This window comes from Brucella cytisi (assembly GCF_038433355.1).
GTDB lineage: Bacteria > Pseudomonadota > Alphaproteobacteria > Rhizobiales > Rhizobiaceae > Brucella > Brucella cytisi.
The window spans coordinates 340,972-456,314 of the sequence record NZ_JBCAUP010000001.1 but is presented as its reverse complement, the minus strand read 5'-3'; the positions used below and the strand labels follow the sequence as shown (position 1 = coordinate 456,314).

Genomic DNA, 115,343 nt, shown 5'->3' with positions numbered 1-115,343 from the left:
GAACGCGCAGAAATCGAGCTGAACGAATGGCTTAGCCGACAGCTGCCTTCAAACGGCTCTGTGCGAGATTGAGGCCGAGTTCCGACGCACGGGCGATGATCGGCGCGAATCGACGCCGCTTCTTTTCGTCATGGTTGGAAGCAATGTCTGCGATGCGATGCTTGAGGAAGGGGTTGAGAAACCGCTCCCGCACCGAAGCCACGTAAGCTTCGGCCTGTTCGCCAAGGCCGTCTGCAGCAAATACCGGCAGGACTTCCTCGTGCCAGACCGCTTCCAGTTCATTCCGGATCGTTTCGTCCTGCATGGCTTCCAGTACGATCTCGTCTTTCGGACGGCTGCCCTTGAGCCATTGTTCCGCGATGAATGTGTGGCCAAGGTTGAGCAAGTAGAGTTTCAAATGCTCATAGCGTGCAAGATCGTCGGTGACGACGATATCTTCGTGTTCGCAGGGAAGCGTAAGGCCATCGGCCTTCTCGATTGCCCAGAGCGCATAGGGCTCGGCGATGGCGCCGATTGGCTCGATGGGTTCGGAAACGATGCGGTCGACAAGGCTGTTGGCAAAAATGCATCGGGTTTCGAGCCATTGCACGAAACCGTCCGGCAGTTTCCAGTTATGCGCAAGGTCGATGAGGATCGAGCGCAACCTGTCGCCATTGCGCGAGATCAGCTCACAGGGAAACAGCGACAATGGCGCATCGGGATTGTGCTGCCAGCGGTGATGTAGAAGCACCAGAAGTTTGGCTGGAAAACTCTTCGGCAAAGCATCCGGGTTCGCAAGAAGCGAGCTGTCATCGCTTCTGTCGAGTTCGTAGCCCTTGTCGCCGGTGTTGGAGAGGATCACATCGACGCTGGCACCGAGGTCGAGAATCGCCGCCCAGTCGTGATGTGCGGAATAGGCAGCGGTAACGCCCTTCGCCTGATGTTCTGTCTCGGATGGCTTGCCGTCGACAAGCCCACGGATCATCACAGGATAGCCGTTGCTTTCGTTCAAAGCCGCGATGCGCTGGCTGCTCTGGGGGTTTGAAGTCGTCTGCACGACGGCAATTGTCCCGATGGCTTTGCCCTTGGAAAGCGCCTCCGAAACAAAGAAATCGACATGAGCCAACAGAAAACGGCTGGTGCCGAACTGCAGGATCGCTTGCTTCTCGCGCATGATCTTCTCCCATAAATCAGTGGTTTTAACTAAGCGATGCAGGGTAAATTGGTCAAGCCAGTAGGATTCTTTATCGAACGATTGGTTCGGTCCCACATGTTGAAATGCGCGATTTGCCGCAATTAACCGGGTTTTTAAGCATATTGCGCTTCTGTCCGGTTGGAAATATGGTAAGGCCAATTCGAGGAGAGGCGGATTTGGGAGCGCTATGAGCGATTTTACGGCAACTGCGGAACCGCGCAGGCTTTATCAGCAGATCGCAGATCGGGTGAGAAGCCTTATCCAGGACGGCCAGTTTCCTGCTGGCAGCAGGCTACCGGCTGAACGCGAGCTGGCGCAGCAACTTGGCGTGTCGCGGCCTTCGCTGCGCGAGGCGCTTATTGCACTCGAAATCGCCGGTAATGTCGAAATCCGCATGGGGTCCGGCATCTATGTCACGGCAGAGTCGGAAAAGCGTTCGCTTTTACATGGCGCTTCCATCGGCGAGAGTCCGCTTGAAATCATGCAGGCGCGCGAAATGGTCGAAGGCAGCGTGGTCGTCACGGCTTGTGCGCGCATGACGCTTGAAAGGCTTGCCGAACTGCGCGCAACGATTGACGCAATGAAGGTGAATGTCGATGCGGGGCGCAAGGCGATTGAGCTCGACAGGCAGTTTCATCTGCTCATTGCCGAGCAATCGGGCAATTCCATGCTGGTGCGCATCGTGCGCGACCTTTTTGACGAGCGGCATAGTCCGCTGACGTCGCATATCAGGACGCGCTTCGAAGATAACGATACATGGGCTCTGGCTTTGGCCGAGCACGAAGCCATCTATGCGGCGCTGGAAGCGAGGGATCCGCTTCAGGCGCAGGCAGCCATGCGAACGCATCTGGACCGGTCCAAGCAGCGTTGGATGGATAATGAACCCAGCGAGTAATTAGCCGGGACGATTTGGGAGTGAGGTCAGACAAATGAATGAATCCGTTGATACAGCGGTTGCGCCGGTTATTCTGCTGCATCCGTCGGATGATGTTGCTGTTGCGCGCATTTCGGTTCGCGCCGGTGATCAGATCGGCCTTGACGGGATCAGGGCCAGCGAACTGATCGGTCGCGGGCATAAGGTTGCCATTCGCGATATTCCGGAAGGCAAGGAAGTCCTGAAATACGGTCAGGTGATCGGCGTTGCAACGAAGGATATCGCTCAGGGCGAGCATGTGCATTTGCAGAACCTCGCCATGCTGCCCTCCGAACACGAGCATCAGTTCTCCATCGATATTGAAGAACGCGGCATGCTGCCGGACGCAGAACGCCGCCATTTCATGGGCTATGACCGGGGCGCTGGCGGTGTCGGCACGCGCAATTTCATTGGGGTGATTTCGTCGGTCAATTGCTCGGCCACGGTGTCGCGTTACATCGCCGATTATTTCAACCGCATGGGCGGTCTCGATGGTTTCGACAATGTCGATGGCGTCGTGGCGCTGACACATGGCAGCGGCTGTGCGCTCAACACCAAGTCGGAAGGCTATCGGCTTTTGACACGCACTATTCAGGGCTATGCCAAGCACCCGAATTTTGGCGGCATCCTGCTGATCGGCCTTGGCTGCGAAACCAACCAGATCGCGCCGATCCTCGAACATTACCGCATGGAAGAAGGCTCGCGCCTTCGCACCATGACGATCCAGCAACATGGCGGTACGCGCAAGACCATCGATCATGCGATAGCAGAAATCAAGGAAATGCTGCCGCTGGTCAATTCGGCGGTGCGCACCAAGCAGCCGCTGTCGAAGTTGAAAGTGGCGCTGGAATGCGGCGGCTCGGATGGCTATTCCGGCATTTCGGCCAATCCGGCATTGGGCTATGCCTCGGACCTTATCGTGCGCAATGGCGGCACGACCGTTCTTTCGGAAACGCCGGAAATCTATGGTGCTGAACATCTTTTGACCCGTCGCGCGGTAACGCCTGCGGTCGCTGAAAAGCTGTTGCAGCGCATCGACTGGTGGCGTGATTATACGGCGCGCAATGGCGACGAACTCAACAACAACCCATCGCATGGCAACAAGCTCGGCGGGCTGACCACCATTCTGGAAAAGTCGCTCGGTGCAGTTGCCAAAGGGGGCTCCATGCCGCTCAAGGCCGTCTATGAGTTTGCCGAAACCGTCACGGAACAGGGTTTCACTTTCATGGATACGCCGGGTTACGATCCCGTCGCGGTGACTGGACAGGTGGCCGGTGGCTGCAACGTGATCTGCTTCACCACGGGCCGTGGTTCGGTTTCCGGTTTCAAACCTTCGCCTTGCATCAAGATCGCCACGAATTCCGAAATGTACGAGCACATGAAGGAAGACATGGACATCAATTGCGGCGGTATCGTCACCGGCGACGAGACCATCGAACAGTCCGGCATCCGCATCTTCGAACATATCATCGCGGTCGCATCCGGCGAGAAGACGTTGAGCGAAGTCTACGACTATGGCGACAACGAATTCGTGCCTTGGCAGGTCGGCGCCGTAACCTGATCCCTTTCTTTAATGACGACTGACAGGAATAATTCGATGGTCAAAGCTCTGCGTATCGAGAGCGAAAACGTCACACGTTTTGCAGAAATCGACGAAGCGCCGTTGCTGGCCGGTCAGATCCGTGTGCGGGTTCGGCACGTGGGTCTCTGCGGCAGCGATCTGAACACCTTCAAGGGACTTAATCCGCTGGTGCAGCTGCCGCGCATTCCTGGGCATGAAATCGGCGGCGAGATCATGGAAGCCGGAGAGGGTGTCAGCGCTGCCTATGTCAAAGGCAAGCGGGTCATCGTGCTACCCTATACGAATTGCGGTGAATGTTCGTCCTGTCGCAAAGGTCGGCTGAATGCGTGCCGTTATAACAAGACGCTCGGCGTGCAGCAAAATGGCGGACTGGCCGACCAGATCGTGCTGCCTGCGGAAAAATTGATCCTCAATGAGACGCTGGCGCCCCGCCATCTGGCGCTGGTCGAGCCGCTTTCGGTTGGCTTCCATGCCGTCGAGCGCGGACGTGTTCAGGCAGGTGATACGGTTGCTGTTCTCGGTTGCGGCATGATCGGTATGGGTGTTCTCATCGGCGCGCTGGCGCGCGGTGCCAAGGTCATCGCCATTGATCCAAGTGCCGAAAAGCGCGAACTCGCACTGCAATTCGGCGCAACGCACGCATTGCCGGGCGGTGAGGATGTCGTCGCTAAGGTTCAGGAACTGACCAACGACGACGGCGTGGATGTTGCTTTCGAAGCGGTCGGCCTGCCGATCACCTTCACGCAGGCTGTTGACCTGGCGGGCTTTGCGGGCCGGGTGGTTTATGTCGGCTATTCCAAGGCACCGGTCACCTATCAGACGCAGTTCTTCAACCTGAAGGAGCTCGACATCATGGGATCACGCAATGCCACGCTCACCGATTTCGAGGCCGTCATTGCGCATCTGGAAAAGCTTGGGGCGGATGCCGACAAGCTGATCTCGAAGGTATTTCCGTTTCATGAAGCTGAAGCGGCACTCCCTTACTGGGATGGCGACCGTAACGTTTTGAAGATCATCATCGAACGCGACTGAAATCGAAGCAAATGCTCCACGTCGGGAAGGAAGACGTGGGGCTGCCACGCATCGATGGAAAATCGCTGCGTAAACTGAAGAAATTAGAGCGTCCTTTATGCGTCCAAATTGGACGCATGGCGCTCTAACGGAGGAAACCGGCCCTAAGGCCAATTGTTTAATGACCCCATATGGGAGGACAAAGATGAAGAAACTCGTTACCGGCATGATCGCCGCCAGCATGCTGCTGGTAGGAAGCATGGCTGCATACGCTGCCAATGTGTCGATCAAGGTTGCCTATGAAAACAACCCCGGCGAGCCTTTCGATGAGGTTATGCATTACTGGAAAGATGATCTTGCCAAGCGCAGCAATGGCGAAATCACGCTCGAACTCTATCCAAGCTCGCAGCTGGGCTCCAAGAAGGACGTGACCGAGCAGGCCATGATGGGGCTCAATGTCGTGACCATTTCCGACGTTGGCTTTCTGGCCGAATATGACCCGGACCTCGGCGTACTCTACGGTCCGTTCCTGACCGATGATCCGGCACAGCTTTTCAAAGTTTATGATGGTCCCTGGTTCAAGGAAAAGAGCGAAGAGCTGAAGAAGAAGGGCATTCACATCGTAATGCCGAACTATCTCTACGGCATTCGTCAGATCATTTCCAAGAAGCCGATCCGTACGCCTGAAGATTTGAAGGGCATGAAGATTCGCGTGCCGAACAACGTCATGCAGATCAAGACTTTCGAAGCCATGGGCGCAACGCCAACCCCGATGCCGCTGGGCGAAACCTTCCCGGCGCTGGCGCAGGGCGTGATTGATGGCGTTGAGAACCCGATCTCGGTTCTTTACGGCCAGAAGTTCCAGGAAGAAGCCAAATATCTGAGCAAGGTCGGCTATCTGACCAACGTTGCTCTGATTGTCGGCGGCGAAGCCTTCTTCTCCACGCTGCCGGAAGATCAGCTCAAGATGATCCATGAGTCCGCTTACGATGCGGGTCTCTATAGCCAGAAGCTGACGATCGAAAAAGACAATGAAATGATCGAGAAGATGAAGGAAGCTGGTGTCGAGGTCATTGATGTCGACCGCGCTCCTTTCAAGGCACTTGCTGAAAAGGTCTACACCCAGTTCCCGGAATGGTCGCCGGGCCTTTACGACAAGATCAAAGCCGAACTGAACTGATCCATCCCTATTCGGATATCACCATGTCGCGGCGTTGCTGCGGCATGGTTCGCTCATGGAATTCAATCCGATGAAACTGTTTGAAAAACTGATCGAATGGCTGGCTGCCGTGCCGCTGTTCATCCTGCTTGCGATGTTCAACATCGCCGTCGTCATGCGCTATTGGATGCATCAGCCATTACAATGGACCGAGGAAATGGCCGGTCTGTTGATGATCTGGATCGTGATGCTTGGCAGTGTCGCCGCAGAACGCAGCAACCAGCATCTTGCCATTCCGATGCTCGTGGATCTGCTGTCGGAAAAGGTGCGCGATGTCGTCAACGCCATCGTCTCCATCCTGTCGGGACTGTTCCTGCTTTACGTGTCCTATGCCGGTTACAAGCTTTCGGTCACGGCTCAGTTCAAAGTGACTGACGTGCTGCGAGTCTCCTATTACTGGATCGATATCGCTGTGCCGGTCGGCTTCGTCATTATCGCTCTTTATATGTTTGCAGGCGCATTCAAATCCTTGCGCGCCGCTTTTGCGGGAGGCAAGGCATGAACCTGACAACCATCGTTCTTATCATGCTGGCGCTGATCGCGCTCAATATGCGCCTCTATGTGGCCATTTTGATTGCGGTCTTCACCTATTTCACCTTTTTCAACCAGATGCCGATAGCGATTGCCGTGCAGCGCTTCATCAGCCCGGCACAGAACACGTCGCTGCTTGCCATTCCGTTCTTCATCATGCTTGGTACGGTGATGTCGCATACCGGCATTGCAGAACGTCTGATCAAGGTCGCGGAAATTCTGGTCGGTCGTATGCGCGGCGGCATGGCACTCACCAACATCATGGTTTCCACCCTGATGGGTGGCGTCAGCGCTTCCAATCTGGCCGACAGCGCCATGCTCACCCGCATGATGGTGCCGGAAATGGTCAAGCGCGGCTATGACAAGGCGTTTTCCTGCGCGGTGACAGCTGCAGGCTCGCTGATTACGCCGATCATTCCTCCGGGTATCGCGCTCATCATCTATGGCCTGATTGCGGATGTTTCCATCGGCAAGATGTTCATGGCCGGTGTCATTCCGGGTATTCTCGGCGCCGTTATCCTGATGATTGCGGCCTATGTTACATCGGTGAAGCGCGGCTACAAGCCAAGCCGTGAAAAGCGGATGAGCGGAGCCGAAGTTGCCTCGACGCTTGCTTCGGCATGGCCTGCGGTGCTGCTGCTGTTCGCGATCATCGGCGGCATCCGCATGAACATCTTCACCCCGACGGAAGCCGGTGCAGTTGCTGTTACGCTGGTTCTGATTATCGGCTTCGTGATCTATCGCGAAATGCGCATCTCGCATGTGGTGGATTCGCTGATCGAAACAGCGAAATCGACCGCGTCCGTCATGCTGGTCATCATGGCATCATCAGCGCTCGCATGGGTGTTTTCGCTTGAACAGGCCGGCCAGTCGCTGATGCAGCTGATCTCGTCCTTCACCAGCAATCCTTATGCGTTCCTGCTGGCAGTCAACGTGATCCTGCTGATCCTCGGCGCGCTGATCGAGGGCACGGCCCTGATGATCGTTCTGGTGCCGCTTCTGATGCCGACGGTAAAGGCTCTGGGCATTGATCCTGTGCATTTCGGTATCATCGTGATTATCAACCTGTCGATTGGCACGCTGACACCGCCTGTCGGAACGGTCATGCTGATGGTCTGCAATATTGCGAAGGTGAGGGTGGGAGATTTCACCCGCCAGGCATTCAGCATGTATATGGCGCTGTTCATCCTGCTGGCGCTGGTAACTTACGTGCCGATTATCTCAACCTATCTGGCTCATTAGAGCATTTCCAGCAAAAGTGCGAAGCGGTTTTGCGTAGGATAATGCGTAAAAACAAAGAGATAAAGCATTTCCAATGTTTCAATTTAAACCGGAAATGCTCAAAAAAAGCGCGGGAATTTCCCGCGCTTTTTCATTTGTTCACCACGGATTTTCGACACGCGGCCAGATGGCACGGCTGAGCTTGCGGTAATTGGTCGTGCGCGGATTGCTCGGATAGGAGCTGGGCGCCGCGACATAGATAATCTCGGCAGCAATCGGCACGAAGCCTGCGTGGAAATGATTGGTGGATTTGACCACCAGTATATCCTTCTTCATCGGATCGATGCCGATATTGGAGAAGATATCCGGCTCGAATGTCTGCGTCCGGTTGGTGTTGAGAATGATATCGATCTCGGTGCCTTCAAGTCGCACAACCGCCGAGGCCCCCAGCGTCACGCGGCTTGGTCCAAAACTCTGCCAGCCTTCGGCAAGGGTTTTCATGACCGTCACGCGGGCATCGATGGGGTCACCGCCAAGCGGGCCGGACTTGCCGCCGAAACGCAGGTCGATCACCGCGCCTTCGCCTGCCGCATGGCAGAATGTCACTGCGATGGGGTCCCAGATCGTAGCAATGCCGATATTGTCGATACCGCGTTCGATCAGGCGGCGAAGGACATAGGTTCCGTCGCCTGCAACCCCGCCGCCGGGATTGTCCCATACATCTGCGATCACCGCAGGTTTGTCAGGATTGGCTGCATGGGCAGCCAGCGCCCGGTCGATGCCCTGATCGGTGTCGAACATGGTCATCAACGTCTGCTCGCGCATCGCAATCAGTTCACGCCCGAGTTTTTCGGCAAGTGCTTCACCCTTGGCCGGATCGTTGTCTGTGACGACGAGAATACGGGTTCCCATTTCCGGCACATCGGCAGCCATGAAGCCATGAATGACGGAGATCGACAGAATCCCGTCTTTGCCGTGCATCGCCTTGATGCGGTCGACGAAGGAGCGCATCGGCTCCTTGCTTGTGGGAAACACACTGATCAAATGGCAGTCGAAAGTGGATATGACCGGCTTGATGTGACCTTTCAAGGCGTCCAGCGCAAGATCGACCACATGCTCGCCGCGCTCATAAAAATCCGTGTGAGGAAATTCGAGGAACGACGCGAAAATATTGAGGTTTTCGACACGCTTCGGCGTCAGATGGCTATGCGGATCGAATTCGCTGGCAACCAGAATATCCGGCCCGACAATGGCGCGCACGCGTTCCAGAAGATCACCCTCGCAATCGTCGTAACCTTGAGCGATCATGGCGCCATGCAGGCCGAGAACGACCGCATCAACGGGCATTGCGGCTTTCAGCTGGTCAAGGATTTCATCGCGCAATTCCTCGAACGCCTGCCGCTGCAACAATCCGCCCGGTTCCGCCCAGGTGGCAGTGCCTTCGATGACGGTCAGCCCTTCCGCTGCCGCACGCTTGCGCAATGCGACAATGGGCGAAGAGCAAAGCGTCGGCGTTTCCGGATGCTTGCCCGGCGCGGCATAAAAAGCCATCTCGAACGAGGCCCTGTCGGTTGGAACCGGCGAGAACGTGTTGGTTTCTGTCGCAAGCGATGCGGTGAAAATGCGCATGGAAATACTCTGTGCGGGGAGGTGACGTGCTTATTTTTGTGGTGCGTAGGCGATGGCTTCGACTTCGATCTTGATGTCGATCATCAGGCGGGATTCAACCGTGGTGCGCGCGGGAGGCTCTTTTGGAAAATAGGTGCCGTAAACGGCATTCATCCGCCCGAAATCCCGAGCATCTTCCAGCCACATGGTGGTTTTGACCACGTCTTCCATTGTGGCGCCTGCAAGCGCAAGTGCGGCCTTGACGTTTTCGAGGACCTGTTTTGTCTGGGCTTCGATGCCGCCTTCAACAATCTGGCCGTTTGGTCCGACTGGCACCTGACCAGAAACATAGACTGTGTCGCCTGCGCGAACGGCGGGGGAAAGTGGCACTTGCGATGCGCCGAAGACCTGTTTTCTGGACATGATTTTCTCCGGTTATTTGACTGCTCCAAGGGCCAGTCCCTTGATGAGATAGCGCTGGAGCCAGATGAAAAGGATGGCGACCGGCAGTGTGGCAAGAAAGGTTGCCGCCATGACGTAATGCCATTCGACCGTGTAGCGCCCCGCGACGAGCGAGAAGACCTGAATGGGCAGGGTGTAGCTTTCCTGCCTGCGCAACATGGTCAATGCGACGACGAATTCGTTCCATGCATTGATGAAGGTGAAAATTGCCGTGACGGCAATGGCGGGCAGGCAGAGCGGCAGGAACACTTTTATCAGTGTCTTGCCGCGCCCGGCGCCTTCCATCCACGAGGCTTCTTCCAGATCGCGCGGTATGGTGTCGAAATAGCTTTGCAGCATCCACACGGTGAAGGCGATGTTGAAGGCCATGTAGACCGCGCCGACCGCGGAGACACTTTCAATCAATCCATAGGCGGCGAGCAGCCGGAAAAGCCCCAGCACCAGAACGATGGGCGAGATCATCTGCGAAATCAGCAGGAATTGCCGGAATGCACAGTGGCCTGCAAAGCGGAAGCGCGACATGGCATAGGCGGCAGGAATGGAAACAATGATGGCGCCGACGGAAGCAATAACCGAAACGTAAAGCGAGTTCAGCAGCGCTTGCCCGAATTTGGTCTGAACCCACATTTCCGAAAAATTCTGCCATCGGAAGCTGCTTGGCCACCATGTTGGAGACAGGACCTCCTGTGGAGGCTTGACGGCGGTGGAAAACATCACCGCGAAGGGAAACAGTGTCAGCACGATAAGCGGCGACAGAACGGCCCAGGCAATGATTGTGCGTTTCAGCTTCGAGCCGGTCATGCGCGTTCTCCCCGCATTGCGAGGCGGATATAGATCGCCGTGAAGACGAGGAGTATTGCCAGCATGATAAGCGATACGGCAGAGGCTTCTCCCAGCTTCCCGAGACGGAAAGCCAGCTTGTAGAGATGCGTTACCAGAATATCGGTGGAGTTTGCCGGTCCACCCTGCGTCATGACCCAGATGATCGGGAATGAATTGAAGACATAGATCGTATTGAGCACGATGGCGATGTTGACGAAGGGCTTAAGCAGCGGAAACGTGATTTCGCGAAACTGCTGCCACAGGCTGGCGCCTTCGAGAGACGACGCTTCATAAAGATCCTCCGGAATGGATGACAGTCCGCCGAGGAAGATCGTGGTCGTGAACGGCACGGTGACCAGAATGCCGACCAGTATCTGCATTGGAAAGGCGGTGGCCGCGCTCGCCAGCCATTGAATATTGCTGTCGATGATGCCGAGATTGCGCAGTGCCGAATTGAGCATTCCGCTTTCGCCATTGAGCGCCCAGCGCCAGACAATGGCTGTCATGGTGAGCGAAACTGCCCACGGCAGCATGACGATGACCCGCGCTACCGAACGGCCATAGAAATCCATGTTGAGGATGATGGCGACCGGAATGGAGACGATAAGTGCCCCGCCAACCACGGCGACGGTCCAGAGTGCGGTGCGCCAGAGTGCATTCAGAAAATCGGGCGTTGCGAAAAGTGCAGTGAAATTTGCGCCGTCGTTGAAATCGCGTAGCTGCCCGAAGCGGTTTACGTCATGGCTGGCAATTTCAACGAGATGCACCACGGGCCAGAAGATCACTACCGCAGCCAGAAGCAGGCTCGGCAGGATCAGGAGATAGGGCAGGGTGCGGCTTTGCATTGGCAATCAAAATCCCTGAAAAGAAAAAAGCCCGGCAGAGCGAGGGCACTGCCGGGCAGGCGGGGAGTGTTACTTCTTCAGGATTGCATCCGCCTTGGCGGCGGCGTCCTTCAGCACGGCATCAGGTTCGCCCTTGCCGAGATAGATGCTCTGCATGGCGTTGGACGTGATGTCGGCAATTTCTTCCCAGCCCGGAATGATCGGTGCAAAGCGGGCATCCGGCAGAAGCGCGGTGAAGGCGGCAAGATCGGCATTATTGACGTAATAATCCATCTTCGCTTCTTCCTTGTTGACCGGAAGGAAACCTTCGCCCTGCGTGAACTTGGCGCGCCATTCGGTCTGGAACAGGAAGTCGAGCACCTTCCAGGCTTCCTCCTTGTTCTTGGAATTTTGGAACATGATGACGGAATCGGTCACGCCATAGGTGCCACGCGCGCCTGTCGGTCCGGCTGGAATGGCTGCAACGCCATATTTGAGGTTTGGCGCTTCTTCCTTGATTTGGTTGGAAAGGAAAGGCGCGGTAATCATCATGCCGACCTTGCCCTGCTTGAAGAGGTTCTGAACGTCTTCACGGGCATAGGAGGTGACGCCGGGCTGGGTCAGGCCATCATCGATCAGCGACTTGTAAAGTTTCGCGGCTTCAAGCGCGCCGGGTGTGCTGAGGCCCGACGTACCGTCCTTGTTGAGAATTTCTGTCCCATAGGACCACATGCCGTAATAGTAATAAACGTCGGTCTCGATTTCCTTGCCCTGCAAGCCGAAACCGTGATTCTCTCCGCCGAGCGACTTGATCTTGGTGGCGGCGGCTTTCAATTCGTCCCAGGTTGCGGGCGGGTTTTCGACGCCTGCCTTGGCCAGCAGATCCTTGTTGTAATACATGGCGCGGGCTGAGGCTGCGATCGGCAGGCCGTAGGTCTTGCCTTCAAGAATGGATGGCGACAGGAAAGTTTCGATGAAACGGCCCTTGAACTCGTCGTTCATGTAACCGTCGAGCGGCTCGGCTATACCCTGTTGCACGAAATCGATCAACCAGCGTGTGCCGATGATCGAAAGGTCCGCATTGGTGCCTGCTGAAATGTCGGTGGTCAATTTCTGCAGAAGTACATCCCACGGAACGACTTCGAAATTGAGTGTAATACCGGGATTGGCGGCTTCAAATGCCTTTTTGACCTCTTCGAAATAAAGGCCGGTCTTGGAGCTGTACTCTGCCACGGTCATGCGCACTTCGCCAGCATTTGCGACCGACGACAGCGCCAGAATGCTCAATCCGGCCAGAAGGCCAGCCTTCCATTTATTGATAGACATCTTCCCGTTCCCTTGTTTTGCCCCGCATTGGTGCGATGACGATCTATTTTTGTTATTTTCTTACATTATCGGCTTAATATGCACTTTCAAGCAAAAAGTTTTGTTGCAAACTTACATTTTGACTTTTACGCTGGTGGGAATAAACAGGTGCAGAAAGCTGCCGCATAAAAGGGGAATAGCGTGGAGCAAGCAGGCGAATTTGCCGGAAAGTCGGTGCTGGTTACCGGAGCCGGTGGCGGTGTTGGAAGCGCGCTGGTCAAGCTGTTCTCTGAACGCGGTGCCCGCGTGATCGGTTGCGATACGACACTGGAGGCAATGACCGGCGATGATTTTCATGCGCGTCATGCCTTCGATCTGCTTGACCGCGACGGGCTGGAGCTGGCTGCAAAGCGGATAATAGCGGAATCGGGCTTGCCCGATATTGTCATCAACAATGCGGGCTGGACCCGTGCCGAGACTTTCGATGGGTTGGATCAGGGCAATATCGACGCTGAGATTGACCTCAACCTGACTGCGGTTGCCGGGTTTTCCAATGTCATGGCGCAGGCCATGGCAGCGCGCGGACACGGCGTTTTCGTCTTCATTTCCTCGGTCAACGGTCTCTTGCATTTCGGAAACCCGGCTTATGCAGCTGCCAAAGCCGGAATCAATGCCTTTGCGCGCGGTATTGCGGTTGAGTTCGGAAGGAAGGGCGTGCGTGCCAACGTCGTCTGTCCGGGGTCGATAAGAACACCCGCATGGGATCATCGTATCGCGCAGGATGCGAGCGTGTTGGACCGCTTGCAGCGCTTTTATCCGCTGGGGCGCATCGTTGATACCCGCGAGGTGGCAGAAACGGTGGCATTTCTGGCCTCTGACCGCGCATCGGGGATTACCGGCGCGGTCCTTCCGGTCGATGCCGGGCTGACTGCGGGCTGCCGCCCTTTCATCGAAGATATTCTCGGAGGGAACTGACCGATGAAAGAGGTTTCTCTGCGCGGCATCACCAAGACTTTCGGACAATTAACGGTCCTCGACCATGTCGACCTCGATATTCAAAGTGGAGAGTTTCTCGTACTGGTTGGCCCTTCCGGCTGCGGAAAATCCACGCTTTTACGAATGGTGGCCGGGCTTGAACCCATTTCCGGCGGGGACCTTCTGATTGGTGGGGAACGGGCTAACGAGTTGCCACCGCAAAAGCGCAATATTGCGATGGTGTTTCAATCCTATGCGCTGTTTCCGCATATGACGGCGCGTGAAAACATCGGATTTGGTCCGCGCATTCGCGGCGAGAAGGCACAAGAAACGGCCGCGAAGGTGGACAGGGCGGCGTCCATCCTCAATCTCCATTCCTATCTTGATCGCTACCCACGCCAGCTTTCAGGCGGGCAGCGCCAGCGCGTCGCCATGGGGCGCGCCATTGTTCGCGAACCGTCGGTATTTCTGTTTGATGAGCCGCTTTCCAATCTGGATGCGCAATTGCGCGTGCAGATGCGCACGGAAATCAAGGCGCTACATCAGCGGCTGAAGTCGACGGTGATCTATGTCACCCATGACCAGATTGAGGCCATGACCATGGCCGACCGGATCGTGGTTATGAATCAGGGCAGGATTCAACAGATCGGTGCGCCGCTGGATCTTTACGATCGTCCTGCCAACAAGTTTGTCGCGAGCTTTATCGGTTCGCCGTCGATGAGTTTCATTCCGGGAACCGTTTCAGGCGGAGTATTCCGTACCGGAGAGGGTGAGGAAATCGCTGTTGGCGGGGGATCATCCGAAGCCCGGCAGGTGGAGGCAGGCATCCGGCCAGAAAATTTCATGGTCGCGCCGGATGGCAAGGGGCTGAAACTCACCGTCGAGGTGATCGAGCCGACTGGTCCGGAAACGCATATTTATGGCCGGATCGCAGGACAGCCTATACGAGCTGTGTTTCGCGAGCGCATACATCTTGCGCCCGGCGAGCAAGTGCCTGTAACTGCGAAGAGCGAACACATACATCTTTTCGACAAGGATAGCGGTCTCCCGCTTTGAATTTCCGATGAGCAAGGTTGCCGACATCATCACACGGCTGCATGTCGTGGCGCAGGACGGATCGAAATCCGACCGGAGGCTGGCTGCGCTCGTGCTGGCCGATCCCGATTATGCTTCCAAGGCGGCAATCTCGGAAATTGCGGCCAGAGCAGGTGTCAGCGAACCCACGGTGACACGTTTTTGCCGAGCACTTGGCTGTGACGGGGTTCGCGACTTCAAGTTCTTTCTGGCGCAGGCCTTGGCCATCGGCGGGCAGTATCTGACGGCTGAAATCCCCGCGCGGGATGTGCGTGAAAGCCGCATAGCGACGGCTGTAACCGATGCGGCAGTTGCCGCCATCCAGCGCGCCAGCGACGGGCTCGACATGGGCGTGTTGATGAAAGTGGCCGAACGGCTTGCCGCTGGTGGCCCTGTGCTATGTCTTGGGTCTGGCGGCATCTCGTCCATGCTTGCAACAGAAATGCAGAACCGCTTGTTCCGACTGGGTATTCCTGTCAGTGCGCAAGTGGATGGACAATTGCAACGGATGTATGCCGCCGTCACCACGCATGAAACAACGGTAATCGCTTTCTCCGTCTCCGGCTTTGCGCGTTCGGTGGTGGAGGCCGTGCTGGTTGCGCGGCAATATGGAGCGCAGACGGTAGCGATCACGCCTGCCGGTTCCGATCTCGCCAAGGCGGGGGATGTGCTTATTCCGTATCAGGCCAATGAAGACGGCAATATCTACAAGCCGACATCGTCACGCTTCGCGCTGCTGGCCATTCTCGACATGATCGCCACGGCGACAGCAGAAGCGCGTGGCCCCAAGGTGCTGGAAAGCCTGCGCCGCATCAAGCATAGCCTCAATACGCTCACCATAGACGATCCGCGCTTGCCGCTGGGAGACTGATCCATGACCAGACCGAAAACCGTTCACGAGGTGGATACACCTGCGATCCTCATCGATATTGATCGCGTGAAGGCGAATATCGCCAAGGCGCAGGCCCATGCGGATGCGGTGGGGGTTAAACTACGCCCGCATATCAAGACGCATAAGCTGCCGCTCTTCGCCAAAATGCAGGTGGAAGCGGGCGCGACCGGGATCACCTGCCAGAAGCTAGGCGAGGCAGAAGTCATGGCCGATGCTGGGCTGACGAACATTTTCCTGCCCTACAATATTCTCGGACAGGAAAAGCTTGATCGCCTTCATACGCTGCATCAACGCATCACCCTGTCTGTAACGGTCGATAATCGAACCTCTCTTGCAGGGCTGGCGGCGCGTTTCACCGATGAAAAGCATCCGTTGAAAGTGCTTGTCGAATGCGACACGGGCATGGAGCGCTGTGGCGTGCAGACGCCAGCCGAAGCCCTGGAGCTGGCACGCATTATAGACCAGAGCGCAGGACTGCATTTTGGTGGTCTGATGACCTATCCCGCAGCGGGCAAGCCGGACGAGGCTGAACAATGGCTTTATTCGGCACGTGAGTTGCTGGAGGCGAATAGCCTTCCCTGCGAGACGATTTCAAGCGGCGGCACGCCCGATATGTGGCGCAAACCCAGCGACAGCGTCGTCACCGAATATCGCCCCGGCACCTATATCTATTTCGACCGTTATCAGGTCGAAAAGGGCGCGGCGACGGTGGATGACTGCGCCTTGACGGTGCTTTCAACGGTCGTCAGCCATCCAACATCAGAACGAGCGATCATTGATGCCGGGTCCAAGGCACTATCCAGCGATACGCTGGGACTGAGCGACTTTGGTGAAGTGATGGGCCGTCCCGATGCCCGTGTGATCGGCCTGAGTGAGGAGCACGGCAAGCTGGTTGGTGATGTCGCGGGCCTGAAGGTTGGTGAGCGGCTCCGGATTATTCCCGACCACGTCTGCGTCGTTTCCAATCTCTTTGATGAAGTTCATCTTGTTTCGGGCGAGGATGTCGTCGATATCCTGCCGGTCGCCGCACGTGGAAAATTAAGATAATCAGGAGGATAGCATGAAGGGTGCGGCCAATCCGTTCGCTGGCGACAAGGATCTCGAGCAGATTTGGGAGATGCTTGTACGGCGCGATATCGAGGCCTTCGTATCGCAGGACTGGTCATTGGTGGCCGATGATTTCGATGAGGTGCGCTTCCTTGGCATTCATGCGCACAATGATCGCGATCCTGACAATTGGGACGCAGGTTTTCCGACGCTCGCAAGTTATCGCGATGAATGGCTGCGACAGGCAGCGGAGAGTGCAGCGGTGGAATATGCCGAATCTCTGGCGGACGGTATCTTTCGTGCGACCAACCTGAGTGTGATCGATATTACCGGCGACGTCGCTCTCGCACGGAAAAAATTCGATGGAACAATCGCCAGAAAGGACGGAACAATCGATCGCCTCAACTGGCAGACGCTTTATTTTTGTCGTCGCGACGGGGAACGTTGGAAGATCACCGGCTTTGTCGGATATATGGCTTATCGCTGAAGAAACAGGCCTTTGAAACAGGATCTATTACGGCGCGGATTGCTCAATCCGCGCCGTCTTTATGTATAGACTAGATAATTCTCAGCGATAGTATAATCACACTATTTTTCTGTAATTATAGTCGTTTTTATCCCGAATTATACTAATTCGGACGATGTCGCAGCTGATAGCATATTTGTCGCACGGTGTTCCGGTAATTGACTGGATCGGGACTACTATTGTCTTCAGGCCGGTCGATTGCCTCCTGCTTTAGGCAGTGTCGAACAGCCCTCGAAATGCGTCGTGCAACCCTTCAAAAAAATCATTCAAGGGGACGGTTGCTGGACGGATCATTCAGATGAATTCACGGCTGTGGGTGGACATGTCGGGAAATGACCTATATAGAATCAAGCAATCTATCGATAATCATTCCATGCGGACCGTTTGCGGAACGCAGATCGCGTGTGGGCACTTTGCGCTGGAATGAAGTTCTATCAATGTTAAAAAGGAGATTAAGTCCGCCAGCACAGCGGGGTTAAACTTAATGCATGGTATTTTATACAAGGAAGAAAGTATGAAGTCGCCGGCTGAGACGAAAATAAGCTTGAAGAGCGTTTTTAAAGTCTTCGGCGATGACCCGGAGCGTGCAATGCAAGAATTGCGCGCAGGTAAATCAAAAACCCAGATTCACAGCGAACTTGGCGCAACAATCGGCGTCGATGATGCGACCTTCGACATCTATGAAGGCGAAGTATTCGTTATTATGGGCCTCTCCGGCTCGGGCAAATCCACGCTTCTGCGTCTGCTCAATCGCTTGATCGAACCGACTGCCGGTTCCATCGAAGTGGACGGCCGCGATATCGTCAAAATGACGAAGCGCGAGCTGATCGATCTTCGTCGTCGCGACATGAGCATGGTGTTCCAGTCTTTTGCGCTCCTGCCCAATCGTTCGGTTCTGAACAATGCGTCGTTCGGTCTCGAAGTGGCCGGAATGGGTGAGGCGGAACGTCACCAGAAGGCACTGAAAGCACTCGCTGCGGTTGGTCTTGAACCATATGCCCACAGTATGCCGGATCAGCTTTCCGGCGGTATGAAGCAGCGTGTCGGACTGGCGCGCGCGCTGGCAAGCGAGCCGACCATTCTTCTGATGGACGAGGCATTTTCTGCCCTTGATCCGCTGATCCGCACCGAAATGCAGGACGAACTCAAGCGGCTGCAGGCTGAACATAGCCGGACGATCATTTTCGTGAGCCATGATCTGGACGAAGCCATGCGTATTGGTGACCGTATCTGCATCATGCAGCACGGCAAGGTCGTCCAGGTGGGAACGCCGAACGAAATCGTGTCCGCACCGGCCAACGATTATGTTCGTTCCTTCTTCCGCAATGTCGATGTGTCCCGTGTATTCAAAGCTGCCGATGTGGCTCGCGACGACGAACTGATCGTGTTTGAACCCGAACAGCTGGCGACGGCGCTCGAGCGTTTCGACGCGAGCGGCAAGACATTCGGCGTGTTGATCGATGCCGACCGCACATATCGCGGCATGGTCAGTCGTGATGCGCTGGCAAAGGGTGCTGTCGCGCAGGATGGCGAGAGACTGGATAGCGTCTCTGCTATCGAAGCCGAAGCGCCGCTTGCCGGATTGCTGACACAGGTGGCGGAAAGCCCTTGGCCGGTCCCGGTCACTGACCGCCAGAACCGTTATGTCGGTGCTATCAGCAAATCGGCCTTGCTTGAAACGCTTGGTCGCGCGGGCTGAGACCTGCGCGCCAACGGCCTTTTGCCTGATGAAGGCAGAATTGGTCCAATCCAGAAGAAATACGGAAATGGACGGTAAAACATGGATTTGAATTTCAGTGTCGGCGGATGGGCGGATGTTGTGGTCAACTACATTCTCGACCACTTTACGCCTGCGCTCGATATGATCGCAGCCGCCATCGGTTTTGTGACTGACGGTATTCAAAACGCTCTTCTCGCAGTCCCGCCGATAGGTGGGGTTGCAATTCTTACACTGCTCGCGCTGTGGCGTGTGGGGTGGAAGTTCGCGATATTCACGGCTCTCGCATTGGGTCTTATCATCCACATGGAATTGTGGACGGGCACTATGGAAAGCCTCTCTCTGGTGCTGGCATCGACGGTTATTGCTGTCGTGATCGGCATCCCGCTTGGCATCGCCATGGCGCGCAGCGATACAGTCGCCTCGATTGTGCGCCCGGTGCTCGACCTCATGCAGACGATGCCCGCTTTCGTCTATCTCATTCCGGCAGCAATGTTTTTTGGCCTCGGTGCCGTGCCCGGAACAATTGCGACGGTGATTTTCGCCATGCCGCCGGTTGTGCGTCTGACCAATCTTGGTATCCGGCAGGTACATGCCGAATTCGTTGAAGCCGGGCTGGCCTTCGGCTGCACATCACGGCAGCTTCTGTTCAAGGTGCAGCTTCCAAATGCCATGCCCTCGATCATGGCCGGCATCAACCAGACGATCATGCTGTCGCTTTCAATGGTGGTCATCGCGTCGATGATCGGTGCGGGCGGCCTCGGCAATACAGTGTTGACCGGTATCCAGCGCCTCAATGTGGGCCTCGGCTTTGAAGGTGGCCTTGCAGTGGTCATTCTGGCGGTCATTCTCGACCGCATTACCCAGAGCTTCGGCAGGGGCGGAGCCGGATTTTTCAAAAGGCTCGCATCTTTAAGAAAGGCGGCGGACACTCAGTCCGCCTCGTCCTTTCGCAAGCAGGAAGCATGAAGAAAGCCAAAATAACCAAGAATAACCCAATAATAACAATGGGAACTGATACCAATCGAAAAGGAGAAGCTATGTTAGGCAAACTAACCAAATTCGGTCTGGCGGCAGTTGTGGCGGGAACGATGACCATGGGCGCAGCTTTTGCGCAGGACGGCAAGTCGGTGAAGATCGGCTGGGCACCTTGGTCGGATGCTGAGTTCGTCACCAAACTTGCCAAGAAACTGATCGAAGACAATCTCGGCCAGAAGGTTGAGCTGGTTCAGACGGACGTGGCCCCACTTTATCAGGGCGTGAGCCGTGGCGATATCGATGCCATGATGATGGCATGGCTGCCGGAAACGCACGCCGATTACTATGCACGCGTGAAGGACAAGGTCGAAGACCTAGGCCCGCTCTATGAAGGTGCAAAGCTCGGTTGGATTGTTCCGGCTTACATCCCGGAAAGTGAGATCAGCTCCATTGAAGACCTGAAGAAGCCGGAAGTTCGCGAGAAGCTGAAGGGCGAAATTCAGGGCATCGATCCGGGAGCAGGCCTCACTCGTCTATCGCAGGAAGCGATCAAGAAATACGGGCTGGACTACAAGCTCAATATTTCGAGTGAAGCAGCCATGCTGACGACAGTTGACCGCGCCACACGTTCCGACGGCTGGTTCGTGGCAACTTCATGGAGCCCGCACTGGATGTTCGGCAAGTACAAGCTGCGTTACATTGCCGATCCTGAAGGCGCACTGGGCGGTGCCGAACATATCGACGCCATTGCACGTAAGGGCTTCAAGGAAGACAATCCGAAAGTTGCTTCATTGCTGACCAAGATGAGCATTCCGATCAGCGAGCTCGAAGCTGCGATGTTCGATGCGCAGGAAACATCCTATGAGAAGGCCGTCGATAAATATATCGCGGACCATCCGGACCGTATCAAGGAATGGCTGGCTGAGTAATCAGCTCCGTAAGAAAGCCCCGGGAAACCGGGGCTTTTTCATATCTTATCCTCTTCGAGCGATCAAAATGCCCGATATCACGATGATGCCGCCGAGAGCCTGCAATATGCCAATGGGTTCTGACAGGATGGTCCAGGCAAGAAACGCTGCGACAACCGGTTGCAGAAGCAGGGTGAGTGACGAGAAAGATGCCGGAAGATAGGCGAGGGCATAAGCAATCATGCTCTGGCCTGCGGCATGAGTTACCCATGCGAGGCCTGCAAGAATAAGCCATCCATAGAGCGTGGCAGGCAGTATCTGACCCTCCATGAAATAGGAAACTGGCAGCGAAAAGACGGCTGCAATCGCGCTGCTCCACAGCATGATGCGCATGGTGGAAAAGCGGCTGCGCAAGCGGCCAACCGAAAGAATGTAACCGGCATAGAAAACTGCGGCGAGAAGCGCCATCGCATCGCCGGATGATTGGGACTGGAGAAGCTCGCCCGGTCCACCCTTTAGCACGACGACGCCAATGACCGCGACGGCAAGGCCGATCATGAAAGACGTGCTCACGCGCGATTTGAAAAGCAACCAAGCGCCCAATGTCACGAAAATCGGCGCCATATTGGCAAGCAGCGTGGCATTTGCAACGGATGTCATGTGCAGCGACAGGTGCCACGCGCCGAGGTCGAAAGCGATAAACAGGCCTGGCAGGGCGAGGCGCAAACAGTCGGACAGCGTGAGCGGGGTAGTATCCTTTTTGTCGCGCCGTTCGCGACCATCCATGAGCAGAAGCGGTAAAACTGCGAGTGCAAGACGCCAGAAGCCTGTTGCGAGCGGACCCACCTCGGAAAGTCGGACAAAGATCGGCGAGCTGCCAATAGCAATTCCGCCAACGATCAGAGCGGTCATCGCCAGACGTTGCGCATTGGTAGGAGCGGGGCTTGCGGCGGTGGTATGCGACATTCTAAAACTCAAGGTTGTGCCGAAATCGTTCTGTTGCCCGCGCAATGCACGCAGCTAAAGAGCGACTGCCGGCTTTGGACTGAACTGGTCGTGGAGAAAGTCGAGCACATTTCTTTCACCATCCACGTTCTGAATATTGTCCTTCATGTCGCAAAAGAATGGGAACGAAGAAAATTTTGCCCGCGACATTGCTATGACGCGGGCTTGCTTATTCCTCTTTGGGAGAGGCGTCCAGCATTGGATTATCGCAGAAACCGGAAATTTCATCACGTTTCTGTTCAACAGATCGCAAATTCCATGAAAAAGCGCCCTCAAAGGGCGCTTTTTCAATTATCAACGAGAATAGGGCGAATAGCACTGTCTGCGCGGCCCATTATAGGGCTGGAATGTATTGTCCGAGGAGCGATAGGATTTGTAGCGGTTATAGCACCACTGAACATGCGCGTTGGACATCCTCGGTGCACGATAAACGGGGCGAGGCTGACTTACGGCACCGCCAATGATGGCACCTGCGCCGAAAGCTGCCAGCGGATACCACCACCCGTCATTATAGCGACGATAGCCATGACGATAATGCCGATAGCCTCGATGACCGTTCCAATATCCCGGCCGGTGAGGCCTATGGCCATTATAGTGACGTGGCGAGCGGCGATGATCGCGCACCTGTTCCACATTATGATTGATGACCGGACGTTCCAGATTCAAAGGCGCTGCCATTATCGGCGCGATGGACGTTGCTCCGAAGATCACGGCCAACGCACCGACACAGGTCTGTTTGAAAATATTCACGTGCAACCCTCCGTCTTAGGTGATTAAGGTAAACGCTTGAAATATCGAATTGTTCCCGCTTTTCTACAGGCGGAAAGCCGGGTTTTCGCTGTTTTGGGCAGGACTGAATGTTGCGCAAAATGAAAGGGAGCAGGCTCCTCCCCAAGAACCTGCTCCCCCAATGCATCGCCCCCCGCCATAGGTGGTGCGATGCTTACTTTTATGGCCCTTGCCGAGCCTGATTTCAGCGTGTCAGACCTTACCTTCGAGTGCAGCATTTAGCAACTTCAACGCGCGTTCTTTTGTCAATTCAATCGGGTTGCCGCCAGCGGTTGGATCGACGATAGCCATCTCGGCAATCAGGTCTTTCCGGGCGTCATCCATTGTGAGGCCTTTGATGAATTCGGGCAGCGTATTGGGGACGCTCAAATCGCTCCGCAGTTTCATGACTGCTGCCAGAAATCCGTCGAATCCGCCCTTGATGCCGAGATAATCGGCAAGCCGTTCTATACGCTTTTCGATCGCAGATCGGTTCTGAAGCAGGACACAGGGCATGAAAACCGCATTCGTCATGCCATGATGGGTATCATAAAGGGCACCGATGGGATGCGACAGCGAATGGATTGCGCCAAGCCCTTTCTGGAAGGCCGTTGCACCCATTGCGGCCGCTGCCATCATGTTCGCACGCGCTTCAATATTCTTGCCGTCGGCATAGGCGGTGGGAAGGTTTTCAAGAACCAGACGGATACCCTCCACTGCGATGCCATCGGCCATCGGATGAAATCCCGGAGCGCAATAGGCTTCAAGGCAGTGTGCCAGTGCGTCCATGCCAGTGCCCGCAGTGATGAAAGGTGGCATTCCGGTGGAAAGCTCAGGATCGGCAATGACTGTGACCGGCAGCATCTTGGGGTGGAAGATGACCTTCTTGGTATGGGTCGCTTCGTTGGTCAAGACACCTGCACGGCCAACTTCCGATCCGGTGCCGGCGGTCGTGGGGACGGCAATGATCGGGGCAATTGCTTTGCTGTCAGCGCGCGTCCACCAGTCACCAATGTCTTCGAAATCCCAGACCGGTCGTGTCTGCCCTGCCTGAAAGGCAATCAGCTTGCCGAGGTCGAGCGCTGAACCACCACCAAAAGCGATGACACCATCATGCTTGCCGCTTTTGAAGACCTCAACGCCCGCATAGAGATTGCTTTCGACCGGATTAGGTTTGACGTCGGAGAAAACCCCGTATTTCACACCGGCTTCATCCAGAATAGCGAGCGTGGAGGCCACCACTGGAAGTTTTGCCAGACCGGGGTCAGTCACAAAGAGCGGATTCTGAATGCCAGCGGCCTTGAGGACGGCAGGCAATTCCTTGATGCGGCCTGGGCCAAAAAGCACGGTGGTGGGGAAATTCCATTTGGCAGTCAAAGTGGTCATGTCGATTGCTTTCCAGAAATTCAATTCAGATCAGATTTTCTCACGCAGGTGGAAGGATTTCGGTCGCGTGAGATTGCCGTAGCCGATGGGTGACAGGGCAGCACCCTTGCCAGTGTCTTTGATCCCGGTCCAGACAAGTGCGGGGTCGAGATAATCGCAGCGGTTCATGAAAACCGTGCCCGTTTCGATGCGGTCACCGAGAGCGGCAGCGTGGTCCGTATCTGCTGTCCAGAGCGAAGCTGTGAGGCCGTAGATGCTGTCATTCATGAGCGCGAGAGCTTCCTCGTCATTGTGTACTTTCATGATGCCGACGATGGGGCCGAAGCTTTCTTCACGCATGACGCTCATCTGATGGTCGACATTGGTGAGCACTTCCGGCGCGACATAGGGAGAGCCCGCGCGATCATTCTCGACGCTCATATTGACGTGGGCCTTCGCACCCTTGCGTAACGCTTCCGCCTTCTGCTCGCGGATGAGATCGGCAAAGCGCGCCTGCGCCATTGGTCCAAGCGTCGTTGAGTTATCCAGCGGATTGCCGACGACATATTGCTTCGTCAGGTCGATGAAACCATCGACGAAGCGGTCATAGACGGCTTCATGAACATAGATGCGCTCGATCCCGCAGCAGCACTGGCCGGAATTGAAAAAAGCACCATCGACCAGATTGGCGACGGCATGGTCCAGATTGACATCAGGAAGCACATAGGCCGGGTCCTTGCCGCCAAGCTCCAGCCCGAGTGTCATGAAGGTGCCTGCAGCAGCCTTTTCGATGGCGCGCCCCCCGCCAACCGAGCCGGTGAAATTCACGTGGTCAATTGTGCCGGATGCAAGCAACTTCTCCGTCGATGCGTGATCGAGAACGATATTCTGGAATACGCCCTTGGGCAGCCCGGCCTTCTCAAACGCTTTTGCAAAGCGTTCACCAGCCAGAAGCGTCTGCGTTGCATGTTTGAGGATCACGGTATTCCCGGCCATAAGTGCGGGAATGATTGTGTTGACGGCGGTGAGATAGGGATAGTTCCACGGTGCAATCACCAGAACCACGCCGAGCGGCACGTGCTTCACATACCGACGGAAACCATCCCTCTGTGTGGGCACATAAGGTTTCAGCGCCTCTTCGGCGATATCGATCATATATTGGCCGCGTTCCTGCACGCCGCCATTCTCCCCGCCGTAACGGGTCGGGCGCCCCATCTGCCATGCGATTTCAGGGATAATCTCTTCCTGCATCCCGGCAAGCGCATCCAGTGCGGCCCGGCAATAGCGCGCGCGCTCAGCAATACTCAACTGAGCCCAGCCTGTTTGCGCAGCGCGCGCAGCCGCCACCGTCGAGGCGATTGCAGCCTCATTTAAAAAAGGACGCTCGGCATAAACCGAGCCGTCTATCGGAGAGATGATCTTGGCCGTGCCGCTCATCTGCAATTTCCTCTGAAGTCTGGCATTGCGTTATTCATTTCGGGATCGGTCACGCGGGTCAATAGCGCTCGAAACCGCGATGTAGTTCCCAGTCGGTCACGCGCCGGTCGTACTCGATCTGCTCCCAATGGGCGGTGTGGACATAGTGGTTGACCACAGCCTCCCCAAAAGCTTCCTTGAGAAACGACGAGTTCTTGAGCGCCTGTGCGGCCTCCCGGAGCGTATAAGGAATTTCCTTGAGTTTGACCGCACTATAGGCATCGCCGACAAAGGGCTCATCAAGTTCCAGTTGTTCATCTATGCCTTGCAAGCCCGATGCGATAAGCGCTGCAAAGGCCAGATATGGATTGAGATCAGCACCACCGATGCGGCATTCGATGCGGATGCCTTTCGTGCCTTCGCCGCAAAGGCGGAAACCTGCAGTGCGGTTATCCTGGCTCCACATGATTTTCGTCGGCGCAAAAGTACCTGCCTGAAAGCGCTTGTAGGAATTGATGTATGGCGCCAGGAAATAGGTGTAGTCGGTGGCGTATTTGAGCTGTCCGGCCACCCAGGAACGCATGAGCGGCGTCATAGTGTATGGGGCTTTCGGATCAAAGAAGAGCGGTTCCTTGCCATCGGCGCTCCAGATAGAATTATGCACGTGGCTGGAGCTTCCAGCCTTGCCGTAATCATACTTGGCCATGAAGGTGATGCATTTGCCGTGGGCCTCGGCGATTTCCTTCATCGCATTCTTCATGATGACATGGCGGTCTGCCATTTCGAGCGCTTCGGCATAGCGCACATTCAGTTCTTCCTGTCCCGGCCCCCATTCGCCCTTGGAGTTTTCGACCGGAATTCCCGCTGCCGCGAGCTGGTTGCGCATTGCGCGTAGAACCGGTTCCTCCTTGGTGGTCAGGTGGATGACATAATCCTGCACGTAAGGAGATGCCGTTTCCATATCCTGCCAGTGCTTTGCGCGGGCTGTCTTGTAGGTCTCGTCGAAAAGATAGAACTCAAGCTCGGAAGCGAAATAGGCGCGATAGCCGCGCTCGTGCAGGCGCGCGAGTTGCTTCTTGAGGATAGCACGCGGGGAATGCGCCAGATCCTGATGGTCGTGGTGATCGAGCACGTCGCAAAGCACGATGGCGGTCTTTTCCAGCCATGTGGCGACGCGCAAGGTCGAAAGATCCGGCTTGATGACAAAATCACCATAACCCTTGTCCCATCCTGCGGCCTCATAGCCGGGCACCGGCTCCATATCGATATCGTCGGCAAGAAGATAGTTGCATCCATGGGTCTCGTCGTAACCAGACTCCACGAAAAACTGTCCGTAGAAGCGTTTGCCGATCAAGCGTCCCTGCATGTCCACAAAACATGCGAGAACTGTATCGATTTCATCATTCGCAACGGCTTTTTTCAATGCATCGAAAGTCAACTGTTCGGCCATTTATGCTCGCTCCAGAACGGAAAAAAGTGATGGACGCGGCACACTGTGCCGCGTCCAAAATCCTTAGGCATAACGATAAGGTGCGCCTGCACCTCGCATGGTTTCCTGATATTTTTTCAGGATTGCGACGACTTTGGCGTTTCTCTCGCTCTTGGTGGCGATCTCGTCCCAGAACTGTTCGGCGGCGTCCTCGATCTGCTTCCATTCCGATTCCGGAATAGTTGTCAGTTCCAGCTTCCCACCGGTGGTGCGATAGTGAGCTTCGCCCCACCAGTACCAATGCTGGCGATAATAATGCGATGAGTCCATTGCCAGCTTGAAGAGCGTCTTCAGGTGATCCGGCACAGCGTCCCATTTCTCGGTATTCGCGAAATAGGAACCGGCCCATGCGCCGTTGATATTGTTGGTCAGATAGTACTTGTTGATGTCGGCCCAGCCAACCGTATAGGCCTCGGTCGCGCCACACCATGCAACGCCGTCGAGTTCGCCAGTCTGGATAGCGACTTCAATATCTTCCCACGGCAGCGTGACAGGCACGACGCCGAATTTGGTCAGGAAGCGGCCACCGGTCGGGAATGTGAAGACCCGAAGTCCCTTCAGGTCAGCAACGCTGCGGATCGGCTTGGTGGTTACGAAATTGCACGGGTCCCAGGAACCGGCGCTGAGCCATGTGACGCCCGGAATTTCCTTATAGGCTTCCTCCCAGATTTCATTGAGTCCGTACCAGTTGAACAGGGCAGGCACATCGAGGCTGTAGCGCGATGCGAAGGGGAAATAAGCCCCAAACACCGCGACATCGACTGGTGACGCCATGGAGTCGTCATCACTTTGCGCAGCGTCGATTGTGCCGGACTGAACCGCGCGGAACAGCTCACCCTGCGGCACAAGCTGGTCGGCAGTATAAAGTTCGATCACCATCTCGCCATTGGCAGCCTTGTTGAAGGCGTCGATAGACGGCTTGATGACGTGCTCTGCAAGTGCCGGACCTGCATAAGTCTGCAGCCGCCATTTGATTGGGCTTTGCGCCCTCACATATGGCGTTGCAAGCGTGCTTGCACCCAGCGCGCCAACGGTTGTCAGCCCGGCTTTCTTGAGAAAATCGCGTTTGTTAAGCTTGCTATTCTCACTCATGCCCATTCTCCCACTCTTGTTTGAGTTCACCCTTTATGTGTTCCGGTCTAGCCGTTCTGGCTCTTGTCACCGGCTTATACGCATTCTCCCGTAATTATCGTCATCGTCCGGTGTACCAGTTGGGCAACCACATCGCGATCTGCGGAAAGATCATCAGAAGGATGATGGTCAGCACCATGAGGAAGAAGAACGGTACGATTGAACGATAGATGTCTATCAGCGTGACTTCCTTCGGGGCCAAGGCCCGCATCATGAAGAGATTGTACCCGAAAGGTGGCGTAATATATGCGATCTGGCAGGTGATCGTGTAGAGCACACCGAACCAGATGGCGTTGAAGCCGAGGCTCTTGACCAGCGGTATGTAAAGCGGTGCCACGATGACCAGCATTGCCGTGTCATCGAGGAACATGCCCAATATGATGAACGAAAACAGCATCAGTATCAGGATTGTCCACGGCGACAGATCGAAAGTGTTCAGCAACACGCTTTCAATGGCTTTCACCGCTCCGAGGCCATCATAGACCGATGAAAAGCAGAGTGCAGCCAGAATGATCCAGAGAAACATGCAGGTGACGGTGAGGCTGTTCCGTGTCGTGGTTTCCCAGACAATCTTGTTGAGGCGTCCGGTGAAAAGCGCGGCAAGCGTTGCAAGCAATGCGCCGACGGCTGAGCTTTCAACAAGGCTGGTAACGCCGGTGAGGAACAGGCCCATCATCGCGCCGAAGACCACGAGCGGAAGGATGCCAGCGCGTAGCGCGACAAAACGGTCGTGCCATGTGATCCTGTCCAGTTCTTCCTGCGGTAAAGTCGGTCCGAGCTCGGGCTGGATGCGGCAGCGTATGTAAATATAGATCGCAAAGAGCGCAGCCATCAGAAGACCGGGACCAATCCCTGCGAGCCAGAGCTGCAATACCGGCTGCCGGGCAATCATCGCATAAAGTACCAGTACGACGCTTGGCGGAATGAGGATGCCAAGTGAACTGCCAGCCTGAATGACGCCCGTTACCATAACCTTGTTATAGCCACGCTTGAGAAGCTCTGGCAGTGCGACGGTAGCGCCGATTGCCATGCCAGCAACGCTCAGGCCGTTCATGCAGGAAATAATGACCATCAGGCCGATCGTTCCCAAGGCCAGACCGCCGCGAATGCCGCCGAACCACACGTGGAACATGCGATAGAGATTGCTGGCGATGCCCGATTCCGAGAGCATGTATCCCATGAAGACAAAGAACGGCACCGTAATGAGCGGATACCAGTTCAATACCGCAAAGGTTGCATTATACGGCATCTCGAACGAGCCTTTGCCCCAAAGCAGGAGTGCTGCGAGCGAGCCGACAAAACCGATCACGCCAAATACGCGCTGCCCGGTCATGAGCAGCACCATCATGGTTGCAAACATGAAGAGCGTTATGAATTCCGAACTCATATGTGATGCCCTTCCTCAATGGCAGGACCCGCAATGGTGCTGATCGGCTGTCCACGCAGGAAGGCCCAGTCCTTGAAGAAATTGGAGACGCATTGCAGCAGCAGCAGGAGAATACCGACAGTCATGATGAGCTTGATCGGCCAGAGAAGCGGCGCCCAGGCGGTATAGTTCTTCTGGCTGTAAACGATGGCGTAGTTGGTCGATGAAATGCCACCGGCGACCATCACACCGAGATAGAAGATGATGAACAGGATAGTGATCATGTCGGTGATCATTTTCCTGCGCGGTGAAAGGCGGTCAAAGAACAGGTCCATGCGTACATGCGCGCCCTGTTGCATGGCATAGGCGCCGCCGAGCAGATAATAGGCGGAGAGCAGAAACTGGGACATTTCCAAGACCCAGTTGACCGGTACGCCGAGAACAACACGCGAAAAAGTCGAATATAGAAGGCAGGCGCCGAGCACGAAGAAGAGATACATCGCGAAGCGCCCGACATAGTAATTCACTACATCAACATATTTGACGAACAGTCTGATCGGCTTCGGCATTTCCCGCTCCTTCAGGCTTTCTGTTCTGTGTTGCGAGGGTCAATTGCTTTCGCAATGTCTCTCAATATCGTTGCGAGTTTTTCGGCCCAGGCAATCTGTGCCGGACCATCGGCAATCTCATTGTTGCGAAGTTCGATCATCACGCAGGGCGCATTGCGCGGACGCGCGTGCCGCTCCAGCGTGTAATAGACGCGATCGGCTGGTGAATAGGGTTCGTTGACGCCGACATTGAGCGCTGTATCTTTCCTCAGTGCGGCGATCAACGGCTTGCCGATCCGGTCATCTTCGTCGTGGATGATGCCGATCTGCCAGGGGCGAGGGACGTCGCGATAGATGGGCGTGAAGGAGTGGATCGTCACGATCCACGATGCCTGTCCTCGTCGCGCACGCTCTGCAATCACGTGTTCGACAGCAGTGTGGAATGGCCGATGTGAAAGATCGATACGTGCCAGACGTTCCATGGAATTGAGCGCGTGATTTCCGGGAACCACGGTTGTCTCGCTGATTTCCGGAATGAGGTCGTGAGCGTCGAGTGGACGATTGCAATCGATTAGCAATCGCGAAAGCTGGCTTTCGACGAGCGGCGCGTGAAGGGACGAGGCGAGATGCCTTGCAACTTCCAACGCGCCTGGATCCCACGCAATATGTGCCTGCAAGGCATCTTCCCCCAGACCGAGCCCCTCGAAAGTCTCGGGAATGAAATTGGATGCATGCTCGCAGACAAGAAGATAGGGACTTTCCCCATCCTTGTTGAAGACAAAAACAGGCTCGCACGAAGCCGTGCGATGTTCTCGCTCGTCCGTCATTCTGTTCGTTCCCCGCGCTGTAACTTATGTTACGTTTTTTCCAATTATGCGCTATTGCGGATTATTTGATACGTCCTATGATTATTTGTCAAACACAATTTCGCCCAAATTCAAAAAGGGCGTTCAGGAACGGGAAGTGCTGTGCCGGTGCATGCAAGCGTTGCGGAACTGATCAATGAACGGATCGATACGATGCCAGCGGGCGAGCGCAGTGCCGCCCAGACGCTGATCGCCAATTACCCGATGCTGGGACTAAAAACTGTCGCGGAGTTTTCCGGCTTGGCCGGTGTCAGCTCCCCAACGATATTGCGCTTTGTGAACAGGCTCGGGTTTCAGAGCTATCCTGATTTTCAAGCGCGCTTGCAGGATGAACTCGCGGCTCAACTGCAATCACCGCACCACCGCAACGAACAGCCGGGAACCGGGCGAGACACAGCCTATCCGGCGGTGGAACATACGCTTGAGAATATTCGTGAAAGTTTCCGGCATTTGGGTGCAAAGCAGTTGCGGCAGGCCGTGTCGGCTTTGAGTGACGCCAAGGGCAATGTCTATCTGATTGGCGGGCGCTTCACTGACCCCATTGCGCAATATATGGCGGCGCATATGACGGTCATTCGCCCGCATGTCTTTCACTTGGGCGGACAGGAGAGCGTGTGGCGTGACCGTCTTCTCGATATGGGAAAGCGTGATGTTCTGGTGGTTTTCGATATTCGTCGTTATCAGGACAGTCTTTTGAAACTGGCTGAGACGGCAAGGTCACGAGGCGTGGAAGTCATCCTCGTGACCGACCAGTGGCTTTCACCGATTGCACGCGTGGCGCGCCATGTTCTGGCGGGACGCACGGCCGTACCGTCAGCCTGGGATTCTTCGGCAGCGCTCTTTGTGCTGGCAGAAACGGTCATTCGCGAAATGACCAGAATGCTTGAAAAAGACAGTGCCGCCCGCATCGCGGAACTTGAAGGATTACGCTGAAAGGGTTGTCGGTACGCGTTTTATTCCAACCCACAGGCCCGCAGAAACAGCGCCGAAACCTCTTTCTCGATCCTTTCGAGATCGAGCGGTTCGTCCTTGTCGAGTTCCATCATGCTGCGAACCTGCGTTTCAAAGTCGGCATAATGCTGGGTGACGGCCCAGATATGCATCTGAAATAGTAGGGGATCGACAGGCTTGATCCGACCATCATCCACCCACGACTGGATGAGTTTCACTGCATTATGGGTCGCTGCGACGTGCTTTTTCCAGTGGCGGCTCAGATAAGGTGCACCATTGGCAATTTCGGTGGTGAAAAGGCGCGAGGCTTTGGGTTTTTTCTGGCTATATTCAAGCTTGGCGCGGATATATTGGCGGATCACCTTGGCAGGGTCATCTTCGGTACTAGCCCCGAGGAATATGTCTTCCCATTCTTCGAGGATGTAGACGATGATATCCTCGTAAAGCTCTTCCTTGCTCGAAATATAGTAGTGCAGTTGCGGCTTGGTGAGACCGGCGCGGTGCGCAATGCCTTGCGTGGATGCCCCCGCAAGGCCTTTTTCGGCAAATTCATCGATCGCGGCAGCCCGTATTGCACCGAGAATGCGCCGCCTGCGTCCGAGAACCTTGTCCCGTCCGGTCAGTTCGGTGTCGTCATTCTCGTCGCCGTTGTTCATCCATACCTGCCGCGATTGAGGAGGGGTTATTGCCCCAGCTTTTTCTTGATGTCGAGCCCCACGCCCTTGTTTACGAAGGCATCGGTCGCGACCTTTTTCATGTCGAGTTCGTCGCCGCTGACAATCCCTGCCTTGCGGGCGAGTTCGTAGAACGCCTTGACGCGATCCATCGAGATTGCGCCAATTCCCTTTTCGAGCGTATCGCCACTGTCGATAAGCTGAAGGTTCTTGATACGCTCCAGTTCCGCATCGAGCGTTTCCTTGCTCATGTCCGGATTATCTTTCAGAATCCGTTCATAGGCTTTGCTGCGGTCGCCGTAGAGGAAATTGGTCCAGCCCTCGATGGAAGCGCTGACGAAGCGCTGTACCAGATCAGGGTTCTTTTCGATCAGATCCTGACGAGTTTCGATTGTATTGCCGTAAGTGCTGTAGCCGTAGTCGGCGAGGAGATAGGTCGTAACCTTAGCGCCTTCCTTTTCTGCATAGATCGGTTCGGCGGTCGCATAGGCCTGCTGGACAACTTTCTTGTCGTTGAGGAACTGGGCGAGGCTATAGCCATAAGGGCGCAGCTGTTCGTCCTTGAAGCCAAAGTCCTTGACGAGCCAAGGCCAGAACGAGAACTGGCCGTCTTTCGAAATCAGGATCGTTTCGGCATTGGCCAGGTCCTTGAAGTCCTTGTACGCACCTTCATGCGCCATCAATGCCTGCGGATCCTTCTGGTAGAACGCGGCAACAACCGTCGTCGGCACGCCGTTGGCGACATTGTTGAACGACAGTAGCAAGTTTCCGGTCAGCAGGAAGTCGAGACGGCCTGCAGCAAGCATCGGGCGATTGTTGACCTGCGGTCCGCCCATTTCGATTTGCACATCGAGGCCGTATTTTTCATAGGTGCCATCTGCGACAGCCTGATAGAAACCGCCGTGACCGGCTTGCGCGAGCCAGTTGGTGCCGAGCGTCACCTTGTCGAGCGCATAGGCCATCTGTGCAGAAAGGCCAATGGAAAGTGCGGCCAACGCCGCAACCAGTGTCTTTTTCATTTGGTTCCCCTTGTTTTAATCAGTCAAAGCCATGTCAGCGGTCCAGCCGCGCGTTTTGCCCGGATTGAGCAGACCATATGGGTCTGCCAGTTTCTTGAATTCGATCTGGACACTGTCGATTTCTTTCATGCCGCCATCCTCGATGGTGTAGGCATGCGGATCGTAGATATCGCAACCGTCAACCTGCTCCAGTTCCTTGATCAGGCGGTACATCTCGTCACGGCCTTCAAAGCGAACAAGCGGAAGCGCGAAAATCTGCACTTCTCCTTCAAGGCGCGCCATTTCATGATGCATATACTGCGTTTCGCCGTAGCGCTCGATCTGGAGTGTCACTACATCCACGTTAAACGGACGCGGATAGGCGACCTGCAGATAGGTCCAGCCTTCCTCGGCTTTCAGCGCCTGCAAGGTTGTGTGGTTCCAGCCGCACTCATAAGCAGGCTGCAAACCATTCTTGTGCAATTCATCCAGCGTCATGGCAAAGGAAATCTTGCCGCCAAATTCAGTGGCGAGCGCTTCGAAACGAGCCATTTCTTCCGGGGCAATCATGGCAAAAACCGCATCCTTTTCAGATGGGAACAGATCGCCGAACTTGGTGTAAAAGCGCGCAAAACGGCGATCTACAGTGGTCAGAAGATAGCAGTCGAGATTGTCCTCTAGTGCCTTGAGGCAGAAGTTGAGCGTTGCCTCGTAACTATCGAACAAGGCAGCAGTATGTATCCAGTCCGTTGCCTTGGTAAGACCGATTTCCAGCTCCAGAATGATGCCGTTGGTGCCATAGGCATGTTGGACTTTATGAATGTCGCGTCCGGTCAATTCGATAATCTTCGGCTCCGGTTCGACAGTCAGAACCTTGACCGAATAGACATTGCCATCGTCGCGCAACATGCCGTGACGCAATGAGCCGATGCCGCCTGAACCACCTGAGAAAAAGCCGCCAATCGTGGCGATGCGGCGGGTCGACGGATACATCAACAGTTCCTGACCGGTTTCGCGCACGGCATCGTCGAGGCGCGAAATGCGAGCGCCGCCTTCGACACGAACCTTGCCAGGTTCAATTGCGATGATGCGGTCGATCTTGGTCATGTCCAAAATCACGCCGCCTTCAAGCGGAACGCATTGACCGTAATTGCCGGTACCTCCACCGCGAACGGTGATGGGAATACGCAGCTTCGCGGCGGCTGCCGCCACGCGACGCACTTCATCCTGATCTTTCGGAATAACGACAAGATCGCCGACATAATGGCCGATATCTTCGGTCAGGATCGGGCTGTACCAGAAATAATCGCGCGAGCGCAGTTCGACCTGCTTTGGGTCGTCATAAATGCGGATTCCATCGATTTCGGCGCGAAATGCGGCCCAGTCGTAGATGCGCTGTGGAGCGGCAGAATTCATGTGGCTCTCCCGTTTATTTGAGGCACGGCAACGCCATTACGCCAGACGACGCGGCGGGCCTGCGGGCGGCTGATGAGATCGTTCAGGTCTACTGCGTCGTGCCAGACAAAACTGGCCACGCCACCTGCCTGCGGTTGCTGCACGCATTCGCTGCCAATAAGGCGGGCGGGCAGGGTGGTGATGCTGTCGAGCCAGTCATTAGGCTCGACATGACAGACCGGCGCGGCAAGACGAAGTATGGCGAGCGGGTCGTAATCGCCATAGGGATAGAATGCATCGCGGACATTGTCGGAACCGAGCATGACATCCATGCCTGCTGCGCGCGCTTCCTTCAACGGTGCAGCACCGCGCAGGCGCGGAGACTTTCCGCCGATCCGGTCTTGCAGATAGAGGTTTGTCGTGGGTAGCGAAACGAGTGCCGTGCCTGCTTCTGCGGCAGCGTCCAGGATGCGCTGCAGTTCGTCCGGCTTGCGCAGTGACAACGAGCAGGCATGACCGCACAGCACCCGACCAGCCATGCCGTGGCGTTTGGCTGCCGATACTATCAGCGAAAACCCGTCTGCTTCGACGTCCAGACCTTCATCGACATGGAAGTCGAGGTTGAGATCATGCTGCATGGCGAGGCGAAACATCTCTTCGATTTTGGCTTCGAGATCGATATTGCGATAGAAAAATGCGCCGAACACGCCACCGTCTTTTGCGACGCGGGCCGCGATTTGCGATCCTGCATCAAGCACCAGATCACCGTGGACAAGTGCCGCCAACTGAAGGTCGATCCGGCCTTTCCATTCCTCGCGTAGCTCATTGAGAACCGGCCACGGAACGGGCACTTCCGACGTCGTCCAATCGACATGGCTGCGCATTGCGCCGACGCCTTGTTTGAATGCAGCTTCAAGACCTTTGCTAGCGCGGGCGCGGATATCTTCCGCACTCCAGTTCTTCCGGTCCGTGCCCATCAGGTCTATGGCGTCGAACAGGCAATCCACTCTGGCGCTGCCGTTTTCTGCAATGCGCTGGATTGTGAACGTCTTGTCGAGATGGACGTGGACATCCGCAAAAAGCGGGGTGACAAGTCCGCCGCCAACTGCCTGCGACGGAACAAGCGATGCGATGCGATCACCTTCGATCTTGATGTCGTAGTGTCCAGAAACTCCGGCTATGGCGACGCCAGTCAGCATTTTAGCGCTCACGACGGATCTCGCTTTCGTGCCAGCGTCCGAGGACGAGGCGCGACAACCAGCTTGTGATGAGGAAAATCACGATGCCGAGCAGCGACACGAGGAAAAGTGCCGCAAACATGCGCGGAATTTCGTTGCGGAAGCTCGATTCCAGAATACGCGAGGCAAGACCGGTGCTCTGGCCTGCCGTACCGGCGACGAATTCAGCCACCACAGCGCCGATCAGCGACAGGCCGCCAGCGATTTTTAGCGCGGCCATGAAATAGGGCAGAGCGCTTGGTGCCAGCAGATAGCGCAGGCGCTGCCATGGCGAGGCACGGTAGAGCTTGAACAGATCGCGCAGATTGTGGTCGGCGCTGCGCAATCCTATCACCGTGTTGGAGAGGATCGGAAAGAACGCCACGATCCAGGCGCAGATCAACAGGGCAGAAAATGTATCGCGTACATAGATGAGGATGAGCGGCGCGATAGCAATGACCGGTGTGACCTGCAGGATTACGGCGAAGGGAAAGAACGCCATTTCTATCGGGCGGGATAGGGCAAAGATCATGCCGAGCAGAACGCCGCCAATAATGGCACAGGCAAGTGAAATCAGGGTCAGCTTGACGGTGAACCACATGGACGCCGTCAGGGATGGACCGTCCTTGATCAGGGTCTCGGCGATCAGCGAAGGAGCGGGGATCAGATAATGCGGTACCTGATAATAACGGACGAGACCTTCCCATATGCCGAGCGCGATGATGATTGCCAATGTCGGCATCACGATGCGCAAAGTGCGCTCGCGTCGGGCGAGGCGATCCTGTTCGGAATTGAGAACGGGCAGTTCGTTTTGCATCTGGTTCATCTTCCTGCCCTCAATGGTCTATATCTTGAGAAGAAAGCGTCGCGGTCAGCGCGTCGGAAACCTTGGCGCAATATTTCGCGTAAGAATCCGTGGTGCGATAGTTTTCAGCGCGAGGATAGGAGCCGATGATCGGTATATCGGCAACCACGCGGCCCGGCCTTGCCGCCATGACGATGACGCGGTTGGACAGATAGACCGACTCGTAAACGCTATGGGTGACAAAAATCACCGTCAGGCCGTGTTCCTGCCAAAGACGCAGCACGTCATTGTTGAGCTTGAAGCGCGTCATCTCATCGAGCGCCGCAAAAGGTTCGTCCATCAGCAGAAGCCGCGGACGTGTAACCAGAGCGCGCGCGATGGAAACACGCATTTTCATGCCGCCGGAAAGCTCCCGAGGAAAAGCCTTGGCAAAGCGCGACAAGCCAACCTGTGTCAGCACTTCTTCAACACGTGGGGTGGCTTCCTTGCGGGAGATACCGGCAAGGCGCAGCGGCAGATAGACATTATCGAAGACGCTGGCCCATGGCATCAGCGTCGGCTCCTGAAAAACGAAGCCGATATCCTGCGCGCCGACGGGCCCCTTGCCGGGCGCATGACCGTTGACACGAATTTCACCGGCGGAAATTGATTCCAGACCGGCGATCATACGCAGCGCCGTGCTCTTGCCACAGCCCGAGGGGCCGAGGAAGCTGACGAACTGGCCTTGCTCGATCTTGAGCGACATGTCGCTCACGGCCATCACACCAGTGCCATATTGCTTGTAGACGCCGTCTATCTCGATCAGAGAGGACGAAGCTTGCGAGTTGGGGGCCACGCTCATTGTCCTTACCAGGCTGGTTGATTGTCGAGCCAGGAAAGCGGCGCTCGTTCGATTTCTGCGAGAACCTCGACCAGCCGCTCGGCGGCAAAATCGATGGTTGCTCGACCTTTTTCAGCAGTCGCGAGCGTTGCGTCGCCAGCGGCGCCATAGGGATTGATATCCTGAATCTGCCAGGCAGGCTTCGCGCCGCCGCTCAGCGCAAGATGTTTGAAATCACGTGCAAAAGTTTCCGTAAGAGTGCGGAAATCCTGGGCTTTCGACATGTCGACCAGGTCTGGATGCATTTCCAGCATCACCGAGGTTTCCATGTCACCGGCATGAATGCCGTGCTTGGCGTCGTGGTCGCTGTAGACGCCTTCCGGCATTCCGAGACCGAACCAGTTAATGCTCACCACCATCATATTGTGGCGGATGCGAAGCTCTCGCGCCACGATATCCATGACACTGATCTGGCCGCCATGGCTGTTGAGAAGCGCCATTTTGCGGACGCCGCTTGCTGCCACGCAGCCACCGATTTCGCACCACATGCGAATGATCGTCTCTGCCGAGAATGTCAGCGTGCCGGGATAAAGACTGTGCTCGTTGCTCTTGCCGATGGCCTGCGTCGGCAGGAAAAGCGCGTGGCTTGTTTCGGGCAGGCGGGCGATTGCTTCCTTCACCATGCCGTCGACAATAGCAGCATCGACTGCCAGCGGCAGGTGAGGTCCGTGCTGTTCGATTGCACCGACGGGCAGAACCGCCACGAGCTTCTCGCGATCGAGGCGGGAGAATGCCTCGCTCGTATAATCGGACCAATATCGTTTCAAGATTGCAACTCCTACACGCTCGGGCCAAGGGCGTTAAACATATCCTACTAAACAATCTGACCGATCGGTCAAACTAAATGTTTTAAATATTCGAATTGCATGCAATTAAGGTGTGAATCCGTGGCTATTCGGTCACGCGACGGGCCGTGACGTGTTTATGATGCGCGGAAATTTCCGGAGGTCCTATGGACGACAGATGCATTATCATTGGTGCCGGCCATGCCGGGTCGCAGGCCGCTATCAGCCTTCGGCAGGAAGGCTATGCAGGCGAAATCGTTCTCATCAACGACGAAACCGATATTCCCTATCATAAGCCGCCGCTCTCCAAATCCTATTTGAAAGCCCCGGAAGGCGGTGGCCTGGTGTTGCGCCCGGAAGCAACCTATCGCGACAATAATATCGAGATGCTGTTCGGCCATCACGTCGATGCCGTATCGATTGCCGACAAGACGGTCGTGCTTGATGATGGGCGCGCGTTGAACTGGTCTGAACTGATTTTCGCGACCGGCGCACGTGCGCGCATTCCCAATGTACCGGGTGTCGGGCTGGAAGGTGTCTTTACGCTGCGCCGGATGGAAGATGCACGCCGTATCGCAGCGGCAATGCCGAATGTCGAGAATGTCGTCATTATCGGTGGCGGTTTCATTGGCCTCGAAATGGCCCATAGCGCAATCGCGCTTGGCAAAAAGACGGTTCTGATCGAAGCGGCGCCTCGTGTGCTGGGTCGTTCGGTTGCAACGCATATCTCTGCCCATGTGGAAGCGCGCAGTCGCGCCGCTAATATCACACTTTTAACCGGTCTCGGCGTGGCGGCAGTCGAGGGGGAAAATAACCATGTTATCGGCGTGAAAGCTGCAGACGGCACGATATTCCCGGCGGATATGGTCGTGATTGGCACTGGTGCGGTACCAAATGTGGAGCTTGCAGTAACGGCGGGACTTGCAATCGACAATGGGATTATTGTCGACGAGAACTTGCGTACTTCTGCCAGCCGTGTCTACGCCATTGGCGATTGCGTGAGCTACGATCACTTTCATGCTGGTCGCCGAGTACGGCTGGAATCGGTACAAAACGCGACCGATCAGGCAAAGCATGTGGCGCGTACCATTGTCGGACGCGAAGCGCCGTTTCGGGAAGTCGCCTGGTTCTGGTCCGATCAGGGCAATATGAAGCTGCAGACGGCAGGACTTTCCTTCGATGCTGATCGGCATATCCTTTCAGGGAACCCGGAAGAAAATGCATTTTCCATCTTCCATTTTGCCGGTGACAGGCTTGTGGCTGTCGATTCCATCAATCGTCCGGCGGACCATATGATCGCGCGCCGTCTGCTGGCCGCAGGTATTAATCCGACCGAGGCTGATATTGCAGCCGGGGCGGCGCGGCTGAAAGAAATGCTGGCCGCTGCGCCGAAATCTTGAGGATTCACGATGAACAGTTTGAAACATCTGCTGCCTGCTGACATGGCAGCACCCTTTGCCGCCTACAGCCATGGCGTGAAGGTTAAAGCCGGTGCTGAAATGATTTTCTGTTCCGGTCAGTTAGGCATCGCGCAGGATGGAAATGTGCCGGAAGACGCAGGCGCTCAGGCTGAACTCTGCTTCGAGAATATTCGCCGTATTTTGCGCGATGGCGGTATGGAGCTTTCGGATGTCGTGCGTATCAACGCCTATGTGACAGACCGGGCCTACATGCGTCCTTATATGGATGTTCGTGACAGGCTGTTCCCGCAACCAGCGCCAGCCTCAACGCTGATGATCGTTTCCGGTTTCACGCGTGAGGAATTCAAGGTCGAAATCGAGGCGGTCGCGGCCAGATAATCGTTTGTTTTTGAGCCGTCAAAGCGCCGCAGCAATGCGTATCGCCTTTGCCTGAAAGGAGTGGTAGGGTTGTCCGACATCCTCCATTCCCTTCAGGCCCATTCATGTCCAAAATTCAGCCTTCGGCTTCATCGCCGGAAACTTCGCCACGTTCGTCTGCACGATTGGCGGAACTAGCGCTTGCCATCGGCGGCTTCGGTATAGGTACCGGTGAGTTCGCCATTATGGCGCTGCTGCCCGATATCGCACGTGATCTTAATGTGACCATACCGCAAGGCGGCCATCTCATCAGTTCTTACGCGCTCGGTGTTCTGATTGGCGCACCGGTGCTTGCAGTGATCGGCGCAAAGCTTGACCGCCGCAAGCTTCTCTTCCTGCTGATGGGGCTATTCGCTTTCGGTAATCTCGCAAGCGCATTCATGCAGGACTATGCCGGTCTTTACATGATGCGGTTCGTCGCTGGTTTTCCTCACGGAGCCTATTTCGGCGTTGCTTCACTTGTCGCCGCATCTTTGGCGGAACCGGGCAAGCGTGCTCAGGCTGTAGGACGGGTCATGATGGGACTGACCATTGCGACATTGTGCGGGACGCCGCTTGCGACCTCTCTCGGCCAGATTGCCGGGTGGCGCGCAATGTTTGCATCCGTTGGCCTGATCGCAATGCTAACTATGGTGCTGGTCGCGATCTATGTACCCAAACAGCCTGCAGAGGAGGGGGCGTCACCCCTGCGTGAACTGGGAGCATTTCGCCGCAAGCAAGTCTGGCTGACGCTTGGAATTGGTGCAATTGGCACAGGCGGCCTGTTTTCCGTTTTTACGTATGTCGCGGCAACAGTTACCGAGGTTTCGCATGTCGATGTGAAATGGATGCCTTTCGTCTTCGCGATGTTCGGCCTCGGCATGGTGCTTGGAAATATAGTTGGGTCGCGACTGACAGATCGTTCGGTTATGGGAACGGTTGGTCTGGTGCTGCTCTATGATATGGCCGTCATGTTGGCATTTCCCGTCCTCATGCAGCATCCTGTGACTGCATTCTTGAACGTGCTTCTGGTCGGCGGCGGGTTTGCACTCGTCCCCGCATTGCAAACGCGTCTGATGGATGTAGCGGCGGATGCGCAGACGCTGGCGGCTGCCCTCAACCATTCCGCGCTCAATCTCGCCAATGCGCTCGGTGCTTGGCTCGGCGGTCTTGCGGTTGCATGGGGCTATGGCTGGACGTCGACGGGAACAGTCGGCGCATTGCTTGCCTTGTCTGGTCTGGCGGTCTTTGCAATCTCGATTGCATTCGACAGACGCGGTGCGGCAACACCTGCCTCGCAAGAGGCATAAATACAGCCCATAAACGAAAACACCCGTCGCGGGAGGAGGCGACGGGTGTTTTATGGGGAAGACCGGACTAGGGAGGAGACATCCGGTCTTGAATCACCGAGGAAATGGGAGGAGGAGAAAGCACCCCGGTGATATTCTGGAACTGTAGGACCGCGCGGTTATGGGGAATCGCGATCCTTGAAGAAGGCTGATGCCTTCCGGAGGCGCTATCAGCGAGCAGCGGCCTTGCGTGCAACGAACGGGATTTCCGAAGGCAGGATGCCAAGGTCGTTCAGTTCACGTGGGCTCAGGCGGCTCAGTTCGTTTACGGTGTTACGGTAACGGCGCCAGTTGTTGTACGAGCGGATCAGGTTCATTTCTCTCACCTAGTAAAATCTTATCTCTTTGTTGCAAACAGCATATAGGCTTGAAGCATTTCGAATTGGAGAGACAGATTTGCATAGCTGCAATGCGTTAAAGCTTGTCAGTTGCACGCCTTTTGCGCAGCTTGGTCATCATGCGATCACAATCTGATGCCCTGTTAGGCAAATCGGCTGGATTCAGGCTGCTCCGGCAGCTAACTGGTTAAAACTTCTTTAGAAATTCGCTGGCCGAAAAACTGCTCTGCAAAATGTGGTGGAGAGCGGCACGTCCAACGGATTTAGTTGCCGGTAAATGCGCGGTCTCGTCTGTGCCGCAATAAGCATGTATAATAGAGTATAAATCCGGACCTCCTGTCCGCTTTAAATTTTGTTGCAAAAGTCCGGGAAATCGTCGGTTAGAGACAACAATTCTACATGACTTGCGCGCCGGATTGGGGTAATGGAGTTCCGTCGGGTGCCGGGACGCCATATCATGTGACGTTCTTGCACTGTCTGTCTGCGGGAGAGCGCCAATTGGCCGCCGAAGGGGAAATCGCCCGAAATCTCTCAGGTACAAGGAACCGCAGACGGGTAAGACAACTCTGGAAAGTCAGGGGAAACCCTGCGCCGAAGGTGTAAGTATGGCATCCTTGCCATGCGAGTCTCTCAGGCCTGAGACAGAGGGGCACGAAGCAACCGCATTTTGCGGAGGCACACGTGCGACTCTGGAGTTGTTATGGGCGATACCGCACATTTGAATACCCTGCCTTTGCAGGATTTGCATGAACAGGCTGGCGCGCGCTTCGGCGGCTTTGCTGGCTGGAACATGCCGATCACCTATCCGCTGGGCGTCATGAAGGAACATCTTCATACGCGTGAACATGCGGGCCTTTTCGACATTTCTCATATGAAGCTGATCGAGATTTCGGGCGCGGATGCCGCTGCGCTTCTTGCCGAAACCTGTCCGCTTGACCCGATTGTGCTGAAGGAAGGCCAGTCGAAGTACACTTTCTTCCTCAATGATAATGGCGGCGTGATGGACGATCTGATCGTCACGCGTCTTGGCGAAGACCGCTTCATGGTTGTTGCCAATGCTGGCAATGCCGATGCCGATATCGAGCATCTGAATGAAGCCGCATCGGGCAAGGACGTCAAGATCAATCCGCTCGACCGCGTGTTCCTCGCGCTGCAAGGACCGGAAGCGGAAGCCGTCATCAATGATGCCGGTCTGGCCGGGGCCGCACTTGCTTTCATGAGTGGTTTTGAACCCAAGGCTGGCTGGTTCATGACCCGTTCGGGCTATACCGGCGAGGATGGTTTCGAGGTCGGCGTTCCAGCCGATGAAGCCCGTGCGCTTGCAATGAAACTGCTTGCCGACGAGCGCGTCGAATGGATCGGCCTGGCTGCTCGCGACAGTCTGCGCCTTGAAGCCGGTCTCTGCCTGCACGGTCAGGACATCACGCCGGAAACGGATCCTGTTTCGGCGGGCCTCACATGGGCAATCGCCAAGCCTGTGCGCGAAAAGGCTACATTTAATGGTGCAAAGGCCGTGCTGGACGCGATCGCCAAGGGCGCATCTGCCAAGCGCGTCGGCCTGAAGCCGGATGGCCGCCAGCCGGTTCGCGGCGGAGCCGATCTTTTTGATGGATCCGGTCGCCAGATCGGAACTGTTACTTCCGGTGGTTTTGGTCCATCGGCAGGCTTCCCAGTCGCCATGGGTTATGTCGAGGCAAGCCTCGCTACCCCCGGCACACGTGTTTTCGCTGACGTTCGCGGCAACAAGGTTCCCGTTGACGTTTCGGCGCTTCCCTTCACTCCGCATCGCTATCGCAAAGGATGATTTCCATGGCCAATATCCTGTTCACCGAAGATCACGAGTGGATCAGCGTCGAAAACGGCGTTGCCACTGTCGGCATTACGATCCACGCACAGGAACAACTGGGTGACCTCGTTTTCGTCGAACTGCCGGACGTCGGCCGCACGGCCACCAAGGGCGAAGGCATCGTGGTTGTGGAATCGGTCAAGGCCGCTTCCGACGTTTACGCACCGGTCGATGGTGAAGTGGTCGAAGTCAACGAAGCCGTTGCAAGCGATCCAGCCCTTATCAATCAGGCTGCCGAAGGCGAAGGCTGGCTTTTCAAGCTGAAGCTTTCCGACGAAGGCCAGCTCTCCGGTCTGCTCGACAAGGCCGGTTACGACAAACTGGTAGGATAAACAAATGACGCAACAGGTTCTTCCCTTTGTTGCCCGTCATATCGGGCCAAGACTGGAAGACGAGCGCGCAATGCTTGCAGCGCTCGGCCTTCCTTCCATGGAAACCCTCATCACCCAGGCGGTTCCAGCATCCATTCGTTTGAATCGCGCGCTCGATTTGCCAGCCGCTTTGAGCGAACATGCAGCGCTTGCAGAGCTCAATGAAATCATGGGCCGCAATGTGGTGAAGAAGAGCTTCATCGGCGCGGGCTATCATGGTGTGGAAACGCCACCCGTCATTCAGCGCAACCTGTTTGAGAATCCGGCCTGGTACACGGCCTATACGCCTTACCAGTCGGAAATCAGCCAGGGTCGTCTTGAGCTTCTTTTCCACTTTCAGACGCTGGTTGCGGAACTGACCGGTCTGCCGGTTGCCTGCGCATCGCTCCTGGATGAAGCGACTGCGGTTGCTGAAGCCATCGGCGTTGCTTGCCGTCACCACCGCGACAAGCGCAGCCGTATTCTGCTTGCAGGTGAACTGCACCCACAGACCGTCGATGTGATCAACACCCGCGCCGAACCGCTCGGCTGGGAGATCGAAACTGGCAGCACTGTCGATGACAATACCGCTGCCATCGTCGTGCCGTGGCCGGATACGCGTGGTGTCTATGGCGATTTCAGCAAGGTCATCGCCGATGCGAAGGCCAAGGGCGCCCTCGTCATCGCCGTTGCCGATCCGCTGGCATTGACCATTATGGAAGCGCCTGCCAGCTGGGGTGCCGACATGGCTGTAGGCTCTATGCAGCGTTATGGCGTTCCGATGGGCTTCGGCGGTCCGCACGCCGCGTATCTGGCGGTGTCCGAGCCTCTGACCCGTATCATTCCGGGCCGCATCGTCGGTCAGTCGGTTGATGCGCATGGTCGTGCGGCCTATCGTCTGGCGCTCCAGACCCGTGAACAGCATATCCGTCGCGACAAGGCCACGTCGAACATCTGCACCGCGCAGGCACTGCTTGCCAATATGGCTGCATCTTTCGCGATCTGGCACGGTCCGGCAGGACTGCAGGCCATTGCTACACGCGTGGCCGGCCTTGCTGCACGCTTTGCGGCTGGCCTCAAGGCTGCTGGTGTTGAGATCGCAGGCGACAGCTTGTTTGATACGGTAACGATTAAAGTTGACGGTAAGGCTGCGAAGATTGTCGACGAAGCCGACAAGGGCGGTCGTCTGCTCCGCATCATTGATGCGGATACAGTTGGTGTCACCTTTGACGAAACCTCGACCGAGGAAGACCTTGCAGCACTCGCCGTTCTGTTCGGTGCCAAGCCGGTCGATGGCGACAAAGCTCTCGTTCCCGGCAAGGGGCGCGGCGAAGGTTTCCTCACGCAGGACGTGTTCCATTCGCACCGTTCGGAAACCGAGATGATGCGCTTCCTGCGTCATCTGGCCGACAAGGATCTGGCGCTTGATCGTGCGATGATCCCGCTTGGCTCTTGCACCATGAAGCTCAATGCGGCGGCAGAAATGATGCCGGTGAGCTGGAATACGATTGCAAACCTGCATCCATTCGCGCCTGCGGCCCAGACCGAAGGCTATGCGAAGATGACGGCTGACGTCGAAGCATGGCTTTGCGAAATCACCGGCTTTGCAGGCGTTTCATTGCAGCCGAATGCAGGCAGTCAGGGCGAATATGCTGGTCTTTTGGCCATCCGCCACTATCACCAGTCACGCGGCGAAGGTCATCGCAACATCTGCCTTATTCCGTCTTCTGCGCATGGTACCAATCCGGCCAGCGCTTCGATGGCAGGCATGAGCGTTGTCGTGGTCAATTGCCGCCCGGATGGCGATATCGATATCGACGATCTCAAGGCCAAGGCCGAGAAGCATCGCGATAATCTCGCGGCGTTCATGATTACCTATCCGTCGACCTACGGTGTTTTCGAAGAAGGCATCAAGGCTTTCTGCGAGATCGTCCATGACAATGGTGGTCAGGTCTATTTCGACGGCGCAAACCTCAACGCGCTGGTCGGCCTTGCCCGTCCTTGCGACATTGGTGCCGACGTTTGCCATATGAACCTGCACAAGACCTTCTGCATCCCGCATGGCGGCGGCGGTCCGGGTGTTGGTCCGATTGGTGTTGCCAAGCATCTGGTGCCTTATCTGCCGGGTCATGTGGATATCGGTTCCAAGCATGCGGTTTCGGCTGCACCGTTTGGTAGTGCATCCATTCTGGTCATCACGTGGATGTATATCCGCATGATGGGCGGCGCAGGTCTCAAGAAGGCAACCGAAGCTGCGATCCTCAATGCCAACTACATCGCGCATCGCCTGAAGGACGCCTATCCGATCCTTTACACCGGCGCGCATGATCGTGTGGCGCATGAGTGTATCGTCGATACGCGTGTTCTGAAGGACAGCGCAGGCGTGTCCGTGGAAGACGTGGCTAAGCGCCTCATCGACTATGGTTTCCATGCACCGACCATGTCCTGGCCGGTCGCCGGAACGCTGATGATCGAACCGACCGAGTCTGAGCCGAAGTCGGAAATCGACCGTCTTTGCGATGCGATGATTGCGATTGCAGGCGAAGCGAAGAAGGTTGCCGACGGCGTCTGGCCTGCGGATGACAATCCACTTGCCAATGCGCCGCACACGGCAGGCGATACGCTGGCAACGGAATGGGCGCATCCTTACACGCGTGAGGAAGCCGTGTTCCCGGCAAGCGCGATTAATGGCGATTTCGATGCGACGGCAAAGTACTGGCCGCCGGTCAGCCGTGTCGACAATGTCGGCGGCGACAGAAATCTCATCTGCTCGTGCCCGCCAGTAGCAGCCTACGGCTGAGATAAAATGTAGGTCTATTGATGGAAAGCGCCGCGGAAACGCGGCGCTTTTTTCTATGTTGCACTCAGGTGTACTCGGCTGATTAACTGGGAATAAGTTAATGTTCAGAAGGGCGAATATAGTGAAGCTGATTTTTATGAATTAGTGTTTTTAAAACAGCAAGTTGCGCTAGTCGCACATTTTTAGTGAAACGAGCCGCTATCCAGATTTTGGGCAAAAAAAGAGCCGGACTGGGAAGTCCGGCTAAGTTATGAAGGTGCCACATTCGGCAAACCTCCAGAGGGGAACACTTACCGCGCGCAATGGGAGGAGGCACAGCGGTAAGTGACTGTGATATGTATCACCTTGCTCCAATCTTCAACCCCTGAAACACGAATTTTTTGACCATTTCGGAAAATTCTGAAACTTTTCGAATTTCGGCCGCGTTCTTTGGCTTATTGGTCAGTATTTGTGTTCCATGGCGGCTTCGCCGTACTCCAAATCGAAACAATCTTCCGTTGCAAATGCCAAGTCGGTTGCGACTAGCAAATCGGTCCGCAAAGTTTTGGGATGTATTCGCACTGGCTGATGGCTAGGATGTCGTCGGGAACTACTGGCATCGCTGCGAATGGGAGATTACATGGATTTGCGGCTGCTTCTGCTTATGGTTGTCGCCGGGATAGGCTTCGGCGTTCTGTTAATTCATTTTCTGGGTGGAGGGCTTAAACGCAGCATTCTTCCCGACGACGAAAGTGTCAAAGCGCGCTTTCATCTTGATTATCCCGAAATCGAAATCGGTGAGATTTGTTATACCGATGATCGTCGTACAGCATTTTTCCCGTTGCGTGGCGCATCCACGGGGCTCGTTCATAGCGTCGCGGACCGCTTTTTGACGCGATGCGTGACCGCTGCGGACGTCCTTACTCTTGAGCACAAGGGCGATACCGAATTGATATTGCATATGAAGGATTTTACGTGGCCCAAAGCGCGGTTTCTTTTCAGTAATGCTGAGGATCGGGAAAGAGTGATAGCCTGGCTTTCAGGTCCGTCTGGGGAGGGGAACCGACATGGATAGCAATCCGGTACTTTTCGATGTGACGCGTGTTGCGATCCCGCTCTATGTGCTGGGAATTCTGATTGAGCTTGTGGCGATCCGCTATTGGCAACGCAAGGGCGAATTTGAGACAAGAGACGCTTTTACAAGCCTGTTGATGGGGGCGGGCAATGTTGTGGCGGGTTTGCTGCTCGGTTTCGTTTCCGTGACAGCTCTGCTTTGGGTTTGGCAGTTCCGCTTTCTTGATCTCGGCCTGCACTGGTGGGTATTTGTGGTCGCCTTCGTCTTCGATGATTTGCGCTACTACTGCTATCATCGGATTGCGCATCGCGTGCGCTGGGTCTGGGCGGAACACGTCAACCACCACTCCAGTCAGCACTATAATCTCACGACGGCGCTGCGTCAGTCGTGGACAGGACAGATGACGGGCATGTTCGTGTTGCAAGTGCCGATGGTACTGCTCGGATTTCACCCTGCGGTGATCGCCTTCGTCTATGGGTTCAATCTGATCTATCAATTCTGGATTCACACGGAGGCCATAGACAAACTACCGAGGCCTATCGAGTTCATCTTCAACACCCCGTCGCATCACCGCGTGCATCACGCGACCAATCCGCGTTATCTTGATGCAAATTACGCTGGCACGCTGATTATCTGGGATCGCATGTTCGGCACTTTCGTGGAGGAATTACCGGAAGATATGCCGCGCTATGGCATCGTGAAAAATGTCGGCACATTTAATCCGGTGCGTGTGGCGTTTCACGAATGGGTTGGTATGTTTAAAGACGTATTCTCGTCAGGCCTCACCTTGCGGCAGCGCCTGATGTATATGATCGCGCCTCCCGGCTGGAGCCATGACGGCAGCCGCAAGACATCCGAAGATTTGAAAGCTGACTATGTCAGGCTTAATCCGTCGCAAGCCGGGAAAGCAGGTTTGCCCGAGGGATTTGAAACCTAGATCGGTTTGATTTCAGTTCGCAATCAACTGCTGTCTAAAAGTGCTTGGGCCATGGCTTCAGTGCATTTTCAATGACTTATGCAATCATCTCTGAACTTGGCAGACTATCATTCCTCGCTAACAAACGGACTCATAAGCTCCTGAAATAATTAGAATAATTCTAAAACATTCCCACGTTGGTCAACTTCATTTAGCTTGCAGCGCTGGCCGTGCGGATATAAAAAGATGACCAAATGGCGAAGGCTTCATGCCGGGTTTGAAGAGAAGCGACCGAGGGACAGGCCGAATTCTCTGTCTTTTGGATAGTTGGAATGCTCGTACCTTTTCTAATCATGTTCCGCGAAGGCGTGGAAGCAGCGCTGATCGTCGGCATGATCGCCAGTTATCTCTATCAGACTGGCCGCAGTGCCTGGATGCCAGTGGTCTGGATCGGCATATTGCTGGCATTGGCCATGTCGTTGGCCGTCGGCGCTATCCTGCAGCTTCTGAGTGCAGAATTCCCACAGAAAGCGCAGGAACTGTTTGAAGCCATTATTGGTCTGATTGCCGTTTTTGTGTTGACCTCGATGGTGTTCTGGATGCGCAAGGCGGCCCGTTCTATCAAGTCGGAACTGCATCATTCCATCGATGCAGCTTTTCAGACACCGACACATAAAGGTTTCGGCCTCATTCTGATGGTGTTCTTTGCTGTCGCACGCGAGGGGCTTGAATCGGTCTTCTTTCTGCTGGCGGCTTTCCAGCAGAGCGAAGGGGCGGCAGCACCTCTTGGCGCGCTTCTTGGCGTGGTGCTAGCCGCGGCAGTTGGTTACGGCATCTTTAAAGGCGGTTTGAAGCTGAACCTTCGCCGTTTCTTCCGTTGGACCGGCGTTTTTATTTTGATCATCGCGGCAGGCATTCTCGCCAATTCGGTCATGGCGCTGCACGAAGCTGGCATCTGGAACCATTTCCAGACGGTCGTTTTCGATATGAGCGATATTCTCCCGCTCGACAGCACGCTTGGTTCAGTTCTTGCCGGCATTTTCGGTTACATCGCGACACCGACCGTCAGTGAGGTTGTTGCCTATGTGGCCTTCCTCGTTCCGGCGCTCATTCTGTTTCTGATGCCTGCAAATGCACCAGCAACGGCAAGCCAGGCCAAAACAAGCGCACAGTAAAAGAGATTTCAATGACGAATCCGAAACCTGCTGAACCCATGTCGCGCAATCTGGTCCGCATCGGACTGGCTTTCGCCGTGCTGTTGCTGCTCGCCGCTGGCGCTGCGTTTTATTATGCATCCCGTGTGTCGGACAAAGCCCGCCATGCAGAAGCCGGTGACACAATACAGGTCGCGATCAACGGTAAAAGCTGCGATCCGAACGAACTGACCGTTCCGGCCGGGCGCTCGGTATTCGAAATTGTCAATAAGTCCGACCGTACGGTCGAGTGGGAAATCCTCGACGGAGTAATGGTTCTTGAGGAGCGCGAAAATATTGCGCCGGGTTTCAAGCAGACCATCACCGCCAAGCTGACGCCTGGCGAATACCAGATTACCTGCGGGCTTCTTTCCAATCCGCGCGGCAAGCTGATCGTGACTGCGACCGCTGCCAGTGAAGCGGAAAAGGGCAAGCTTCCGCTTACAGCTTTCATTGGTGCACTGGCTGAATATCAGATTTATCTGACCACAGAGGTTGCCGAATTCCAGAAATCGGTTTCGGCACTTTCCACGGCAATAGCCAGCGGTAATCTTGAGGCTGCGCAAACCGCCTACGGTCCGGCGCGAGAAGCCTATGCGCGCATTGCTCCCGTGTCGGAAGCGTTCTCCGATCTCGATACAGCTATCAATGCTCGTGCGGATTATTTTGAAAAGCGCGAGCAGGACCCTGCGTTCGGTGGTTTGCACCGTATCGAATACGGTTTGTTCGAACAAAAAACCGTCGATGGTCTGGCTCCTGTTGCTGGCAAGCTTGAGCAGGATGCCACTGCATTGAAAGAACGCATTCGCGGGCTACGGATTTCGCCGGATCGCATGATGGCGGGCACTGCTTCTGCATTGAACCGTTTTGCATCGACCGCGTCGGATGCTGGTGAAGACCGGTACGCTCACACCGATCTGCAGGCTTTGTCTGGCCTTCTTGAAGGCTCTGGCAAGACTGCCGATGTCCTGCGCCCCATTGTTATAAAGGCTGATCCGAAAGCCTTTGAAGGCATCGACAAGGACGCAGCTTCGATCAGGAAGCTGCTTGGTACGGGTGCTGAAGGCAATGGCTACAAGGCGTATGATGCTCTGTCGTCTGATGAAAAGACGAAAATTAAGGAAGGTGCGGCTCAACTCGCTGCACAGTTTACGAAACTCCGCGATCAGCTTGGGGTAGATTGATGACCAGAAAATTTTTCAAAACCGATAAAATTACGACAGAAGAGCCTGTTTCCGCCGGTCGCCGTGCACTGCTCCTCGGGGCTGGCGCAACCGGGGTTGCCGGAGCAGTTGCAGGCGTGCTTGCCCCGCAGACAGCCCATGCTCTTTCCTCGGAAAGCGTGACCAATGCGCCGGAAAGCGACGAGATTCACGAAAGTCAGCCTTTTTATGGGAAGCACCAGCCCGGTATCGTCACGCCGCGCCCTGCTGCGGGTCTCGTCGCTTCCTTTGATGTGTTGGCACGTGACCGCGCCGAACTGGAGCGTATGTTCAAGCTGCTCACAGAGCGGGCAGAATTTTTGATGAAGGGTGGAGAACCACCGGAGCTTGATGCGAAGTTTCCGCCATCGGATTCCGGTATTCTTGGACCTGTCGTCACGCCGGATAACCTCACGGTTACGGTGGCGCTAGGCTCATCATTGTTCGATGATCGTTTCGGTTTGAAGCCGTTGAAGCCGAAACTTCTGCAGCGCATGACCGGTTTCCCCAACGACGCCCTGCAGAAGGACATCTGCCACGGGGACCTCGTCATTCAGTTCTGTTCGAATACGCCGGACACGAACATCCATGCGCTGCGCGACATCATGAAGAACATGCCTGATCTTCTGATGGTTCGCTGGAAGCAGGAAGGAACGGTTCCGGTGCAACCGCCGCATTCGCCCCGGGCGAAGGAAAGCGCACGAAACTTCCTCGGTTTCCGCGATGGATCCGCCAATCCGGATTCCGCCGATGATGCATTGATGAACCGCATCGTTTGGGTGCAGAAGCAAAATGAAGAGCCGGGCTGGGCCGCTAATGGCAGCTATATGGCTGTGCGCATCATTCGCAATTTTGTCGAACGCTGGGACCGCACACCGCTGCAGGAGCAGGAAGCCATTTTCGGACGCCGCAAGAATAGTGGCGCGCCATTCGACGGTAAAACCGAAGCCGATGTTCCCGATTATGCGAGGGATGAGGATGGCAAGGTGACGCCACTCGACTCGCATATCCGTTTGGCAAATCCGCGGGATGTCAATGCCGAGCAGCACCTCATTCTGCGTCGACCATTCAACTATTCAAACGGGGTCAGCAAATCAGGTCAGCTTGATATGGGGCTGCTCTTCATCGCCTATCAGGCCGACCTGGAGAAGGGCTTCATCACGGTTCAAAACCGTCTCAACGGCGAGCCGCTGGAAGAATACCTGAAACCGATTGGGGGCGGGTATTTCTTCGCGCTGCCTGGTGTTCAGGATCATAAGGACTACTACGCGCGTGCACTTTTGGAGGCAAGCGGTCCGCAAAATGCTGGCGGGTGAGGATCGCATCTCAAGTTTTTGATTTGACGCGCATTTCCCGCAATGCGCTTTATCTGGAGAGGCTAAACATGAAGTATCGTCTGCCATTGCTCGCATCGGCATGTGCCGTTGCCCTCACGCTCAGCTTCGGCGCAGCCAAGGCCGAAGTTTCGCCGCTGGACCTTGTTCAGCCGATTGCTGACTACAAAGTCTATGTGCAGGAAAACCTCGACGTTCTGGTAAAGGACACCAAGGCTTTCACCGACGCGGTCAAAGCAGGCGATTTGGAAAAGGCCAAGGAGCTTTATCCTTCATCGCGCGTCTCCTACGAAAAGATCGAGCCGATTGCCGAGCTTTTCGCCGATCTTGACGCTTCGATCGACAGCCGCGCCGATGACCATGAAAACGGCGAGAAGTCGGAAGACTTTACCGGGTTCCATCGCATCGAGTATGGCCTGTTTGCGCAGAATTCAACTGAAGGACTCGCTCCGGTTGCCGACAAGCTCTACGCAGATGTGCTGGAACTCCAGAAGCGTGTAAAAGACCTCACCGTTCCGCCAGAAAAGGTTGTTGGCGGAGCCGCTGCCCTGCTTGAAGAAGTGGCTGCAACCAAGATTTCCGGTGAGGAAGATCGTTACAGCCACACCGATCTTTGGGATTTCAAGGCCAATGTCGATGGCGCCCAGAAGATCGTCGAGCTTTTCAAGCCTTTGCTGGAAAAGGAAAATCCGGACCTCGTGAAGAAGGTGGAAGCCAACTTCAAGACTGTCGACGACATTCTTGCAAAGTACAAGAAGGGTGACGGCTACGAATCCTACGACAAGCTGTCGGATGATGATCGCAAGGCGCTTGCTGGTCCTGTGACCACGCTTGCCGAAGATCTTTCTACCCTGCGCGGGACGCTCGGCCTGAATTAAAAAGCGAACACTGAAATGGCGGGTTACCCCGCCATTTTCATGCGCTCATGCGCAGTTTGATTTCGGCATTGAGTAGAATGCGCTGTGTTTCTGGAAGTTCCAGTCGGTCATCCGTTGTTTCGCCCAGTGTTCGAAACAAGAGCTCAATCGCCAGCCGTCCGATTTCATTGTAATCCTGCGCCACTGTAGTGAGTGGAGGACACGTATATTCCGATAACGGATTATTGTCGTGACCGGCGACACGAACGTCGCAATCCTTGAGTCTGCCAATTTTCAGACCGGCCTGCCAGAGTGCACTCGTTACGCCAAAGGCGATGCGATCATTGGAGCACAGAACAGTGCTTGTCGGCAGGCGTCCCTTTTCGCGTAGAATTCTCGCGGTCTGCTCGAAGGCATAACGTTCGAAATCCCAGCTTCGGCTTTGTTCGAGGTCAATGATGCGTGGCTCATAACCAAGCTTTTCCATGGCTTGTCGATACGCATCTTGCCGCTTGATTGCATTGTTGTTGACCATCGGCATGGAAAAATAACAGGGCTCGCTGCCCGAGCGGCACAGATAATCGACAATCAGATGGAAGGATTTGAGATTGTCGGTGCCGACAAAGGGTGAGGTGCTGTCGAGCGGAGAGTCGACATAGACAATTGGAACGTCTTCCGCGAGACGTGCCAGTGTCGAATGTTGCGACTCTTCGCCAAGCGGTGCGATGATGGCACCTGCGACATTGAGCGAACGCAGGGTTTCAATTGCCTGCTTTTCTAATTCCGGCTTACCATCGGATGACAGGACAATCGCAAGATAGCCGCGTTGCTCTGCGAGCGATTGCAATCGTTTCGTCATAGCCATGTAGAAATGATCGAGCTGGTTGGGGATAATTATACCCAGAATTGTCGTGCGACGTCGATTGAGGTTCACCGCGAAAAGATTGGGACGAAAGCCGGATTGCTTGATCGCCGCTTCAATCAGTTCTCGGGTCTTGGGGCGGACGGACGACGGATCGCTGAAATATTTCGACACTGTCGGGCGGGAAAGCCCAACAAACTCCGAAAAATCCTCCATGGTGCGTATTGTTTTGCGCACGTCTTTACGTCCTGTTCGTCAGTTGTCGCAGGCTGGATGCACACGACGATGCTGTTTTTTGCGAAGCCGCCGCATAAACTGGAATGTGCTGATTTCTCGGGACAAAATCTGGCCCCGGTTGCTGCTTCTGTAACGATTTCAGGATGTTCCTCCAGCTCCGCTCGCCGTTGTACTCCTCCAGGCGAAGTCCCGTCAAACTGTCAAAGGCGGGGCAAAACGTCAAGCAGGCAAATGTGTTCGCAGAGAATGATGCGGTGAATATCCATATATGCTAAAACATCGGTTCGTGAATTTGGCAGGTGGAAATGTCCGTGATTTCAGCCTTCAGAATTGTTCACAAAAACGGTCATTTCTCCTCGCAACGCAAAATTGAAAACCGTGCTTGACAAGTCACGGAAGCTCGCGCCATAAATTTTACATATGTAAGAATTTTGCTATGCATTCGTAAAGGAGGAGACGAAATGCGGACCAAGTCTTATGTTGCAGGGCTTATTGCGTCTGCTGCAAGTGTTGCAGTTATGGCCGGGGCTGCGTGGGCGGAAGAGCTCACCATCGCGACGGTCAATAATGGTGACATGATCATCATGCAGAAACTGTCGCCGGAGTGGGAAAAAGCCACCGGCAATAAAATCAACTGGGTTGTGCTTGAAGAAAACGTGCTGCGTCAGCGCGTCACGACCGATATCGCTACCAAGAGCGGCCAGTTCGATATCCTGACCATTGGTGGTTACGAGACGCCGATCTGGGGCAAAGCTGGCTGGCTTCTGTCGGTCGATGATCTTGGTGATGATTACGGCTATGACGATCTCATCAAGCCGGTTCGCGCCGGTCTGACGGTGGATGGCAAGCTTTACGCCGTGCCGTTCTATGCCGAAAGCTCGTTTACGCTCTATCGTAAGGACTTGTTTGACGCGGCGGGCCTCAAGATGCCCGATGCGCCAACCTATGCGGAAATCAAGGATTTCGCGACCAAGCTCACCGACAAATCGAAAGAGCAATATGGTCTCTGTCTGCGCGGAAAGCCGGGCTGGGGCGAAAACATGGCTTACCTCGGCACGCTGATCAATACGTTTGGTGGCAGGTGGTTCGATGAAAACTGGAAGCCTCAGATCAATTCGGACGAATGGAAGAAGGCGGTCAACTTCTACGTCGATCTGATGAAGGAAGCAGGCCCTCCCGGAATTACCTCGAACGGATTCAACGAAAATCAGGCCCTGTTCTCGACCGGTCATTGCGCCATGTGGATCGACGCCACTTCGGCTGCCGGACGCATCTATGATCCGAAGCAGAGCCAGGTTGCCGACAAGGTTGCCTTTACCAAGGCACCGGTCGAGGTGACGCCAAACGGTTCTTCATGGGCGTGGTCTTGGAACCTCGCAATTCCGGCATCGAGCAAGAAGGTGGAAGCCGCGAAGTCGTTCCTGAAATGGGCGACCTCGAAGGAATATGTCGAGCTCGTCGGCAAGTCCGAAGACTGGGTTGCTGTTCCTCCGGGCACACGCCAGTCCACTTATGCCAACGAGGAATACAAGAAGGCAGCTCCCTTCGCGGATACGGTGCTGAAAGCCATCGAATCTGCCGATCCGACAAAGCCGACCAAGGACCCGGTCCCTTATACCGGCATCCAGTTTGTGGCCATTCCTGAATTCCAGGCCATCGGCACGCTGGTTGGACAGGCGATTTCGTCGGCTGTTGCCGGTCAGCAGAGCGTTGATGCAGCGCTCGACGGTGCGCAGCGTCAGGTCGAACAGATCATGACGCAATCCGGTTACATCAAGTAGCCGTGAGATAAAGGTCTGCCGCCTTCGGTAGGAGGAAGGCGGCAGACCTGATTTTCGTAGAGGTTCGCCACGGTGAATCCGAAACGGGAAGGGGAGGATAAGTCCGAATGCCAGCAAACCATGCGTTGGCCGCAGGCACAAAATCACGCTTTGCAGCAAAGTCTCGTCGCAGTGTCCGCACCGGACCGCTGCTCGCTCCGGCAGTCATTCTGCTTTTGCTATGGATGATCGTTCCACTGGCGATGACCCTTTGGTTCTCGTTTCAGTATTACAATCTCATCAATCCATTTATTACTGGTTTTGCCGGTTTCTCGAACTATTCCTTCCTGTTATCTGATCCGACCTTATGGTCGGCAATCGCCAAGACACTGATCCTTGTCGTGTCGGTTCTCGTGATATCGGTCGTCTTTGGCGTGCTGTTCGCGGTCATCTTCGATCAGGATTTCTGGGGCAAGAATATAGCGCGGCTTCTGGTCATTGCGCCGTTCTTCGTCATGCCGACCGTTTCGGCGCTTATCTGGAAAAACTTGCTGATGCATCCGGTGAACGGGCTGTTCGCCTTCATTTCACGCAGTTTCGGATTGCCGGTCATCGATTGGTTCTCGCAGTTTCCAATGGCTTCCGTCATCATAATTGTGTCCTGGCAATGGGTGCCGTTTGCGACGCTGATCCTGATGACGGCGATGCAGTCTCTTGATAGGGAACAGATGGAGGCTGCGCGCCTGGACGGGGCCAAAGGCCCGGTAATGTTCTATTATATCGTGCTGCCGCATTTGCTGCGCCCGATCTCGGTCGTCATCATGATCGAGACGATCTTTCTGCTGTCGGTGTTTGCGGAAATTCTTGTTACCACTTCGGGTGGACCGGGTATCGCCACGACGACGCTGACCTATTTCATTTATCTGAAAGCGCTCCTGCAATGGGATATCGGCGGCGCTTCCGCAGCCGGCGTCATCGCCATCATCCTTGCCAACATCGTTGCCGCGTTCCTGATCCGGACTGTCGCACGAAATCTGGATAATTAGGAGGGCTGACCGATGGCTGCAAAACGCAAGATCAACAAAGCTGCCGTCTCTGCCGGGATCATTGGCTGGATCGTGGCGTTGCTGATGTTCTTCCCTATCCTCTGGATGCTGCTTGCTGCATTCAAGACGGAAATTGATGCGGTGGCACCACCAAAGCTGTTCTTCGAGCCAACGCTGGAGAACTTTGTAGCGGTCAATCAGCGTGCTGATTATTTCCGCTATGCCATGAACAGTATCGTTGAAAGTCTGGGCGCGACTATTCTCTCGCTCATTATCGCGGTGCCCGCGGCTTATGCGGCAGCGTTCTTCCCTGGCAAGCGCACTAAAGACCTTCTTCTATGGATGCTGTCCACCAAGATGCTGCCTGCAGTCGGCGTGCTGGTGCCGATCTATCTTCTGGCACGTGATACCGGACTTCTTGATACGCGCACCGGTCTCATCATCATCTTCACCCTGTCCAATCTGCCGATTGTGGTCTGGATGCTCTATTCCTTTTTCAAGGAAGTGCCCGGAGAAATCCTCGAAGCAAGCCGCATGGACGGTGCGAAAGTCGGCCAGCAGATACGCTATTTGCTTCTGCCGCTAAGCCTTCCGGGTATCGCGTCCACCGCGCTCCTTTCGATCATCCTTTGTTGGAATGAAGCGTTCTGGAGTCTGAATCTAACGGCTTCGCAAGCAGGCCCGCTTACCGCCTTCATAGCGTCCTTCTCGTCACCGGAAGGGTTGTTCTGGGCAAAACTCTCGGCAGCTTCCACGCTCGCCATCGCGCCAATACTTGTCTTCGGATGGGTCACGCAGCGCCAGCTGGTGCGCGGCCTCACTTTCGGCGCAGTGAAATAAAGGGAATGAAATGGCTACACTATCACTGAAAAACGCCACCAAGTCCTTTGGCAATATTGATGTCATCAAAGGTGTCGATCTCGACATTGCAGACCGCGAATTCGTGGTTTTCGTCGGGCCATCCGGTTCGGGCAAGTCGACGCTTCTGCGCATGATTGCCGGGCTTGAGGAAATCACCGGCGGAGACCTCACGATTGATGGTGAGCGTATCAACGATACGCCGCCGGATGAGCGTGGTCTTGCCATGGTTTTCCAGACCTATGCGCTCTATCCGCATATGAATGTGCGCGACAATATGGGTTTTGCGCTGAAACTTGCAGGTGTTGCCAAGGCGGAACGTGACCGCAAGGTGGAAGAGGTTGCAAAAACGCTGCAGCTCGACCAATTGCTTGACCGCAAACCGAAACAGCTTTCCGGCGGTCAGCGTCAGCGTGTTGCCATTGGACGCGCAATGGTGCGCGAACCGAAGATTTTCCTGTTCGATGAGCCGCTGTCCAATCTCGATGCCGCGCTCCGCGTTCAGATGCGTATTGAATTGGCGCGCCTGCACGACCGGCTCAATGCGACGATGATCTATGTCACGCATGATCAGGTGGAAGCGATGACGCTTGCACACAAGATCGTGGTTCTCCGCGATGGGAAGGTGGAGCAGGTAGGATCGCCACTGGAGCTTTATCATCATCCGGTCAATCGTTTTGTGGCTGGTTTTATCGGTTCACCGACCATGAACTTCATCGAAGTCAAAGCCAGTGCCGTCGATGCCGACGGGGTGACGGTTCAGCTTGCAAATGGACGTTCCGTCAAAGCGCCTGTCAAAAGCGAAGGCGTAAGCGCTGGGGCGCCGCTGGTTCTCGGTATTCGTCCGGAACATCTTCATCCGGCAGCGGATGGTATCCTCGAAGGCGAGATCATGGTTGTCGAACGCCTTGGCGGTGAGACCTATCTCTATGTGCAAAATGAAAGCGCAACCGGACTGATTGTTGCGGAGGCAGGCGGTGGCAGCGCAGCACGTGCACACGAAACGGCGAAACTGGGTTTTGACCCGACCGACGCGCATTTGTTTACACCCGACGGCAAGGCTTTGGAGCGCTTTGAACGGCATCCATTATTGCTGACGGAAAAGAAAACGCACCTGTGAGTGCAGGCTGCAATATCCCGGAGTATCCCCATGCGACTTAAAGACAAGGTGGCCCTCATCACTGGTGCTGCGCGCGGTATCGGACTTGGCTTCGCTGAAGCCTATGCGCGCGAGGGCGCGAGGGTTATTATTGCCGATATTAATATTGAGCGGGCAGAGGAGGCCGCACGCGGCATCGGTTCATCGGTCAAGGCGGTAAAGCTTGACGTGACCGACCTCAGTCAGATTGACAAGGTTGTTGCAGAGATCGACGCGGAATATGGCGGCATCGATATTCTGGTCAACAATGCCGCGATCTTCGATATGGCCCCTATCAACGAACTGACCGAAGACAGTTATGAGCGTGTACTCGGCATCAACCTGAAGGGACCGCTTTTCATGATGAAGGCGGTTTCAAACGTAATGATCAAGCGCGGACGCGGCGGCAAGATCATCAATATGGCGAGCCAGGCCGGTCGTCGCGGCGAGGCGCTGGTGACCCTCTATTGCGCGTCTAAGGCCGCCATCATTTCCGCCACGCAGTCGGCTGCTTTGGCGCTCGTCAAGCATGGCATCAATGTCAATGCGATTGCACCGGGCGTGGTCGACGGCGAACATTGGGACGTGGTGGATGCGAATTTTGCCAAATGGGAAGGCTTGAAGCCCGGTGAGAAAAAAGCGGCGGTAGCGAAGTCCGTTCCAATCGGTCGGTTCGCGACGCCGGAAGATATTACCGGCATGGCCGTTTTCCTTGCATCATCTGATAGCGACTACATCCTCGCCCAGACATTCGGCGTTGACGGTGGCAACTGGATGGCATGAGACAGGGCCGGGACACACAATGAAAGCGATCTATTTTACAGGCCACGGCGAAGCCGGACTGACTGATCTGCCGGAGCCGGTATTACAGTCGGGACACGCCTTGATCGACGTCAGGGCATCCGGTTTGTGTCACACCGACATAGATGTTTTGCATGGCCGCTATGGGTCCAGCGCATTTCCGCTGGTACCAGGGCATGAATATGCTGGCATTGTGGTCGCGGTCGCGGAAGACGTGACCAATGTGAAGGTGGGCGACCGCATTGCGGTCGATCCGAATATTCCCTGCGGTCATTGCCGTGCCTGCCTCAAGGGGCTCACCAATCTGTGCTCGGACTTAAAGGCCTATGGGGTAACCCATAATGGTGGCTTCGCAGGCATGAGCCTTGTCGATGCCAGCCATCTCCATTCCATTGGCGATCTGCCTTTTGACGTAGCAGCACTCGCGGAACCACTTGCCTGTGTCCTCAACGGTCTTGGCGCAGCGGAACTGAAAACCGGCTCACAAGGTGCCGAAAATGCACTCGTCTTCGGTGCAGGCCCGATTGGCTTGTTGCTAGCCTTATCGTTGAAGGCGCAAGGCGTGCAACAGGTTGCCGTGGCTGACATCAACGAACACCGTCTGACTTTTGTCGAAAGTCTGGGCCTCGAGCCGGTCGTATCGGGTTCGGAGATGCTGGATAAGCGTAAGCGCAGTTTCGATTTTGTTGCCGATGCGACCGGTATCGCCAAGGTCGTTGAAAGCATGATTGGCTTCACGGCTGACGGTGGTACGGTGCTGGTGTTTGGCGTTTGCGCACCTGACGCGCGGATTTCGATTTCGCCTTTCTACATTTTCCGTCGTCAGATCCGTATTGCCGGATCGCATTCATTGAACCACAACATTCCGCAGGCACTGGAAATCCTCAAACAGGACAAGGGCGAAATGGCACGCCTCGTTTCGCATCGGCTGCCGCTCAGTGAAATGCTGCCGTTCTTCACCAAGCACGGTGGGGATCCAGCCACGATGAAAGTCCAGTTCGTACCCGATTGAATTGAAGGAAATCGTCATGACCAAGCTGTCGCGCGCAACGCTCCAGAGCTTCGACAAGGTACACAAACCCGGCTACGATCCAACCGGTTTGAAACCGGGCATCGTGCATTTCGGCGTCGGCAATTTTCATCGCGCTCACCAGGCTGTCTATCTGGACGATCTGTTCGGAATGGGTGAGGGGCACGATTGGGCGCTGGTCGGCGCTGGTGTGCGTGGCAGTGATGATGCCATGCGGGACACGCTCAAGGCGCAAGACTGGCTTACCACAGTTGTCGAACAGGAAGCCGATTATGCGGGGGCAAGGATTACCGCTTCCATGATCGATTATGTAACCATATCGACCGAAGAAGGGCGAAAGGCTTTGATGGCCTATCTCACATCGCCCTCTACTCGCATTGTTTCCATGACGATCACTGAAGGTGGTTATTATATCGATCCGGCCAGCCAGACCTTCGATCCTGCTCACCCTGATATTGTGGCCGATGCCACCCATCCGGATCAGCCAAAGACCGTGTTCGGCTTGATCGTGCATGCACTGAAACTGCGCAAGACGGCGGGTGTTCAACCTTTCACCGTCATGTCGTGCGATAACATTCCGGGTAATGGGCATGTGACGGAAGATGCCGTAACAGGACTGGCCAAGTTGAGTGATGCGACTTTTGCCGACTGGATTTCCGCCAATGTCGCTTTTCCGAATTCCATGGTGGATCGCATCACGCCAGCCACCGGTGCACGCGAGCGTGAAATCGCTGCGAAGGATTTCGGAGTTGAAGACGGGTGGCCGGTTTTCTGTGAAGTTTTCAAGCAATGGGTGATGGAGGACAATTTCCCCACTGGGCGTCCTGCATTGGAAAAAGTCGGTGTCACGTTCACTGATCAAGTCGCTGCTTATGAACTGATGAAAATCCGCATCCTGAACGGCGGTCATGCCGCCATTGCCTATCCCGGCGGACTGCTCGACATTCACTTCGTGCATGAGGCGATGGAGCATCCACTGATCCGGCGCTATCTGGAAAAGCTCACCAAGGATGAGATCATTCCAGAAGTGCCGCCAGTACCGGATACCAATCTTGAAGACTATCGCATTCTCATCGATGAACGTTTCGCCAATCCAAGTATCGGCGATACCATCCGCCGCCTGTGCCTTGATGGCTCCAACCGTCAGCCGAAATTCATTCTGCCCACTGCTTCTGATCGGGTGGCTGAAGGCAAGTCTGTGACAGGACTGGCGCTCGTTTCCGCATTCTGGTGCCGTTACTGCTATGGCACTACCGATAGCGGCGCGGTTATTGAGCCGAACGACCCGTCATGGGATCGCCTGACGAAGCAGGCGACTTTTGCAAAAAGCAATCCAGCGGCATGGCTTGCGATGGATGATATCTTCGGCTCGCTCGCTTCAAATCCAGCTTATGTGGCGGCTTTTTCATCCGCGCTTCTGCGCATCTGGCAGGATGGGACTGTCAAAACGCTCGAGCGTTATCTGGCAGTTGAGCCGCTATAACTGAAAATTACAATGCGCCCGGATAGACCCTTACCGGGCGGTTGTCCTTGACCGACTCCATCACCACAAACGTCGATGTGCTTGCGACATTGGGCAGGCTCGATATCTTTTCGCCCAGCACCTCGCGGTAACGCCGGATGTTGGGTGTTCGTACCTTCAGAAGATAGTCGAAAGAGCTTGCGATCATATGGCACTCTTCGACTTCACGTATCTTGCGCACGGCCGTGTTGAAAGCCTCAAGCGCGGCTTCGCGTGTGTCGGAAAGCTTGACCGTCGTGAAGGCGATATGATCGAGACCGAGTTTCTCAGGGTCGATGGCCGCACGAAAGCCGACAATATAGCCTTCATCGACCAGTCGTTTCAGCCTTGCCTGGCATGGTGTCTTGGAAAGACCGACCTTTTTCGAGAGTTCTGTGACGGGAATGCGTCCGTCTTCGCTCAATACTTCCAGAATACGCCGATCGAACTGGTCCAGATCGTCTACAGAATCTATCTTTCGCATTCTTTTAGCCTGCTTTGTAGCCTATAATAAGATCGATAATCCTTTATATGGAGCAAATGAAGGCAGAATGCAATTTGCACAAATGATAGTGTGCGCCCACTTAAAGCAGAGCTAAACTGGCCAGAGACGCTCGGGGCTGTTTTCATTTGTGAGCATTGCACCATGACCGACACCATACCCGCTCCTACCAATCCGGTTTTCCAGAATTTTGCGCCGCCGATCCGCGAGCAAAGCGCACTGAGGCAAGCGATTACCGCCGCTTATCGCCGCCCGGAAGCTGAATGCGTTTCCGCGCTGGCTGCACAGGCCGCCTTGCCGGAAGAAACAGCCAAGCAAGTCCGTTCCACGGCTCGCAAGCTTATTGAAGCGCTGCGCTCCAAGCACAAGGGTACAGGCGTCGAAGGCCTGGTTCATGAATATTCGCTGTCGAGCCAGGAAGGTGTGGCGCTCATGTGCCTTGCCGAAGCGCTGCTGCGTATTCCGGACATGGCGACGCGTGATGCGTTGATCCGTGACAAGATTTCGAATGGCGACTGGAAATCTCATATCGGTGGGGGTCGTTCGCTCTTCGTCAATGCTGCAACCTGGGGACTTGTCGTTACCGGCAAGCTGACCAACACGGTCAATGATCGCGGCCTGTCAGCTGCCCTGACACGTTTGATCGCTCGTTGCGGCGAGCCTGTCATTCGTCGCGGTGTAGACATGGCCATGCGGATGATGGGCGAACAGTTTGTCACCGGCGAAACCATCGATGAAGCTTTGAAGCGCGCCAGGCCGCTGGAAGAACGCGGCTTCCGCTATTCCTACGATATGCTGGGTGAGGCTGCGACCACCGCTGCCGACGCCGAGCGTTACTACAAGAATTACGAAACCGCCATTCATGCCATTGGTCGCGCTTCCGCCGGTCGCGGCATCTATGACGGCCCCGGCATTTCCATCAAGTTGTCCGCTTTGCATCCGCGCTATGTCCGCGCGCAAAGCGAACGCGTCATGGGGGAGTTGCTGCCGAAGGTGAAGGCGCTGGCCGCTATCGCCAAGTCCTACAATATCGGTCTCAACATCGATGCCGAGGAGGCAGACCGTCTGGAACTGTCGCTTGATCTGTTGCAGAGCCTGATCGAAGATCCGGATCTGGCAGATTGGGAAGGCATCGGCTTCGTGGTGCAGGCTTACGGCAAGCGTTGCCCGTTCGTGCTCGATTTCATCATCGATCTGGCCCGTCAGAACAAGCGCCGCGTCATGGTTCGTCTGGTGAAGGGTGCCTATTGGGACGCCGAAATCAAGCGCGCCCAGGTTGACGGTCTGGAAGACTTCCCGGTTTATACCCGCAAGGTACATACCGACGTTTCCTACATTGCATGCGCACGCAAGCTCCTTGCGGCGACAGATGCTGTTTTCCCGCAGTTTGCAACGCATAATGCGCAGACGCTGGCCACCATCTATCATTTGGCTGGTCCGGATTTCAAAACCGGAAAGTTCGAGTTCCAGTGCCTGCATGGTATGGGTGAACCGCTTTATGACGAAGTTGTCGGTGCCGAAAAGCTCGGCCGTCCGGCCCGCATCTATGCGCCGGTCGGCACACATGAAACGCTTCTCGCCTACCTTGTTCGCCGACTTCTCGAAAACGGTGCGAACTCATCCTTCGTCAATCGCATCGGCGATGAAAGTGTCTCTGTCGACGAGCTGATCGCCGATCCAGTAGAGGTTGTTCGCTCAATGGCTGTCGTCGGAGCACGCCACGACCAGATTGCCCTGCCGGAGAATCTCTATGGCGCTCGCAAGAACTCTGACGGTTTCGACCTGTCGAATGAAGTCACGCTCGCTGAACTCAGCAAGATTCTGAAAGACAGCGCTGACCGCGTGTGGACATCGGAACCACAGGTTGCCGGAACCAAGGTAAAGGGCACCATCCGCTCGGTTCTCAATCCCGGTGACCGGAACGATGTTGTCGGTACGGTGACGGAAATCGCCGAAGGAGATGTGGCGAAAGCCATGAAGGCGGCACAGAAGGCAACGGCAAGTTGGTCTGCGGTTGCACCAGCCGAACGTGCGGCTTGTCTTGAGCGCGCAGCGGATATCATGCAGCGTGATATGCCGGTTCTGCTCGGCCTCATCATGCGCGAAGCCGGCAAATCCATGCCGAACGCGATTGCTGAAGTACGCGAAGCCATTGACTTCCTGCGTTATTATGCAGAGCAGACCCGTCGTACGCTGGGCGTCGGCCACAAGGCGATCGGACCTATCGTCTGCATCAGCCCGTGGAACTTTCCGCTGGCGATCTTTACCGGTCAGATCGCAGCCGCACTCGTTGCAGGCAATCCCGTGCTGGCAAAGCCTGCCGAAGAAACGCCGCTGATTGCAGCACAGGGGGTTCGTATCCTACATGAGGCAGGCATTCCAGCCGAGGCGCTGCAGCTTCTGCCGGGCGACGGCCGCATCGGGGCCACGCTGGTTGCTGCGGAAGAGACTTGCGGCGTGATGTTCACCGGTTCGACCGAAGTGGCGCGCCTCATTCAGGCTCAGCTTGCCTCGCGCCTATTGCCGAACGGCAAGCCAATCCCGCTGATTGCCGAGACCGGTGGTCAGAATGCGATGATCGTGGATTCGTCCGCTCTGGCCGAGCAGGTCGTGTTCGACGTGATTGCATCGGCATTCGACAGTGCGGGTCAGCGTTGTTCGGCGCTCCGCGTTCTCTGCCTGCAGGAAGATGTCGCAGATCGTATTCTGACGATGCTGAAGGGCGCGCTCAGGGAACTTTCAATCGGCCGCACCGACAAGCTGAAGGTGGACATTGGGCCAGTTATCACTGATGAAGCCAAGAACATCATCGAAAAGCACGTTCAGGGTATGCGCGATCTCGGTCGCAAGGTTGAGCAGCTTCCGCTTGGTCATGAAACCCAGAATGGAACTTTCGTTGCACCGACCATTGTCGAGATCAATTCGCTTCGCGATCTGAAGCGGGAAGTCTTTGGCCCGGTTCTGCATGTCGTGCGCTACAAGCGTGATGATATGGAGCGCCTGATCGATGATATCAATGCGACCGGCTACGGGCTTACTTTCGGCCTGCATACGCGCCTTGATGAGACCATTGCCAATGTTGCGGATCGTATCCGTGTCGGAAACGTCTATATCAACCGCAATGTTATTGGCGCGATTGTCGGCGTGCAGCCATTCGGCGGACGCGGTATGTCCGGCACTGGTCCAAAGGCAGGTGGTCCGCTCTATCTCGGACGTCTCGTGGAAACAGCTCCAATCCCGCCGCGTCATAGCTCGGTTCACACTGATCCGGCGCTCAAGGATTTTGCGAAATGGCTTGGCCAGCGCGGCATGAACGATCTGGCTCAGGCTGCGCGTGACACCGGTAGCGCTTCGGCCCTCGGTCTTGACCTTGAATTGCCGGGTCCTGTTGGCGAGCGCAATCTTTATGCGCTGCATCCGCGTGGAAATATCCTGCTGGTTCCGCAAACGGAAGCAGGCCTTTATCGCCAGATGACGGCTGCCCTCGCTACGGGCAATACTGTGTATGTCGACGAGGCTTCAGATTTGCGGAATGTCATGAAAGATGTTCCAGCTTCAGTCGCAGCGCGCACGATCTGGACGAATAACTGGGAATCGGACGCACCGTTCGCTGGAGCGTTGGTCGAAGGGAACGCTGAACGCATTGTCGAGATCAACAAGAAGCTTGCAACGCTTCCCGGACCGTTGGTTCTGACACAAGCCGCTTCCACGGAAGAACTGGCAAACAACCCGGATGCCTATTGTCTCAACTGGTTGCTGGAAGAAGTTTCGACTTCGATCAACACCACGGCAGCTGGTGGCAATGCCAGCTTGATGGCAATCGGCTGATCTCCTTGGGGACAGGCAACAACTAAAAGGCGGCTTAGGCCGCCTTTTTCTTTTATCGATATAAGTTTGCATGGCTGTGCAAATGTTAGTCGAAAACAGAATTATTTGATTATTTTTTATAATTTCAGAATAAAATTTACAAAGGCATTGACAGGCTTTCATAAAAGGCAAACACTGTGCACACGCTTGCAAAAGCGTCGGCGTGGAGGCGTCGTATAAAGGGAGGAAAACAATGCGTTCAGCATTTCTGGTTGCGGCACTGGCCGCAGGTGTATCTTCATTTGCTTTTTCTGCGCAGGCCGCAGGCAATCTCAATCTTATCTGTTCCGCGGACGTGGTCATCTGTGAGCAGATGAAGAACATGTTCGAGAAGGATACTGGCATCAAGGTCAACATGGTACGGCTTTCCTCCGGTGAAACCTATGCCAAGGTGCGGGCCGAAGCGCGCAATCCGAAGACAGATATCTGGTGGGCCGGTACCGGCGATCCGCATCTTCAGGCTGCGGCCGAAGGGCTGACGCTCGAATATAAATCCCCGATGCTCGACCAGCTGAATGATTGGGCCAAGAAACAGGCCGAAAGCTCCGGCTTCCGCACGGTTGGCGTTTATGCCGGTGCGCTCGGTTGGGGTTACAACACCGATATTCTTGCCAAGAAGAACCTGAAAGAGCCGAAATGCTGGGCCGATCTGCTTGATGCGTCCTATAAGGGCGAAATCCAGATGGCCAATCCGAATTCTTCCGGTACCGCCTACACGGCACTGGCAACGCTTGTTCAGATCATGGGTGAAGACAAAGCCTATGATTATCTGAAGAAGCTCAACGAAAATGTATCGCAGTACACCAAGTCGGGCTCGGCTCCCGTCAAGTCGGCTGCGCGTGGTGAAACTGGAATCGGCATCGTCTTCATGCATGACGCAGTGTCGATGACGGCAGAAGGTTTCCCGATCAAGTCGGTCGCACCGTGTGAAGGCACAGGCTACGAAATCGGTTCCATGTCGATCATCAAGGGTGCCAAGAATCTCGAAAATGCGAAGAAGTGGTACGACTGGGCGCTGACCGCCGAAGTGCAGTCACATATGAAGGATGCGAAGTCTTTCCAGTTGCCTTCGAACAAATCGGCCGAGGTTCCAAAGGAATCCCCGCGCTTCGAGGACATCAAGCTTATCGATTATGACTTCAAGACCTATGGCGAACCGGCCAAGCGCAAGGAATTGCTCGAGCGCTGGGACAAGGAAATCGGTGCGCACGCCAACTGATCTTTCATGGGCTTGAAATCCGGGTGCGCCGCTTTTGTTGTGCGACGCACCTGTCCCGGATGACGGAACAAGGCAGCGGTTTTCCTGAAATATGCAGGAGCCGGCGCACCTGGAGCATTTCCAGTTTAAATTGAATCATTGGAAATGCTCTATCTCTTTGTTTCTACGCATTATCCTCCGCAAAACCGCTTCGCACTTTTGCTGGAAATGCTCTAGCCATTCCTTGGAAATCCCCGATCTGGAGGGACGCGGACATCCATGAAACAGCATAATCGCAGACTGGATATTGTTCTGGCACTTGCGCTCGCGGCATTTGTCTTGTTGCCGTGGTATCGCATAGAAGACGGCTTTCTGAGCTTCGGCTGGCTCGCTGGAATGTTCGGTGAAGGTGCAACGGCACCCGGCCTTTGGCAGATAGCCTTCTTCGGGCGGCCTTGGCTTGGCGCTGTTGCTGTATTCATGCTGCTTTGTGCCGGTGCCCGCTTGCTATTGCCTGTTGAACGTCGGAGCGGTGTTCTGATATGGGCGAGCCTTCTTGGTGTACTTGTCCTGACGCTGCAAGGCTTGGCCATCGGCTTTTCCGGCTGGAACTGGACCATCAGTGAAAACCTGTTCGGCGCACTTTCTGAAGGCCAGCCAGCCTTCGGCGCTGGAGCAATCCTGACAGGTCTCTGCTTTCTGCTGATTTTCTCGTTTGGTCTCGCGGAACGCGGTGTGATGAAGGGGGACGCCTTCGTCGTTTCCTCTATCACCCTGCTGGTCGCATTGGTGGCTGTATTCGTCTTCTATCCTGTTATCAGCATGTTTGCCGGGTCGGTGCAGGATTTCGACGGTTCTTTCAAACCTGAGGGGTTTATCGGCAATATTCAGGATTCTTCGATCTGGAGTCTGGCCTGCGTTATCGGCGAAGGGCGATGTGGCGTTGCATGGCGCACATTATGGCTGGCGCTGATGACTGCGACTGGTTCTACAGTGCTGGGGCTTGCCTTTGCACTGGTTGCGACCCGCACAGGCTTCCCTTTCAAGAAAGGCTTACGGCTTCTCACCATATTACCGATCATCACGCCGCCCTTCGTTGTCGGTCTTGCATTGACGCTGCTTTTTGGCCGTGCAGGCGTGGTGACGGAACAGATTTCCAATATATTCGGGGTGGAGCCGGGACGGTGGCTTTATGGCCTCACCGGCATATGGATCGCGCAGGTCCTGTCTTTCACCCCGATTTCCTTCCTCGTACTTATCGGTGTTGTCGAGGGCGTGTCACCATCGATGGAAGAAGCATCTCAAACTCTGCGCGCCGATCGCTGGCGCACATTCCGCAGGGTTTCTCTGCCGCTGATGGCACCGGGGCTTGCCAATGCGTTTCTCATTGCTTTCATCGAAAGTATGGCGGATTTCGGCAATCCGATGGTGCTCGGAGGCAGCAATGGGGTGCTTTCGACTGAAATATTCTTTGCGGTGGTTGGTGCGCAGAACGATCCATCGCGCGCGGCAGTTCTCGCAATCGTGCTGCTCTGCTTTACATTGACTGCGTTTCTTATCCAGCGCGTCTGGCTCTCAGGCAAGAACTTCGCAACTGTGACCGGCAAAGGCGATTCCGGTATGCATGCCGGGCTGCCGCGCGGCCTAAAGATCGGCGTTTATGCCCTTGTAATTCCTTGGATGATTTTCACTGTCGTTGTTTACGCGATGATCCTTATTGGCGGCTTCGTGCGTCAGTGGGGGCTCGACAATACATTGACAGTCGAGCACTACGCGCGGGCGTTTTCCGTCAATTGGACAGAGAGTGGCATTGCGTGGACCGGTGTGGCATGGAATTCGTTCTGGACGACGATGGAAATCTCGCTGATCTCAGCTCCGCTGACTGCTGCTGTCGGGTTGCTGACGGCCTATCTGATCGTTCGCCAGCGCTTTGTTGGACGAAACGTCTTCGAATTCGCGTTGATGCTGAGCTTTGCAATTCCCGGCACCGTTATCGGTGTCAGCTACATCATGGCTTTCAATCTGCCACCGCTTGAAATGACTGGCACGGCGCTGATACTGATTGCATGTTTCGTCTTCCGCAACATGCCAGTGGGTGTGCGTGGCGGCATCGCAGCAATGAGCCAGCTCGACAAGAGCCTCGACGAAGCCTCGCTGACGTTGCGGGCAAACAGCTTCCGCACGATCCGCAAAGTCATTCTGCCACTGCTGCGTCCCGCAATCACAGCTGCATTGGTCTATTCCTTCGTGCGTGCCATCACGTCCATCAGCGCGGTTATTTTCCTCGTTTCGGCGCAATACAACATGGCGACATCCTACATTGTCGGTCTGGTCGAGAACGGTGAATTCGGCGTGGCTATTGCTTATTCATCGATGCTGATTGTCGTGATGATCGTGGTCATTACAGGCTTCCAGCTCCTCGTGGGTGAACGCAAACTCAGGCGCGAGAACCGCGTTGCGGCTGTCCCCCCCGTCAAAACCGTTCGTCAGGAGAAAACCGCATGACTGCGATCCGTCCCGGTTCCGTTACATTTGAAAATGTCACCAAGAAATTCGGTAATTTTACCGCCTTGCCCGATCTGTCCCTGACCGTCGAGCCGGGAACTCTGGTGACGCTCCTTGGACCATCCGGTTGCGGCAAGACGACGACATTGCGGCTGTTGGCTGGGCTTGAACACCCGACTTCGGGTCGCATTCTGATCGGTGGCAAGGACGTGACCAATCTGCCAGCCAATGAGCGGGATGTGTCCATGGTCTTCCAGTCCTATGCGCTCTTTCCGCATATGAACTCGCTCGACAACGTGGCCTACGGCTTGGAATCTTCAGGTTTGAAAAAAGCGGAAGCGCGCGAACGTGCGGAAGACGGGCTGAAGCTCGTCGGTCTTGCTGGAATGGGGCATCGCCTTCCGGCAGAACTGTCGGGTGGCCAGCAACAGCGCGTGGCCGTAGCGCGCGCGCTTGTGCTTGAACCGCAGGTTCTGCTTCTGGACGAGCCGCTTTCGAACCTCGACGCTCGCCTGCGCCGTCGGGTGAGGACCGAAATTCGTGAGTTGCAACAAAGGCTCGGGTTCACTGCCGTCTATGTCACGCATGATCAGGACGAGGCGCTTGCCGTTTCCGATACGATCATCGTCATGAAGGAGGGCAATATCGCACAGAAGGGAAGCCCTCGTGATCTCTATGAAACACCGGCCTCAGCCTTTATCGCGGATTTCATGGGAGAGGCGAATGTTGTGCCGTGTGAGGTGATGACGGCAGATGGGGGCGAAGCTGTCATTCGTGTGGGCAGCCTGACCCACCGGGTTACCGCGCGCAACGCTCGACCAGGTCCGGCGCAGCTTGCGATCCGGCCCAACGCGGTGACCTTGCAGCCAAAGGCTGGCGGCGGATTCCCCGGACGGGTTGCCCATTCGGCCTATCTTGGTGATCATATCGAGTATGAAATCGAGACCGAGCACGGCAAGCTTTTCATTGTCGATCCGGCGGTCGAGGAGGCTCTGCCGCCGCAAACCGATGTATCGATCGAGTTCAAAACGCGCGGACTTGCCATTATCAATCAATAGGCGCAAAAACGTCGCGCCTTTCTTTATCTCTCATCGGAAAATCATCATGACTTCCCATCCCCGACAGGAACTAGAAGCGCGGCTGGCGCTTGCCGAAAAGATCGCGCGCGAGGCGGGTGCCAAGGCTCTCGACTATTTCAAGCAGCGTGAAACACTGGTTATCGAAACCAAGCGCGATCCGCAGGATGTGGTGTCGATTGCCGACAGGGATGTTGAACAGCTTATCCGTGCCCGTGTGTCGGAAGCGTTTTCTCAGGATGGTTTTCTGGGAGAGGAATACGGGCTGAATGAAGGCACTTCGGGTTACACATGGGTTGTGGATCCTATTGATGGCACCAGTCCTTTCGTCAACGGTATGCCGAACTGGTGTGTTTCCATTGCCGTTCTGAAAGACGGCGAGCCCGTCATCGGCGTAATCCAGGCGCCGTGCTTCGACGAACTTTATGCTTCGGCAAAAGGCTTGGGTGCAGCACTTGATGGAAAGAAGCTGGTTCTCGATCCGAGCCGCACGATCCGTAATTCGGTGACGGGTATCGGCGCCAACAACTACGTAACACCACAGGTTGTTGCAACAATCGTAGAAGACCTGCTTGAGGCGGGCGGTACCTTTATCCGTAATGGTTCAGGTGCACTGATGATCGCTTATGTCGCGGCTGGCAGGCTGGTCGGATATTATGAGCCTTATATGCATGCTTGGGATTGCATGGCGGGCTTCTGTCTCGTGCGTGAGGCGGGAGGTTATGTGCATCCTTTTCCGGTAGACGGAGAACAGCTCACCAAAGGTAACAAGGTCTTCGTGGCTGCACCCGGTGCAGTGGAAGATCTGAGAAAAATCGCGCGTTTAAGCCCGAGATAAGCAAGGAGAGGACAGAAACAAAGAACGCCTAATTTCCTAAACTGTTTGTTTCGGTTTAGCTGAGAGGCCCTGATAACTTACTCGTGAATGTGTTTTATTTAACTAATGCAGGTCGCAATAATATGCTGGCATAGTGTTTCATTTGAAGGAAGGAAGCCTATGTCGGCAAGCGGATGGACAGCTGCATATCAACCGATCATGCTCAGTATTTTACGTATCGTGGCAGCTCTTGTACTCTTCAGTTATGGTACGGAGAAGATACTTGGCTTTCCTTCAGGCCGTTCGCCAGCAATGTTCTCATTGTCGTGGACCGCGGGTGTCCTTGAGCTTGTTTTGGGCTTCACGCTGCTAATCGGTCTTTTCAGCCGGTTTTCTGCCTTCATTCTCTCGGGCTTGATGGCATGCGCCTATTTCATTGGTCATGCATCCCAAAGCTTTTTCCCAGGCCAGAACGGCGGTGTTGCTGCGATCCTGTTCTGCTTCATTTTTCTTTATCTGTTTATTGCCGGACCTGGCCCCCTGAGCATCGATGCATCGCGGGCGAACAATGCGCTGCCAGCCAGCCGATAGCGATGAACGATAGCTTATTGAAAAGCCTCGGATCCGGGGCTTTTCTGTTTACGGATTATCGCGCTTGAAAATCCAGTCATGGTCGGGATGGTTCTTGAAGCGCCATTTGCGCAAGGGACCGGCCATCACATTGAGATAATACATCTCGTAACCATAGGGAGCGCCACATGGATGGTGGCCTTTTGGTACAAGCACGACGTCTCCGTCAGAGACCGCCATGGTTTCATCAAGGCTTCCGTCTTCGGTGAAAACACGCTGGTAGCCGAAGCCCTGCGCCGGGTTGAGACGGTGATAATAGGTCTCTTCCAGATAGGTCATATCCGGAAAATTGTCTTCGTCGTGTCTGTGGGGTGGATAGGATGACCAGTTTCCCTGCGGTGTGAATACCTCGGTAACAAGAAGGCTATCGGCAATATCGCGGCTTTCCATTGCGATATTATGGATGAAGCGGGTATTGGCACCTTTTCCGCGTTGTTCAAGTGTCACGCTTTCCGGCCCAACCTTCTGTGCCTTACGGCCTGGCTTGCCCGGTGCGGTGCAAACAGCCAGAACACAATCTGTCGTGGCGGTTGCATGCCAGTCGCTTTCAGCAGGCACATAGAGGCAGTGTGGCGGCAGTTTCTCGAACACGTTTATGCGCTCGCCCATCTCTCCGAAATCCTCGCCAGAAGCGGAAATCTTTGCCTTGCCTTCCACAAGAACAAGGATCACCTCCGTCGATCCGGTCTTTTCGGAGACACTCTCGCCGGATTTGAGACGATAGAGCCCGAACCCGACATAACCCCATTTGGCGCTTTCCGGAGTGATGTCGTGGACCTTGCCATGCGTGCCGTTGGGCTTGCGCAACAAATTGGCCATGTCTCAGTCTCCTTTGTCGAGTCCTGCTTCGTGTGCGAATGATTTCAGCGATTTTAGCCCAAGTGACTGATATTGATACGGATTACGAATATCGGGGTCCTGTTCTGCTTCGATCACCAGCCAGCCTTGATAGGTTTTATCAGCAGCAACTTTCAGTACAGGTACGAAGTCGACGCCGCCATCCGCATCGCCCGGAACAGTGAAGACGCCGCGACGGACTCCCTCCAGAAACGACAGGCTCTGGTCGCGTACTTCAGTGGCTATCGCCGGGCGAACGTTCTTGGCGTGGATATGCCCGACGCGGTCCATATGCTTTTTCGCAACCCGCTCCGGGTCGCCACCACCGAACAGGCAGTGACCTGTATCGAGAAGAAGTTTCGTGTACGGTCCTGTATGCTGCATCAGAAGATCTATCTCGTCCTCGCTCTGCACTACCGTTCCCATGTGATGATGGTAGACAAGCGCGATACCTTGGGCGGCGGCATGTTCTGCCAGTGCTTCGACGCCCGCGCCGAATTCTTCCCAGCGTGCTTCTTCCAGCACTGGACGCTCAGACAGCGACTTGTCGTTGTCGCCGTGAATGGCATTCGACGTTTCGCAAACAATGATGACTATCGAGCCCATTGTTTTCAGGAGGTCGAGTGCAGGCTGCATTGCCTTCTTTTCTTCTTCGACCGAATTGACCAGCAGATTGAGCGAATGCCAGCCCGATACATAGCGAAGCTTGCGAGGTTCAAGCATGGCTTTGAGTGCAGCCGGCTCTTGCGGAAATTTGTGACCTTTCTCGATTCCATCGAAGCCGATCTCGGCGGTTTCATCGAGACATTGATCCAGGGTGATATGCGCACCGAGGTTGCGATCATCGTCGTTCGACCAGGCAATAGGATTGGTGCCATAGAGGATCATCGGTCAGTTTCTTTCTTTGAGCTTGGCTTCATAATCTTTACGCGCAGCACGTACCTGTTCGCGCTCAGAGACTTCCGGCACCGCGACATCCCACCACCAACCGCCAGTTTCAGGGGTCGGGTAAGGATCGGTATCGATAATGACGACAGTGGTGCGCGGGCTGTTGCGGGTTTCCGCCAAAGCCTCTTCCAGCTCGCGGATCGACCCTGCTTTCTTCGTATCGGCCCCCATAGCTCCGGCATGGGCGGCGAAATCGATGTGCGACGGATTCACGTGGCTCGAATGGTCGAGCAGGTTGTTGAACTCAGCGCCACCAGTCGCCATCTGCAGTCGGTTGATGCAACCGAAACCGCGATTGTCGGTAATAACGACCGTAATCTTCTGCCCCATCATGACGGCAGTGGCGAGTTCGGAATTGGCCATCATGTAAGAGCCGTCGCCGACCATAACGATGACGTCTCGATCCGGTTCGGCCATCTTGATACCAAGGCCGCCAGCTATCTCATAACCCATACAGGAGAAGCCATACTCCATATGGTAGGACATGGGGCGACCGGCTTTCCAGAGTTGGTGCAGTTCGCCCGGCATGGTGCCTGCCGCGCACATGACGACCGTGTTCTCTTGTGCCTGACGCTGTACCGCGCCGATCACCTGCATATCGGTTGGCAAAGCGTTGCCGTCACTGGGGGCAGCGGTAAACCCCTCTGCCGCCGCAAACCATTTTTCTTTTAACGCTGTGTCCGCAGGTTGGCGCTTATAGCTGCCAACCGCTTTTGAGAGCGCTTCAAGGCCAATCTTTGCATCGGCAACCAATGGAAGCGAACCGTGCTTGGAGCTGTCATAGGGTTGGACGTTTAGCGAGAGAAGCTTGCGCTCGGGATGTTTGAACAACGCCCATGATCCGGTCGTGAAGTCCTGAAAGCGTGTGCCGACGCCGATCACAAGATCGGCTTCCGCCGCGATAGTATTGGCGCTGTCTGACCCAGTTACGCCAACCGGGCCGAAATTGAGCGGATGGTCCCACGGCAGAGCCGATTTGCCAGCCTGCGTCTCGATGACTGGAATGCCATGTGCTTCGGCAAAATTGTGTAACGCTTCGTGAGCACCGGAGTAGTGCACTCCGCCACCTGCAACGATAACGGGTTTGAGCGCTGCCTTGATTGTTGACGCTGCGGCATTCAGTTCATTCTCATCCGGTGGTGGACGGCGCCAGTGCCAGACTTTCGGTTCAAAGAACTCTTCCGGCCAGTCATATGCTTCCGTTTGCACATCCTGACAGAAAGCAAGCGTAACCGGCCCACAATCAGCAGGATCGGTCATGGTGCGGAAGGCGCGGGGCAGAGCAGTGAGAAGCTGTTCAGGCCGGGTGATCCTGTCGAAATAGCGGCTGACCGGACGAAAACAGTCATTCACGGTCATAGTGCCGTCATTGAAGTCTTCGATCTGCTGCAGCACGGGATCAGGTCCACGATTGGCAAAGACGTCGCCGGGAATGAGGAGAACTGGTAGGCGGTTCACATGGGCAAGGGCTGCTGCAGTGACCATATTTGTTGCGCCGGGGCCGATGGAGGAGGTGACAGCACAGGCACGCTTGCGGCCAAGCTGCTTGGTATAGGCAATGGCTGCATGGGCCATGGTCTGTTCATTATGGCCGCGCCATGTGGGCAGTTCTTCGCGAATGCCATGGAGGGCCTCGCCAAGTCCGGCCACGTTTCCGTGGCCGAAAATAGCCCAAACACCTGCGATAAAGGTCTCACCATCCGGCGTCATCTGATTGGCGAGGTAGCGCACCAATGCCTGTGCGGCGGTTAATCGAACGGTTTTCATAGCTCCTCCAGTTTCCTCCCGGCAGAACGAATTCAATATGTACGCACGCTGTCCCAGACGTTGCAAAGTCCACGATAGCGCATCACCATGTCGGCGATTGCTTCTTCGTCGCTGATCGAACCATTCAGCCATTTGCGTGCCGCGTCGCCAAAGATGGTGCGTCCCACCGCAAAGCCTTTGACAAGGTCAAATTCGGCAGCAATTGCAAGACTGGCTTCCAGTTCTTCGGCAGGCGCGTCCAGCCCCAGAACAACGATACCGCGTGTGTGTGCATCATTGCGTATGATCGCGTCACAGGCATTGGCCCAGGCCGCTCTGGTCTTCATGGGTTCTAGCTTCCACCAGTCGGGATAGACGCCAATTTCATAAAACCGCGTGATCACACGCGCAGTTGTGTCGTCATCGACGGGACCTGCTTTGGATGGGATGACTTCCAGCAGGAATTCCAGTCGGTTGCGCCGTGCGGCTGCGAAAAGACGTGAGACAGTTTCTTCCTGTTCTGCCTTGAATTCAGCTGTGTCATCCGGATGGTAGAAGCATAGCAACTTCACTACATTCTCGACAGGCCACTCGACCAGTCCACCGCAGTCTGGTCCGAGTTCCGGTTCCAGCTTGAGCGGACGCGAGCCGGGCCATTCGGTCGGACGTCCGATCCACAAGCCCGTACCGGCGGCCCGGTAAAGAGCATCGCGGCCCAGTCGACCATCACACAATATGCCGTAACCCTCATCCCCGTTTGCCACCTGCAAGGCCGCATTCAGGCAAAGCTGTTTGAACTCGCCAATCTTTTCCGTTGAAACGCTCGCCTCGGCGGCCATTTCTTCCAGTTGAATACGGTGATCAAAGGCAAAAACGCGCATATGTGGCCAGTGGCCGTTGCGATTGGTGGACCAATGTATCTGCTCCAGCGCAGCATCCTTGCGCAAAGCCTTGTTGCGAATGCCGGTACGGAAAAAATACTGAAGCTCTTCCCAGCTCGGATAAGCTGGCGTGCATCCATGTCGCGAGACCGCAAAAGCCCCGCAGGCATTGGCGAATTTGAGGCTGGTAGGCCAGTCTTCATCCTTCAGCCAGCCGCGCAAAAGCCCGGACATGAACCCGTCACCCGCACCAAGCACGTTGAAAACGTCAATCGGGAACCCTTCGCCGCTCTGTCCCTCGTCGAGGCTGTTAGGGATTGGGCCTTCGAAAACCACTGCTCCCATGGGGCCACGTTTGCAGACCAGTGCCGCATCCGTTACTGCGCGCACGGCTTTCAGCGCTTGAAGCGTGTCTGTCGAGCCGCCAGCAATATGAAACTCTTCTTCCGTGCCGACGATCAGGTCGAACAGATGCAGGGTCGATTGCAGTTTGGTCGTAACAGCTGCGGATTCGATAAAACGATTTTCGCCGTCGCCATGACCGGAAAGCCCCCAGAGATTGGGGCGATAGTCTATGTCGAGTGCCGTCCGGCTGCCATTGTCGCGAGCAAGACGGAGTGCTTTCAGAACCGCCGCTTCGGTCTTCGGATGTGATAGATGTGTGCCTGTAACCAGAATACAGCCAGCTTCGGCGATGAGGACCGGATTGATGTCGTCCTCGCACAATGCCATGTCGGCACAATTCTCGCGATAGAATATCAGTGGAAAATGCTGCTGATCGCGAATGCCGAGAATAACGAGCGCGGTCAGGCGTTCGGGATCGGTGACGATACCGCGTGTGTCCACGCCTTCGCGTTCCAGCTCGCGTAACAGAAAACGGCCCATATGCTCGTCACCAACACGGGTGATAAGTGCGGATTTAAGGCCCAGCCGTGCAGTCCCGGTTGCGATATTGGTAGGAGAGCCACCTACATATTTGTTGAAGGAGGCCATGTCTTCCAGAAGGCCGCCAACCTGTGCGCCATACAGGTCAACCGAAGATCGGCCAATCGTTATCAAGTCGAGCCGCTTCACTACAATCCTCCCTCGCTATTTTCTTATTGCTGCAAGGCTGTGCAGGATTCATGCACACATAGCAGTTATTCCATTTTTGATTAAAATGGATTTATTATTCCATTTCAACTAAAAAATGGAATATGCACGGGAAGGATCAGTCGCTTTGACGTGCGGTGCCTACGGCTACAGCGAGCGCTATGGCGAGACAAAGCGTTGCGGAGAGTGAGCGGAAGGCGCCGAAATCCACCTCTGAAACGAGCAATGTCTGTTTGGCAGATTTACTCATCGGGCTGACAAACGTGTCAGTGATGCCGACGACGTCGATACCACGCGCGGCGACGGTTTCGGCCATGGTGACCGTTTCCGGTGAGTAGGGTGAAAACGTAATCGCCAGAAGCACATCGCCTTCGCGAATAGCATGCAGGTTCTCCAGTTTGCCGACTGCACTGTGCAGCATGGCAGGCACTTGCATCTTCTCCAGCGCGTAAGCCAGGTAGCTCGCGACGGGAAAAGCACGGCGGATGCCGACAATATGGATTGTCTGCGCGCTGGCCAAAAGCTGAACGGCCTTTTCGAGCGCATCTGGATCAATGGTTTTGAGCAGCCCTTCGAGGGAAGTGCGCCCTGCTTCGGCAAACTCGGCAAGAAGGGCGGGGGCGCTGCCGGTCGCCGTTTCTCGCAAATGTTGCAATCTGGTTGAATAGTCAGGCCAGCCGCCCGCATAGGAATCCCGGAACAGCTTCTGCATCTCCGAAAAGCCGGAGAAACCCATGATCTGGCAGAAACGCATGAAGGCTGAGCTCTGCACACCCGCACCTTCGGCCATCTCGGCGACGGTCGACACAGCGATACGGTCCTGGTTGGCGGCAACGAAATCGGCGCACTGTTTCAGCCTCTTCGGCAAACGGTCGGAAACCTCTAGCAGCTTCGCCTCGAATTCCTTGATATTCGTCGGAACGCTGATTGATGACGGGGCGGGGGAATCCATCAGTGGCCTTTCGGTATGGTCTCTTGACAATCTTTATGTCACATTCTAGCAAAATAGAATAAATATTCTATAGTATATCTTCATTTGACCGAAGATGGCCGTTTCCTGGGAGGATGAGGCAATGGTGACACGTCTGGCACTGCTCGGCGCGGGCCGTATAGGTAAGGTTCACGCAGGCGCAATCGCTGCGGACAAGCGGGCCCGTTTGGTCGCGGTCGCAGACGCAAATGAGGCGGCGGCGCAAGCAATTGCTGATTCTGCCGGTGCGGAAGCCCGCGATATTGACGCTATCGAGAAGTCAGACGATGTGGACGCAGTGCTGATATGCACACCGACCAATACCCACGCCGATCTTATTGAACGGTTTTCTCGCGCCGGCAAGGCTGTTTTTTGTGAGAAGCCGATTGATCTTGACATAGCGCGCGTCAGAGCCTGCCTCAATGTCATTCGAGAAACTGGCGCGAAAGTGATGCTGGGTTTCAATCGCCGTTTCGATCCGCATTTTGCAGCAGTGCACAAAGCCATCAAAGATGGGCACATCGGCAATGTTGAAATGGTGACGATCACCAGTCGCGATCCGGGTGCGCCACCCGCTGAATATATCAAGGTATCCGGCGGCATTTTCCGTGACATGACGATCCATGATTTTGACATGGCGCGTTTTCTCCTCGGTGAGGAAATCGAGAACGTATCGGCCTCGGCTTCGGTGCTGGTCGATCCGAAAATTGGAGAACTTGGCGATTATGATAGTGCAAGCGTCATTTTGACGACTGCTTCCGGTCGCCAGTGCGTCATTTCCAATTCGCGTCGCGCTTCCTATGGCTACGACCAGCGCATTGAAGTCCATGGATCGCTCGGTGCTGTTTCGGCGGAAAACCAGCGTCCGATCTCGATAGAAATCGCTTCTAAAGACGGTTATAACCGTCCACCATTGCATGATTTCTTCATGACCCGCTACACGGCCGCTTATGCAACGGAAATCGCCTCGTTTATCGATGCGCTGGACACCGGCAAGGCGCCGCATCCTTCAGCAGAAGATGGATTACAAGCTTTGGCTCTGGCTGAGGCGGCACTTCGTTCGGTCAGGGAAGACCGCACTGTCAAAGTTGCGGAAGTTCTCGGATAAGGCGGTAATTTTGTTTGCCTTTTCTCGCAATCGGCTGCGATATGCGGGGCATGGCCTACAAGATCGATGATTTGCCGTTCGGAGAATTTTTCGTACCCGTGAGCAAAGCTACGGCGGCTCTGGTGCGGCTCGACGAACGACTTTTGCGCTCGCCCATTCGCGAAGGGATGCTTGAGCGAATGCATATGCACGATGCCGTCGCTTCGATGTGGCTTGAAGGCGAACTGGTGCATATGGAAGACCTGGTCTTGCATGATGCTTTGATGGACAGCCGGATGCCTAGTCACGCCCTGACCATCGCACACGCGGTTTTGCGCATGCGTCGGCAGATTGCTGGAAGACCTGCAGATTGGGCTCTTGGCCCTGCTGGTGTTCAGCAATTGCTTGGCCGCACGGTCGATACTGTACCCTCTGGAATTGAGCCATCCGGGGCAATCGATGATGATGTCGATCCGTTGCTCAATGACATTGACCACCTGCTTGCGCGGACTGATGCCCTTTTGAAGGGAACTGTCTCAGGCAGGTCGAAGTCGGAAGCCGTCGCGCGCGATACGCTACTTTACGACGACGACTGGGATGAGGATGCGCGTTTGCAGGAATGGCGGGACTGTCTTGCGGCGACAAGGTATCTGCCACCACTTATGCGCGCCGCATTGATCCAAGACGCGTGGTTTTCTCTCGAAGTCGTGCAACGATCGTCATGGATCGGTCGGTTACTGACTGCCGCCTTCTTGCGTCAGAGTGGCCTTGCAATCGGTCATTTGCCAGCAATCAGTCTTGGTCTCCGCGCGAAACGACCGGATGAACGGCGCTCACCTAACCGTCTTGTCCGTATCGGGGCGTTTTTTGAAAGTATCGAGGATGCAGCCGATACGACCATGAAGGAGCATGATCGGCTGCTTCTGGCGCGCGAACAGATGCAGCGTAAGCTCAAGGGGCGCAGGTCCAATTCGCGATTGCCGCAACTGATGGATATGGTTCTACGCAGTCCCGTCATTTCCAGCCAGATGGTGGAGAAGGAACTGCAGGTTACGCAGCAAGGGGCTTTGAAGCTGATCTCGGAACTCAATCTGAGAGAAGTTACCGGGCGCGGACGGTTTCGCGCCTGGGGAATTCTCTAGGCCGGCTTCATGCACTTGCCGCGAAGATGGTCAGCGAAGAGCTGAAACTCGTTGCGGCGGGCGGTGTTGGAGCGCCAGACGAGAACCAGTGACCGATAATTGTTTTTGCCCTCATAAGGAACGATGCTCAGCTCCGTTCCGCGCGTGGCTCCGGCTTTGATCGCCACTTCAGGCAGCAGCGTAACACCCATCCCGAAGTCGACAAGTTGCACCAACGTCATGATAGATGTGGCATGAACGTCACCGCTTGCTCGGGCCGGTGTGGACCCTATGGCGGCCATGACGTGTTCCCGAAGGCAATGCCCGGTTTCCAGTAGAAGAAACGGCTGGTCCTGCAAGTCGTCTGCATCGACCTGCTCGCGATTGGCCAGCGCATGATCGCGCCGCACTGCCAGATAGAAGATGTCCCGACCAAGCTCTGCTATCTCAAATTCATCGAGGTCGTAGGGATGAGCGACCAGTGCTACATCGAGCGAACCTGAACGCAAGCTGTCGAGCAACGACCGAGTGAGACCTTCACGAATGGTCAACTGCAATTCGGGAAAGGCTTTAGCGGTCGCAGGCAGGACTTTAGGCAGCAGAAAAGGCGCTATCGACGGAATGACGCCCATTCGTAGTCTGGTCGTCAGCGGTCGTTCAGCTTGTCGCGCGTGTTCAGGCAATTCTTCAATGAGGGCTATAATCGTACGAGCGCGTGCGAGAAAATCCTCACCAGCGGGCAAAAGCTGCATTCGTCTGCCCGAGCGATCGATCAACGTTACGCCAAGTTCTGTTTCAAGCGCCTGAATAGCAGCACTCAATGTCGATTGGGTAACACCCACGACCTCAGCTGCACGCGAAAAGGACCCCGCTTTGACAAGGGCCATAAAGTAATGGAGCTGGCGGACGCTGATATTGAGCATTGATTCTTTCGACTTTGCTCCATCGTTTAAATCGATGGATTTGATCGTTATAATCGCTTTGACCGATTTAACAAGAATCCCTATATAAGACTCGTAGTCGGAAAATTCTGTAAGTTCAGAAATTTCCGCATAACAACTGAATTTACAGGCAGGTATAAAATGCTCGGTATCGGCGATAAGCTTCCCTCCTTCAAGGTCACCGGCGTAAAGCCCGGTTTCAACCATCACGAAGAAAACGGCGTTTCGGCATTTGAAGAAATCACCGAAGCAAGCTTTGCGGACAAGTGGAAGGTTATCTTCTTCTACCCGAAGGATTTCACCTTTGTTTGCCCTACCGAAATCGCCGAATTTGCCCGTCTTGCATCGGATTTCGAAGACCGTGACGCAGTCGTCCTGGGCGGTTCGACCGACAATGAGTTCGTGAAGCTCGCATGGCGTCGCGATCACAAGGATCTCGACAAGCTACCGATCTGGTCGTTTGCCGACACCAATGGTTCGCTGGTCGATGGCCTCGGCGTTCGTTCGCCAGATGGTGTTGCGTACCGCTACACCTTCGTTGTCGATCCGGACAACACGATCCAGCACGTTTACGCAACCAACCTCAACGTTGGTCGCGCTCCCAAGGATACGCTGCGCGTTCTCGATGCGCTGCAGACCGATGAGCTCTGCCCATGCAACCGTGAAGTCGGTGGCGAGACGCTCAAGGCTGCCTGATAGCCCTTGATTGGTTTGCAGAAAGGCGGGTCAAGGCCCGCCTTTCTTTTATCTAGAGCGGTTCCGGTAAAAACGAAATCGTTGGAACCGCTCTATCTCTTTGTTTTCGGCATGTCTTTATCCCAAAACCGGTTCCCACTTTCGGGAGACATGCTCTAATATCCAAATGACAGATAAAGAGGGTTACATGTCCATTGATGATCTGAAGTCAAAGATCCCGGATTTCGCCAAGGACGTTCGTCTCAATCTTTCGTCGATGGCAAGCGACGAAACTCTGACACCGCAACAGAAATACGGCCTGTTCATCGCCTGCGGCATTGCTTCTCGTAATGCCGACGTGCGCAGGGCGCTTGTTGCCGAAGCCGTTGCTAAGGCTGATGCCTCCGTCATTCAGGCGGCAAAATCTGCTGCGTCGATCATGGGCATGAACAATGTCTATTACCGCTTTGTGCATCTTGCGACCAACAAGGACTACCGCACCATGCCAGCGAAGCTGCGCATGAATGTGATCGGTAATCCGGGTGTCGATAAGATTGACTTCGAACTCTGGTCGCTGGCCGTATCTGCTATCAATGGCTGCGGCATGTGCATCGATGCACATGAGGATGTTTTGCGCAAAGCCAATGTGACGTCGGAAACGATCCAGACAGCCGTGCGTTTTGCGTCGATTATCCAGTCAGTGGCTATTGCGCTGGAAGCTGCTGACACAGAATAAAAGCTGCAAGCTCCTTAAAAAGAAAAGCCCACGTGGATCGCTCCACGTGGGCTTTTTCGTTTCGGAAGTTCGTTATTCGCCGCGCTTGAACGAGATAAAGGCAAAACCGATCAGCGAAATCACAGCTGCGGCAGACATGTAATAGCCGACATAGTCGAAGCTATAATGCGTTGCAAGCCAGGTTGCGATGTAAGGCGCTACGGAAGCACCCAGAATGCCTGCCAGATTAAAAGTCAGCGAAGCACCGGTGTAACGAACCGAGGTTGGGAACGGCTCGGCCAGAGCAGCGCCAATCGGACCGTAGGTCAGGCCCATCAGGCCGAAGCCGATGACGAGGAACGCGAGTACGCCGGCCGTACCAGCCATGAACAAAGGCGCCATGATGAAGCCGTAGAGGCCGATCAGAACGGTGACGATGATCATGACCGGACGCATGCCGAAGCGGTCTGACAGCAGGGCCGCTACCGGGATCATGAGGCCGAAGAAGATTACGCCAATCATCTGAAGAATTAGAAATTCTTCACGGCTGTAACCAAGGGCGCGCGTGCCCCAACCCAATGAGAAGACTGTCATCAGATAGAACAGGACGAAGGTTGCAACCGCACCGATCGTGCCGAGGAACAGGCTCATCTTGTGCTTTTTGAACAGCGTGGCGACCGGTACTTCGACGCGTTCAGCCTTGTCGATTGCTTTCTGGAATTCTGGCGTTTCAGCGATTTTCAGTCGGATGAACAGGCCTACACCAACCAGAAGTGCACTGGCGATGAAAGGAATGCGCCAGCCGAAAGCAAAAAACTGTTCTTCGGTGAGAGCTTCTGCCAGAACGAGGAAGATGCCAGTTGCCAGAATGAAGCCAACTGGCGCGCCAAGCTGCGGGAACATGCCGTACCAGGTACGCTTGCCTTCGGGTGCGTTTTCAGTTGCGAGCAGCACTGCACCACCCCATTCACCGCCAAGACCAAGTCCCTGGCCCAGACGGCAGAGAGCGAGCAAAAGAGCTGCCCAGACGCCAATCGAATCATAGGTTGGCAGGAAGCCGATGGCGACGGTGGAAATGCCCATGGTCATGAGCGCTGCAACGAGCGTCGCTTTGCGTCCAACCTTATCGCCAAAGTGACCAAACAGAGCACCACCGATAGGGCGGGCGAAGAAGGCAATCGCAAAGGTTGCCAGAGACTGGAGAAGCGCGGAATTGCCGTCGCTTGCAGGGAAGAACAGATGCGGGAATACGATCACCGCAGCGGTGGCATAAATATAGAAGTCAAAGAATTCGATCGTGGTGCCGATCATGCTCGCGGCCAGAACTCGGCGCGCGGAATTTTTCTGCGGGGCAACCGCTACAGCGACAGTCATTGTTTCAGATCCAATATTTACGGGCCGTCTAAATTTGAGGGAGGAGCCCGAGATACGGCCTCTTTAAAACTGCAGGGTATGGAATCGCAAGAGAAAAACGGCTTTTGAGCAACTTTATGATTTCGAATAGGCAATTTTGGAAAGAAAAGCGAAAGTGGGTAAAATTCCCGTCAGTGCTCCGTCAGGTCTTTTAATTGCCGTAACGGACGACTAGATTTCCAATGTCGTCCGTTTGGAAGCAAAGATGTATCGAGCACAGTACGATATCGGTTTCAGGAATACAGCACGAGGCCATGCGGTCTTGTGTTCGCCCTCCCGCGTGCTCGTGACAATGCTTTCGTTCGTGTTTCTTCTCTCAGTGCAACTCTGTTACGCAATGGCGCATGACATGCCATCTGTGCAGACAGTTTCTGATTGCAGTTTGAACCTGCCGCATCACATGGACGATTCGTCGATGCCGTCGAGCATGGATAAATCTGCCCCAGTGGATCACGGCGCTAAAGCACCCAATGCTTGTGTCATGATGATTTGTGGCTGCGTCGTTCAGCTTGGCACGAATTTGCGTGCCTTTACTCCGGTTCTGGATTTTGGTTTGCCGCCGCTTGTCGCGGCACTTAGCGGCAAATTGCCGAATAGAGATTTGCGGCCTCCCATACTGCTCCCGGCTTGATCTGAAAATCGCCGCCAAAGGTTTGGCGGCCATGAGATTATTGTCTGGAGAATAACCATGACTGGAATTACACGTCGCCGCCTGCTGTCTCTTGGGGCAGGGGCCGCTTTTCTAACTGCTATTCGCCCTTTTGACAGCATTGCCCAGGACACGCACATGGGCCACGGCGCTGCTTCCTCAGCGACCGCCACGGCTGGACGGCCTTTGCCTTTACCGCCGTTGATCGAACCGGACGCATCGGGCGTTGTTGAACTGAAAGTGCAGACAGGCCGGCACAGCTTTGAAGAAGGAAGCGAAGCGGCATCTGCTGGCATCAATGGTGCCTATCTCGGCCCCCTCGTCCGTCTGAAGAACGGCGAAACGGTCACTCTTTCCGTTGAAAATGGCATGGATGAAGAGACTACACTTCATTGGCATGGGCTTTTTGTTCCGTCCGTACTCGACGGTGGGCCACACAATCTGATTGCGTCGGGCGCAGAATGGAAGCTGAAAGTTACGGTTAACCAGCCGGCCTCGTTCAACTGGTTTCATCCACATTTGCATGGCAACACCGCCCGCCAGGCGCATATGGGTATTGCCGGTTTTATGGTGGTTACTGACGGTAAGGATGCTGAGCGCGGACTACCAGAAGATTACGGAGTGGACGATATTCCGTTGGTGCTTCAGGATCGCCGGGTGATCGAAGGTGATAAGGTCTATCAACCGGATATCATGGACTTGATGCATGGTTTCCGAGGCGACAAGCTTATCGTGAATGGTGTCGTTTCACCGGAAGCACGTGTTCCCGCCTCCATTGTCCGCCTGCGTATCCTGAACGGCGCCAATGCGCGAAATTTTCATGTTCGTCTGAGCGACAATCGGCCTTTGCTTGTCATAGCGTCTGATGGCGGCTTCATTGGAAAGCCAGAAGCGGTCGAAAGGCTAACCATCAGCCCCGGCGAGCGCTACGAGGTTCTGGTTGATTTCTCCAAGGGTGAAGCCGCTGATTTGTTGACCTATGGGGATGACAGCGGCGGTGACGATTTGCACTTGATGCGGTTTGTCGTGGACAGCACCTTGCGAGGGAAAATCACGGCAGTTCCAGATCGTCTTGATGGTCCTGATGCAGCCGATGAAAAGCTATCCGTAAAACGCCGTTCATTTTTCTTCGATGAGCGCATGGCGGAAAATATGAAACTGATGATGGCAAAGCCGTCAGCTGATCCTCATGCCGGGCATAATATGGATATGGGCTCGATGTCCGGCGCCATGGATCATGAAATGCACGGTGCCAGAACTTCTGCCGATGCGGGGCCTGCGCTTGAAGCTCTGACCTCGGGTGTGGAAATGGCAATCGCGGGTAAACCGTTCGACATGAATCGTATTGATGTCGAGGCTAAACTTGGCTCCTGGGAGATTTGGGATCTCACAACCAAGGAGATGCCGCACCCATTCCATATCCATGGAGCCTCATTCCGCATTCTTTCCCTGAATGGCAAGGCTCCGCCAGTGCACCAGTCGGGATGGAAGGATACTGCTTTGATCGATGGCAAGGCCGAAATACTTGTCCATTTTGACCGTGAGGGAGCGAAGAGCCACCCGTTCATGTTCCATTGCCATGTGCTGGAACATGAAGATGTGGGCATGATGGCTCAGTTCGTAACGGTATAATCCGGCTGGACCGCGTGTCAGGCGTTTGTCACGCGGTCCTCACACGGAAGATTTATTTTCGAACAATTTCTGACGGTGTGCGTTGTCCTCTCATCACGAATTATCGCGATCAGGAGGAAATGATGCAGCCGTTATTGATAGCTTCAGCAATGATGCTTCTGACAGTTCCCGCAGTTGCAGCGGATGTGAGTGTCAAACTCTACGAAGCTCTGCCGACGGGGCAAGGGAAGGAAATCGGCACCGTCACGATCTCGCAGACTGCGGACGGATTGCAATTCAAACCCGATTTGCGTGGCCTTCCTGCGGGTGAGCACGGTTTTCATGTCCATGAGAAAGGAAGCTGCGCACCCGGCGAACAAGATGGAAAAACTGTTCCGGCGCAAGCCGCCGGTGGGCATTACGACCCCTCACATTCCAAGCATCACATGGGGCCGGAAGGCGAAGGACATCTTGGTGATTTGCCTTTACTCAAAACAGATGCCGCGGGCAATGTAACGCAAAGCGTCACGGCTCCGCGTCTCAAGTCACTGGATGAAATCAAAGATAGAGCTTTGATGGTTCATGTCGGTGGCGACAATTATTCCGACGAGCCCAAGCCCCTTGGCGGCGGCGGAGCACGGTTTGCTTGCGGTGTGATCGAATAGTCAGGAGCGCAGATCTATCCCCAGTTTTCGATGCGGATTTTGGAACCATCTGAAAAGCGCGATATATGAAACGCTGAAGGATCGACAACTGGCGTTTCTCCCGTGACCATATCGGCCACAAGCTTACCTGCGCCTGGGCCGATACCGAAGCCATGCCCTGAAAAGCCTGTCGCTACGATCGCCCCTTCCACGCCTGGAAGTGGTGAAATGACCGGAATGACGTCCGGCATTGTGTCAATGAGGCCTGCCCATTCCTGCGCTATTGTGGCCGACGCGAAAGAAGGAATTGCCTGCTTCAGTTTTGTAAGGACCTGAGTATTCGCTGCCTTGTGTGGAGCGGGGTCGAGCGTGCGGATTTTCTCGAAGATGGAGACCTGATCGGCGGGACGAAGTTTCCACTGGAATGCTTCCTCGAAGAAACGTTCGCCAAACCGGAATCGCAACGACCGCCACTCGGTCGAAAGCGACGGTATAAAATCGCGGAAGAACCGAAAGCTGTCGGGCACGATATCGGCTATGGAGCCTCCAAGGCTTGCGACTGTATAACCTCCGTCCAGCCTTTTGCGCAGTGCAAAATCTGAAAATGCAATCGCAGGCTCCACACCGGCATCAATAGGCGCTGTACGGAATACGGATGAACGAACTTTCAATTGCGGCAGATGGGCATCAAAAGCGGAAACGATAAGTCTGGACCAGGCCCCGCCCGCGATGACCACTGCTTCACAGCGCAGGCGGCCTTTTTCGGTAAGGACAGCCGTCACCCGACCATTGGTCGTCTCGATACCGCGCACCGCACAATTTTGCAGGATGACAGCACCATTCTCTTGTGCTTTTGCTGCAAATGCCGGAACAGCTTTTTGCGGTTCCGCGCGACCGTCGAGTGGCGTAATCATGCCGCCTGCGAGATGTCGATTGACGCCCGGTGCAAGTGCTGCAGCTTGCTCAGTATTGAGAAGTTGTGTTTCGATACCGTGTTCGCTGGCGATTTTTATCCATTCAGCATAAAGAGCCATTTGCTCTTCTTTTTCAGCTGTATAGGCAATCCCGGTAACGCGAAAGCCCGTTTCGCGACCTGTGCGTTCGTTCATGCCATCCCATAGCCGCATGCTCTCGACGATGAGCGGCATTTCGCGGCTGTCACGGCCTGTGCGGCGGCACCAGCCCCAGTTACGGCTGGACTGTTCGCCAGCAATCTCTCCCTTTTCAAGAAGAGCGACGGGAATGCCGCGCTCGGCCAGGAACAGAGCAGTAGAAACACCGATAATGCCGCCGCCAATGATGGCGATTTTGGTTTCCTGCGGCAAGCTTTCGGCTGTCGCCACCTTATCCGTGACCGGCCCCATTTCGGTATTCTCCTGCAATGCGATTGGGTGATTTGGGTATGTGGAAGCATGGTGAGCATGGCCCGCTTTTTGTTCACGATCAACCAGATAACCTATAAGAGAAATACTTAATTACGATATTCCTGAGATATTCTATCCTGTTTTGGTAGCTTTCTGGAGAATGTGTCTCTATATCCGCCTGAACAGCAATCTGGACACGCGATCTTGCTTATGGACGCACGTAACCCGCACGATGAACGACAGGTCTCCGGTCATTCCGGTCCGGCGCTGACGCTGTCCGGTGTCGGTCGCCAGTTTGGCGCAGTGCGTGCGCTTGATGACGTGTCTCTTGATGTTCATGCGGGTGAGATCATTTGTCTGGTTGGTCATTCGGGCTGCGGCAAGACCTCCCTGTTGCGCATTATCGCTGGTATCGATGCTCCAGATAGCGGAACACTCACGATGGGAGGCAAGAAGCTTGTCGGACCATCTGTTTTTATTGAGCCGGAAAAGCGGAACGTTGGTGTGGTCTTTCAGGACTACGCCTTGTTTCCGCATCTGACGGTCAAAGAAAATATCCTGTTCGGCTTGCGAAGAATACCCCGCGACGAAGCGAACGCACGAGCAACCGAGCTTCTCGAACTGGTGTCGCTCTCCCATATGGCGGATCGCTATCCGCATATGCTGTCGGGCGGTGAGCAGCAGCGTGTTGCTCTTATCCGTGCCCTTGCTCCGAACCCACATCTTCTGCTGATGGACGAGCCATTTTCGAACCTCGACAGAGGTCTGCGTGCCCGGGTTCGTCGTGAGACAGTGGCTTTGTTAAGGGAACTTGGAACGACAGCAATTATCGTAACGCACGAAGCAGAAGAAGCATTGTCGACTGGGGATAGTGTGGTGTTGATGCGCTCCGGCAAGATAGTTCAAAGCGGTCCGGCACGCGAACTCCATGACCGGCCAACGAACCGTTATGCCGCAGATTTTTTCTGCGACTTCAATATGATATCGGGCAAAGCTGAAGGCGGTAAACTGGCAACTCCCTTTGGAGAGCTTGCTCTGGCTGAACAGCTTGAACCAAATGCCGAAGCGTTTGTTTATCTGCGTCCGCGCGACTTCTCGATTCTGTCCGATGCTGAATCCAACGAAGCTGTGCTGCATGGACATGTTGAATCGCGAACGTTTCTCGGTGAAATCGAAGAATTGGTTGTACGGGTGACTGATGCTGCGCCGTTGTTGCGGGTGCGTACAGAATTGAGGCTTCCGGCCTCTGCGACCGATATTTTTTTATGCCCACATTGGGATAAGGCGCTCATTTTCCCCAAGTGATGGAAAATATACGCCGTTAGAGTTGCATGGGTAATTGACCGTCAGCGAGCCTCACCGTATAACTTGATTAGTCCGCTCATAATTCAAAATGAACCATGTCCATCTGGAGGTAAAATGTCCAAATTTGCGCGTTCCGGTCTCGCCCTCGTCGCAGTAACGCTGTTCGCAGGAGCCGCCCACGCAGATGAAGTGAACATTTACACGACACGCGAACCGGGTCTCATTCAGCCCCTGCTCGACTCTTTCAAGTCGTCCACGGGAATTACGGTCAATACGGTGTTCCTGAAGGATGGTCTGGCAGAACGTGTGACCTCTGAAGGTGCGAATTCGCCCGCTGACATCCTTATGACGGTCGACGCCGGTAATCTGGTCGATCTCGTTGACAAGGGCCTTACCCAGCCAGTCGATTCCAAGGTGCTGAAAGAGGCTGTTCCGGAGCAGCTTCGCGACGCGAAGGATAACTGGTTCGCGCTCTCCATGCGCGCTCGCGTTGTCTATGCAGCCAAGGATCTGGAACTTGACAAGATTAATTATGAAGACCTCTCTGATCCGAAGTGGAAGGGCAAAGTCTGCATCCGTGCGGGGCAGCACCCTTACAACACCGCTCTCTTCGCGGATTATATTGCGCACTATGGTGCGGAAAAGACTGAAGAATGGCTCAAGGGTCTCAAGGATAACCTCGCGCGCAAAGCTGCTGGCGGGGACCGTGACGGAGCTAAGGATATCGTCGGGGGGATCTGCGACATAGCAGTCGCCAATTCCTATTATGTCGGTCTGATGCGTTCGGGCAAGGGCGGCGACGAGCAGAAGGCTTGGGGCGAAGGCATCAAGGTTCTGCTGCCAACTTTCAAGGATGGCGGTACTCAGGTTAACATCAGTGGTGCGGCTGTTGCAAAGAACGCGCCGAACAAGGGCGCGGCAGTCAAGCTGCTTGAATATCTGGTTTCCGATGAGGCTCAGCAGATCTATGCCAAGGCAAATTTCGAATATCCGGTAAAGCCGGGTGCGCCGCTTGATCCGATCGTGGAATCGTTCGGTGAGCTGAAGATCGACAGCGTTCCGCTGTCTGAAATTGTCAGCCATCGTAAGCAGGCAAGTGAACTGGTCGACAAAGTCGGTTTCGACAACTAAAAGCCTGACGAGTTAAGCAAAATAACGCCGGTGCAGTTCATGCGCCGGCGTTGCACTATAGAGAGACGAATGGAAGTCCTTGCAGCCATGCGGAAACGAGTTTTGCAACCCGCAAGAGCAGGGCGCAGCTGGTTAAGGTTCTCGGTTTTCGTCGCAATTCTGGTTTTGCTGCCGGTTTTCGCCCTTGCATTGGAAGCCATACAAGGCTCAGCCGGGCTATGGATGCATCTATTTACCACCAACCTGCCAACGGCTTTTCTCGAAACAGTCATTTTGCTTACCGGCGTTGGCATTATCGCTGCCGTCCTCGGGACGTCGATGGCTTGGCTGGTCACAGCTTATGATTTTCGCGGTCGGGGTGTGCTGGAATGGGCGCTTCTGCTGCCATTGGCTGTACCGACATATATTATCGCTTATGCCTATCTCGATATCCTGCATCCCATTGGTCCGGTGCAAGGTGCTGTGCGCTTCGTACTAGGATATGAAAGCCCGCGTCAGTTTCGATTGCCCGACGTCCGCTCGATGACCGGGTGTATCATCCTGCTAGGCTTCGTTCTCTATCCCTATGTCTATATTCCTGCACGAGCCATGTTTCTCACCCAATCCGCCAGCCTCATCGAAGCGGCGAGAACTCTGGGGGTAAGCCGCAAGGGCATCTTCTGGCGGGTTGCATTGCCACTTGCCCGGCCTGCAGTGGCAGTCGGTGTCAGTCTGGCCTTGATGGAAACATTGAACGATGTGGGCGCTGCCGAGTTCCTGGGTGTTCGCACATTGACCGTTTCGATTTATACGACCTGGATAACGCGTTCCGATCTGCCTGGTGCAGCCCAACTTGCACTCGCTCTTCTGTTTCTGGTTGTTGCTCTCGTTTCAATCGAGCGCTGGGCGCGGCGCAAGCAGCGCTTTGCTTCCAATATCCGCCATTCGCGTGGCTTCGAGCCGTTGAAAGTCAGACGAGGGCAAGCGATCTGGTTGTTCTGTCTCTGCTCAGTGCCGGTAGTCATCGGATTCCTACTGCCGGCAATCTATCTGGTCGTGGAGGCCATAAAACGTATTCGCTTTGCAGGTGTGTCCCTGCGATTGCTCGGCGAAGCTTTTAATACCGTTGCTCTGGCTTCGATCGCGACTGCGCTGGTGCTGATATGCGGAATGTTTGTCGCATATGCCGTCCGACTTTTTCCGGGTTCAATTTCGCGCTGGTCTTATCGCTTTTCGACGATGGGATATGCAGCGCCGGGCACTGTAATCGCCATCGGCATTCTGGTGGTCGCCGGCGGCTTTGATCATCTCTTCAATCAGTTCACATCGCATTTCTTTGGATATTCCGCCGGATTGGTACTGATTGGGACAGGCGCAGCGGTCATCTATGCCTATGTGGTCCGATTTCTCGCTATTTCTGCAGGTGGTATTGATTCCGGATTAGAACGCATACCCTTGTCGCTGGATCACGCATCGCGCACATTAGGGCGCGGTGTGACACAAACATTCTGTGCAGTTCATCTGCCATTATCCAGAACTGCCATTGTGGCGGCAGGTCTGCTCGTATTCGTAGACTGTGTGAAAGAATTACCAGCAACACTTTTGCTGCGTCCACTTAATGTCGAAACTTTTGCAACGCATCTTTATGGTGAGGCTGCACGCGGGACTTATGAGGAAGCGTCTATTGTGGCGCTTGCCATCGTGGTAGTCGGAATTTTGCCCGTGATATTGCTTGCTCGTGTCGGGCGGCGTTTTGGCAAGCGTACTTGATCCACTCTTGCAACGTCAGCTTATGTGGACCGATATATATATCATAGTTCAGAAATGCTTAAATAGTTATTGGTACTTTTGTTCAGGGAACAAAGCACAGTCTGAATGATGCTTCTGGCTGTATTTTTATATGGTGGCACTTCAGGCGGGCGCAGGGGGCGGTATGTTTAAAGTCCTGGAATGCGTAACAGTACAGCACGATCAGCCTTTCGTGGTTTTGGCTGCATCCATCTCATTTACAAGCATGTTTGCTTTCTTTCTGTTGCTCGTCCGCGCGCGGGAATGCACGGAAAGCCGCCGTGACAATTGGCTGGCGATAAGCGCGCTTGCGGGTGGATTGGGCGTGTGGGCAACCCATTTCGTGGCGATGCTTGCATATCGTGGCACTGTGGCAATCGAGTTCGATTTTACGATCACGGTTCTTTCAGCGGCAATTGCCGTACTTGGCTTTTGGCTGAGTGTGCGCTTCCTGAATGGTAAGGCGTTCAAATACGTTTTGATCGCAGCCATTTCAGCAACCCTATCGATTGCCGCAATGCATTTCACTGGTATGAGCGCAATCAGAGCAGCAGCAGATGTTCACTATGACCTTCCGCCGATCCTGATTGGCAGCATAATATCGATCCTGCTTTTGCTGGCTGCTTTCTGGTTTGTGATGAACACTGCCGGCTGGATGCGCGTTTTTCTACCGACCGTTGGGGGGATTCTTGCTGTTTGCACGCTCCACTTTACTGCAGTTGCGTCGACCGAGCTGGTTCCAAACCCGACCCTTCCTGCTGCTGATCCGCTGGGCATAGGGCGTCTCTGGCTGATCGGTGCAATTGCCGCTGTTGTCAGTATAGTAGCGCTGACAACGATTGTTGCAGTATTTGTAGATCGTTACATGACTGACTTGAAGGGATTTGCGAACGCTACCCTGGACGGACTGGCCGTCGTTCGTGATGGTGGAATAGTCGAGATGAACGCTCGGTTTTCCGATCTCATGCGGCGCAGTGAAAAGGCGCTTGTCGGTGTTGCGCCGGATACTCTGTTGCTGGCGGCCGATGGGCTCACCGTCTGTGCTTCTCGCCCGGAAGCAATCGAGGCCGCACCCAAATTTCCAAATGATGAGCGCATCTTTGAACTCGCGGTTCATACGATTGAGTATCAGGGACGTCCCTGCGAAGTTCTGGCTGTCCGTGATCTTACCGAAAAGCGTACGGCCCAGCGTCAGATCGAGCATATGGCGCGGCATGATACACTCACGGATTTACCTAACCGAATGTTCTTTGAAGAGCGTCTCGCAAACGCAGTGGCACGCCGCAGCCGGGAGCCTTTTGCTGTACTCGCGCTTGATCTGGACCGGTTCAAGGCAGTGAACGATATTTTCGGCCATGCCGAAGGTGATCGGGTATTGAAGACGGTTTCCAGCATTCTGAAACGATCCATAAACGGTATAGACACGGCAGCACGTATTGGCGGCGACGAGTTTATCATTCTGCAGGTCGGGGTTCCGCAGCCGAAGGGTGCACGAAAACTGTCCGAAAAGATTCTGGATACCTTCCGGTCGGAACTGAATACAGTACTCGATCCGACTGCTGTCGGTGTCAGCATTGGCGTTGCCGTGTATCCGAATGACGGCAAGGATGCAGAAGCCATCCGACATGCGGCAGACATTGCGCTTTATCGGGCGAAGACAGAAGGACGGGGTACGGTTGCATTCTACTCGCCGGAAATGGACCGCGAAATAAGAGAGCGCCGCCAGATGGAGGCTGATTTGCGCCACGCCATGGTTCGCGGTCAGATCAGTATTGCCTATCAGCCATTGTTCGCGACAGCAGATGGTAGTTGTACCGGCTATGAAGCACTGGTTCGTTGGAACCATCCGGAACGTGGCCAGATACCACCGGAGGTTTTTGTTCCTATCGCTGAGGAAACGGGGGTAATTGTCCCACTCGGTGAGTGGGTTCTGCGTGAAGCCTGCCGCACTGCCGCCGGATGGGAAAAGCATTTAACTATCGCCGTAAACCTCTCCCCCGTACAGTTCCGTTTGGTCAATCTGCCGGACACGGTGAGTTCGGTTCTTCTAGAAACGGGCCTGGATCCTACGAGATTGGAGCTGGAGGTAACGGAAGCCGCATTGATGAAGGACCGATTGACGACACTCGAACTGTTGCGTCGCATGAAGAAGCTGGGTGTCCGTATCGTGATGGATGATTTCGGCACTGGCTATTCGTCGCTTAGTAACCTTCAAAGTTTCCCATTCGACAAGATCAAGATCGACCGCAGTTTCATCACCAGCATGGAAACGGATGTTAGTGCGAGAGCCATTGTACGAGCCATCGTCGGGTTGGGTCGTAGTCTTGATCTTCCGGTGGTGGCTGAGGGTATAGAAACCTTTGACCAGCATCGCATGGTGATCGAAGAGGGTTGCGAACAGGTTCAAGGCTTTCTTTTCGGGCGTCCGGCCAATGCGCCAGCGTCAGCGGATCCGTCTTCGCGGCTTCCTAGCAAAAAGGGCGGCGGGCAAGTAAAGACTTCCTAATAAACTGCAACCTTGTGAATAATTTTGAGGCTTCGGTGTTACCGGAGCCTCTTTGCTGTGCCGAATTGTTACGAAGCTGTTATCTGATGCGATTGTGAATGAAATTCCATAGTGAAATATTCAGGGGCCGGAACCACAAATTTCTCAATCGCTGGAAGGGGTTGCGTCACATCGAACGCAGTCGAACACTGCGAATAGCGTAGTGTTTTCAACACGATATTTCGCGTGATCGCAATAATAAGTGAATTTATCCGAAGGAGCTTTCCGTGCTTGTAACACGTTACGGCCACAAAGCGAAAGCTGAATAGGACGAACAGTAACAGTACTAGTGATCGTAAAGACAAATCCCGTAACGGGGTCCTCGATACGCATCTTGGTTAAGTGGATGATGGAAACGATGCTTACTTCGCAACAATGGCTTCCGGTCGAGTTGCTCAATATCGGGCTGGCCGCTGCCCTTTTCTTCGCCTGCCTTGTTCACTCACTGTGGAAGGCTGTCTTCGATGAGCTCAACCCGGTATTCTGGCGCCGCACGGCTGCTCTGCTCTGGGCTGGTATCTTTATTGTCGCGCTGAGCGGCGGGATTGAAAGCTTCAACTGGCCACAGGCTATTGGATGGCTTCTCGTTCTTGGCGGTGTTGTTGCGACTGTTACACGTACCGGTATGAGCTATTATCGCCAATATTGCGCTCATACATCGCGCGGTGTTCATTCGGGTCGTACCCGGCTTTCTGGACGGTGATCGCCATGTTTGCAAAGACTGTTGAAATGCCTTTGCGGCTTCACCGCCCACATAGCTTGCGCTCGTTCTTTATCCGCGCTTTTGCTGCTGCACGATCCCGTAAATATTCGTAGAGCGTGCGCCCGATCGGCAGTAACCAAGAATGGGGCCCTCAGCTTCATCCAGCGCTGCCGCCATCGCGTCCACATCTTCTTGTGTCAATTGTCCGCCCACAACCGGGATGTAGTAAGTTGCAAGCCCGGCTTTTTCGGCGACACGTGCAATTTCGCTGAACTCGGGTTGTTCAGGGCCGCCTTCGCCGTCAGGCCGATTGCAAATGATTGTGCGAAATCCCTCCGCTGCAATATCGCGTACGTCGTCAGGCTCGATCTGGCCCGAGACTGAATAATTGTCGTCTACCTGGCGAATATCCATATTTTCCTCACTTGCCGCTCAAATCGCGACGGCTTGTCCGGTGGCAACTTACATTAAAGTTGTTTTCATGCCACATGAAACTGCTGGGAGAACGGATGCGATGACAGGGGAGCTATTAAGGTGACGATCCACAAGGTTAGCCAGAGCGCTGTACGTATCGCGCATCGTGTGTCGAGCTTTCACGAAAGCACCCGAATGGTCCCGGAAGAAGTGCCTGTGGCGGTCAGCTATAACGGTTCAACCCAAGCCGTAATGATGGCTACGCCGGATAATCTTGAGGACTTCGCGATCGGTTTCACGCTCACCGAGAATATCGTTGACCATATTTCCGAGATAGAAGCGGTTAATGTCGTAGCCTTTGAAAAGGGTATAGACCTACAGATCAGACTTTCCGAACGCCCCGAGCAGAGGCTTGCCGCGCGACGCAGGTTTATGGCCGGTCCCGTTGGGTGTGGTCTCTGTGGTATAGATTCAATCGACCATGCGTTGCGGTCGCTTGAGGCTTTGGAACAAGGTGATAGGAAATTCTCTTCCAACGATATTTCAATGGCTGTCGCGTCTCTTACGAAAGAGCAGCAACTGAATGCTGAGACCCATGCAGTTCATGCGGCGGGGTTCTATGTGCCAGGCGAGGGGCTTATTGCTGTACGTGAGGACGTGGGGCGGCACAACGCATTGGATAAACTCGTCGGAGCTGTCTTGCTTACCGGTACTGCACCGGGAAATGGGATCGTCGCGATTACCAGCCGTGTTTCGGTCGAAATGGTGCAGAAAGCAGTTATGTTCGGCGCGCCGGTTTTGGCTGCCATCTCCGCGCCGACAGCTCTTGCCATTCGAACGGCGGAAGATGCTAACCTGACGCTTGTTGCACTGGTGCGAGGTGTTGAATTCGACGTTTATGCCCACGGAGAGCGTATCGCAGGAGAATGACCGGCCTTTTCGCAAAGGCCGATCGAAGCATCATTATGCAAGTGCGGCAATACGGCTGCGTTCGCTAACGACTTGCAACACCGCATTGGCTGCTTCCACGCCCTTCACTTTGAAGTGGGCATGGAAAAATTCATGATGTTCCCTGTTTTCATGGAAATGATGCGGCGTCAGAACAACGCTGAGCACCGGAACTTCGGTCTCTAAGCCGACTTGCATCATGCCGTTGATGACGGCAGTTGCCACGAAATCATGTCGATAGATGCCGCCATCCACGACGAACGCAGCGCCGACAATGGCAGCATACTGGCCGGTTTTGGCCAGAGTTTTGGCGTGGAGAGGAATTTCATAGGCGCCTGGAACGTCGAAGATTTCGACTTCTATATTGGTGCCAGCCTTTGCGGACAGTTCCGCGATAAAGCTCTTGCGAGCTTCGTCGACAATATCGGCGTGCCAACGGGCCTGAATGAATGCGATCTTGAAGGAAGTCTTGTTCGGATAGCTCTGGTTCATAGGTTCCACACGAAACTAGAATCAGGGCGCACAAAAGAACGCATTGATTGTGCCAAGGGCGCAATCCTAACGCTCATTCGCTCTCTTCCATCCGGACTTTAACCGTCGGCTCCGGCATCTCACCGGATCTGCTGACCCTGAACGGAAGCCGAATCGGCATCTTTTCAGGCGCTCGCGGGCTCGAAACTTTCGCTTCATACCGCCGGTGGGGAGTTTCACCCCGCCCCGAGAACAAGCCCGCACACCATTGTGCGAGCGGCGTGAAATTAGGGTTTCCTCGCGGGCTTGTCCAGTAAAATAAGGGAAATTTTATACTCCCGACATTTCAGGTCGATGAGGGGGATTTTAGAGTGCTGGTTTGATGGGAGGCACCATGTAAAACGCTGCCCTTGAGGTGGCAATGCTTTAATTTCTAAGCGTTTTTCAGGGCGCTGGCTCTACCTGAAGTTTTAATCGATTGAATTTTACGCGTTTTATCTATCGGAAGATATTGACACGCTGGCAGGGTTTGGGCCTATCCTATGTTCACATCTTGTCTTGCGGATATTTAACATCCTTAAAAGACAACGTTGTCAATTGGGCTTAAGCGGCGTATGAGTGGGATGGAGGATTTCAGGAAAAGCGTCGTGAGGGATGGCCGGGCACAGGTGAAAGCGGAAGCTTTCGCATCGTATTGCGGCAGTGAGTAGGAGAAACTGGTTGTGAGGTGCAGCTGGTTTCGGGTCTGTGCCGAAGAGGTGCAGATGGGAATGACGAGACGGATTACTGCGCTGAAGCAAAGGCTTGGCCAGATATCCGATAGTTTTAGTTTCGTTTGTTTCTACGGGAGGTAGACATGCATAAACTTTTGAAGCTCGCCGCGATGGGTACAGCCGCCTGTGCTTTGCTCGCCGGAATGACCCCTGTTGCCAGTGCGCAGGACAAGCAGAATGTTGAAGTTCTGCATTGGTGGACTGCTGGCGGTGAAGCCGCCGCGCTCGACGTTCTCAAGAAGGATCTCGAAAAGAAGGGCATTAGCTGGACCGATATGCCGGTTGCCGGCGGCGGTGGTACGGAAGCCATGACAGTACTGCGCGCGCGCGTCACAGCTGGTAATGCTCCGACGGCAGTGCAGATGCTCGGCTTCGACATCCGCGATTGGGCAGAGCAGGGTGCTCTTGGTAATCTTGATGAGATCGCAAACAAGGAAGGTTGGGAAAAGGTCATCCCGGCTCCTCTGCAGGAGTTTGCCAAGTATGACGGCCACTGGATCGCTGCTCCTGTCAATGTTCACTCCACCAACTGGATGTGGATCAACAAGGGAGCGCTTGACAAGGCCGGCGGTAAGGAGCCTACCAACTGGGATGAACTGATCGCTCTTCTCGATAAGTTCAAGGAACAGGGCATCACTCCGATCGCTCATGGCGGCCAGCCATGGCAGGACGCAACGATATTTGATGCTGTAGTACTTTCTTTCGGTACAGATTTCTACAAGAAGGCCTTCATCGATCTGGATCCCGAAACGCTCGGCAGCGATACGATGAAGCAGGCTTTCGATCGTATGACGAAACTGCGCTCCTATGTTGACGATAACTTCTCCGGTCGCGACTGGAATCTGGCTTCAGCTATGGTCATTGAAGGTAAAGCCGGCCTTCAGTTCATGGGCGACTGGGCGAAGGGTGAGTTTGTCAAGGCTGGCAAGAAGCCGGGCGAAGACTTCGTCTGCATGCGCTATCCGGGCACCCAGGGCGCTATCACATTCAACTCCGATATGTTTGCCATGTTCAAAGTCTCGGAAGACAAGGTTCCTGCACAGCTTGAAATGGCATCGGCGATTGAAAGTCCGACTTTCCAGTCGGCATTCAACGTCGTGAAGGGCTCCGCTCCGGCTCGTACCGATGTGCCTGATACCGACTTCGATGCTTGCGGCAAGAAGGCTATCGCTGACGAAAAGGAAGCGAGTGAAAAAGGCACGATGCTGGGCTCCATGGCGCATGGTTACGCTAACCCTGCTGCGGTGAAGAATGCGATCTATGACGTCGTAACACGCCAGTTCAACGGTCAGCTGTCCTCGGAAGACGCCGTGAAGGAACTCGTGTCGGCTGTTGAAGGTGCGAAATAACAGCAATGAGGCGTCCGGTCCTTTCCGGGCGCCTTCTATCTCAGGTGCCCAGGATACTGGCAGCGCATCTGAAAGTGCTGGCATTAGTGGCCAGAAATCAAAACAACAATTGCATGATGAAGGCCTGCATGTTTCCATCGGAAATTGCAGCAGACTGAACTTATTGGGTGCATTCGGTCGCGCATAATGCAGAAGCGCTGGAATGCCGATCAAACAGATGTCCGGAACTTGTGCCTGATGTTTGGCATAGTCCGGGTGGCGTAAACAAGGTGACGCAGATATGCAGCGTAACAACCGATTACAGGAACTGGTGCCAAAGCTGGTTCTGGGCCCGAGCTTTCTGATAGTGCTCGTGTTTGTCTATGGTTTCATCATCTATACGGGCGTTCTTTCGCTAACCAATAGCCGAATGCTGCCGTCATATGGCTTCGTCGGACTTACGAATTACACTAAGCTGTGGGCCTTGCCTCATTGGTGGCGTGCGATCACCAATCTGGCGATCTTTGCATCGCTCTACATCATTATCTGTTCGGTTATCGGGCTGTTCCTGGCGATCCTTCTTGACCAGAAGATCCGCGGTGAGGGCGTTCTACGTCCGATCTATCTTTATCCCATGGCGTTATCTTTCATCGTCACTGGAACGGCATGGAAGTGGTTTCTCGATCCAGGTATCGGTCTGGAAAACACAATGCATTTATGGGGTTGGGAGAGTTTCTCCTTCAACTGGATCAAGAGCAATACAATGGCAATCTACTGTCTGGTGATTGCTGCTGTGTGGCAATCCTCCGGATTTGTGATGGCAATGTTCCTCGCAGGATTGCGCGGCGTGGATAATGAAATCATCAAAGCGGCGCAGATTGACGGGGCATCATCCGGTATGATCTATCGCCGCATCATTATCCCGTTGATGCGTCCGGTTTTCCTGTCGGCTTTCGTGGTTCTTGCTCATCTGGCGATCAAGGCATATGATCTTGTTATTGCGCTGACCGGTGGTGGTCCAGGCCAGGCCACCGAATTACCTGCGACTTTCATGTATTCCTATACGTTCACACGGAACCAGATGGGCATCGGTGCATCGTCAGCGATTATCATGCTGGCGATGATCTTCTCGATTATCATTCCTTATCTTTACTCTGAAATTCGCGGAGGGTCGCGGTCATGAGCGCCCAGTCGCAAGACAATGCCATCAACAGCGGAAAGCTGACGCGAGCGCTGATCTACACTGCGCTACTGCTCTTCGCATTCTATTATCTGCTGCCGCTCTATGTGATGCTGGTCAACTCCTTCAAACCCCTTGAAGAAATCCGCCAGGGCGGGATGTTGAACCTCCCGCAGCAATGGACCATCGAACCATGGTTATCTGCATGGTCGACCGCACAGATCGGAGTTCAGCCTACCGGGCTGAAGCCGTTCTTCATCAACTCGATCCTGATGGTGGTTCCAGCCGTTGCGATCTCGACTATTGTCGGCGCGTTGAACGGTTACGTTCTGACCAAATGGCAATTCCGCGGGTCGAACATCTTTTTCGGCTTATTGCTGTTGTCGTGCTTCATTCCGTTCCAGATCGTACTCATTCCGATGGCGCGTGTTCTTGGTTTTCTGGGGATCGCGGGCACGATTTGGGGACTGATCCTCGTGCATGTGGTTTACGGTATCGGTTTCACGACGCTCTATTTCCGCAACTATTATGAAGCCTTCCCGACAGAACTGGTGCGGGCGGCGCAGATCGACGGAGCGAGCTTCTTCCAGATATTCTGGCGTATTTTGCTACCGTCTTCAGGACCGATCATCGTTGTGTCGGTGATCTGGCAGTTCACGAACATCTGGAACGACTTTCTGTTTGGTGCCTCCTTCTCCGGTGCGAATTCCACACCGATGACGGTTGCACTCAACAATCTGGTTTCCTCCTCCACCGGCGTTAAGGAATACAATGTCCATTTCGCAGCTGCCATCCTGGCAGCTCTGCCGACGCTGATCGTCTATATCGTTTCCGGTCGCTATTTCGTACGTGGCCTGATGTCCGGTGCCGTTAAGGGATAAGTTGCAATGTCTTTTCTGAAAATATCTGATCTTTACAAATCCTACGGCAATGTTTCGGTTTTGAAGGATATCAATATCGAGATCGATGAAGGCGGTTTCCTCGTTCTCGTGGGCCCGTCTGGCTGCGGCAAGTCAACATTGTTGAATACTATCGCCGGGCTTGAGCCGATCACATCGGGTGACATAGCCATCAATGGCAAGTCGGTGTCCGGCCTGCATCCATCCCAGCGCGATATTGCAATGGTCTTCCAGTCTTATGCACTTTATCCGAATATGACGGTTGCCGGGAATATCGCTTTCGGCATGGAAATTCGTAAGGTTCCGAAGGCGGAGCGCGATAAGGCTATTCAGGAAGTTGCCGATATCCTGCAGATCGGCCATCTGCTGGATCGCAAACCAAGCCAGCTTTCAGGCGGCCAACGTCAGCGCGTGGCCATGGGGCGTGCTCTGGTGCGTAATCCGCAGGTCTTCCTGTTCGATGAACCACTTTCCAACCTCGATGCCAAGCTGCGTGTCGACATGCGCACCGAGATTAAACGGCTGCACAGCCGGATGAAAACTACGATCGTTTATGTGACGCATGATCAGATCGAGGCAATGACGCTGGCAACCAAGATCGCCGTTCTCAAGGATGGAATCTTGCAGCAATTCGGAACGCCAGCCGAAATCTACAATAATCCGTCCAATATGTTCGTTGCTGACTTCATGGGATCGCCAGCAATGAACCTGCTAACTGTTCGGGTTGAAAAGAACGGTTCGGGCTATGCCATCAATCTCGGACGAGGCGAAGGCGAGCCACTGAAGCTGCCATTGAAGGCGGCGCCCCAAGGACTAGGCGCTTATGAAGGCCAGGATATTGTCTTCGGTATTCGCCCTGAAGCACTCACAGATCCGGATGGAGCTGATCGCAATGCAAATGCGATAGTGGAAGGGGATTGCCTGATCGATGTTGTCGAGCCCGCAGGCTCGGATACGTTTGCTGTCACGCGATTGGGCGGCAAGCACGTTGTGGCACGACTGCGCGCAGATGCCCGCATCGCTGCGGGACAACCGGCCACGTTGGCCTTCAATCTGGACAAGTCGGTCTTCTTTGACCCGAACAGTCAGGGTCGAATTCTCTGACTGTGAGGCACAAAGTGCAATCTTTGCCAACGCTGCGGAGACTGTTTGAAACGAAAAGAGCGCTTCCATTTTATTGGAAACGCTCTTTTTCATGTCTGCCTGGAGGGCAAAAAACTTTGTTTAGGGGCGCGCTTTAATGCAGGAAATCAAGCCCAAGAAGGCCGACTGCAAGCGCAGTGTTCAGTGAAATGATCATCATTCCGTAGATGATGGCGGTTCTTGTAATATCGTTCATTTCCTACCTCCTTGAACCGGAGCGGCCCCCCACCCGGTTCGAAGCCTCGTGAAACTGTAACGAAATGTAACAAGCTGTTACGGGAAGCGCAACCCTGTTTTACGCAAATGTGAACGGTTGAAATCTGGCGTGAGAAATTCAGTGACTTTTGTCGGCAGAGAGCCAGTTAGGCCCAATACCGCGATAAATTACTGATTTTATCGCATATTCACCGCAATGTGACGCTGCTCTGACTAGCAATAATCAGTGTGGCGCTACATAGGATTGTCAGCTCTTAAATATCCGTCATTTCGGAATATTACCGTGAATCGCATCATTCCTCTCGTACTGGCCATAGCCCTATTCATGGAGCAGATGGATTCGAACGTCATCTCGACGTCGCTTCCTGCTATCGCTGCTGACATCGGTACAAGCCCTATTGCGCTCAAGCTGGCGCTGACCGCTTACCTTGTTGCGCTCGCAGTTTTTATTCCCGTCAGCGGCTGGATGGCCGATCGCTTCGGGGCCAAGAATGTCTTCCGGGCTGCAATTGCGGTATTCGTGGTTGGTTCAGTAGCCTGCGCTGCATCGAATTCACTGACTGCTTTCGTCGTTGCGCGGTTTTTGCAGGGCATGGGCGGTGCGATGATGACACCGGTTGGCCGTCTCGTACTTATCCGTTCGACTCCGCGCAGCGAACTTGTGTCAGCTATGGCGTGGCTTACGATTCCAGCAATGGTCGGGCCGCTGGTAGGTCCACCAGTCGGTGGTTTCATCACGACTTTCCTGACTTGGCATTGGATTTTCCTGATTAATGTACCGATCGGTTTCGTCGGTATCTGGTTTGCAACGCGGTTCCTGCCGGACACAGACGAGCGCATCGTAAAGCGCCTTGATTGGACGGGCTTCTTTCTTTCCGGGATCGCAATGTCGGGCGTTGTCTTCGGACTGTCGGTCGTCAGCCTGCCAGCCTTGCCGCCTGCGGTTGGTTTTACAACCCTTGCAATCGGTATCGTCTGCACGGCTCTCTATCTTCAGCATGCGAGGAGAACCGATGATCCGCTGCTGAACCTGAAACTTTTCGATAATCAGGTATTTCGTTCCGCAGTCATCGGCGGCAGCATTTTCCGGTTCGGGATCGGGGCTATTCCATTCCTGCTGCCATTGATGTTTCAGCTTGGCTTTGGTCTCACACCGTTTCAGTCGGGTATGATGACTTTCGTTTCGGCGATCGGTGCGATCAGCATGAAATTCGGTGCAAAGCGTATCTTCGTTCGCGTTGGTTTCCGGCGCGCCTTGATGGCAGGGTCCTTGATTTCGGCCTGCTTCATTGCCGTCAACGGCCTGTTCACACCGACAACACCTTACTGGATCATCATCGGCTTTTTGCTGGTGGGGGGCTTTGCGCGTTCGTTGTTTTTCACAGGTGTCAATGCGCTTGCTTTCGCCGAAATCCCCGATGAAAAGACCAGTCAGGCGACGCCCATCACGGCAGTGGCGCAGCAGGTTTCCATTGCTATCGGTGTGGCACTGGCAGGTGGTATTCTGGAAATCAGTACGTCGTTACGCGGAGCCCATCTCGAATTGGTGGACTTCCACATCGGCTTCTTTGTGGTTGCTGCCGTTTCCGCTCTGGCTTTTCTCTGGTTTGCGCGGCTCGCACCTGATGCAGGCAAGGAACTGTCTGCGCCAACAGTCGTGAAACATCACGGTAAGGAGCCCGCAGCCGTCGAAGCCGCGAGCACCTCAGCCGGAAAATAAGCTTTAGCCTTTGAAATCGCGGGCGAGCAGATAAAGCTCGACCGATTCCGCGCGTGATGCAGGTGGTTTGACATGATGCACAGAGCGGAACTTCTGCTTCAGCAGAGCTAGTAGTTCATTTTCCGTGCCACCTTGGAATGTCTTGGTGAGAAAATGCCCGCCCGGCTTCAAAACCGAAATGGCAAAATCAGCGGCGACTTCACACAGATGCACGGTACGCAGATGATCAGTCCTGCGGTGGCCTGTCGTCGGGGCAGCCATGTCGGAAATAACTAAATCGGGCTTGTCACCGAGCGCATCCATCAGTTTTTGTGGCGCCTCATCGTCGAGAAAATCCATTTCCAGCAAGACAACGCCGGGCAGGGGGTCGACGTGAAGGTAGTCGATGCCAACAACGTGCGGATTCTCGTCGGTTGAACCGACAATCTTGGCTGCGATCTGCGACCAGCCGCCAGGCGCAGCGCCGAGATCGATGATCTTCTGGCCCTTTTTGAGCAGATCATAACGATCATTGATTTCAATGAGCTTGTAGGCTGCGCGCGAACGATATCCGTCCTGCCTGGATTTGTGCACATAGGGGTCGTTCAAATGGCGCTGCAGCCAGCGGCGTGACGATTCCTTGATCGTGCCTGCCTTTTTCTTCACACGTACCTGCAGATTGCTGGAGCCCGCGCCACCGCGACCACCAGTTTTTACTCCACCCTTGTTTCCGCCTGCCTTGCTCATTTTCAGTGCCTGTTTCTAGCGCCTGTCGCGCGATTGTGTCGCCATGCGCCGTCGCGCGACATCAGTTCGGTCAAAATGCCTTCACGCAAACCACGATCGGCAACAAGTAGTTTTTCGCTGGGCCATACTTTGCGTATCGCATCGAGAATAGCACAGCCTGCCAATACCAGATCGGCGCGATCTGCGCCAATACACGGGTTGGCTACACGAGCGTCAAAATCCCACGACAGAAGACGGTTGGTCATTTGCGTCACATCGTCGGCACCCATCCACATGCCATCGACCCGGCGCCGATCGTAGCGGTCGAGGCCGAGATGAATTCCAGCGAGCGTGGTTACGGTTCCAGATGTACCCAGCAGGTGAAAACGTGGACTGGCAGTCAGATTTCCGAGGCACTGCCGCTCGGCAAATTGCGCAAGCAAATCGGTCACATGCGAAACCATGGAATCGAAACTTTCCTGCGTGACGTTGCGTCCGCCGAAACGTTCTGCCAGCGTCACGACGCCGACAGGAAGAGACGTCCAGGCCATGATATGCTCTGCCAGACGAGGAGAACGGCGACGGGAAACATCAATCAGCGCAATTTCAGAAGAGCCGCCACCAATATCGAACAACACGACGGCATCCGTTTCGCGGGTAACCAGTGTACCGCAGCCTGAAACAGCGAGCCGGGCTTCCGTCTGCCGGTCTACGATCTCCAGTTCAAGTCCGGTTTCCGCCAGAACCCGTGCCAAAAATGCTTCGCCATTCGAAGCCGAACGGCAGGCTTCGGTGGCTATCAGTCGCGAACGTCTGATTTTCTTGCCTGCAAGTTTGTCACGGCAAACCTTCAGTGCTTCAACGGCACGATCCATCGCATTTTCGCTAAGCTGGCCAGTGGCACTCAAGCCTTCTCCCAATCGTACGATGCGTGAAAATGCATCCACAACGCGGAATTGGCCCGGCCGCGTCGGCGACGCAACCAGCAGGCGGCAATTATTTGTGCCAAGATCCAAAGCCGCATAAAGTGGAGCGTCGCTCTTTTCGTGATGCGCGCCATTAGCAGCGCGGGGCATTTGGCCATTGCCGCCCTTACGCTTGTTCGGCGTCGATGCATGTTGGCCTTCCGGGCGCGCGACATTATGCGTAGACTTCAACGCAGCTTCAGCTACCAGCGGCGTCTGCGCATCTTGTTGTCGTGACTGCTTCTTTTTACGAGCGCGGCGGCGGCGATTCGAGATTTTTCCGGAAGATCGCTGTTGGTTGTTCGCTGCTTCTGCAGCCTCGGGCTTTTGCGCAGAAGCTTCAACAGCCGGTACAGACTTACCGCGCCGACGCCGACGCGCGCGTTTGCGTTGGCTCTGCGAATTCGTGCCTTCGGTCTCGTCCTTTGGCTTTGAGCGTCCTGAATCGGATGCACTACGGGCATTGCCGATATCTGTAACGACTTTATTGCGCGGTCTGCGCTTGCCGTTATCGGACGGATTCCGGGCCTGCGAATTGCCCGATTGTCCGCCGGACGCCCCTTGATGCACCATTTCGGCGGTGCGCTCGTCGGGGTTCTTCAAGGTTTTTGTCCTTATGGCGCCGCGCGAACCTGTCAGGACGCAAGCAAGGCGCTTCAATTTCTACGTTGTGCATAATGTAACAGTGGTTTTCTGTTTTACCAAGGGGCAGGCTGTCGAGAGCCGCCGGAAAATTTTGAATGCACGTATGAAATTTGAGCCAACGGCGCGCCCGAGGGCTTTCGCTGGTGGCGAAAGCCCTTAAGGAGACGATATGTCTGCAGGTTAGATGTCGTAAGTATGGGCCGCGTTGATTGTCGCAACGAATTGTTTTGTGCGCTCACGCGTAGGCTGCGTGAAAACCTCGTGTGCGGAGCCCGTTTCAACGATATTGCCCGACTCGAGAAAGACGACGTTCTTTGCAATTTTGGAAGCGAGCCGCAGGTCGTGTGTCGCGATCACCATGGTGGTGCCTTCCTTTGCAAGTTTGCTCAGAACATCAACGACTTCGGAGGCGAGTTCGGGGTCAAGGGCCGAGGTGGGCTCATCGCATAACAGAACACGCGGGGATGGTGCCAATGCACGTGCAATCGCGATACGCTGTTGCTGGCCACCAGAGAGCGTTGAAGGCCAAGCATCCGCTTTATGCGCCATCCCTACCTTTGTGAGCAATTCCGCCGCACGTTCTTTTGCCTTGTCCTTCGGCCATTTCAGAACCGTAACGAGGCCTTCCATCACATTCTGGATCGCGGTCTGGTGAGGAAAGAGCTGGAAGTTCTGAAACACCATGCCTGTCTGGCGGCGGATTGATTGGATTGCCTGCCAACTCGGCTTACGGTCAGGCTCAAAGCTGAGGCTCTGGCCACCCAGAACCAGAGTGCCCGACGTCGGAATCTCCAGCAGGTTTATGCAACGCAGCAACGTGCTTTTGCCTCCGCCGGATGGACCGACTAGTGCTGTTACTGTGCCCTCGGCAATCGCAACGTTGATATCATTAAGGATCACAGCGTCGTCAAAGCGCTTTACGATATGTTGCAGCTCGATCATGCGTTTGTCTCCATTGTGCCGCCATAACGTCCGAAGCGTTTTTCAAGGCGCACTTGCAGCGCTGAGAGTACGGAACTCATCACGAGATAGATCAGGGCTGCTTCGATATAGAGAATGAGAGGTTCGTAAGTGGTCGCGACGATACGTTGCGCGGACTGGAAAAGCTCCGGCACGGTGATGGCGGCTGCAAGCGACGTGTCCTTCACCAAAGAAATGAAGGAATTGGAGAGCGGAGGCACTGCAGTCCGGGTTGCCTGTGGCAGAATGGTGCGGGCAAGTGCCTGACGCCAGCTCATACCAATGGAATATGCGGCTTCCCATTGACCTTTCGGAACGGCAGATATGACCGCCCGGATAATCTCCGAACTATAAGCACCAACGCTGAGAGAGAAACCAATCACGGCCGCTGGAAATGCATCGAGATAGATGCCCGCGCTAGGCAGGCCGTAAAAAATTACGAACAACTGCACGAGCAGGGGGGTGCCGCGGAATATCCAGACATAAAAGCGTGCGATAGATGAAAGCCAAAGCGGAGCGAACAACCGCACGAGCGCAGTCAGGAGCCCCAATGTCAGGCCGAATGCAAAGGACAGAAGGGTGAGGGGAATGGTGAAAATCAAGCCAGCCCACAAAAGAGTCGGCAGGGATTCCACCATCAGTTGAAGCCAATCGGGCACGGTTTTCGGCTCCTCAATAATGCATAAAGTCAGACTGAAATGAACTTGCGCCGATGAACCTGCGCGTCCTTATCTTATACAGTCTGACATTCATGTCTTGGGAATAGTTTTTCACAATCACAATAAGACGAAGCCGGAAGTAGCTTCCGGCTTCGTCTTGTAAACCAGGAAAAACGCTTACTTGGAAACGTCCTGACCGAAATACTTCTGTGAAATTTTGTCGTAGGTGCCGTCGGCTTTAATTTCGTCGAGAGCCTTGTTGATCGCCGTAACGAGATCATCGTCGCCCTTGCGGACGATGATGCCCGACGCGTCGGCATTTTCTTTCTCGGCCACAACCTTGACCGGAGCCTTCGGCTGGTGCTTTTTGAAGTCGAGGAAAGACAGGCTGTCATTAAGGGTCGCATCCGCACGGCCCGTCAGAACAAGCTGGATCGACTGGTCGAAACCGTCTGTGGCTACGAGTTCAGCGCCGGCTTCCTTCGCGAGCTTGCCGTAATTGCTGGTGAGCGACTGCGCTGACTTCTTGCCCTTAAGGTCAGCAAAACCCTTGATCGTATCGTCCTTGTCGTTGACGATCAGAACGACCTTGGAAACGATATAGGGGTTGGAGAAGTTGAATTTCTTCTGACGCTCTTCGGTAATGCCTACCTGGTTGATAACGGCATCATAGCGTTTGGAATCAAGCCCAGCGATGAGCCCGTCCCATTTGCCTTCAACGAATTCCGGCTTTACGCCGAGCTTGGCGGCAACGGCTTCACCAATCTCCACGTCGAAGCCGACAAGCTTGTTGTCCTTGTCGTGATAGGTGAACGGCGCGTAGGTGCCTTCAGTGCCGATCTTTAAAACGCCCGCCGACTTGATGGCGTCGAGATTTTCTCCGGCCATAGCGCCAGTGAGGAGAGCTGCCTGAATGATGCCTGCGGTAGCGATGATCTGAGCGAATTTCATTTTCGGTATCCGTGAACTGGTTGAGGTTCTATTGATCGCAGAAATTTAATTCTAAAGATGGGTCCAAAACGACCATTACGCCACAATTATTAGGATCTGTTACTAATTATTTGAATAATTTGAGTGAATAATTCTAACACCTTTCAGCCGGGATCAGAAGGGTAGAAAAAGCATTCACTAGCCTTTGGTCACTATGAGACGACTTTAACCAATCTATACTGGTTGAACGCAAAGCGCCGCCAGAATTTCAGCTGGCGGCGCTGTGCTGGTCGATGGGCAGGCCAATTACTAAGGCTTACCGTAACCGCCACCGGTTGGTGTGATGACGGTGAAGGCTTCACCTGCTTCCAGAATGGTCTGGTCACAGTTGCCGAGCACTTCGATGGAGCCGTCCTTTCGCCGTACTTCATTGCAACCGGTTTGACCGGCTTTGCCGCCTTCAAGGCCGAAGGGCGCTACGCGGCGATGCCCTGAGAGAATGGCGAAATCGAGCGTCTTAAGTGCACGGATCGTGCGCTTGGTGCCGTCGCCAGCATGCCACTTGCCCTTGCCACCCGATCCTTGCCGAATATGGAAATCTTCCAGTAACACCGGGAAGCGTGTTTCCAGAATCTCCGGATCGGTGAGGCGGGAATTGGTCATATGTGTATGCACGGCATCTGCACCGTTGAAACCCGGACCGGCGGGGGCGCCGGAACAGATGGTTTCGTAATATTGATATTCATCATTGCCGAAGGTCAGATTATTCATTGTGCCCTGCGCTGCGGCCATGGCCTTGGTCGCGCCGAACAGGCAGTTGGTGACAGCCTGACTGACCTCGACGTTGCCCGCCACGACCGCCGCCGGATATTGCGGCGAGAGCATTGAGCCTTCCGGCACAACGATCTTGATCGGTCGCAGGCAGCCCGCATTCATTGGAATGTCGCCCTCGACCAGCACGCGGAAGACATAAAGCACAGCTGCACGGGTCACGGGTTCCGGTGCGTTGAAATTGTCGGAACGCTGTTCCGACGTGCCGGTGAAATCGACCGTCGCTTCGCGCTTTTCCTTGTCGATCGTGACGCGCACCTCAATTTGGCAACCCTGATCCATCTCATAGGTGAAATGGCCGTCCGGCAGCTTGTCGAGCACACGGCGCACGCTTTCAGCGGCATTGTCCTGAACATGGCCCATATAGGCTTTCACAACATCCTCGCCGAAAAGATCGATCATCTTTTTCAGCTCGGCGACGCCCTTTTCGTTGGCCGCGATCTGCGCCTTCAGGTCGTTGACGTTCTGCGTCAGGTTGCGGACAGGATAGGTGGCGCCAGTCAGCAGAGCAGCGAGCGCCTCCTCTTGGAAGGTGCCGCGATCCACCAGCTTGAAATTGTCGATATAGACTCCTTCCTGTTCGATATCGATCGCAAGCGGCGACATGGAACCGGGCGCGATACCGCCAATATCCGCATGGTGTCCACGGCTTGCTACCCAGAAGCGGATTTCGCGATTGTCGTCATCGAAAACTGGCGTGCAGACGGTGAGGTCGGGAAGGTGGGTGCCGCCATTATAAGGCGCGTTGATGAGGAACACATCGCCCGGCTTGATATCGCTGTTCTCGCGAATGGCGGTCGCCACTGATGCATCCATGGAACCGAGATGCACCGGCATATGCGGCGCATTGGCGACGAGATTACCTGCAGCGTCGAAAACCGCACAAGAGAAGTCGAGGCGCTCCTTGATGTTCACCGAATAGGCGGTGTTCTGAAGCGTCACGCCCATTTGCTCGGCAATGGACATAAAGAGATTGTTGAAAATCTCCAGCATGACCGGGTCGGCTTCAGTGCCGATGGCTGTGCGGGCGGGCAGCGCCTTGATACGTGTCAGCACAACATGGTCATGGGCAGTCAGGCGCGCCTGCCAGCCATCTTCGATAACGATGGTCTGGTTCTTCTCGATGATGATTGCCGGACCGGTGACGGTCTGGCCACGCTGCATCTGTTCGCGCAAGACAACGCCCGCATCGTGCAACTCGCCCTGCGAGAAAAAGCGGGTCCGCTTGGCAGTCTCGGCTTCCAGATCGCTGTCGAGCGATTGGGCGCTTTCGGTTTCGCCTGCGCCACCGCCAACGGCTTCGACTTCCACAGCATCGATAACGAGAGCCTTGTTTTCCGCAATGAAGCCGAAACGGCGCTTATGGGCCGACTCGAACTCGGCGCGAAGACGGTCGGCATTGTCCTCGGCAGGGAAGGTGGCTTCGACGGAGAGGACCGTATCGGTACCAGCATAGCGGACGTGAGCACGCAGATGTCGCTCAACCGCATCTGCTTCAATGCCTTGTATAGTGAGTTCGGCGACACATTCCTGCGCGAGTTCTTCACCCAGTTCTTTCAAGGCTGAAGGTGCTGCCGGATCGAGCGCGACGCCGAGCGCCTTTTGGCGCGTGGCGCGAATATCGGCCAGGCCCATGCCATAGGCGGACAGCAGGCCGGACATGGGATGGAGAAGAATATTCTTCATGCCAAGCGCATCGGCCACGAGGCAGGCGTGCTGGCCGCCCGCACCGCCGAAACAGTTGAGCGCGTAGCGCGTCACATCATAGCCGCGCTGGACGGAAATTTTCTTGATGGCCTCGACCATATTGGCAACCGCAATGCGGATGAAACCATCAGCAACCGCTTCCGGCGAACGACCATCACCAATCTCGGCTGCGAGCGCGGTGAAGCGTTCGCGCACCCGCTCCACATCTAACGGTTGGTTCTGTTCGGGACCAAAAATTGCCGGGAAGAATTCCGGCAGCAGCTTGCCCAGCATGACATTGGCATCGGTGACGGCGAGCGGTCCGCCATTGCGGTAGCAGGCCGGGCCGGGATTGGCGCCTGCCGAATCCGGGCCGACGCGGAAACGTCCGGCGTCATAATGCAGGACCGAGCCGCCGCCTGCGGCGACCGTGTGGATCAGCATCATGGGTGCACGCACGCGCACACCGGCAACTTCCGTTTCAAAAGCGCGTTCATATTCGCCGTCGAAATGCGCGACATCCGTGGAGGTGCCACCCATGTCAAAGCCGATGACTTTCGGGAAACCAGCTGTTTCGCCGGTGCGGGCGAGGCCGACGACACCGCCTGCCGGGCCGGAGAGGATTGCATCCTTGCCCTGAAACAGATCGGCTGCGGTGAGACCGCCAGACGACATCATGAACATGACGCGCGCGCCGGTGCGCTCGACATCCAGCTCGTTGGCAACCTGCGCAACATAGCGGCGAAGAACCGGCGACAGATAGGCATCGACGACAGTGGTGTCGCCACGACCGACCAGCTTGATCAGTGGCGAAACTTCATGGCTGACGGAGACCTGTTCAAAGTCGAGACTGCGCGCAATGCGAGCAATTTCAGCCTCATGTGCAGGGAACTTATAAGCATGCATGAGCGCGATGGCGACGGACTTGTAGCCCTGTTCCTTCAGTGCAGCCAGTACGGCTTCCGCCTCGGCGGGATCGAGCGCCGTTTCGACCGTGCCGTCTGCCTGAACGCGTTCGTTCAGTTCCACGACCTTTTCATAAAGCGCTTCCGGCTTGATAATTTCGGTCGCAAAGATGTTCTTGCGTTCCTGATAGCCAATGCGCAGCGCATCGCGAAAACCCTTGGTGGTGACAAGGGCCAGCCGCTCGCCCTTGCGCTCGAGAAGCGCATTGGTCGCGACCGTCGTTCCCATACGAACTTCCCCGATGACACCGGCAGGAACCGGCTCGCCAGTTTTCAGGCCCAGATGCAGGCGAATGCCGTGAACGGCGGCATCCTTATAGGCAGACGGGTTTTCGGAGAGAACCTTACGGGCATGGAGCTGGCCCTGTGGATCGCACCCGATGACATCGGTAAACGTGCCGCCGCGATCGATCCAGAAATCCCATACT

Annotated in this window: 99 protein-coding genes, 2 pseudogenes and 2 riboswitches (2 of these 103 only partly in view); of the genes and pseudogenes, 60 read left to right on the top strand and 41 right to left on the bottom strand. The window is 55.0% G+C overall.

Annotation, left to right across the window (positions count from 1 at the left end; translation table 11 throughout):
• Positions 1-72, top strand: the final stretch of a protein-coding gene (locus AAE521_RS02155; RefSeq protein WP_010659092.1) for a response regulator transcription factor. It extends 675 nt beyond the left edge of the window; 72 of the gene's 747 nt are visible here — the last part of the coding sequence; its start codon lies off the left edge, out of view; its stop codon occupies positions 70-72.
• Here the strand turns inward: AAE521_RS02155 and AAE521_RS02150 are convergent.
• A complete protein-coding gene (locus AAE521_RS02150) occupies positions 32-1,153 on the bottom strand; it encodes a mannitol dehydrogenase family protein (protein ID WP_342060379.1) in 1,122 nt (373 codons plus the stop codon). The two genes, AAE521_RS02155 and AAE521_RS02150, sit on opposite strands and share 41 nt — an antisense overlap.
• Positions 1,154-1,361: 208 nt before the next feature.
• Between AAE521_RS02150 and AAE521_RS02145 the strand changes: the two genes are divergently transcribed.
• The 6 genes from AAE521_RS02145 to AAE521_RS02120 all read left to right on the top strand — a co-directional run bounded on the left by AAE521_RS02145 (position 1,362) and on the right by AAE521_RS02120 (position 7,672).
• Entirely contained in the window at positions 1,362-2,069 is a 708-nt protein-coding gene (locus AAE521_RS02145; protein WP_342060378.1) for a FadR/GntR family transcriptional regulator, read from the top strand.
• Between the two features lie 34 nt (positions 2,070-2,103).
• Positions 2,104-3,648, top strand: a complete 1,545-nt coding sequence (locus AAE521_RS02140; RefSeq protein WP_342060377.1) for a UxaA family hydrolase — start codon at positions 2,104-2,106, stop codon at positions 3,646-3,648.
• Between the two features lie 36 nt (positions 3,649-3,684).
• Positions 3,685-4,701: a zinc-binding alcohol dehydrogenase family protein gene (locus AAE521_RS02135; protein ID WP_342060376.1), complete on the top strand. Its 1,017-nt coding sequence runs from the start codon at positions 3,685-3,687 to the stop codon at positions 4,699-4,701.
• 184 nt (positions 4,702-4,885) lie between these two features.
• Positions 4,886-5,860, top strand: a complete 975-nt coding sequence (locus AAE521_RS02130; RefSeq protein WP_071631316.1) for a C4-dicarboxylate TRAP transporter substrate-binding protein — start codon at positions 4,886-4,888, stop codon at positions 5,858-5,860.
• A 70-nt stretch (positions 5,861-5,930) separates the two neighbouring features.
• On the top strand, positions 5,931-6,401 hold the full coding sequence (locus tag AAE521_RS02125) for a TRAP transporter small permease (RefSeq protein ID WP_342060375.1): 471 nt from the start codon (positions 5,931-5,933) through the stop codon (positions 6,399-6,401).
• Complete coding sequence (locus AAE521_RS02120) at positions 6,398-7,672, top strand: TRAP transporter large permease (RefSeq protein WP_071631318.1); 1,275 nt, start codon at positions 6,398-6,400, stop codon at positions 7,670-7,672. Before AAE521_RS02125 ends, AAE521_RS02120 begins: the two co-directional genes overlap by 4 nt.
• Before the next feature lie 138 nt (positions 7,673-7,810).
• Here AAE521_RS02120 and AAE521_RS02115 read toward each other — a convergent pair whose 3' ends face one another.
• The 3 genes from AAE521_RS02115 to AAE521_RS02105 are packed head-to-tail and all read right to left on the bottom strand — an operon-like array spanning position 7,811 to position 10,522.
• A complete protein-coding gene (locus AAE521_RS02115; RefSeq protein ID WP_342060374.1) occupies positions 7,811-9,280 on the bottom strand; it encodes a M81 family metallopeptidase in 1,470 nt (489 codons plus the stop codon).
• Positions 9,281-9,310: 30 nt separating this feature from the next.
• Positions 9,311-9,682, bottom strand: a complete 372-nt coding sequence (locus AAE521_RS02110; RefSeq protein ID WP_342060373.1) for a RidA family protein — start codon at positions 9,680-9,682, stop codon at positions 9,311-9,313.
• Positions 9,683-9,694: 12 nt separating this feature from the next.
• Positions 9,695-10,522, bottom strand: coding sequence for a carbohydrate ABC transporter permease (locus AAE521_RS02105; protein ID WP_342060372.1), 828 nt, complete (start codon positions 10,520-10,522; stop codon positions 9,695-9,697).
• Here AAE521_RS02105 and AAE521_RS26815 point away from each other — a divergent pair.
• A pseudogene (locus AAE521_RS26815) lies at positions 10,495-10,617 on the top strand (hypothetical protein); the annotation flags it as partial. The gene AAE521_RS02105 and the pseudogene AAE521_RS26815 overlap by 28 nt on opposite strands.
• Here AAE521_RS26815 and AAE521_RS02100 read toward each other — a convergent pair.
• Positions 10,564-11,388: pseudogene (locus AAE521_RS02100) on the bottom strand (carbohydrate ABC transporter permease); the annotation flags it as partial. The pseudogenes AAE521_RS26815 and AAE521_RS02100 sit on opposite strands and share 54 nt — an antisense overlap.
• Before the next feature lie 69 nt (positions 11,389-11,457).
• Entirely contained in the window at positions 11,458-12,693 is a 1,236-nt protein-coding gene (locus AAE521_RS02095; RefSeq protein WP_342060371.1) for an ABC transporter substrate-binding protein, read from the bottom strand.
• 180 nt (positions 12,694-12,873) lie between these two features.
• Between AAE521_RS02095 and AAE521_RS02090 the strand changes: the two genes are divergently transcribed.
• The 8 genes from AAE521_RS02090 to AAE521_RS02055 all read left to right on the top strand — a co-directional run bounded on the left by AAE521_RS02090 (position 12,874) and on the right by AAE521_RS02055 (position 20,810).
• Positions 12,874-13,647: an SDR family oxidoreductase gene (locus tag AAE521_RS02090; RefSeq protein ID WP_342060370.1), complete on the top strand. Its 774-nt coding sequence runs from the start codon at positions 12,874-12,876 to the stop codon at positions 13,645-13,647.
• Between the two features lie 3 nt (positions 13,648-13,650).
• Positions 13,651-14,703, top strand: coding sequence for an ABC transporter ATP-binding protein (locus tag AAE521_RS02085; RefSeq protein ID WP_342060369.1), 1,053 nt, complete (start codon positions 13,651-13,653; stop codon positions 14,701-14,703).
• Between the two features lie 7 nt (positions 14,704-14,710).
• Entirely contained in the window at positions 14,711-15,592 is an 882-nt protein-coding gene (locus tag AAE521_RS02080; RefSeq protein ID WP_342060368.1) for a MurR/RpiR family transcriptional regulator, read from the top strand.
• A gap of 3 nt (positions 15,593-15,595) precedes the next feature.
• A complete protein-coding gene (locus tag AAE521_RS02075; RefSeq protein ID WP_342060367.1) occupies positions 15,596-16,660 on the top strand; it encodes a D-TA family PLP-dependent enzyme in 1,065 nt (354 codons plus the stop codon).
• 13 nt (positions 16,661-16,673) lie between these two features.
• Positions 16,674-17,147 carry a hypothetical protein gene (locus AAE521_RS02070; RefSeq protein ID WP_342060366.1) on the top strand — a complete coding sequence of 158 codons (474 nt, stop codon included), beginning with the start codon at positions 16,674-16,676 and terminating at the stop codon, positions 17,145-17,147.
• A 553-nt stretch (positions 17,148-17,700) separates the two neighbouring features.
• Entirely contained in the window at positions 17,701-18,885 is a 1,185-nt protein-coding gene (proV, locus tag AAE521_RS02065) for a glycine betaine/L-proline ABC transporter ATP-binding protein ProV (RefSeq protein WP_010659074.1), read from the top strand.
• An 81-nt stretch (positions 18,886-18,966) separates the two neighbouring features.
• Positions 18,967-19,872 carry an ABC transporter permease gene (locus AAE521_RS02060; protein WP_342060365.1) on the top strand — a complete coding sequence of 302 codons (906 nt, stop codon included), beginning with the start codon at positions 18,967-18,969 and terminating at the stop codon, positions 19,870-19,872.
• Positions 19,873-19,943: 71 nt separating this feature from the next.
• Entirely contained in the window at positions 19,944-20,810 is an 867-nt protein-coding gene (locus AAE521_RS02055) for a glycine betaine ABC transporter substrate-binding protein (RefSeq protein ID WP_151650989.1), read from the top strand.
• Between the two features lie 45 nt (positions 20,811-20,855).
• Here AAE521_RS02055 and AAE521_RS02050 read toward each other — a convergent pair whose 3' ends face one another.
• From AAE521_RS02050 to AAE521_RS02010, 9 genes are all read right to left on the bottom strand, one after another.
• On the bottom strand, positions 20,856-21,755 hold the full coding sequence (locus tag AAE521_RS02050; protein ID WP_342060364.1) for a DMT family transporter: 900 nt from the start codon (positions 21,753-21,755) through the stop codon (positions 20,856-20,858).
• A 333-nt stretch (positions 21,756-22,088) separates the two neighbouring features.
• Positions 22,089-22,544 (bottom strand): BA14K family protein, encoded by a 456-nt coding sequence (locus AAE521_RS02045; RefSeq protein ID WP_342060363.1) that lies wholly within the window; start codon positions 22,542-22,544, stop codon positions 22,089-22,091.
• A 231-nt stretch (positions 22,545-22,775) separates the two neighbouring features.
• On the bottom strand, positions 22,776-23,948 hold the full coding sequence (locus AAE521_RS02040; RefSeq protein ID WP_342060362.1) for an iron-containing alcohol dehydrogenase: 1,173 nt from the start codon (positions 23,946-23,948) through the stop codon (positions 22,776-22,778).
• A gap of 30 nt (positions 23,949-23,978) precedes the next feature.
• On the bottom strand, positions 23,979-25,364 hold the full coding sequence (locus AAE521_RS02035) for an aldehyde dehydrogenase family protein (RefSeq protein ID WP_342060361.1): 1,386 nt from the start codon (positions 25,362-25,364) through the stop codon (positions 23,979-23,981).
• A gap of 58 nt (positions 25,365-25,422) precedes the next feature.
• Entirely contained in the window at positions 25,423-26,793 is a 1,371-nt protein-coding gene (locus AAE521_RS02030; protein ID WP_071631334.1) for a glutamine synthetase family protein, read from the bottom strand.
• Positions 26,794-26,856: 63 nt separating this feature from the next.
• Positions 26,857-27,924, bottom strand: coding sequence for a TRAP transporter substrate-binding protein (locus tag AAE521_RS02025; protein ID WP_012093235.1), 1,068 nt, complete (start codon positions 27,922-27,924; stop codon positions 26,857-26,859).
• Positions 27,925-28,024: 100 nt separating this feature from the next.
• Positions 28,025-29,350, bottom strand: coding sequence for a TRAP transporter large permease (locus tag AAE521_RS02020; RefSeq protein ID WP_061346994.1), 1,326 nt, complete (start codon positions 29,348-29,350; stop codon positions 28,025-28,027).
• On the bottom strand, positions 29,347-29,898 hold the full coding sequence (locus AAE521_RS02015) for a TRAP transporter small permease subunit (RefSeq protein WP_342060360.1): 552 nt from the start codon (positions 29,896-29,898) through the stop codon (positions 29,347-29,349). The genes AAE521_RS02020 and AAE521_RS02015 overlap by 4 nt, the downstream gene beginning before the upstream one ends.
• A gap of 11 nt (positions 29,899-29,909) precedes the next feature.
• A complete protein-coding gene (locus AAE521_RS02010; RefSeq protein WP_342060359.1) occupies positions 29,910-30,704 on the bottom strand; it encodes an N-formylglutamate amidohydrolase in 795 nt (264 codons plus the stop codon).
• 192 nt (positions 30,705-30,896) lie between these two features.
• Here AAE521_RS02010 and AAE521_RS02005 point away from each other — a divergent pair, with 192 nt between their 5' ends.
• Positions 30,897-31,676 carry a MurR/RpiR family transcriptional regulator gene (locus AAE521_RS02005; protein WP_231771610.1) on the top strand — a complete coding sequence of 260 codons (780 nt, stop codon included), beginning with the start codon at positions 30,897-30,899 and terminating at the stop codon, positions 31,674-31,676.
• Between the two features lie 20 nt (positions 31,677-31,696).
• Here AAE521_RS02005 and AAE521_RS02000 read toward each other — a convergent pair whose 3' ends face one another.
• From AAE521_RS02000 to AAE521_RS01970, 7 genes are read right to left on the bottom strand one after another with little or no spacing between them, the layout of a single operon-like run.
• On the bottom strand, positions 31,697-32,350 hold the full coding sequence (locus AAE521_RS02000) for a TetR family transcriptional regulator C-terminal domain-containing protein (protein WP_342060358.1): 654 nt from the start codon (positions 32,348-32,350) through the stop codon (positions 31,697-31,699).
• 26 nt (positions 32,351-32,376) lie between these two features.
• Positions 32,377-33,387, bottom strand: coding sequence for an ABC transporter substrate-binding protein (locus AAE521_RS01995; protein WP_342060357.1), 1,011 nt, complete (start codon positions 33,385-33,387; stop codon positions 32,377-32,379).
• Between the two features lie 15 nt (positions 33,388-33,402).
• Entirely contained in the window at positions 33,403-34,782 is a 1,380-nt protein-coding gene (locus AAE521_RS01990; RefSeq protein ID WP_342060356.1) for an FAD-binding oxidoreductase, read from the bottom strand.
• Entirely contained in the window at positions 34,779-35,972 is a 1,194-nt protein-coding gene (locus AAE521_RS01985) for an amidohydrolase family protein (protein ID WP_235817606.1), read from the bottom strand. The genes AAE521_RS01990 and AAE521_RS01985 overlap by 4 nt, the downstream gene beginning before the upstream one ends.
• On the bottom strand, positions 35,962-36,804 hold the full coding sequence (locus AAE521_RS01980) for an ABC transporter permease (RefSeq protein WP_206044288.1): 843 nt from the start codon (positions 36,802-36,804) through the stop codon (positions 35,962-35,964). The genes AAE521_RS01985 and AAE521_RS01980 overlap by 11 nt, the downstream gene beginning before the upstream one ends.
• Before the next feature lie 10 nt (positions 36,805-36,814).
• Positions 36,815-37,624 carry an ABC transporter ATP-binding protein gene (locus tag AAE521_RS01975; protein ID WP_342060355.1) on the bottom strand — a complete coding sequence of 270 codons (810 nt, stop codon included), beginning with the start codon at positions 37,622-37,624 and terminating at the stop codon, positions 36,815-36,817.
• Between the two features lie 5 nt (positions 37,625-37,629).
• Entirely contained in the window at positions 37,630-38,430 is an 801-nt protein-coding gene (locus AAE521_RS01970) for a creatininase family protein (protein WP_071631342.1), read from the bottom strand.
• Between the two features lie 185 nt (positions 38,431-38,615).
• Here AAE521_RS01970 and AAE521_RS01965 point away from each other — a divergent pair, with 185 nt between their 5' ends.
• From AAE521_RS01965 to AAE521_RS01955, 3 genes are all read left to right on the top strand, one after another.
• Entirely contained in the window at positions 38,616-39,848 is a 1,233-nt protein-coding gene (locus tag AAE521_RS01965) for an NAD(P)/FAD-dependent oxidoreductase (RefSeq protein WP_071631343.1), read from the top strand.
• Positions 39,849-39,857: 9 nt separating this feature from the next.
• Complete coding sequence (locus tag AAE521_RS01960; protein ID WP_071631344.1) at positions 39,858-40,247, top strand: RidA family protein; 390 nt, start codon at positions 39,858-39,860, stop codon at positions 40,245-40,247.
• 104 nt (positions 40,248-40,351) lie between these two features.
• Positions 40,352-41,575 carry an MFS transporter gene (locus AAE521_RS01955; RefSeq protein ID WP_342060354.1) on the top strand — a complete coding sequence of 408 codons (1,224 nt, stop codon included), beginning with the start codon at positions 40,352-40,354 and terminating at the stop codon, positions 41,573-41,575.
• 209 nt (positions 41,576-41,784) lie between these two features.
• Here AAE521_RS01955 and AAE521_RS01950 read toward each other — a convergent pair whose 3' ends face one another.
• Complete coding sequence (locus AAE521_RS01950) at positions 41,785-41,931, bottom strand: DUF1127 domain-containing protein (protein ID WP_002965914.1); 147 nt, start codon at positions 41,929-41,931, stop codon at positions 41,785-41,787.
• A 495-nt stretch (positions 41,932-42,426) separates the two neighbouring features.
• Positions 42,427-42,510: riboswitch (glycine riboswitch) on the top strand.
• A 142-nt stretch (positions 42,511-42,652) separates the two neighbouring features.
• Here AAE521_RS01950 and gcvT point away from each other — a divergent pair.
• The 9 genes from gcvT (at position 42,653) to efeO (AAE521_RS01905) (ending at position 53,525) form a co-directional block, all read left to right on the top strand.
• The gene (gene gcvT, locus AAE521_RS01945) at positions 42,653-43,756 is read left to right on the top strand and encodes a glycine cleavage system aminomethyltransferase GcvT (RefSeq protein ID WP_342060353.1); all 1,104 of its coding nucleotides are present in this window, start codon (positions 42,653-42,655) and stop codon (positions 43,754-43,756) included.
• Positions 43,757-43,761: 5 nt separating this feature from the next.
• On the top strand, positions 43,762-44,130 hold the full coding sequence (gcvH, locus tag AAE521_RS01940) for a glycine cleavage system protein GcvH (protein WP_010659049.1): 369 nt from the start codon (positions 43,762-43,764) through the stop codon (positions 44,128-44,130).
• A gap of 4 nt (positions 44,131-44,134) precedes the next feature.
• Entirely contained in the window at positions 44,135-46,948 is a 2,814-nt protein-coding gene (gene gcvP, locus AAE521_RS01935; RefSeq protein ID WP_342060352.1) for an aminomethyl-transferring glycine dehydrogenase, read from the top strand.
• Between the two features lie 619 nt (positions 46,949-47,567).
• Positions 47,568-48,002, top strand: coding sequence for a hypothetical protein (locus tag AAE521_RS01930; RefSeq protein WP_235817607.1), 435 nt, complete (start codon positions 47,568-47,570; stop codon positions 48,000-48,002).
• On the top strand, positions 47,995-48,939 hold the full coding sequence (locus AAE521_RS01925) for a sterol desaturase family protein (protein WP_342060351.1): 945 nt from the start codon (positions 47,995-47,997) through the stop codon (positions 48,937-48,939). Before AAE521_RS01930 ends, AAE521_RS01925 begins: the two co-directional genes overlap by 8 nt.
• A gap of 311 nt (positions 48,940-49,250) precedes the next feature.
• Positions 49,251-50,093 (top strand): iron uptake transporter permease EfeU, encoded by an 843-nt coding sequence (gene efeU / locus AAE521_RS01920; RefSeq protein WP_342060350.1) that lies wholly within the window; start codon positions 49,251-49,253, stop codon positions 50,091-50,093.
• An 11-nt stretch (positions 50,094-50,104) separates the two neighbouring features.
• Positions 50,105-51,295 (top strand): iron uptake system protein EfeO, encoded by a 1,191-nt coding sequence (gene efeO / locus AAE521_RS01915; RefSeq protein WP_342060349.1) that lies wholly within the window; start codon positions 50,105-50,107, stop codon positions 51,293-51,295.
• Positions 51,295-52,629 (top strand): iron uptake transporter deferrochelatase/peroxidase subunit, encoded by a 1,335-nt coding sequence (gene efeB, locus AAE521_RS01910; protein ID WP_342060348.1) that lies wholly within the window; start codon positions 51,295-51,297, stop codon positions 52,627-52,629. The genes efeO (AAE521_RS01915) and efeB overlap by 1 nt, the downstream gene beginning before the upstream one ends.
• A 68-nt stretch (positions 52,630-52,697) precedes the next feature.
• On the top strand, positions 52,698-53,525 hold the full coding sequence (gene efeO / locus AAE521_RS01905) for an iron uptake system protein EfeO (RefSeq protein WP_071631353.1): 828 nt from the start codon (positions 52,698-52,700) through the stop codon (positions 53,523-53,525).
• Positions 53,526-53,562: 37 nt separating this feature from the next.
• On the opposite strand, the gene AAE521_RS01900 is transcribed toward efeO (AAE521_RS01905), so the two are convergent.
• Positions 53,563-54,582, bottom strand: a complete 1,020-nt coding sequence (locus AAE521_RS01900) for a LacI family DNA-binding transcriptional regulator (RefSeq protein ID WP_071631354.1) — start codon at positions 54,580-54,582, stop codon at positions 53,563-53,565.
• A gap of 482 nt (positions 54,583-55,064) precedes the next feature.
• Here AAE521_RS01900 and AAE521_RS01895 point away from each other — a divergent pair, with 482 nt between their 5' ends.
• The 7 genes from AAE521_RS01895 to AAE521_RS01865 all read left to right on the top strand — a co-directional run bounded on the left by AAE521_RS01895 (position 55,065) and on the right by AAE521_RS01865 (position 62,719).
• Positions 55,065-56,384: an ABC transporter substrate-binding protein gene (locus AAE521_RS01895; RefSeq protein ID WP_342060347.1), complete on the top strand. Its 1,320-nt coding sequence runs from the start codon at positions 55,065-55,067 to the stop codon at positions 56,382-56,384.
• Positions 56,385-56,491: 107 nt separating this feature from the next.
• On the top strand, positions 56,492-57,409 hold the full coding sequence (locus AAE521_RS01890; protein WP_061347018.1) for a carbohydrate ABC transporter permease: 918 nt from the start codon (positions 56,492-56,494) through the stop codon (positions 57,407-57,409).
• Positions 57,410-57,421: 12 nt separating this feature from the next.
• The gene (locus AAE521_RS01885) at positions 57,422-58,249 is read left to right on the top strand and encodes a carbohydrate ABC transporter permease (protein ID WP_071631356.1); all 828 of its coding nucleotides are present in this window, start codon (positions 57,422-57,424) and stop codon (positions 58,247-58,249) included.
• A gap of 10 nt (positions 58,250-58,259) precedes the next feature.
• On the top strand, positions 58,260-59,387 hold the full coding sequence (locus AAE521_RS01880; RefSeq protein ID WP_029927081.1) for an ABC transporter ATP-binding protein: 1,128 nt from the start codon (positions 58,260-58,262) through the stop codon (positions 59,385-59,387).
• 30 nt (positions 59,388-59,417) lie between these two features.
• Positions 59,418-60,188, top strand: a complete 771-nt coding sequence (locus AAE521_RS01875; protein WP_010659036.1) for an L-iditol 2-dehydrogenase — start codon at positions 59,418-59,420, stop codon at positions 60,186-60,188.
• Positions 60,189-60,207: 19 nt separating this feature from the next.
• On the top strand, positions 60,208-61,218 hold the full coding sequence (locus tag AAE521_RS01870) for a zinc-dependent alcohol dehydrogenase family protein (protein ID WP_071631358.1): 1,011 nt from the start codon (positions 60,208-60,210) through the stop codon (positions 61,216-61,218).
• Between the two features lie 16 nt (positions 61,219-61,234).
• Complete coding sequence (locus AAE521_RS01865; protein ID WP_071631369.1) at positions 61,235-62,719, top strand: mannitol dehydrogenase family protein; 1,485 nt, start codon at positions 61,235-61,237, stop codon at positions 62,717-62,719.
• 7 nt (positions 62,720-62,726) lie between these two features.
• Here the strand turns inward: AAE521_RS01865 and AAE521_RS01860 are convergent, their stop codons facing one another.
• A complete protein-coding gene (locus tag AAE521_RS01860) occupies positions 62,727-63,221 on the bottom strand; it encodes an Lrp/AsnC family transcriptional regulator (RefSeq protein WP_010659033.1) in 495 nt (164 codons plus the stop codon).
• Positions 63,222-63,383: 162 nt separating this feature from the next.
• Here AAE521_RS01860 and putA point away from each other — a divergent pair, with 162 nt between their 5' ends.
• The 6 genes from putA to AAE521_RS01830 all read left to right on the top strand — a co-directional run bounded on the left by putA (position 63,384) and on the right by AAE521_RS01830 (position 73,293).
• Complete coding sequence (putA, locus tag AAE521_RS01855; RefSeq protein WP_342060346.1) at positions 63,384-67,067, top strand: trifunctional transcriptional regulator/proline dehydrogenase/L-glutamate gamma-semialdehyde dehydrogenase; 3,684 nt, start codon at positions 63,384-63,386, stop codon at positions 67,065-67,067.
• Positions 67,068-67,299: 232 nt separating this feature from the next.
• Positions 67,300-68,325 carry an ABC transporter substrate-binding protein gene (locus AAE521_RS01850; RefSeq protein WP_010659031.1) on the top strand — a complete coding sequence of 342 codons (1,026 nt, stop codon included), beginning with the start codon at positions 67,300-67,302 and terminating at the stop codon, positions 68,323-68,325.
• A 258-nt stretch (positions 68,326-68,583) separates the two neighbouring features.
• Positions 68,584-70,809 (top strand): ABC transporter permease, encoded by a 2,226-nt coding sequence (locus tag AAE521_RS01845; RefSeq protein WP_071632124.1) that lies wholly within the window; start codon positions 68,584-68,586, stop codon positions 70,807-70,809.
• Entirely contained in the window at positions 70,806-71,867 is a 1,062-nt protein-coding gene (locus AAE521_RS01840; RefSeq protein WP_071632125.1) for an ABC transporter ATP-binding protein, read from the top strand. Before AAE521_RS01845 ends, AAE521_RS01840 begins: the two co-directional genes overlap by 4 nt.
• 46 nt (positions 71,868-71,913) lie before the next feature.
• Positions 71,914-72,723 (top strand): inositol monophosphatase family protein, encoded by an 810-nt coding sequence (locus AAE521_RS01835; RefSeq protein ID WP_071632126.1) that lies wholly within the window; start codon positions 71,914-71,916, stop codon positions 72,721-72,723.
• 159 nt (positions 72,724-72,882) lie between these two features.
• Positions 72,883-73,293: a DoxX family protein gene (locus AAE521_RS01830; RefSeq protein ID WP_071632127.1), complete on the top strand. Its 411-nt coding sequence runs from the start codon at positions 72,883-72,885 to the stop codon at positions 73,291-73,293.
• 48 nt (positions 73,294-73,341) lie between these two features.
• Here the strand turns inward: AAE521_RS01830 and iolB are convergent, their stop codons facing one another.
• From iolB to AAE521_RS01805, 5 genes are all read right to left on the bottom strand, one after another.
• On the bottom strand, positions 73,342-74,151 hold the full coding sequence (gene iolB, locus AAE521_RS01825) for a 5-deoxy-glucuronate isomerase (protein WP_342060345.1): 810 nt from the start codon (positions 74,149-74,151) through the stop codon (positions 73,342-73,344).
• Between the two features lie 3 nt (positions 74,152-74,154).
• On the bottom strand, positions 74,155-75,057 hold the full coding sequence (iolE, locus tag AAE521_RS01820) for a myo-inosose-2 dehydratase (RefSeq protein WP_071632129.1): 903 nt from the start codon (positions 75,055-75,057) through the stop codon (positions 74,155-74,157).
• Between the two features lie 3 nt (positions 75,058-75,060).
• A complete protein-coding gene (iolD, locus tag AAE521_RS01815; RefSeq protein WP_071632130.1) occupies positions 75,061-76,884 on the bottom strand; it encodes a 3D-(3,5/4)-trihydroxycyclohexane-1,2-dione acylhydrolase (decyclizing) in 1,824 nt (607 codons plus the stop codon).
• A 32-nt stretch (positions 76,885-76,916) separates the two neighbouring features.
• Entirely contained in the window at positions 76,917-78,818 is a 1,902-nt protein-coding gene (locus AAE521_RS01810; protein WP_342060344.1) for a bifunctional 5-dehydro-2-deoxygluconokinase/5-dehydro-2-deoxyphosphogluconate aldolase, read from the bottom strand.
• A 136-nt stretch (positions 78,819-78,954) separates the two neighbouring features.
• Complete coding sequence (locus AAE521_RS01805) at positions 78,955-79,788, bottom strand: MurR/RpiR family transcriptional regulator (RefSeq protein ID WP_071632132.1); 834 nt, start codon at positions 79,786-79,788, stop codon at positions 78,955-78,957.
• A 121-nt stretch (positions 79,789-79,909) separates the two neighbouring features.
• On the opposite strand from AAE521_RS01805, the gene iolG reads away from it, so the two are divergent.
• Complete coding sequence (gene iolG / locus AAE521_RS01800) at positions 79,910-80,914, top strand: inositol 2-dehydrogenase (protein ID WP_071632133.1); 1,005 nt, start codon at positions 79,910-79,912, stop codon at positions 80,912-80,914.
• 50 nt (positions 80,915-80,964) lie between these two features.
• Complete coding sequence (locus AAE521_RS01795; RefSeq protein WP_071632243.1) at positions 80,965-82,035, top strand: RHE_PE00001 family protein; 1,071 nt, start codon at positions 80,965-80,967, stop codon at positions 82,033-82,035.
• Here the strand turns inward: AAE521_RS01795 and AAE521_RS01790 are convergent.
• Positions 82,032-82,937: a hydrogen peroxide-inducible genes activator gene (locus AAE521_RS01790; protein WP_071632134.1), complete on the bottom strand. Its 906-nt coding sequence runs from the start codon at positions 82,935-82,937 to the stop codon at positions 82,032-82,034. The two genes, AAE521_RS01795 and AAE521_RS01790, sit on opposite strands and share 4 nt — an antisense overlap.
• Positions 82,938-83,096: 159 nt before the next feature.
• Between AAE521_RS01790 and AAE521_RS01785 the strand changes: the two genes are divergently transcribed.
• Together AAE521_RS01785 and ahpD are read left to right on the top strand one after the other, a co-directional pair.
• The gene (locus AAE521_RS01785; protein ID WP_012093191.1) at positions 83,097-83,651 is read left to right on the top strand and encodes a peroxiredoxin; all 555 of its coding nucleotides are present in this window, start codon (positions 83,097-83,099) and stop codon (positions 83,649-83,651) included.
• 187 nt (positions 83,652-83,838) lie between these two features.
• Positions 83,839-84,366: an alkylhydroperoxidase, AhpD family gene (gene ahpD / locus AAE521_RS01780; protein WP_342060343.1), complete on the top strand. Its 528-nt coding sequence runs from the start codon at positions 83,839-83,841 to the stop codon at positions 84,364-84,366.
• 72 nt (positions 84,367-84,438) lie between these two features.
• On the opposite strand, the gene AAE521_RS01775 is transcribed toward ahpD, so the two are convergent.
• Positions 84,439-85,719 carry an MFS transporter gene (locus AAE521_RS01775; RefSeq protein WP_029927110.1) on the bottom strand — a complete coding sequence of 427 codons (1,281 nt, stop codon included), beginning with the start codon at positions 85,717-85,719 and terminating at the stop codon, positions 84,439-84,441.
• Positions 85,720-85,963: 244 nt separating this feature from the next.
• On the opposite strand from AAE521_RS01775, the gene AAE521_RS01770 reads away from it, so the two are divergent.
• The 3 genes from AAE521_RS01770 to sodC all read left to right on the top strand — a co-directional run bounded on the left by AAE521_RS01770 (position 85,964) and on the right by sodC (position 88,683).
• Positions 85,964-86,389 carry a hypothetical protein gene (locus AAE521_RS01770; protein WP_071632135.1) on the top strand — a complete coding sequence of 142 codons (426 nt, stop codon included), beginning with the start codon at positions 85,964-85,966 and terminating at the stop codon, positions 86,387-86,389.
• Between the two features lie 57 nt (positions 86,390-86,446).
• A complete protein-coding gene (gene cueO / locus AAE521_RS01765; RefSeq protein ID WP_071632136.1) occupies positions 86,447-88,039 on the top strand; it encodes a multicopper oxidase CueO in 1,593 nt (530 codons plus the stop codon).
• 122 nt (positions 88,040-88,161) lie between these two features.
• Entirely contained in the window at positions 88,162-88,683 is a 522-nt protein-coding gene (sodC, locus tag AAE521_RS01760; protein ID WP_071632137.1) for a superoxide dismutase family protein, read from the top strand.
• Positions 88,684-88,697: 14 nt separating this feature from the next.
• On the opposite strand, the gene AAE521_RS01755 is transcribed toward sodC, so the two are convergent.
• Positions 88,698-90,026 carry an NAD(P)/FAD-dependent oxidoreductase gene (locus tag AAE521_RS01755; protein WP_071632138.1) on the bottom strand — a complete coding sequence of 443 codons (1,329 nt, stop codon included), beginning with the start codon at positions 90,024-90,026 and terminating at the stop codon, positions 88,698-88,700.
• Between the two features lie 210 nt (positions 90,027-90,236).
• On the opposite strand from AAE521_RS01755, the gene AAE521_RS01750 reads away from it, so the two are divergent.
• The 5 genes from AAE521_RS01750 (at position 90,237) to AAE521_RS01730 (ending at position 97,477) form a co-directional block, all read left to right on the top strand.
• On the top strand, positions 90,237-91,331 hold the full coding sequence (locus AAE521_RS01750; RefSeq protein ID WP_342060342.1) for an ABC transporter ATP-binding protein: 1,095 nt from the start codon (positions 90,237-90,239) through the stop codon (positions 91,329-91,331).
• A 114-nt stretch (positions 91,332-91,445) separates the two neighbouring features.
• The gene (locus tag AAE521_RS01745) at positions 91,446-92,462 is read left to right on the top strand and encodes a Fe(3+) ABC transporter substrate-binding protein (RefSeq protein WP_071632140.1); all 1,017 of its coding nucleotides are present in this window, start codon (positions 91,446-91,448) and stop codon (positions 92,460-92,462) included.
• Between the two features lie 69 nt (positions 92,463-92,531).
• Complete coding sequence (locus AAE521_RS01740; RefSeq protein ID WP_374864429.1) at positions 92,532-94,211, top strand: ABC transporter permease; 1,680 nt, start codon at positions 92,532-92,534, stop codon at positions 94,209-94,211.
• A gap of 163 nt (positions 94,212-94,374) precedes the next feature.
• A complete protein-coding gene (locus AAE521_RS01735) occupies positions 94,375-96,735 on the top strand; it encodes a bifunctional diguanylate cyclase/phosphodiesterase (protein WP_071632245.1) in 2,361 nt (786 codons plus the stop codon).
• Between the two features lie 385 nt (positions 96,736-97,120).
• Positions 97,121-97,477: a hypothetical protein gene (locus tag AAE521_RS01730; RefSeq protein ID WP_181152406.1), complete on the top strand. Its 357-nt coding sequence runs from the start codon at positions 97,121-97,123 to the stop codon at positions 97,475-97,477.
• A gap of 69 nt (positions 97,478-97,546) precedes the next feature.
• On the opposite strand, the gene AAE521_RS01725 is transcribed toward AAE521_RS01730, so the two are convergent.
• On the bottom strand, positions 97,547-97,891 hold the full coding sequence (locus AAE521_RS01725) for a protein tyrosine phosphatase family protein (protein ID WP_010659007.1): 345 nt from the start codon (positions 97,889-97,891) through the stop codon (positions 97,547-97,549).
• 120 nt (positions 97,892-98,011) lie between these two features.
• On the opposite strand from AAE521_RS01725, the gene fdhD reads away from it, so the two are divergent.
• On the top strand, positions 98,012-98,821 hold the full coding sequence (gene fdhD / locus AAE521_RS01720; RefSeq protein ID WP_071632142.1) for a formate dehydrogenase accessory sulfurtransferase FdhD: 810 nt from the start codon (positions 98,012-98,014) through the stop codon (positions 98,819-98,821).
• A gap of 33 nt (positions 98,822-98,854) precedes the next feature.
• Here the strand turns inward: fdhD and AAE521_RS01715 are convergent, their stop codons facing one another.
• Complete coding sequence (locus AAE521_RS01715) at positions 98,855-99,331, bottom strand: 6,7-dimethyl-8-ribityllumazine synthase (RefSeq protein WP_071632143.1); 477 nt, start codon at positions 99,329-99,331, stop codon at positions 98,855-98,857.
• Positions 99,332-99,406: 75 nt separating this feature from the next.
• Positions 99,407-99,568, bottom strand: a riboswitch (FMN riboswitch).
• A 598-nt stretch (positions 99,569-100,166) separates the two neighbouring features.
• On the opposite strand from AAE521_RS01715, the gene AAE521_RS01710 reads away from it, so the two are divergent.
• From AAE521_RS01710 to AAE521_RS01690, 5 genes are all read left to right on the top strand, one after another.
• Entirely contained in the window at positions 100,167-101,432 is a 1,266-nt protein-coding gene (locus tag AAE521_RS01710) for an ABC transporter substrate-binding protein (protein WP_342060340.1), read from the top strand.
• Positions 101,433-101,712: 280 nt separating this feature from the next.
• On the top strand, positions 101,713-102,594 hold the full coding sequence (locus AAE521_RS01705) for a carbohydrate ABC transporter permease (protein ID WP_071632145.1): 882 nt from the start codon (positions 101,713-101,715) through the stop codon (positions 102,592-102,594).
• Positions 102,591-103,472, top strand: a complete 882-nt coding sequence (locus AAE521_RS01700; protein WP_010659002.1) for a carbohydrate ABC transporter permease — start codon at positions 102,591-102,593, stop codon at positions 103,470-103,472. Before AAE521_RS01705 ends, AAE521_RS01700 begins: the two co-directional genes overlap by 4 nt.
• Positions 103,473-103,478: 6 nt before the next feature.
• Complete coding sequence (locus AAE521_RS01695) at positions 103,479-104,594, top strand: ABC transporter ATP-binding protein (protein ID WP_071632146.1); 1,116 nt, start codon at positions 103,479-103,481, stop codon at positions 104,592-104,594.
• A gap of 538 nt (positions 104,595-105,132) precedes the next feature.
• Entirely contained in the window at positions 105,133-106,569 is a 1,437-nt protein-coding gene (locus AAE521_RS01690) for a DHA2 family efflux MFS transporter permease subunit (protein ID WP_071632147.1), read from the top strand.
• 3 nt (positions 106,570-106,572) lie between these two features.
• Here the strand turns inward: AAE521_RS01690 and AAE521_RS01685 are convergent, their stop codons facing one another.
• The 6 genes from AAE521_RS01685 to AAE521_RS01660 all read right to left on the bottom strand — a co-directional run.
• Positions 106,573-107,295, bottom strand: coding sequence for an RlmE family RNA methyltransferase (locus AAE521_RS01685; RefSeq protein ID WP_012093175.1), 723 nt, complete (start codon positions 107,293-107,295; stop codon positions 106,573-106,575).
• Between the two features lie 2 nt (positions 107,296-107,297).
• Positions 107,298-108,842 carry a Ppx/GppA phosphatase family protein gene (locus AAE521_RS01680; RefSeq protein WP_071632148.1) on the bottom strand — a complete coding sequence of 515 codons (1,545 nt, stop codon included), beginning with the start codon at positions 108,840-108,842 and terminating at the stop codon, positions 107,298-107,300.
• Positions 108,843-109,064: 222 nt separating this feature from the next.
• Positions 109,065-109,826, bottom strand: coding sequence for an amino acid ABC transporter ATP-binding protein (locus tag AAE521_RS01675; RefSeq protein WP_071632149.1), 762 nt, complete (start codon positions 109,824-109,826; stop codon positions 109,065-109,067).
• The gene (locus AAE521_RS01670) at positions 109,823-110,503 is read right to left on the bottom strand and encodes an ABC transporter permease subunit (RefSeq protein WP_071632150.1); all 681 of its coding nucleotides are present in this window, start codon (positions 110,501-110,503) and stop codon (positions 109,823-109,825) included. The genes AAE521_RS01675 and AAE521_RS01670 overlap by 4 nt, the downstream gene beginning before the upstream one ends.
• A gap of 177 nt (positions 110,504-110,680) precedes the next feature.
• Positions 110,681-111,454, bottom strand: coding sequence for an amino acid ABC transporter substrate-binding protein (locus tag AAE521_RS01665; RefSeq protein WP_071632151.1), 774 nt, complete (start codon positions 111,452-111,454; stop codon positions 110,681-110,683).
• Positions 111,455-111,742: 288 nt separating this feature from the next.
• On the bottom strand, positions 111,743-115,343 hold the 3' portion of the coding sequence (locus AAE521_RS01660) for a hydantoinase B/oxoprolinase family protein (protein WP_342060339.1). The gene runs 20 nt beyond the window's last position; only the last 3,601 of its 3,621 coding nucleotides appear in the window; the start codon falls outside the window, past its right edge — the gene reads right to left on this strand; it ends in the stop codon at positions 111,743-111,745.

Bases quoted from the DNA above. Each gene is read 5' to 3' on its own strand.
- AAE521_RS02150 (WP_342060379.1), bottom strand. From the start codon at position 1,153: ATGCGCGAGAAGCAAGCGATCCTGCAGTTCGGCACCAGCCGTTTTCTG.
- AAE521_RS02145 (WP_342060378.1), top strand. From the start codon at position 1,362: ATGAGCGATTTTACGGCAACTGCGGAACCGCGCAGGCTTTATCAGCAG.
- AAE521_RS02140 (WP_342060377.1), top strand. From the start codon at position 2,104: ATGAATGAATCCGTTGATACAGCGGTTGCGCCGGTTATTCTGCTGCAT.
- AAE521_RS02135 (WP_342060376.1), top strand. From the start codon at position 3,685: ATGGTCAAAGCTCTGCGTATCGAGAGCGAAAACGTCACACGTTTTGCA.
- AAE521_RS02130 (WP_071631316.1), top strand. From the start codon at position 4,886: ATGAAGAAACTCGTTACCGGCATGATCGCCGCCAGCATGCTGCTGGTA.
- AAE521_RS02125 (WP_342060375.1), top strand. From the start codon at position 5,931: ATGAAACTGTTTGAAAAACTGATCGAATGGCTGGCTGCCGTGCCGCTG.
- AAE521_RS02120 (WP_071631318.1), top strand. From the start codon at position 6,398: ATGAACCTGACAACCATCGTTCTTATCATGCTGGCGCTGATCGCGCTC.
- AAE521_RS02115 (WP_342060374.1), bottom strand. From the start codon at position 9,280: ATGCGCATTTTCACCGCATCGCTTGCGACAGAAACCAACACGTTCTCG.
- AAE521_RS02110 (WP_342060373.1), bottom strand. From the start codon at position 9,682: ATGTCCAGAAAACAGGTCTTCGGCGCATCGCAAGTGCCACTTTCCCCC.
- AAE521_RS02105 (WP_342060372.1), bottom strand. From the start codon at position 10,522: ATGACCGGCTCGAAGCTGAAACGCACAATCATTGCCTGGGCCGTTCTG.
- AAE521_RS02095 (WP_342060371.1), bottom strand. From the start codon at position 12,693: ATGTCTATCAATAAATGGAAGGCTGGCCTTCTGGCCGGATTGAGCATT.
- AAE521_RS02085 (WP_342060369.1), top strand. From the start codon at position 13,651: ATGAAAGAGGTTTCTCTGCGCGGCATCACCAAGACTTTCGGACAATTA.
- AAE521_RS02080 (WP_342060368.1), top strand. From the start codon at position 14,711: ATGAGCAAGGTTGCCGACATCATCACACGGCTGCATGTCGTGGCGCAG.
- AAE521_RS02075 (WP_342060367.1), top strand. From the start codon at position 15,596: ATGACCAGACCGAAAACCGTTCACGAGGTGGATACACCTGCGATCCTC.
- AAE521_RS02070 (WP_342060366.1), top strand. From the start codon at position 16,674: ATGAAGGGTGCGGCCAATCCGTTCGCTGGCGACAAGGATCTCGAGCAG.
- proV (WP_010659074.1), top strand. From the start codon at position 17,701: ATGAAGTCGCCGGCTGAGACGAAAATAAGCTTGAAGAGCGTTTTTAAA.
- AAE521_RS02060 (WP_342060365.1), top strand. From the start codon at position 18,967: ATGGATTTGAATTTCAGTGTCGGCGGATGGGCGGATGTTGTGGTCAAC.
- AAE521_RS02055 (WP_151650989.1), top strand. From the start codon at position 19,944: ATGTTAGGCAAACTAACCAAATTCGGTCTGGCGGCAGTTGTGGCGGGA.
- AAE521_RS02050 (WP_342060364.1), bottom strand. From the start codon at position 21,755: ATGTCGCATACCACCGCCGCAAGCCCCGCTCCTACCAATGCGCAACGT.
- AAE521_RS02040 (WP_342060362.1), bottom strand. From the start codon at position 23,948: ATGACCACTTTGACTGCCAAATGGAATTTCCCCACCACCGTGCTTTTT.
- AAE521_RS02035 (WP_342060361.1), bottom strand. From the start codon at position 25,364: ATGAGCGGCACGGCCAAGATCATCTCTCCGATAGACGGCTCGGTTTAT.
- AAE521_RS02030 (WP_071631334.1), bottom strand. From the start codon at position 26,793: ATGGCCGAACAGTTGACTTTCGATGCATTGAAAAAAGCCGTTGCGAAT.
- AAE521_RS02025 (WP_012093235.1), bottom strand. From the start codon at position 27,924: ATGAGTGAGAATAGCAAGCTTAACAAACGCGATTTTCTCAAGAAAGCC.
- AAE521_RS02020 (WP_061346994.1), bottom strand. From the start codon at position 29,350: ATGAGTTCGGAATTCATAACGCTCTTCATGTTTGCAACCATGATGGTG.
- AAE521_RS02015 (WP_342060360.1), bottom strand. From the start codon at position 29,898: ATGCCGAAGCCGATCAGACTGTTCGTCAAATATGTTGATGTAGTGAAT.
- AAE521_RS02010 (WP_342060359.1), bottom strand. From the start codon at position 30,704: ATGACGGACGAGCGAGAACATCGCACGGCTTCGTGCGAGCCTGTTTTT.
- AAE521_RS02005 (WP_231771610.1), top strand. From the start codon at position 30,897: ATGCCAGCGGGCGAGCGCAGTGCCGCCCAGACGCTGATCGCCAATTAC.
- AAE521_RS02000 (WP_342060358.1), bottom strand. From the start codon at position 32,350: ATGAACAACGGCGACGAGAATGACGACACCGAACTGACCGGACGGGAC.
- AAE521_RS01995 (WP_342060357.1), bottom strand. From the start codon at position 33,387: ATGAAAAAGACACTGGTTGCGGCGTTGGCCGCACTTTCCATTGGCCTT.
- AAE521_RS01990 (WP_342060356.1), bottom strand. From the start codon at position 34,782: ATGAATTCTGCCGCTCCACAGCGCATCTACGACTGGGCCGCATTTCGC.
- AAE521_RS01980 (WP_206044288.1), bottom strand. From the start codon at position 36,804: ATGAACCAGATGCAAAACGAACTGCCCGTTCTCAATTCCGAACAGGAT.
- AAE521_RS01975 (WP_342060355.1), bottom strand. From the start codon at position 37,624: ATGAGCGTGGCCCCCAACTCGCAAGCTTCGTCCTCTCTGATCGAGATA.
- AAE521_RS01965 (WP_071631343.1), top strand. From the start codon at position 38,616: ATGGACGACAGATGCATTATCATTGGTGCCGGCCATGCCGGGTCGCAG.
- AAE521_RS01960 (WP_071631344.1), top strand. From the start codon at position 39,858: ATGAACAGTTTGAAACATCTGCTGCCTGCTGACATGGCAGCACCCTTT.
- AAE521_RS01955 (WP_342060354.1), top strand. From the start codon at position 40,352: ATGTCCAAAATTCAGCCTTCGGCTTCATCGCCGGAAACTTCGCCACGT.
- AAE521_RS01950 (WP_002965914.1), bottom strand. From the start codon at position 41,931: ATGAACCTGATCCGCTCGTACAACAACTGGCGCCGTTACCGTAACACC.
- gcvT (WP_342060353.1), top strand. From the start codon at position 42,653: ATGGGCGATACCGCACATTTGAATACCCTGCCTTTGCAGGATTTGCAT.
- gcvH (WP_010659049.1), top strand. From the start codon at position 43,762: ATGGCCAATATCCTGTTCACCGAAGATCACGAGTGGATCAGCGTCGAA.
- gcvP (WP_342060352.1), top strand. From the start codon at position 44,135: ATGACGCAACAGGTTCTTCCCTTTGTTGCCCGTCATATCGGGCCAAGA.
- AAE521_RS01930 (WP_235817607.1), top strand. From the start codon at position 47,568: ATGGATTTGCGGCTGCTTCTGCTTATGGTTGTCGCCGGGATAGGCTTC.
- AAE521_RS01925 (WP_342060351.1), top strand. From the start codon at position 47,995: ATGGATAGCAATCCGGTACTTTTCGATGTGACGCGTGTTGCGATCCCG.
- efeU (WP_342060350.1), top strand. From the start codon at position 49,251: ATGCTCGTACCTTTTCTAATCATGTTCCGCGAAGGCGTGGAAGCAGCG.
- efeO (WP_342060349.1), top strand. From the start codon at position 50,105: ATGACGAATCCGAAACCTGCTGAACCCATGTCGCGCAATCTGGTCCGC.
- efeB (WP_342060348.1), top strand. From the start codon at position 51,295: ATGACCAGAAAATTTTTCAAAACCGATAAAATTACGACAGAAGAGCCT.
- efeO (WP_071631353.1), top strand. From the start codon at position 52,698: ATGAAGTATCGTCTGCCATTGCTCGCATCGGCATGTGCCGTTGCCCTC.
- AAE521_RS01900 (WP_071631354.1), bottom strand. From the start codon at position 54,582: ATGGAGGATTTTTCGGAGTTTGTTGGGCTTTCCCGCCCGACAGTGTCG.
- AAE521_RS01895 (WP_342060347.1), top strand. From the start codon at position 55,065: ATGCGGACCAAGTCTTATGTTGCAGGGCTTATTGCGTCTGCTGCAAGT.
- AAE521_RS01890 (WP_061347018.1), top strand. From the start codon at position 56,492: ATGCCAGCAAACCATGCGTTGGCCGCAGGCACAAAATCACGCTTTGCA.
- AAE521_RS01885 (WP_071631356.1), top strand. From the start codon at position 57,422: ATGGCTGCAAAACGCAAGATCAACAAAGCTGCCGTCTCTGCCGGGATC.
- AAE521_RS01880 (WP_029927081.1), top strand. From the start codon at position 58,260: ATGGCTACACTATCACTGAAAAACGCCACCAAGTCCTTTGGCAATATT.
- AAE521_RS01875 (WP_010659036.1), top strand. From the start codon at position 59,418: ATGCGACTTAAAGACAAGGTGGCCCTCATCACTGGTGCTGCGCGCGGT.
- AAE521_RS01870 (WP_071631358.1), top strand. From the start codon at position 60,208: ATGAAAGCGATCTATTTTACAGGCCACGGCGAAGCCGGACTGACTGAT.
- AAE521_RS01865 (WP_071631369.1), top strand. From the start codon at position 61,235: ATGACCAAGCTGTCGCGCGCAACGCTCCAGAGCTTCGACAAGGTACAC.
- AAE521_RS01860 (WP_010659033.1), bottom strand. From the start codon at position 63,221: ATGCGAAAGATAGATTCTGTAGACGATCTGGACCAGTTCGATCGGCGT.
- putA (WP_342060346.1), top strand. From the start codon at position 63,384: ATGACCGACACCATACCCGCTCCTACCAATCCGGTTTTCCAGAATTTT.
- AAE521_RS01850 (WP_010659031.1), top strand. From the start codon at position 67,300: ATGCGTTCAGCATTTCTGGTTGCGGCACTGGCCGCAGGTGTATCTTCA.
- AAE521_RS01845 (WP_071632124.1), top strand. From the start codon at position 68,584: ATGAAACAGCATAATCGCAGACTGGATATTGTTCTGGCACTTGCGCTC.
- AAE521_RS01840 (WP_071632125.1), top strand. From the start codon at position 70,806: ATGACTGCGATCCGTCCCGGTTCCGTTACATTTGAAAATGTCACCAAG.
- AAE521_RS01835 (WP_071632126.1), top strand. From the start codon at position 71,914: ATGACTTCCCATCCCCGACAGGAACTAGAAGCGCGGCTGGCGCTTGCC.
- AAE521_RS01830 (WP_071632127.1), top strand. From the start codon at position 72,883: ATGTCGGCAAGCGGATGGACAGCTGCATATCAACCGATCATGCTCAGT.
- iolB (WP_342060345.1), bottom strand. From the start codon at position 74,151: ATGGCCAATTTGTTGCGCAAGCCCAACGGCACGCATGGCAAGGTCCAC.
- iolE (WP_071632129.1), bottom strand. From the start codon at position 75,057: ATGATCCTCTATGGCACCAATCCTATTGCCTGGTCGAACGACGATGAT.
- iolD (WP_071632130.1), bottom strand. From the start codon at position 76,884: ATGAAAACCGTTCGATTAACCGCCGCACAGGCATTGGTGCGCTACCTC.
- AAE521_RS01805 (WP_071632132.1), bottom strand. From the start codon at position 79,788: ATGGATTCCCCCGCCCCGTCATCAATCAGCGTTCCGACGAATATCAAG.
- iolG (WP_071632133.1), top strand. From the start codon at position 79,910: ATGGTGACACGTCTGGCACTGCTCGGCGCGGGCCGTATAGGTAAGGTT.
- AAE521_RS01795 (WP_071632243.1), top strand. From the start codon at position 80,965: ATGGCCTACAAGATCGATGATTTGCCGTTCGGAGAATTTTTCGTACCC.
- AAE521_RS01790 (WP_071632134.1), bottom strand. From the start codon at position 82,937: ATGCTCAATATCAGCGTCCGCCAGCTCCATTACTTTATGGCCCTTGTC.
- AAE521_RS01785 (WP_012093191.1), top strand. From the start codon at position 83,097: ATGCTCGGTATCGGCGATAAGCTTCCCTCCTTCAAGGTCACCGGCGTA.
- ahpD (WP_342060343.1), top strand. From the start codon at position 83,839: ATGTCCATTGATGATCTGAAGTCAAAGATCCCGGATTTCGCCAAGGAC.
- AAE521_RS01775 (WP_029927110.1), bottom strand. From the start codon at position 85,719: ATGACTGTCGCTGTAGCGGTTGCCCCGCAGAAAAATTCCGCGCGCCGA.
- AAE521_RS01770 (WP_071632135.1), top strand. From the start codon at position 85,964: ATGTATCGAGCACAGTACGATATCGGTTTCAGGAATACAGCACGAGGC.
- cueO (WP_071632136.1), top strand. From the start codon at position 86,447: ATGACTGGAATTACACGTCGCCGCCTGCTGTCTCTTGGGGCAGGGGCC.
- sodC (WP_071632137.1), top strand. From the start codon at position 88,162: ATGCAGCCGTTATTGATAGCTTCAGCAATGATGCTTCTGACAGTTCCC.
- AAE521_RS01755 (WP_071632138.1), bottom strand. From the start codon at position 90,026: ATGGGGCCGGTCACGGATAAGGTGGCGACAGCCGAAAGCTTGCCGCAG.
- AAE521_RS01750 (WP_342060342.1), top strand. From the start codon at position 90,237: ATGGACGCACGTAACCCGCACGATGAACGACAGGTCTCCGGTCATTCC.
- AAE521_RS01745 (WP_071632140.1), top strand. From the start codon at position 91,446: ATGTCCAAATTTGCGCGTTCCGGTCTCGCCCTCGTCGCAGTAACGCTG.
- AAE521_RS01740 (WP_374864429.1), top strand. From the start codon at position 92,532: ATGGAAGTCCTTGCAGCCATGCGGAAACGAGTTTTGCAACCCGCAAGA.
- AAE521_RS01735 (WP_071632245.1), top strand. From the start codon at position 94,375: ATGTTTAAAGTCCTGGAATGCGTAACAGTACAGCACGATCAGCCTTTC.
- AAE521_RS01730 (WP_181152406.1), top strand. From the start codon at position 97,121: ATGATGGAAACGATGCTTACTTCGCAACAATGGCTTCCGGTCGAGTTG.
- AAE521_RS01725 (WP_010659007.1), bottom strand. From the start codon at position 97,891: ATGGATATTCGCCAGGTAGACGACAATTATTCAGTCTCGGGCCAGATC.
- AAE521_RS01715 (WP_071632143.1), bottom strand. From the start codon at position 99,331: ATGAACCAGAGCTATCCGAACAAGACTTCCTTCAAGATCGCATTCATT.
- AAE521_RS01710 (WP_342060340.1), top strand. From the start codon at position 100,167: ATGCATAAACTTTTGAAGCTCGCCGCGATGGGTACAGCCGCCTGTGCT.
- AAE521_RS01705 (WP_071632145.1), top strand. From the start codon at position 101,713: ATGCAGCGTAACAACCGATTACAGGAACTGGTGCCAAAGCTGGTTCTG.
- AAE521_RS01700 (WP_010659002.1), top strand. From the start codon at position 102,591: ATGAGCGCCCAGTCGCAAGACAATGCCATCAACAGCGGAAAGCTGACG.
- AAE521_RS01695 (WP_071632146.1), top strand. From the start codon at position 103,479: ATGTCTTTTCTGAAAATATCTGATCTTTACAAATCCTACGGCAATGTT.
- AAE521_RS01685 (WP_012093175.1), bottom strand. From the start codon at position 107,295: ATGAGCAAGGCAGGCGGAAACAAGGGTGGAGTAAAAACTGGTGGTCGC.
- AAE521_RS01675 (WP_071632149.1), bottom strand. From the start codon at position 109,826: ATGATCGAGCTGCAACATATCGTAAAGCGCTTTGACGACGCTGTGATC.
- AAE521_RS01665 (WP_071632151.1), bottom strand. From the start codon at position 111,454: ATGAAATTCGCTCAGATCATCGCTACCGCAGGCATCATTCAGGCAGCT.